Origin of the sequence: Microbulbifer elongatus, assembly GCF_021165935.1 — a bacterium.
Taxonomy (GTDB): Bacteria; Pseudomonadota; Gammaproteobacteria; order Pseudomonadales; family Cellvibrionaceae; genus Microbulbifer; species Microbulbifer elongatus.
The window spans coordinates 1,149,204-1,240,000 of record NZ_CP088953.1; the positions used below are offsets into that span (position 1 = coordinate 1,149,204).

Annotated in this window: 76 protein-coding genes (1 of these 76 only partly in view); 35 read left to right on the plus strand and 41 right to left on the minus strand. The window is 59.6% G+C overall.

The genetic code is table 11. The features are described from left to right. Positions 1 to 56 precede the first annotated feature (56 nt). Both LRR79_RS04770 and LRR79_RS04775 read left to right on the plus strand, forming a co-directional pair. On the plus strand, positions 57 to 1,643 hold the full coding sequence (locus LRR79_RS04770; protein ID WP_231759266.1) for an alpha/beta hydrolase: 1,587 nt from the start codon (positions 57 to 59) through the stop codon (positions 1,641 to 1,643). Between the two features lie 126 nt (positions 1,644 to 1,769). Further along, entirely contained in the window at positions 1,770 to 2,648 is an 879-nt protein-coding gene (locus LRR79_RS04775) for a hypothetical protein (RefSeq protein WP_231759267.1), read from the plus strand. Positions 2,649 to 2,741: 93 nt separating this feature from the next. On the opposite strand, the gene LRR79_RS04780 is transcribed toward LRR79_RS04775, so the two are convergent. Beyond that, positions 2,742 to 5,105, minus strand: a complete 2,364-nt coding sequence (locus LRR79_RS04780; protein ID WP_231759268.1) for a Tex family protein — start codon at positions 5,103 to 5,105, stop codon at positions 2,742 to 2,744. A 443-nt stretch (positions 5,106 to 5,548) separates the two neighbouring features. On the opposite strand from LRR79_RS04780, the gene LRR79_RS04785 reads away from it, so the two are divergent. From LRR79_RS04785 to LRR79_RS04810, 6 genes are all read left to right on the plus strand, one after another. After that, complete coding sequence (locus tag LRR79_RS04785) at positions 5,549 to 6,691, plus strand: efflux RND transporter periplasmic adaptor subunit (protein ID WP_231759269.1); 1,143 nt, start codon at positions 5,549 to 5,551, stop codon at positions 6,689 to 6,691. A gap of 2 nt (positions 6,692 to 6,693) precedes the next feature. Continuing rightward, on the plus strand, positions 6,694 to 9,828 hold the full coding sequence (locus tag LRR79_RS04790; protein WP_231759270.1) for an efflux RND transporter permease subunit: 3,135 nt from the start codon (positions 6,694 to 6,696) through the stop codon (positions 9,826 to 9,828). 403 nt (positions 9,829 to 10,231) lie between these two features. Further along, positions 10,232 to 10,972 carry a 16S rRNA (uracil(1498)-N(3))-methyltransferase gene (locus tag LRR79_RS04795; protein ID WP_231759271.1) on the plus strand — a complete coding sequence of 247 codons (741 nt, stop codon included), beginning with the start codon at positions 10,232 to 10,234 and terminating at the stop codon, positions 10,970 to 10,972. A gap of 107 nt (positions 10,973 to 11,079) precedes the next feature. Then, entirely contained in the window at positions 11,080 to 11,442 is a 363-nt protein-coding gene (locus LRR79_RS04800) for a hypothetical protein (RefSeq protein ID WP_231759272.1), read from the plus strand. 39 nt (positions 11,443 to 11,481) lie between these two features. Continuing rightward, the gene (locus tag LRR79_RS04805; RefSeq protein WP_231759273.1) at positions 11,482 to 12,141 is read left to right on the plus strand and encodes an HAD family hydrolase; all 660 of its coding nucleotides are present in this window, start codon (positions 11,482 to 11,484) and stop codon (positions 12,139 to 12,141) included. Positions 12,142 to 12,182: 41 nt separating this feature from the next. Beyond that, entirely contained in the window at positions 12,183 to 12,347 is a 165-nt protein-coding gene (locus tag LRR79_RS04810; protein WP_231759274.1) for a hypothetical protein, read from the plus strand. Positions 12,348 to 12,381: 34 nt separating this feature from the next. Here the strand turns inward: LRR79_RS04810 and LRR79_RS04815 are convergent, their stop codons facing one another. Continuing rightward, the gene (locus tag LRR79_RS04815; protein WP_231759275.1) at positions 12,382 to 13,134 is read right to left on the minus strand and encodes a hypothetical protein; all 753 of its coding nucleotides are present in this window, start codon (positions 13,132 to 13,134) and stop codon (positions 12,382 to 12,384) included. A gap of 241 nt (positions 13,135 to 13,375) precedes the next feature. Here LRR79_RS04815 and LRR79_RS04820 point away from each other — a divergent pair, with 241 nt between their 5' ends. Then, positions 13,376 to 14,008, plus strand: coding sequence for an OmpA family protein (locus LRR79_RS04820; protein ID WP_231759276.1), 633 nt, complete (start codon positions 13,376 to 13,378; stop codon positions 14,006 to 14,008). 49 nt (positions 14,009 to 14,057) lie between these two features. Here the strand turns inward: LRR79_RS04820 and metF are convergent, their stop codons facing one another. The 4 genes from metF to LRR79_RS04840 form a co-directional block, all read right to left on the minus strand. Beyond that, entirely contained in the window at positions 14,058 to 14,897 is an 840-nt protein-coding gene (gene metF / locus LRR79_RS04825) for a methylenetetrahydrofolate reductase [NAD(P)H] (RefSeq protein ID WP_231759277.1), read from the minus strand. Between the two features lie 103 nt (positions 14,898 to 15,000). Beyond that, positions 15,001 to 16,377, minus strand: coding sequence for an adenosylhomocysteinase (gene ahcY, locus LRR79_RS04830; RefSeq protein ID WP_231759278.1), 1,377 nt, complete (start codon positions 16,375 to 16,377; stop codon positions 15,001 to 15,003). Between the two features lie 110 nt (positions 16,378 to 16,487). Next, positions 16,488 to 17,708 carry a methionine adenosyltransferase gene (gene metK, locus LRR79_RS04835; RefSeq protein ID WP_043320170.1) on the minus strand — a complete coding sequence of 407 codons (1,221 nt, stop codon included), beginning with the start codon at positions 17,706 to 17,708 and terminating at the stop codon, positions 16,488 to 16,490. A gap of 459 nt (positions 17,709 to 18,167) precedes the next feature. Continuing rightward, positions 18,168 to 19,145, minus strand: coding sequence for a metalloregulator ArsR/SmtB family transcription factor (locus LRR79_RS04840; protein WP_231759279.1), 978 nt, complete (start codon positions 19,143 to 19,145; stop codon positions 18,168 to 18,170). A gap of 320 nt (positions 19,146 to 19,465) precedes the next feature. Between LRR79_RS04840 and tkt the strand changes: the two genes are divergently transcribed. From tkt to LRR79_RS17365, 4 genes are all read left to right on the plus strand, one after another. Further along, complete coding sequence (gene tkt, locus LRR79_RS04845; protein ID WP_231759280.1) at positions 19,466 to 21,466, plus strand: transketolase; 2,001 nt, start codon at positions 19,466 to 19,468, stop codon at positions 21,464 to 21,466. A 261-nt stretch (positions 21,467 to 21,727) separates the two neighbouring features. Further along, entirely contained in the window at positions 21,728 to 22,744 is a 1,017-nt protein-coding gene (gene gap, locus LRR79_RS04850) for a type I glyceraldehyde-3-phosphate dehydrogenase (protein ID WP_231759281.1), read from the plus strand. A gap of 149 nt (positions 22,745 to 22,893) precedes the next feature. Next, positions 22,894 to 24,738: an Ig-like domain-containing protein gene (locus LRR79_RS04855; RefSeq protein ID WP_231759282.1), complete on the plus strand. Its 1,845-nt coding sequence runs from the start codon at positions 22,894 to 22,896 to the stop codon at positions 24,736 to 24,738. A 101-nt stretch (positions 24,739 to 24,839) separates the two neighbouring features. After that, on the plus strand, positions 24,840 to 25,325 hold the full coding sequence (locus LRR79_RS17365) for a tRNA-uridine aminocarboxypropyltransferase (protein ID WP_407665227.1): 486 nt from the start codon (positions 24,840 to 24,842) through the stop codon (positions 25,323 to 25,325). 20 nt (positions 25,326 to 25,345) lie between these two features. On the opposite strand, the gene LRR79_RS04860 is transcribed toward LRR79_RS17365, so the two are convergent. Further along, positions 25,346 to 26,653: a zinc metalloprotease gene (locus LRR79_RS04860; RefSeq protein WP_231759283.1), complete on the minus strand. Its 1,308-nt coding sequence runs from the start codon at positions 26,651 to 26,653 to the stop codon at positions 25,346 to 25,348. Between the two features lie 218 nt (positions 26,654 to 26,871). Here LRR79_RS04860 and LRR79_RS04865 point away from each other — a divergent pair, with 218 nt between their 5' ends. Then, entirely contained in the window at positions 26,872 to 27,396 is a 525-nt protein-coding gene (locus LRR79_RS04865; protein WP_407665228.1) for a peroxiredoxin, read from the plus strand. Between the two features lie 55 nt (positions 27,397 to 27,451). On the opposite strand, the gene LRR79_RS04870 is transcribed toward LRR79_RS04865, so the two are convergent. The 3 genes from LRR79_RS04870 to LRR79_RS04880 all read right to left on the minus strand — a co-directional run bounded on the left by LRR79_RS04870 (position 27,452) and on the right by LRR79_RS04880 (position 29,823). Beyond that, complete coding sequence (locus LRR79_RS04870) at positions 27,452 to 28,273, minus strand: hypothetical protein (protein WP_231759285.1); 822 nt, start codon at positions 28,271 to 28,273, stop codon at positions 27,452 to 27,454. A gap of 3 nt (positions 28,274 to 28,276) precedes the next feature. Next, positions 28,277 to 29,416, minus strand: a complete 1,140-nt coding sequence (locus tag LRR79_RS04875) for a hypothetical protein (protein WP_231759286.1) — start codon at positions 29,414 to 29,416, stop codon at positions 28,277 to 28,279. Between the two features lie 146 nt (positions 29,417 to 29,562). Next, positions 29,563 to 29,823 carry a hypothetical protein gene (locus LRR79_RS04880; protein ID WP_231759287.1) on the minus strand — a complete coding sequence of 87 codons (261 nt, stop codon included), beginning with the start codon at positions 29,821 to 29,823 and terminating at the stop codon, positions 29,563 to 29,565. A 435-nt stretch (positions 29,824 to 30,258) separates the two neighbouring features. Between LRR79_RS04880 and LRR79_RS04885 the strand changes: the two genes are divergently transcribed. Then, positions 30,259 to 32,811, plus strand: coding sequence for a TonB-dependent receptor plug domain-containing protein (locus LRR79_RS04885; RefSeq protein ID WP_231759288.1), 2,553 nt, complete (start codon positions 30,259 to 30,261; stop codon positions 32,809 to 32,811). Positions 32,812 to 32,947: 136 nt separating this feature from the next. Here LRR79_RS04885 and LRR79_RS04890 read toward each other — a convergent pair whose 3' ends face one another. Beyond that, a complete protein-coding gene (locus LRR79_RS04890; RefSeq protein WP_231759289.1) occupies positions 32,948 to 34,102 on the minus strand; it encodes a pyridoxal phosphate-dependent aminotransferase in 1,155 nt (384 codons plus the stop codon). A gap of 76 nt (positions 34,103 to 34,178) precedes the next feature. Continuing rightward, positions 34,179 to 34,997 carry a sulfite exporter TauE/SafE family protein gene (locus LRR79_RS04895; protein ID WP_231759290.1) on the minus strand — a complete coding sequence of 273 codons (819 nt, stop codon included), beginning with the start codon at positions 34,995 to 34,997 and terminating at the stop codon, positions 34,179 to 34,181. 242 nt (positions 34,998 to 35,239) lie between these two features. Between LRR79_RS04895 and LRR79_RS04900 the strand changes: the two genes are divergently transcribed. Continuing rightward, positions 35,240 to 37,630 (plus strand): zinc-dependent metalloprotease, encoded by a 2,391-nt coding sequence (locus LRR79_RS04900; protein WP_231759291.1) that lies wholly within the window; start codon positions 35,240 to 35,242, stop codon positions 37,628 to 37,630. Positions 37,631 to 37,708: 78 nt separating this feature from the next. Here LRR79_RS04900 and LRR79_RS04905 read toward each other — a convergent pair whose 3' ends face one another. The 3 genes from LRR79_RS04905 to LRR79_RS04915 all read right to left on the minus strand — a co-directional run bounded on the left by LRR79_RS04905 (position 37,709) and on the right by LRR79_RS04915 (position 40,965). Then, positions 37,709 to 39,661, minus strand: coding sequence for a S8 family serine peptidase (locus tag LRR79_RS04905; protein WP_231759292.1), 1,953 nt, complete (start codon positions 39,659 to 39,661; stop codon positions 37,709 to 37,711). Positions 39,662 to 39,879: 218 nt separating this feature from the next. Then, positions 39,880 to 40,695 carry a transglutaminase-like domain-containing protein gene (locus LRR79_RS04910; RefSeq protein ID WP_231759293.1) on the minus strand — a complete coding sequence of 272 codons (816 nt, stop codon included), beginning with the start codon at positions 40,693 to 40,695 and terminating at the stop codon, positions 39,880 to 39,882. Between the two features lie 39 nt (positions 40,696 to 40,734). Beyond that, on the minus strand, positions 40,735 to 40,965 hold the full coding sequence (locus tag LRR79_RS04915; RefSeq protein WP_043320183.1) for a DUF350 domain-containing protein: 231 nt from the start codon (positions 40,963 to 40,965) through the stop codon (positions 40,735 to 40,737). 142 nt (positions 40,966 to 41,107) lie between these two features. On the opposite strand from LRR79_RS04915, the gene LRR79_RS04920 reads away from it, so the two are divergent. The 3 genes from LRR79_RS04920 (at position 41,108) to LRR79_RS04930 (ending at position 42,934) form a co-directional block, all read left to right on the plus strand. Continuing rightward, positions 41,108 to 42,019, plus strand: a complete 912-nt coding sequence (locus LRR79_RS04920) for an SPFH domain-containing protein (RefSeq protein ID WP_231759294.1) — start codon at positions 41,108 to 41,110, stop codon at positions 42,017 to 42,019. Between the two features lie 17 nt (positions 42,020 to 42,036). Next, positions 42,037 to 42,447, plus strand: coding sequence for a hypothetical protein (locus LRR79_RS04925; protein ID WP_231759295.1), 411 nt, complete (start codon positions 42,037 to 42,039; stop codon positions 42,445 to 42,447). A gap of 115 nt (positions 42,448 to 42,562) precedes the next feature. Further along, positions 42,563 to 42,934, plus strand: a complete 372-nt coding sequence (locus LRR79_RS04930) for a hypothetical protein (protein ID WP_231759296.1) — start codon at positions 42,563 to 42,565, stop codon at positions 42,932 to 42,934. A gap of 112 nt (positions 42,935 to 43,046) precedes the next feature. On the opposite strand, the gene LRR79_RS04935 is transcribed toward LRR79_RS04930, so the two are convergent. Both LRR79_RS04935 and LRR79_RS04940 read right to left on the minus strand, forming a co-directional pair. Beyond that, the gene (locus LRR79_RS04935; RefSeq protein WP_231759297.1) at positions 43,047 to 43,445 is read right to left on the minus strand and encodes a globin; all 399 of its coding nucleotides are present in this window, start codon (positions 43,443 to 43,445) and stop codon (positions 43,047 to 43,049) included. Positions 43,446 to 43,625: 180 nt separating this feature from the next. After that, complete coding sequence (locus LRR79_RS04940) at positions 43,626 to 43,835, minus strand: CPXCG motif-containing cysteine-rich protein (RefSeq protein ID WP_231759298.1); 210 nt, start codon at positions 43,833 to 43,835, stop codon at positions 43,626 to 43,628. Positions 43,836 to 44,183: 348 nt separating this feature from the next. On the opposite strand from LRR79_RS04940, the gene LRR79_RS04945 reads away from it, so the two are divergent. Continuing rightward, positions 44,184 to 45,347, plus strand: a complete 1,164-nt coding sequence (locus LRR79_RS04945) for a phosphoglycerate kinase (RefSeq protein ID WP_231759299.1) — start codon at positions 44,184 to 44,186, stop codon at positions 45,345 to 45,347. 249 nt (positions 45,348 to 45,596) lie between these two features. After that, positions 45,597 to 46,661 carry a class II fructose-bisphosphate aldolase gene (gene fba / locus LRR79_RS04950; protein ID WP_231759300.1) on the plus strand — a complete coding sequence of 355 codons (1,065 nt, stop codon included), beginning with the start codon at positions 45,597 to 45,599 and terminating at the stop codon, positions 46,659 to 46,661. A gap of 66 nt (positions 46,662 to 46,727) precedes the next feature. Here fba and LRR79_RS04955 read toward each other — a convergent pair whose 3' ends face one another. Next, on the minus strand, positions 46,728 to 49,283 hold the full coding sequence (locus LRR79_RS04955) for a S8 family peptidase (RefSeq protein ID WP_231759301.1): 2,556 nt from the start codon (positions 49,281 to 49,283) through the stop codon (positions 46,728 to 46,730). 115 nt (positions 49,284 to 49,398) lie between these two features. Here LRR79_RS04955 and LRR79_RS04960 point away from each other — a divergent pair, with 115 nt between their 5' ends. Beyond that, the gene (locus LRR79_RS04960; RefSeq protein ID WP_231759302.1) at positions 49,399 to 50,376 is read left to right on the plus strand and encodes an alpha/beta hydrolase; all 978 of its coding nucleotides are present in this window, start codon (positions 49,399 to 49,401) and stop codon (positions 50,374 to 50,376) included. 31 nt (positions 50,377 to 50,407) lie between these two features. On the opposite strand, the gene rarD is transcribed toward LRR79_RS04960, so the two are convergent. Together rarD and serA are read right to left on the minus strand one after the other, a co-directional pair. Beyond that, positions 50,408 to 51,337, minus strand: coding sequence for an EamA family transporter RarD (gene rarD / locus LRR79_RS04965; RefSeq protein ID WP_231759303.1), 930 nt, complete (start codon positions 51,335 to 51,337; stop codon positions 50,408 to 50,410). Positions 51,338 to 51,457: 120 nt separating this feature from the next. Beyond that, complete coding sequence (gene serA, locus LRR79_RS04970; RefSeq protein WP_231759304.1) at positions 51,458 to 52,690, minus strand: phosphoglycerate dehydrogenase; 1,233 nt, start codon at positions 52,688 to 52,690, stop codon at positions 51,458 to 51,460. A 166-nt stretch (positions 52,691 to 52,856) separates the two neighbouring features. Here serA and LRR79_RS04975 point away from each other — a divergent pair, with 166 nt between their 5' ends. Next, the gene (locus LRR79_RS04975) at positions 52,857 to 53,519 is read left to right on the plus strand and encodes a fumarylacetoacetate hydrolase family protein (protein ID WP_231759305.1); all 663 of its coding nucleotides are present in this window, start codon (positions 52,857 to 52,859) and stop codon (positions 53,517 to 53,519) included. 333 nt (positions 53,520 to 53,852) lie between these two features. Here the strand turns inward: LRR79_RS04975 and coq7 are convergent, their stop codons facing one another. The 11 genes from coq7 to LRR79_RS05030 all read right to left on the minus strand — a co-directional run bounded on the left by coq7 (position 53,853) and on the right by LRR79_RS05030 (position 66,834). Then, positions 53,853 to 54,500 carry a 2-polyprenyl-3-methyl-6-methoxy-1,4-benzoquinone monooxygenase gene (gene coq7 / locus LRR79_RS04980; protein WP_231759306.1) on the minus strand — a complete coding sequence of 216 codons (648 nt, stop codon included), beginning with the start codon at positions 54,498 to 54,500 and terminating at the stop codon, positions 53,853 to 53,855. 32 nt (positions 54,501 to 54,532) lie between these two features. Continuing rightward, the gene (gene purD / locus LRR79_RS04985; RefSeq protein ID WP_231759307.1) at positions 54,533 to 55,828 is read right to left on the minus strand and encodes a phosphoribosylamine--glycine ligase; all 1,296 of its coding nucleotides are present in this window, start codon (positions 55,826 to 55,828) and stop codon (positions 54,533 to 54,535) included. A 299-nt stretch (positions 55,829 to 56,127) separates the two neighbouring features. Next, positions 56,128 to 57,702, minus strand: a complete 1,575-nt coding sequence (gene purH, locus LRR79_RS04990; protein ID WP_269455101.1) for a bifunctional phosphoribosylaminoimidazolecarboxamide formyltransferase/IMP cyclohydrolase — start codon at positions 57,700 to 57,702, stop codon at positions 56,128 to 56,130. A 131-nt stretch (positions 57,703 to 57,833) separates the two neighbouring features. Further along, a complete protein-coding gene (gene fis / locus LRR79_RS04995; RefSeq protein ID WP_231759308.1) occupies positions 57,834 to 58,133 on the minus strand; it encodes a DNA-binding transcriptional regulator Fis in 300 nt (99 codons plus the stop codon). After that, positions 58,130 to 59,167 (minus strand): tRNA dihydrouridine synthase DusB, encoded by a 1,038-nt coding sequence (dusB, locus tag LRR79_RS05000; RefSeq protein WP_231759309.1) that lies wholly within the window; start codon positions 59,165 to 59,167, stop codon positions 58,130 to 58,132. Before dusB ends, fis begins: the two co-directional genes overlap by 4 nt. A 179-nt stretch (positions 59,168 to 59,346) precedes the next feature. Further along, a complete protein-coding gene (locus LRR79_RS05005; protein ID WP_231759310.1) occupies positions 59,347 to 60,618 on the minus strand; it encodes a DUF3426 domain-containing protein in 1,272 nt (423 codons plus the stop codon). Between the two features lie 330 nt (positions 60,619 to 60,948). Next, positions 60,949 to 61,839: a 50S ribosomal protein L11 methyltransferase gene (gene prmA / locus LRR79_RS05010; RefSeq protein ID WP_231759311.1), complete on the minus strand. Its 891-nt coding sequence runs from the start codon at positions 61,837 to 61,839 to the stop codon at positions 60,949 to 60,951. A 398-nt stretch (positions 61,840 to 62,237) separates the two neighbouring features. After that, positions 62,238 to 63,581, minus strand: a complete 1,344-nt coding sequence (gene accC / locus LRR79_RS05015) for an acetyl-CoA carboxylase biotin carboxylase subunit (protein ID WP_231759312.1) — start codon at positions 63,579 to 63,581, stop codon at positions 62,238 to 62,240. Positions 63,582 to 63,597: 16 nt separating this feature from the next. After that, on the minus strand, positions 63,598 to 64,080 hold the full coding sequence (accB, locus tag LRR79_RS05020) for an acetyl-CoA carboxylase biotin carboxyl carrier protein (protein ID WP_231759313.1): 483 nt from the start codon (positions 64,078 to 64,080) through the stop codon (positions 63,598 to 63,600). Positions 64,081 to 64,152: 72 nt separating this feature from the next. Further along, the gene (gene aroQ / locus LRR79_RS05025) at positions 64,153 to 64,605 is read right to left on the minus strand and encodes a type II 3-dehydroquinate dehydratase (RefSeq protein WP_231759314.1); all 453 of its coding nucleotides are present in this window, start codon (positions 64,603 to 64,605) and stop codon (positions 64,153 to 64,155) included. A 351-nt stretch (positions 64,606 to 64,956) separates the two neighbouring features. Continuing rightward, positions 64,957 to 66,834 (minus strand): protein-disulfide reductase DsbD family protein, encoded by a 1,878-nt coding sequence (locus LRR79_RS05030; protein WP_231759315.1) that lies wholly within the window; start codon positions 66,832 to 66,834, stop codon positions 64,957 to 64,959. Between the two features lie 271 nt (positions 66,835 to 67,105). Here LRR79_RS05030 and LRR79_RS05035 point away from each other — a divergent pair, with 271 nt between their 5' ends. The 4 genes from LRR79_RS05035 (at position 67,106) to LRR79_RS05050 (ending at position 70,983) form a co-directional block, all read left to right on the plus strand. Then, entirely contained in the window at positions 67,106 to 67,819 is a 714-nt protein-coding gene (locus LRR79_RS05035) for an N-acetylglucosaminyltransferase (RefSeq protein WP_231759316.1), read from the plus strand. 26 nt (positions 67,820 to 67,845) lie between these two features. After that, complete coding sequence (locus LRR79_RS05040) at positions 67,846 to 68,379, plus strand: copper chaperone PCu(A)C (protein WP_231759317.1); 534 nt, start codon at positions 67,846 to 67,848, stop codon at positions 68,377 to 68,379. A 167-nt stretch (positions 68,380 to 68,546) separates the two neighbouring features. Beyond that, positions 68,547 to 69,125, plus strand: coding sequence for a YajG family lipoprotein (locus tag LRR79_RS05045; protein ID WP_231759318.1), 579 nt, complete (start codon positions 68,547 to 68,549; stop codon positions 69,123 to 69,125). Positions 69,126 to 69,201: 76 nt separating this feature from the next. Further along, positions 69,202 to 70,983: an EAL domain-containing protein gene (locus LRR79_RS05050; RefSeq protein WP_231759319.1), complete on the plus strand. Its 1,782-nt coding sequence runs from the start codon at positions 69,202 to 69,204 to the stop codon at positions 70,981 to 70,983. A gap of 197 nt (positions 70,984 to 71,180) precedes the next feature. Here the strand turns inward: LRR79_RS05050 and LRR79_RS05055 are convergent, their stop codons facing one another. Next, positions 71,181 to 72,197 carry an adenosine kinase gene (locus LRR79_RS05055; protein WP_231759320.1) on the minus strand — a complete coding sequence of 339 codons (1,017 nt, stop codon included), beginning with the start codon at positions 72,195 to 72,197 and terminating at the stop codon, positions 71,181 to 71,183. Between the two features lie 191 nt (positions 72,198 to 72,388). Between LRR79_RS05055 and mrcB the strand changes: the two genes are divergently transcribed. From mrcB to LRR79_RS05070, 3 genes are all read left to right on the plus strand, one after another. After that, positions 72,389 to 75,076 carry a penicillin-binding protein 1B gene (gene mrcB, locus LRR79_RS05060; RefSeq protein WP_231759321.1) on the plus strand — a complete coding sequence of 896 codons (2,688 nt, stop codon included), beginning with the start codon at positions 72,389 to 72,391 and terminating at the stop codon, positions 75,074 to 75,076. A 112-nt stretch (positions 75,077 to 75,188) separates the two neighbouring features. Continuing rightward, a complete protein-coding gene (locus tag LRR79_RS05065; protein ID WP_231759322.1) occupies positions 75,189 to 76,160 on the plus strand; it encodes a winged helix-turn-helix domain-containing protein in 972 nt (323 codons plus the stop codon). Between the two features lie 283 nt (positions 76,161 to 76,443). Further along, the gene (locus LRR79_RS05070) at positions 76,444 to 76,785 is read left to right on the plus strand and encodes a response regulator transcription factor (RefSeq protein ID WP_231759323.1); all 342 of its coding nucleotides are present in this window, start codon (positions 76,444 to 76,446) and stop codon (positions 76,783 to 76,785) included. Positions 76,786 to 76,866: 81 nt separating this feature from the next. Here LRR79_RS05070 and hemB read toward each other — a convergent pair whose 3' ends face one another. The 7 genes from hemB to LRR79_RS05105 form a co-directional block, all read right to left on the minus strand. After that, on the minus strand, positions 76,867 to 77,877 hold the full coding sequence (hemB, locus tag LRR79_RS05075) for a porphobilinogen synthase (RefSeq protein ID WP_231759324.1): 1,011 nt from the start codon (positions 77,875 to 77,877) through the stop codon (positions 76,867 to 76,869). A gap of 98 nt (positions 77,878 to 77,975) precedes the next feature. Further along, positions 77,976 to 78,602: a GntR family transcriptional regulator gene (locus LRR79_RS05080; RefSeq protein WP_231759325.1), complete on the minus strand. Its 627-nt coding sequence runs from the start codon at positions 78,600 to 78,602 to the stop codon at positions 77,976 to 77,978. Continuing rightward, entirely contained in the window at positions 78,602 to 79,786 is a 1,185-nt protein-coding gene (locus LRR79_RS05085) for a benzoate/H(+) symporter BenE family transporter (protein ID WP_231759326.1), read from the minus strand. Before LRR79_RS05085 ends, LRR79_RS05080 begins: the two co-directional genes overlap by 1 nt. Positions 79,787 to 79,913: 127 nt before the next feature. Beyond that, positions 79,914 to 81,197: a glutamate-1-semialdehyde 2,1-aminomutase gene (gene hemL, locus LRR79_RS05090; protein WP_231759327.1), complete on the minus strand. Its 1,284-nt coding sequence runs from the start codon at positions 81,195 to 81,197 to the stop codon at positions 79,914 to 79,916. A gap of 136 nt (positions 81,198 to 81,333) precedes the next feature. After that, on the minus strand, positions 81,334 to 82,125 hold the full coding sequence (thiD, locus tag LRR79_RS05095; protein ID WP_231759328.1) for a bifunctional hydroxymethylpyrimidine kinase/phosphomethylpyrimidine kinase: 792 nt from the start codon (positions 82,123 to 82,125) through the stop codon (positions 81,334 to 81,336). A 106-nt stretch (positions 82,126 to 82,231) separates the two neighbouring features. Further along, the gene (gene hemJ / locus LRR79_RS05100) at positions 82,232 to 82,654 is read right to left on the minus strand and encodes a protoporphyrinogen oxidase HemJ (RefSeq protein WP_231759329.1); all 423 of its coding nucleotides are present in this window, start codon (positions 82,652 to 82,654) and stop codon (positions 82,232 to 82,234) included. 72 nt (positions 82,655 to 82,726) lie between these two features. Continuing rightward, on the minus strand, positions 82,727 to 84,547 hold the full coding sequence (locus tag LRR79_RS05105; protein WP_231759330.1) for a chloride channel protein: 1,821 nt from the start codon (positions 84,545 to 84,547) through the stop codon (positions 82,727 to 82,729). 123 nt (positions 84,548 to 84,670) lie between these two features. On the opposite strand from LRR79_RS05105, the gene argC reads away from it, so the two are divergent. The 4 genes from argC to erpA all read left to right on the plus strand — a co-directional run bounded on the left by argC (position 84,671) and on the right by erpA (position 87,523). Then, positions 84,671 to 85,726, plus strand: coding sequence for an N-acetyl-gamma-glutamyl-phosphate reductase (gene argC, locus LRR79_RS05110; RefSeq protein WP_231759331.1), 1,056 nt, complete (start codon positions 84,671 to 84,673; stop codon positions 85,724 to 85,726). A gap of 74 nt (positions 85,727 to 85,800) precedes the next feature. Beyond that, the gene (locus tag LRR79_RS05115) at positions 85,801 to 86,541 is read left to right on the plus strand and encodes a DUF6776 family protein (protein ID WP_231759332.1); all 741 of its coding nucleotides are present in this window, start codon (positions 85,801 to 85,803) and stop codon (positions 86,539 to 86,541) included. 86 nt (positions 86,542 to 86,627) lie between these two features. Next, positions 86,628 to 87,041: a bactofilin family protein gene (locus tag LRR79_RS05120; protein ID WP_231759333.1), complete on the plus strand. Its 414-nt coding sequence runs from the start codon at positions 86,628 to 86,630 to the stop codon at positions 87,039 to 87,041. A gap of 128 nt (positions 87,042 to 87,169) precedes the next feature. After that, positions 87,170 to 87,523 carry an iron-sulfur cluster insertion protein ErpA gene (gene erpA, locus LRR79_RS05125; RefSeq protein ID WP_010132281.1) on the plus strand — a complete coding sequence of 118 codons (354 nt, stop codon included), beginning with the start codon at positions 87,170 to 87,172 and terminating at the stop codon, positions 87,521 to 87,523. Between the two features lie 53 nt (positions 87,524 to 87,576). Here the strand turns inward: erpA and LRR79_RS05130 are convergent, their stop codons facing one another. Together LRR79_RS05130 and LRR79_RS05135 are read right to left on the minus strand one after the other, a co-directional pair. Then, positions 87,577 to 88,701 (minus strand): anhydro-N-acetylmuramic acid kinase, encoded by a 1,125-nt coding sequence (locus LRR79_RS05130; RefSeq protein WP_231759334.1) that lies wholly within the window; start codon positions 88,699 to 88,701, stop codon positions 87,577 to 87,579. Further along, positions 88,702 to 90,081: a peptidoglycan DD-metalloendopeptidase family protein gene (locus LRR79_RS05135; RefSeq protein WP_231759335.1), complete on the minus strand. Its 1,380-nt coding sequence runs from the start codon at positions 90,079 to 90,081 to the stop codon at positions 88,702 to 88,704. It lies immediately after the preceding gene. A gap of 373 nt (positions 90,082 to 90,454) precedes the next feature. Between LRR79_RS05135 and tyrS the strand changes: the two genes are divergently transcribed. Next, a protein-coding gene (gene tyrS, locus LRR79_RS05140) for a tyrosine--tRNA ligase (protein ID WP_231759978.1) crosses the window boundary here: on the plus strand, positions 90,455 to 90,797 show its beginning. 965 nt of this gene lie beyond the right edge of the window; the window shows 343 of its 1,308 coding nt (coding positions 1-343); the start codon lies at positions 90,455 to 90,457; the stop codon falls past the right edge of the window.

Sequence of the window (90,797 nt, forward strand, 5' to 3'; positions counted from 1 at the left end):
TGGCAGCAGCCGCAACACACAAAAGGTGCGCCGAGCGAATAGAAAGGAGTTAACCGGTGGCGGTTACGATCAATACCCTGGGTGGCCTCGCACCCTCTAGGGATGGTGTTGAAGTCAAACTACCCGCGTCCAAACGCACTCGCGCCCTGTTGGCCTATCTTGCGATAACCGCGCGCCCGCATCGCCGCGACAGTTTGTGCGAGGCGTTCTGGGAATCGCCCAATGACCCGAGGGGCTCATTGCGCTGGTCTCTCAGCAAGCTGCGACCAGTGGTGAACAGCCCGGGTGTTGAGCGGCTGCGCGCCGACCGTGAACGGGTCGCGCTGGACGCCAGTGACATCGACATCGATACCCACTTGCTAGCGAAAGAGCTGCGCCGACCCTCCCTGAGTGTGTCCCGGCTCGGTGAAATCGCCAGTTGTCTCAATGCGCCCTTTCTCGAAGGGCTGGAGCTACCCGAGCAGGATATTTACCAGCGCTGGCTGAACGGCGAGCGCCGCGAGCAGGAGCGGTGCTTGACACGCGCCTGCGCGCGACTGGCACAGCACCCGGATCACGCGCTGGATGAGCAACTGGTGTGGACCCGGCGCTGGCAGGAGCTGGCACCACTGTGCCCCGATGCGGCCACTGCGCTGGTGACTCTGCTGGACCGATTGGGGCTCACCGCCGAACTGGCCCGCACCAGCGAAGAGCTTGCCCACCGGTTCCGGCGCGCAGCCATTTCCTGGTCGGTTGCAGACCGGGTGCAAGCCGCAACGGGTCCCACGCCCGAGGCCGCCGGCCTCACTGGCCGCCAGCTGCTGGCGCGCCAGAAAATTCACTTCTGCCGCGCCAGCGACGGCGTCCGCATCGCCTACGCCTCGGTGGGTGAGGGGCCGACGATTATCAAGGCCGCCAACTGGCTCACCCACCTCGAGCACGATTGGGAGGCGCCGGTATGGAGTCCGCTGTTTCGCGATCTCGCAGCCGATCACCGTTTTATCCGCTACGACGAGCGTGGCAATGGGTTGTCCGACTGGAATGTCGACGAAATTTCCTTCGACTCGTTTGTCGCGGATCTGGAAACGGTGGTCGATGCCTGTGGGGAGCAGCGGTTTTCCCTGCTGGGTATTTCCCAGGGCGCGGCAGTCTCTATTGAGTACGCGGTGCGCTACCCGGAGCGGGTGCGGCACCTGATTCTGTTTGGCGGCTACGCCGCGGGCTGGCGGATTGGTGCCAGCGACGCTCTGACCCGTGAGCGCGAAGCAGTGATGACACTGACCGCTACGGGCTGGGGCCAGGATAACCCGGCCTACCGGCAGATTTTCTCCTCGACGTTCCTGCCCTCTGCCAATAGCCAGGAGCTTGCCTGGTTCAATGAGTTTCAGCGACGTACTACTTCGCCGGAAAATGCGGTGCGCTTCCTGTCGGTATTCAGTGATATCGACGTGCGTGCACGGCTGGCGCAAGTGCGGGTGCCCACTCTGGTTCTCCATTCGCTGGGTGATCAGCGAATCCCCGTGGAGGTGGGGCGAAATCTGGCCGCCTCGATACCCAATGCGGAGTTTGTCGGGCTGGATAGCAACGGCCACCTGCTGCTGGGGAGTGAAGCCGCTTCTCGCGACTTCCTGCGGGCAGTGCGCGAGTTTATCGCGCGGCACTGATATCAAGGGATCCTCAGCAACTTCTGTCCGATTACCACGCTTTTTCAAATGCTGACTACAACGTCACTCCTGTAGCCTTGTGGCCAATGAACCACTCGGGAATCGCTACAGGGAGTCACAGTCACAATGCTTACGGCAACGGAATTTACCCGTCAGTTAATGGGGTTGAGAGAGCAGTACCGGGCGGATAATGCCTGGGTGGGGAACTGGCGCACCGGTAGTTGGAACGACGAAAACACCATGGCGCACTACATCCACTGTGCGTACAACCTGTATCGCGCGACCGCCACCAACATGTTGAAGCTCACTCTGCTCGGCGGTACGCAAATTCGGCTTGATGATGCCTATATCCGCAATTTTGGCATCACCGGGGCCAATGGAATACAGGACAGGGTCACCAAGGAACATGTCTACGCAGAGGTCATGCGGCGCATCGGGCGTACGACCAACCCCAGTCCCACAGCCGACAGAAATCCGGCGGCGGTTGTGCGCAGTGGCAGTATTCTGAGCGAGAAAGGCTGGACCCCAATCCTGAATGACGCCCTGATTATTGGCGCCGCCTGCGGTCGGCAACAGTTTGCACTCGCACTCACGTCCACGGAGCAGTTGCGCTGGGAGCGAATCAATGGCGACAAGGTAACCCGGTTCGCGGTGAATGCCTCGCGCTTTGGCGAAACACCAGCGCTGAAAAACGCCTGGAAGTCCTTTTTCAATGCCAGCAAAAAAATGTTTTTCGATGGCGGCAACCCGCGGGTGTTCACCAGGGAGTTACTCGGCCTGTACTTTTTTGGCTATACACCGGAATACTCCTGGCACCAGCTGGTTTTCCGGCCACCACAGGGGGGTGTGGTACGCCCCACATTCAACCTGTATCTCGATCAGTTGCGCAATGTGAACTTCCACACCGGGGATAACACCCGAATTATGCAGGCCATTTCTGACTTCCTGTTCAACGAGCCCGAGGCACTGGGGCAACCCTGGACCCGTAGAGTGGTGGCAGTCTAGGCTGCAGCAGGAGCGCGGCTAGGGTAGAAAAAATGGATAAAAAAAGGGGCGGCCACTGGCCGCCCCTTTACTTTTCCCGGGAATAGAAAGTTTTTACTTTTTACCCTTCATCGCCGCCGCCAGCAGGTCGCCCATACTGCCGCGGCCACCGTTGCCGCCACCCTGTTGCTGGCGGCTGCGGTTGTTGTGGCCCTGTTTTTGATACCTCTGGGCCTGGCGGCTTTCGCGGTGATCGCCGCGCTTCACACCGCCGCTGCCCTGCTCACCGGGCTCGTCACTCATGCGCATGGACAGGCCGATACGCTTGCGTGCGACGTCTACTTCCATCACTTTCACTTTGACGATGTCGTTCGCCTTGACCACTTCGTGGGGATCCTTGACGAACTTCTCGCTCAGCGCAGAGATGTGCACCAGGCCGTCCTGGTGCACGCCGATATCCACAAAGGCACCAAAGTTGGTGACGTTGGTGACAGTGCCTTCCAGAACCATGCCCGGGCGCAGGTCCTTGATCTCCTCGACGCCGTCTTCGAACTTGGCGGTGCGGAATTCCGGGCGCGGGTCGCGGCCGGGTTTTTCCAGCTCGCTGATGATGTCTTTTACTGTGGGAATACCGAATTTTTCATCGGTGTAGTCGGCGGGATTCAACCTGCGCAGAAAACCGGAGTCACCGATCAGGCTGTTGATCTCGCGGCCGTTTTTCTCGGCGATACGTTTCACCACCACATAGGCTTCCGGATGCACACCGGATTTGTCCAAGGGGTCTTCCGCGTTGTTGATACGCAGGAAGCCGGCAGCCTGTTCGAATGCCTTGGGGCCAAGGCGCGGTACTTCTTTCAATTGTTTGCGGCTTTTGAAAGCACCGTTCTGATCGCGGTAGCTGACGATATTGGCAGCGATGGAGGCGGAGAGGCCGGAAACCCGGGTCAGCAGCGGTGCGGAGGCGGAGTTCAGCTCGGCGCCGACGCCGTTTACACAGTCTTCCACCACCGCGTCCAGGGAGCGTGCCAGTTGCGACTGGGATACGTCATGCTGGTACTGGCCCACACCGATGGATTTGGGTTCGATCTTCACCAGTTCCGCGAGCGGGTCCTGTAAACGGCGGGCAATGGAGATGGCGCCGCGGATGGTTACGTCCAGATCCGGGAACTCCTTGGCGGCAAACTCGGACGCGGAGTACACGGAAGCGCCGGCCTCGTTCACCATCACTTTCTGCGCGGTGAGTTTGAACTGTTTGATGGTCTCGCCCACGAACTTGTCGGTCTCGCGGCTGGCGGTGCCGTTGCCGATGGCGATCAGGCCCACGTCGTACTTTTTGCACAGGGTGGCGATCACCGCAGCGGATTCTGCCAGCTTGTTTTGTGGCGGATTCGGGTAGATGGCGGTGTGATCCAGCACCTTGCCGGTGGCGTCTACCACTGCCACTTTCACCCCGGTGCGCAGGCCCGGGTCCAGGCCGATGGTGGCTTTCTGGCCGGCAGGCGCAGCCAGCAGCAGGTCTTTCAAGTTGCGGGAAAATACTTTGATGGCTTCTTCTTCGGCCTTCTCGCGCAGCTGGCTCAGCAGATCGGTTTCCAGGCTGGTGAGCAATTTGATGCGCCAGGTCCAGCGCACCACTTCACCCAGCCATTTGTCTGCCGGGCGGCCCTGATCTTCGATTTCCACGTGGCGGGCAATCATCGCCTCACAGGGATGGGCCTGGGTTGGCGCGCGCTCTTCGTCGCCTTCCAGCCCCAGGTTGATCGCCAGAATACCTTCGTTACGGCCGCGGAAGATGGCCAGAGCGCGGTGGCTGGGCACCTTGGCCCAGTCTTCCGCGTATTCGAAGTAGTCGCGGAACTTGGCGCCTTCCTCTTCCTTGCCGTCCAGCAGCTTGGATTTCACCTGGCCGTCGCGGCTCAGGAAATCCCGCAGCTTGCCCAGCAGCTCGGCGTCCTCGGCGAAGCGCTCCATCAGGATGAACTTGGCACCGTCCAGCGCGCCCTTGATGTCTTTGACGTGCAGGGCGGCGTCTTCGTTGTCGCTGTTGAGGTACTTCTGCGCTTCCTCTTCCGGGTTCAGGGTGGGATCGGCGTAGAGGGCGTCGGCGAGAGGCTCGAGGCCCGCTTCGATGGCGATCTGGCCCTTGGTGCGGCGCTTGGGTTTGTAGGGGAGGTAGAGGTCTTCGAGGCGGTTTTTGGTGTCTGCGGCGTTGATCTGGCTCGCCAGTTCCGGGGTCAGCTTGCCCTGCTCGTCGATGCTCTTGAGGATCGCCGCGCGGCGCTCTTCCATCTCGCGCAGGTAGCGCAAGCGGTCTTCCAGGGTACGCAACTGGGTGTCATCCAGTTCACCGGTGACCTCCTTCCGGTAGCGGGCGATAAATGGCACCGTGGCGCCCTCGTCCAGCAGTCCTACGGCGGCGGCCACCTGTTGTGGGCGCACGTTCAGTTCTTCGGCGATACGGGCGTTGATATCCAACATCTTGTTATCTACTTCCTCGGAGAGTCATTAACAGAGAGTCACTTACACAGAGTCATTGGTGTTACACAAAGTCGACGGCAGTGCCGGCCGGGTAAAAGGGCGGCCATTATGGGCCATGCAGCGCCACTGACCAAGATTGAAAACCGTGCCGTTTTACTCTTGCCACCACCGGCGCAAAATTGCGCACAGTGGTCATTTGCGGTCAAGCGCATTCTGCTGCGACGACTGGTTTCTGTGAACAGTTCCAAAGTTGTGCAAGCCCTGTAGAATGGCCAGCTAGTTAAATTTTGATCAGCGGAATTGCCTGTGAATCCTTCGAACAAAAGCACCAGCAAAAATAAAATCTTGGGAATCGTTGTCGCGGTGGGGGCGGCCGCCGTGGCTGCCGTGATCCTGCTTGCCCCCAAACCTGAGGAAAAGTTGCTGAAGCGGCGTTGCCGCCGGTGGCCGACGTGGTGTATGCCAACCCCGGCCGTCAGACCCTACTGGTACCCAGTCAGGGCTCGGTGCGTGCCCGTCACGAGATTGAGGTGGTGGCGCGGGTGGGCGGTGTCATCGAGAGTGTGAACGACGCGTTTGTCCCCGGTGGCTTCTTTCAGCAGGGCGATTCCCTGATCCAGATTGAGGCCGCGGATTACCGCCATGCCCTGACCCGCGCCGAGTCCCAGGTGGCCAATGCCGCCGCGACCCTGGCGCAGGAGCAGGGGATGGCCAAACAGGCCAAGCGGGAGTGGCGCGATCTGGGCACCAAAACCGCAAATAACCTGTTTCTGCGCAAACCGCAGCTGGCCGCGGCGGAGGCCGGTCTGGCCGCGGCAAAAGCCGATCGCGACCAGGCCAAGCTCAATCTTGAGCGCACCGCAGTGAAGGCGCCGTTTGCCGGCCGTGTGGTAGAGACCCTGGTGGATATCGGCCAGTACATCACCCCGGGTACCAGACTGGCCCGTATTCACAGCACCGGGGTGGCGGAAGTGCGCCTGCCGCTCACCGACCATCAGTTGTCCCTGCTGGAGTTGCCCCTAGGGAGCGCCATTGAAAATGGCCCGGCGGTGCGGGTTACCGCAAGTCTCGCGGGTAAGGCGCGGGAATGGCGCGGCCAGATTGTGCGCACTGAGGCCGCCATCGATCCCAATAGCCGCTTCGTGTACGCGGTCGCCCAGATCCAGAACCCCTACGCCGGCGAAGCGCCGCTGATCAACGGTCTGTTCGTAGAAGCGCAGATTGCCGGTAAGACCTACGACGACATCAGTGTGCTGCCCCGTCAGGCCCTCCACGAAGGTGGTCATATACTGGTGCTCAACGAGGAGAACCAGCTGGGATTCCGCGATATGGACCTGCTGCAGGCGGTGGGTGAAGAGGTTTGGTTGCGCGGAGATCTGGCACCTGGAGAAAAGGTGGTGGTTTCCAGCCTCGGCTATTCCCGCGAAGGCATGGTGCTGACTCCGAATCCTCTGAACGAAAAGCCATCCGGGCTGCTGCTCGGTGAGCAGGGGGACGATGACGGGGCGGACGGCGCCAGCGAGCAGGACGATGAACCGGCGGCTGAAGCCGGCAGCACCACGGTTTCGGCGCAGGGGGCCTACTGATCATGCAAGGCATCATTGGATGGTTTGTCCGCAACAGCAAGGCCGCCAACCTGTTGATGATCATGATCATCATCGGCGGCCTGTTTGGTATTTCCCACGTGGGCCGCGAGGTATTCCCGGCGATCAACCCGGGCATCGTCAAGGTCGATATCAGTTATCCCGGCGCGGGCCCTGCCGAGGTTGAGCAGCAGGTCACCCTGCGGGTGGAGCAGGCAATTGCGGAAGTGAAAGGCATCAAGGAGATCAACTCCTGGTCTGCCCGCAGCCACAGCACCGTGCGCATCGAGGCCCAGGAGGGCTACGACGAGCTGCGCCTGCTGAACGACATCAAGGTGCAGGTGGACTCCATCAGCACCTTCCCCTCGGACATCGAGCGCCCGGTGATCGCGCTGGAGGAGTGGGAACAGCAGATGATGATGATCGCCATCGGCGGTCCGGTTTCCGACCGTCAGCTGAAGCAGACCGCGCTGGACCTGCGCGACAAGCTGATGTTGCTGCCCGGTGTGCGCCGGGTGGACGTGTGGGGGGACCGCGCGGATGAAGTCTCCATCGAGGTATCCGAGGTCAATCTGCGCCGTTACAACCTGACCTTTGACGACGTGGCCACTGCGGTGCGCCGCTCCTCTCTCGACCTGCCGGCGGGCCGTGTGCGCTCAGACCGCGGCGATATTCAGGTGCAGACCCGCGGTCAGGCCTATACCCAGTCTGATTTCGAGCGCATTCCGCTGTTGAGCCGTGCCGACGGTACCCAGCTGCTGCTGGGTGACGTGGCCACCGTCAACGACGGTTTTGAGGAAGAGGGCTCGATCATCCGCTTTAACGGCGAGTCGGCGATGAACCTGCGGGTAATGCAGGGTGAGCCACTGGACGTGGTGGCTACCGCTGAAGCGATCCGCGAGTTTATGAAAGAAGCCCGGGAAACCCTGCCGCCGGGGATGGAGTTTGAAACCTGGTTCGACTTCTCGGAAGCCTATGAAAGCCGCATGAGCATGCTGTTCTGGAATGCGGTGACCGGCCTCGCGCTGGTGTTTGTGCTGCTGATGCTGTTCCTGCGTCCGGCGCTGGCGGTGTGGGTGACCATTGGTATTTTCACCGCTTTTATGGGCGCCTTCTGGCTGCTGCCAGTGACCGGGGTGACCCTGAATATGCTCTCGCTGTTCGCCTTCCTGATGATTCTCGGGATTGTGGTGGACGACGCGATCATCGTGGGGGAGGCGGTACATGCTGCCCATGACCGCGGGGAAACGGGACTGAAAGCGGCCGAAGCCGGGGTGAAGACCGTGTCCGCGCCGGTGATCTTTGCGGTGGTTTCCACCATGGTGTTCTTTATCCCCATGCTGTTCCTGCCCGGGGTAACCTCGCAGATGATGCTGGCGCTGCCGGTGGTGGTACTGCTGTGCCTGGCCTTTTCCCTGGTGGAGTCCCTGCTGATCCTGCCAGCGCACCTGGTCAACCTGAAACCGGAAAAGAAGGCGACTTCCGGAATCGGTATGAAACTGCAGTCCGTGCGCGGCAAGTTCGCCGCCGCCATGCAGCAGGCCGGCGACAAATACTATATGCCGCTACTGGAAAAATCCCTCGGCAACAGCCGCGCCACGGTGATGATCTTTTTTGTGGCGCTGGCTCTGTCGTTTGCGGTATTCAAGGGCGGTTATATCGGCTCCGCCTTCTCCCCGGAAGTACCCTCGGACATGCTGGAACTGAGAACCACCATGGCCCAGGGTGAATCGTTCGAGGAAGCCAAGCGGGTGCTGCAGAAGTTCGAGCGCGCCGGTGCGCAACTGGCCAAAGACCCGGAAATGCTTGCACTGAACGGTGACAAGCCGTTTGTGGAAAACACCATGGTGTTCCTGTGGCGCGGCAATGTCACCGTACTGCTGCAGCTCACCGATGGCGAACAGCGGGATGTCACCTCCGAACAGCTGGCACTGAAATGGCGCGAGTATGTGGGCGAACTGCCAGCCAGCGTGGAAGAAATGAAAATCCACCACACCATCAACGATGGTGGCGCGGGTATGTCGCTCAACCTGAGCACGGCCTCCGGCGATATGGACGAACTGCGCCGCGCGGCGGATGCGGTCAAAGAGGCGCTGAACAACTTTGCCGGTGTCTACGACGTGCGCGACAACCTGGTTGCCGCCCGCCAGGATATCGAAATCCAGTTAAAGCCTCACGCCACCAATATGGGGATCGGCCTCGCCGATGTAGCCAAGCAGGTGCGTCAGGGGTTCTACGGTGAAGAAGTCCAGCGCATCCCCCGCGGCCGTGAAGACGTGCGGGTGATGGTGCGTTATCCACAGGAAGAGCGCGCCAGCGAGGACCAGATCGACCGCATTCGCGTGCGCACCGCGGAAGGCGAAGTGCCCTTCAGTGCGGTGGCCGATGCGGTGTATGTGCCGGGTTACACCACCATACGCCGCAATGATCGCGAGCGCACGGTGCAGGTAACGGCGGAATTGATTCCGGGTTCGGCCCCGGCGTTCGAGATTCTTAAACAGCTGCGGGAAGAGAACCTGAAACAGTGGGAGGCGCGTTTCCCGGGCTTCAGCCTGAAGACCGCCGGTGAGATGCAGGAAGAGGCGGAGTTCGGCACGGCCATTCTGGCGTTCTTCATTCTGTCGCTGTTTGCGATCTACGCGCTGCTGGCGATTGCGTTCCGCTCCTACTCCCAGCCGCTGCTGATTCTGACAGCGGTGCCGTTCGGCTTCTTCGGCGCGATTCTGGGGCACCTGTTGATGGGCTATGACATCAGCATTATGTCGATGCTGGGCTTCCTGGCGGCGGCGGGTGTTGTGGTGAACGATAACCTGGTGTTGATGGACCGGATCAATCAGCTGCGGGCCCAGGGGCTGGCGGTGATGGATGCGGTGGTGCAGGCGGGACGCGATCGTTTCCGTCCGATCATCCTGACTTCGATCACGACGTTTATCGGTCTGGTGCCGATTATGTTCGAGCGCTCGATTCAGGCGCAGTTCCTGATTCCGATGGTGGTGAGCCTGGCGTTTGGTGTGCTTTGTGCGACCTTTGTTACGCTGATTCTGGTGCCGAATCTGTATAAGGTGATTGAGGTGCTACGGGTTAAGTTTAAAGGCGAAAAGGCTTCCGACGAGTTACCTGTTAGTTTCGAGAAAGCCTGATTGATGGTGCGTTGCTGGGCCCTGTTGGGGCCGGTGACGCAGCCCATTTGGTCCGGTGGCGCCCCTGATCGGGACGGGGTAATCCGATACTCCACAACCTCATCGGCAATCGTTCCGTATCGAACCACCCCGTCCCGATCAGGGGCTTCGCGTTTTACTTCTTACGAGGCAGCTGACGTTGAATGAAGGTGGAGTGCCGGGTAGTAGTTTTCAAAAGCGTCAGCGACAGGGACGTCGCTGACGCAGCGTACAGGGATGTATTCACAGCGGTTTTGAAAACTACTACCCGGTGCTCCACCGCCACCAAATCGGGTCAGAGCTTTACCGAGCTGGCGCATACCTACAACTTAACCGCTTCCTGTATTACCCTTCACGCAATGTTTTCCTAGAGTTGGAACTCCCTTTGCGTATTCCCCGTATTTTTTCCTCCGAGCCGTTGTCCGGCCAATCTGAAGTCCAGCTAGACGAAGCCGCTTCGCGCCATCTGGTGAAGGTGTTGCGCCTGGGGCCCGGGCGTCCGTTAGTTCTGTTTGATGGCTCGGGTGGGGAGTATGCGGCGGAGTTGCTTGAGGCTGGGAAGAAGGCGCGGGTCAAGCTTGGTGCCTTTGTTGAGGATGATCGGGAGTCGCCGCTGGGGATTACTCTGGCGATTGGTATTTCTCGCGGGGATCGCTTTGACTGGGTGATCCAGAAGGCAACAGAACTGGGGGTGGCGCGGATTCAGCCGTTGTTTACGGAGCGCTGTGAGGTGAAGCTGTCCGGTGATCGCCTGCAGAAAAAGCTGGGGCAGTGGCAGCAGATAGCGATCAGTGCCTGTGAGCAGTGCGCGCGCAATCGGGTGCCGGCGATTTTGCCGCCGCTGAAGTATCCGCAGTTTCTGGAGCAGGCAAAACAGGACGATACTCTGAAGCTGGTGCTCCACCACCGCACCGAGGCGACGCTGTCGGAGCTGGAACAGCAGTCCGGGCGGCCGGATACCGCGCTATTATTGGTGGGGCCGGAAGGTGGGCTGTCCGCGGATGAGATTGCGCTGGCATTGCAGCAGGGCTTCCACCCACTGCGTCTGGGCCCGCGGGTACTGCGGACCGAGACGGCGCCGGTCGCAGCGCTGTCTGTTTTACAGTTCCAGTGGGGCGATATTTAGCGCCCCCCTCGTGATTCCCGCGCTGGAACATCATGCCGGGCCTGATCCGGTAAGGGAATTCCGAACTCTCCACAATCCGGAAAATGCCCAGAAGCAAAGGTGAAGATATGAAAGCTCTAGTCTGGTTGATTGGCGTGGCGATCACGGCCATGTCTGTTCTGGTGATCCTCAAGCCACAGATCGCGCGGGATATCGGCGAGCGTATGAACCCACAGATGTTTTATTTTGGTTGCTGGGCGCGGATTATTATCGGCATGGTGTTCCTGCTGATATCCGATACCCGCAGTTGGGGCACCCTGTTCAATGTGCTGGGTATCTTCCTGATTGTGGTCGGCGCCTATGCGTTGCAATCGGGTTACGAGCGCACCAAGGAATTCGTACTTGGCATTGTGCACGGCAATGAAAATATTGTGCGTGTGGCCGGCGCCGTGGGAGTGCTGATCGGTATTCTGCTGATTTCGGCGACCTGAAGCAGTTAGCTCGAACATGGCAGAAGAATAGGAAGTGTAATGGATAGATTTGCGTCGAATACCCAATTGGTCATTTTTGATTGCGACGGGGTACTGGTGGACAGTGAAACCATCGTCTGCCGGGTGCTGGCGGAAGAAATGACCAGGCTGGGGATGCCGGCGACGGCGGAGGAGCTGGATGAGCAGTTCAGTGGTCGCCCCTCCAAAGATTGTATTGTGGATATCGAAACCCGCTACGGTGGTCCGCTGCCGCAGTCCTATTTCAATGCCACCGAGCGCCGCATCCGCGAGGCTTTCCATACCGAGCTGGAAGCGGTGACGGGTATCCACGAGGTGCTGGAAAAGTTGCAGACCACCGACCTGCAGACCTGCGTCGCTTCCTCCGGCCCCCACGCCAAGATGCAGATCACACTGAACAAGACCGGACTGTGGGACTATTTCGATGGTCGTATCTACAGTGCTGACGACGTGGGCCGCGGCAAGCCCTGGCCGGATCTGTTTCTGCACAGTGCCGCGCAATTTGATATTGATCCGGCCCACTGCCTGGTGGTGGAGGATTCCATTGCCGGGGTAAAGGCCGCGGTGGCGGCGGGTATGCCAGTGATCGGATACAGCCACAATGGCAACCGCGCCCGTCAGCTGGAGGCGGAAGGGGCGCGGGTGATCAATGATATGCAGTTGTTACTGGACTATTTTTAACGGTCTTTTTTGACCCATCGATGACCCACCGAGAGGCGAACATGAGTACGATGAAACGGATTCTGATTGCGGTTGTCTGTCTGTTCGCAGCGATCGCCTGTTATGTCTTTGGTATTCCCACCGGCGGTGCGGTCTTCCTGGTGCTGGGCTTTTTGCTGGAAGGTCTCTTCTGGTTCCAGCTGACCCGACGCAAGCGGGCCAGCTGATACACCGGTCATTTTGCTTGCTCTGGCAAGTTCACTACTCGGTGAGTCGCACCTGCACCGAAGCGCTGCGGCGGGTGTCTTTGTCATCCACAAAGGTGCGGGTGTAGCGCACCTCATATATGCCCTGGGCGATCAGTGTGCTGACCAGTCCCTGAGGCAGTTCCACCGTCTCCCGCAGAGGCTTGCCCGCTTCCGCGGTCAGCGGTTCTGATACTTCATAAATCACCCGGTCGCCCACCATAAACTGCCCACTCACCGAAGACGCGCTGATCTCGCCGAGGTCACTGTCCAGGTTCCACGCCATCATCAACTTGCGGGATTTGCCACTTACGGTCTGTGATGGCGGCGAGGCCTGCACCTGGGCCAGGCGTCCACTGGCATCCAGGTCGAACAGAATATGGTTCGACAGGCTCCCGGCGGCGCCGGCAAATACCCGCCGGTAACCCACGCGGCGTACGCCCTTGGCGTGCCAGCTGCGTGCCTGCACCGGCGAGATCTGTACCACCTCGGTGACTTCGCCGCGGTCACCGCTGAACTCCAGAATCTGATCCACTACCGCCAGTTCCTGGTTGTTGTCCAGGTTCACAAATACTCCCCGCGGTGATGCCGCGCCCCCTTTGCTGGCAACCCGCCAGGTGACCTTCTCCTGGTATCCCTCGCTGGCGTTGAGCCAGGCATCACCAGGATCTACGGTCACAATCTGCTGCGCGGTGACGCGTGCGCCAAACACTAGCGAAAGTGTGATGGCGCCAATGCCGAGAATTGAAAGCAGGAGTTGTTTGTTCATTACCTTCTCCGTAAGGGCGGTCGGACGGCTAGGTCGGATGGCTAAAGAGTATTCGCGTATCTTGCCTAGCGTAAGGTGCGATGGGTCCGCCCGGAAGCCCGCGACCTTGGCACGGCGTTCCCGCAGCTTACTCCCGATCAGTCCCCCCGACTAGGGAAAGGGGGCCGTCGACCCTAAACTCCCGCTGTCTGCCTCGGCGGAAAAGATTGATTGCAGCAATGTAGAGGAGCCGGCTCCTGTTATGCCTACGCCATTTTTCGTTACTGACCAGTCGATACGGCGCCCTTGTGCGGTGCTCGGCGCTGTACTCTGTGCACTGCTCGTCAGTGGTTGTCCCGACCCCGCCAAAAAATACTCTCTCGACCCGCGGGACTTGGTGAGTAACGGTCTCGGTGAGAAAAGTGCCCGCGAGGCAGCGCCCTTCGGGGACGATATGGTGCGCTACTTGATGGGGCAGGCCCGCGAACACGGAGATAGTTTCGTCCTCGACGTCGACTTCGAGCCCGGTGGGTTTGCACCAAAAATGGATACCCTCGGGGATATCGAAGCACTGCTGGTGATAATGCGAGATTTTCCCGCACTTAAAATCATCGTGGAAGGTCATACCGACAATGCCGGCGATCCGGACAAAAACCGAAAACTGTCGCAGTGGCGGGCCAATTGGGTGAAGCAGTTTCTGCTGGAACGGGGGATACATTCAGAGCGGGTGGAGGCTGCGGGCCTGGGTGACTCGGACCCGATTGCCGATAACGAGACTCAGCGCGGGCGCGAGCAGAACCGGAGACTGGTGGTGCGAGTGATCGATTTCGATGGCAAACCGATACGCGTTCGGATGGGGAATCCGCAAAAACTGAACAAACCGCTGCAAAAGTAAAAGTTAGCAGTAAAGAAAACCCGGTGGTGATATTGCCACCGGGCCCAGTTTATTTCTGGCTGGTGATTTCCAGTGCGTTCAGGATGTCCGCAGTCGGCCCCACCTGATTCATGGTGTAAAAATGCAGTCCCGGCGCGCCACCTTCCAATAGCGTTTCACAGAGATCGGTCACGATCTCCAGTCCGAGCTTTTTCACGTCGTCCGGATCGCTGAAGCTCTCCATACGGTACTTCAACCAGCGGGGAATCTCCGCCCCACAGTTGCGCGAGAAGCGCGCCAGATTGGTGAAGTTGGTAATCGGCATGATGCCCGGATAGATGGGGGCATCGATACCGGCTTTTTCACACTGATCGAGAAAGTAGAAATAGGCATCCGGGTTATAGAAGTACTGGGTCAGAGCGCTGTTGGCGCCCGCCTCGAACTTGCCCTTGAGGAAGCGGATGTCGGCGTCGTAACTTTCCGCTTCCGGATGGATTTCCGGGTAGGCTGCCACTTCCAGGTGGAAGTGCTCGCCGGTGTGGCGGCGAATAAAGTCCACCAGCTCATTGGCATATACCAGTTGTGCCACCGAGCCCATACCGGAGGGCATGTCGCCGCGCAGGGCAACGATGCGATCCACACCGGCGTCCTTATACCGGTTCAACAGACCGAGCACGATTTCTTCGTTGTCGCCGCCGAAAGACAGGTGTGGTGCAATGGATACGCCTTTTTCGCGCAGACCACACACAATATTGGCGGTGGTGTCGCGGGTGGTGCCGCCGGCGCCATAGGTCACGGAGAAAAATGCCGGGTCGAATGCCTGCAGTTTTTCGCGCGTATTTTTCAGTTTTTCCCGGCCCTCTTCGGTCTTGGGTGGGAAAAATTCAAAGCTGATACGTAAATCACTCATTATTCTGTTCCATTCCCTCGGCTTTCTGGATCCCGGATCAAATCCGGGATGACGGAGCATCGTCATGCCGGCGCAGGCCGGCATCCAGTACCTGAGAGGTCAATTAATACTTGTAGCTTTCCGGCTTGTAGGGGCCATCCACGGAAACACCGATGTACTTGGCCTGGTCTTCGGTCATGCGGGTAATCACACCGCCAAAGCCTTCCACCATGTACTTGGCCACTTCCTCGTCCAGGTGCTTCGGCAGCACCTTCACGTAGAGCGCGGATACTTTCTGGTCCGCCGGCAGGTCGGCAAATTTTTCTTTGAACAGGTGGATCTGCGCCAGTACCTGGTTGGCGAAGGAGCCATCCATAATACGGCTGGGGTGGCCGGTGGCGTTACCCAGGTTGACCAGGCGGCCTTCGGACAACAGCAACAGGTGGTCGTTGGTGGCCGCATCGCGCACGATCTTGTGCACCTGGGGTTTTACCTCCTGCCACTCCCAGTTTTCACGCATAAATGCGGTGTCGATTTCGTTATCGAAGTGGCCGATATTGGAAACCACCGCACCGGACTTCAGTGCCTTCAGCATATTCGCGTCGCACACATTGACGTTGCCGGTGGTGGTGACGATCAGATCGGTGTTCGCCAGCAGTTCCTTGTTGATGCAGGACTCGGTACCGTCGTTGACGCCGTTGATATACGGGGAAACCAGCTCGAAGCCGTCCATGCAGGCCTGCATGGCGCAGATGGGGTCGACTTCGGTGACTTTTACGATCATGCCTTCCTGACGCAGGGAAGCGGCGGAACCTTTACCCACATCGCCGTAACCGATGACCAGCGCTTTCTTGCCGGACAGCAGGTGGTCGGTACCGCGCTTGATGGCGTCGTTCAGACTGTGGCGACAGCCGTATTTGTTGTCATTTTTACTTTTGGTTACTGAGTCGTTTACGTTGATCGCCGGTACCTTCAGGGTGCCTACTTTCAGCATGTCCTGCAGGCGGTGTACGCCGGTGGTGGTCTCTTCGCTGATACCGTGGCACTTATCCAGCAGCTCCGGGTATTTGCGATGCAGCAGTTCGGTGAGGTCGCCGCCGTCATCCAGAATCAGGTTCGGCTGCCAGCCGGGTACGTCTGCGCCGATGGTGCGCTCCAGACACCACTCGTACTCTTCTTCGGTTTCGCCTTTCCACGCAAATACCGGAATACCGGAGGCGGCGATGGCCGCGGCGGCGTGATCCTGGGTAGAAAAAATGTTGCAGGAGGACCAGCGCACTTCCGCGCCCAGGGCCACCAGGGTCTCGATCAGGACCGCGGTCTGGATGGTCATGTGGATGCAGCCCATGATGCGGGCGCCCGCCAGTGGCTGCTCGGCGCGGTATTTTTCCCGCAGGGTGATCAGCGCGGGCATTTCGCCTTCGGCGATTTCAATTTCCATGCGGCCCCAGTCGGCCAGAGAGATATCAGCGACTTTAAAGTCTTTGAATTCGGTGCTCATTTGGTTCACTACCTAAATCTTTGAAGTTTTTCCCCGTCATACCGGCGCACGCCGGTATCCAGTTTCGTGGCGCTGGATTCCGGCCGGCGCCGGAATGACGAAAATATGAATTAAATACCCGCCTGTGCGCGCAGGGTCTCGGCCTTGTCGGTCTTTTCCCACGGGAAAGCGGTAAAGGTTTCCACCTGCTCTTTGCCGTTGGTATCAATCCATTTGTAGCTGTGCTCAAACGGATCGCGACCAAAATGACCGTAGGCGGCGGTGAGCTGATACATGGGGTGCAACAGGTCCAGTGCCTTGGAGATTGCGTAGGGGCGCAGGTCGAAGTTCTCCCGCACCAGCTCGATCAGGCGCTCGTCGCTCACCTTGCCGGTGCCGAAGGTATTGATGGAAACCGAGGTCGGTTCGGCGACGCCGATGGCGTAAGACACCTGAATCTCACAACGGTTGGCGAGGCCGGCGGCGACGATATTTTTTGCCACGTAACGACCGGCGTAGGCCGCAGACCGGTCTACTTTGGACGGGTCCTTGCCAGAGAAGGCGCCGCCACCGTGACGGGCGGAACCGCCGTAGGTATCCACGATAATTTTGCGCCCGGTCAGGCCGCAGTCGCCCACGGGGCCGCCGATGACGAATTTGCCCGTTGGGTTGATGTGGTATTTGGTGTTTTCATGCAGCAGGTCGGCCGGCAGTACATGGTGCACGATCAGTTCCAGCACCGCTTCACGCAGGTCTTCCTGAGTGACTTCTTCGTTGTGCTGGGTGGACAGTACCACAGCGTCGATCGCGCAGGGCTTGCCGTTTTCGTCGTAGCGGAAGGTCACCTGGCTTTTCGCATCCGGGCGCAGCCACGGCAGCAGGCCGGACTTGCGCGCTTCCGCCTGACGCTCTACCAGACGGTGCGCGTAGTACACCGGGGAAGGCATAAAGGTCGGAGTTTCATCGGTGGCGTAGCCAAACATCAGGCCCTGGTCACCGGCACCCTGGTCTTCCGGTTTGACCCGGTCAACGCCCTGAGCGATATCCACCGACTGTTTGCCGATGACGTTGATCACTCCACAGGTTTCACCGTCATAACCCACCGCGGAAGAGGTGTAACCGATATCGGTAATCACCTTGCGCACCAGATCTTCCAGATCCACCCACGCAGAGGTGCTGATCTCACCGGCAATTACCGCGATACCGGTTTTTACCAGCGTCTCACAGGCAACTCGCGCATTCTTGTCACGGGCCAGCAGCGCGTCCAGAACCGCGTCGGAAATCTGGTCGGCAATTTTATCCGGATGGCCTTCGGATACCGACTCCGAAGTAAAAATGCTGTATTCACTCATTTTGAGCTTCTCCTTTTTCCGCTTCCGGCGGTTGGCGTCAATCTCGTTTGGTGCTTCGTAGCTTTTTGTTCGAAGCACTGTTTTTCGCTTGGTGGTGGGCAAGGTGCCGGTGAAAGGTTTTGGAACCGAGCTAGGCGCCCCCCTGTGAACCCATCCCTGGGCGCTGCGGCGCAAACATCCTGTTTGCGACGCTTCCGAAAAGGTGCACCCGGTGCTCTGGCTTCGCCGCAGTCACTGTACTTTGTAAGCAGCTTTCGATAACTGGGTCGAAGTAAATCAGTACGAATCGAAGGGCGAGGTGCCGGTGAAAGGTTTTGGAAGCGTCGGCGACAGGACGTCGCCGCCGCAGCGCCCAGGGATGGGTTCACAGGGGGGCGCCTAGCTCGGTTCCGAAAAGGTGCACCCGGTGATCTGGCGCCCGGAGCTAAAACAGAGCTCCCCACCACAAGGCTAAGAAGCTCAAACCTTCAAAAACTCCTGAATCTGAATCTGAAACCCGTTGCGAAGTGCGCTGTGTTCACTGCGTCCCTTCTGCAGGCCTGCATCAGCGGCCCACTCAACCAGCTGTTGCGGCGCAAACCCTAGCCACAAATCTCCACAGGCATCCCGCGCCCAGTCCTGCCCGTGATCGTGCAGCTCCGTAATCAACAGCTGCCCACCGGGCTTCAGGGATTTCTGTAAATCGTGAAAAATCTGCGCCGGCTCCGGGGTGTGGTGCAGCACCATGTTCACCACAATGCAGTCCGCACTTTCCGGACGGGATGCCGCCGCGCGGGTGTCGTCACACACGAACTCGATATTCTGCAGCCCCCGCTCATCGGCAAACGCCTGCGCCCGCCTAAGCATCGTCTCCGACAGGTCCAGCGCCGTCACCGTACCAAACCGGTTCGCCAGTTCCTCCAGAAACTCCCCTTCACCGGGGCCCACTTCCAGTGCGTGACGCCCCGGTTTCAGCAGCTGTGCTACCTGTGGACCGTAGACGCTATAACTGGCGATCAACTCCTGCTGCTCGCGGAAGCGGTTGCCGTAATCCGCGAAGAAACGGCGCGAGGCCTCGGCGCGCTCGGACGCGATCTGATCCACAGTGGCCGCGCGGGATGCACTCAGTGGCAACTGATCCAGGCCGCTGAACAGCTGCTGCAGCAGCACGCTGCCCGCGGTGCGGCGGTAGAACAGGTTATTGCCCTCGCGGCGTTTGCTCACCAGTCCCGCCTGTGTCAATACCTTGAGGTGGTGGGACAGGGCCGGCTGGCGCAGCTCGAAGATGCGGCACAGCTCCAGCACGCTGTAGGAATCCTGGCTCAGCAGGCGCAGTATCTCCAGCCGCAGCGGATCGCCGGCGGCCTTCAGGGTCGCCGCCAGTTGCGGGATCGGGTCGCTGACGTGTGATTCTTTGTTGGCATCACCCGTCGCAGGCGGTTGGCTGGAGTCAAGCATGGCGCGGAGTCTAGCAGCGCTTTCATGCTATATCAAAATATTTTGATAAAGGTGCATCGAAATTATTTGATGCAGATGTCACTGATGCCGGTCTTATGGCCCGATGGATAGCAGGATTGCGATTTGTTAGGAAAATGTTGCTGTCATCAGCAAAGAATTGAACCCGCGGCCTTTGCGCCCGGCGGGGGTTTACGGGAAAATACGCCCCCGTTTTGCCGGCCATCGACAACCTCCGGCCGACGGAATCGCGGCAAGCTGGCCATCAGAGCCGGGCCCGCAGCGCATCTGATGAACCGAAGATCCCAAACCGAGAGATCCCTATGTCTTCTACTCCGTCTCGCACAGAAAAGGCTAACGCCATCCGCGCCCTCGCCATGGACGCGGTCCAGAAAGCCAAAAGCGGCCACCCGGGCGCGCCCATGGGTATGGCAGATATCGCCGAAGTGCTGTGGAACGACTATCTGAAACACAATCCGGCCAACCCCGAGTGGGCGGACCGCGACCGCTTCGTGCTGTCCAACGGCCACGGTTCCATGCTGCTGTATTCCCTGCTGCACCTGTCCGGCTATGACCTGTCCATCCACGAGCTGCAGAACTTCCGCCAGCTGCACTCCAAGACCCCGGGCCACCCGGAGTACGGTTACGCGCCAGGTGTAGAAACCACCACCGGCCCACTGGGTCAGGGCATCACCAACGCCGTGGGTATGGCCCTGGCGGAGAAAGTGATGGCTGCGCAGTTCAATCGTGAAGGTTACGAGCTGGTTGATCACAATACCTACTGCTTCCTGGGCGACGGCTGCCTGATGGAAGGCATCTCCCACGAAGCCTGCTCCCTGGCCGGCACCCTGGGCCTGGGCAAACTGATCGCCTTCTACGACGACAACGGCATCTCCATCGACGGTGAAGTGGAAGGCTGGTTCACCGACGATACACCCAAGCGCTTCGAATCCTACGGTTGGCACGTTATCCCGAACGTGGACGGCCACGACCCCGCCGCGATCAAGGCGGCCATCGAAGAGGCCCGCGCGGAAACCCACAAGCCCACCATCATCTGCTGCAAAACCGTGATCGGCTTCGGTTCCCCCAACAAGCAGGGCCGCGAAGAGTGTCACGGCGCACCACTGGGCGACGAAGAGATTGCGCTGGTACGCGAAACTCTGGGCTGGAAACACGAGCCGTTCGTCATCCCTGAAGACCTGTACCACGCCTGGGACGGCCGCGCCAAAGGCGCCGAGCAGGAAGACGAGTGGAACGATATTTTCCAGGACTACAAAGAAGCCCACCCGGAACTGGCCGACGAATTCGTACGTCGCATGAACGGTGAGCTGCCGGCAGACTTTCTCGCCAAGGCCGATGAATACATCAAACAGTGCCAGGCCGATGCCGACAAAATCGCCTCCCGTAAAGCCAGCCAGAACACCCTGAATGCCTACGGCCCGCTGCTGCCGGAATTCCTCGGCGGCTCCGCCGACCTCGCAGGCTCCAACCTCACCATCTGGTCCGGCTCCAAAGGTGTTACTGCGGACGACGCCAGCGGCAACTACGTCTACTACGGCGTGCGCGAATTCGGTATGAGCGCCATCATGAACGGCATCGCCCTGCACGGTGGCTTCGTGCCCTACGGCGCAACCTTCCTAATGTTTATGGAATACGCCCGCAACGCCGTGCGCATGGCCGCGCTGATGAAACAGAAGGTCATCTTCGTCTACACCCACGACTCCATCGGTCTCGGGGAAGACGGCCCCACCCACCAGCCGGTAGAGCAGCTCACCGCCCTGCGCGCTACACCAAACCTGCAGACCTGGCGCCCCTGTGACGCCACCGAATCTGCAGTGAGCTGGAAAATGGCCATCTCCCGCAGCGACGGCCCCAGCGCCCTCATCTTCAGCCGCCAGGGCCTCGCCCCGCAGGCGCGCACCGAAGAGCAGCTGGCCAACGTCGAAAAGGGTGGCTACATCCTGCGTGATTGCGACGGCGAACCCGAAGCCATCATCATCGCCACCGGCTCCGAAGTAGAACTCGCCACCGCCGCCGCCGAACAACTGTCCGGCCGCAAAGTGCGCGTGGTTTCCATGCCCTGTGCCGAAGCCTTCAGCGCCCAGCCCGCCGACTACCGCGAATCCGTACTGCCTTCCAGCGTACGCGCCCGCGTAGCCGTAGAGGCCTGCCACAAGGACTACTGGTACAAGTTCGTCGGCTTCGACGGCGCCATCGTCGGCATGGACACCTTCGGTGAATCCGCACCGGCGGGTGACCTGATGAAGCACTTCGGCATCACTGCTGAGAAAGTTGTGGAAGCGGTTGAAGGACTGCTGAAGTAATTTTAATCAAACGCCATAAGTGCTCTGTGGCGTAAATTGAAGGGCAAGTGCTGGGTGGAGGTTTTTGGAAGCGTCGCAAACAGGATGTTTGCGCCGCAGCGCCCAGGGATGGGTTGAAGGGGGGCGCCTAGCCCGGTTCCGAAAACCTCCACCCAGTGCTTGACCGCCACTGCACCGGGACAAGGCCCTTTTCCGGGTCCCGGCCGCCACCGCACTGGAACAGAGCAAAACCGAGGGTGGTGGATCTAGCCCGAGGTATACATGCCCACACCGATAAGACTCGCCATAAACGGTTACGGCCGTATAGGTCGCTCCGTATTAAGAGCCCTGTACGAATCCAACCTGCGCGACCAGTTGCAGATCGTTGCCATCAACGAACTGGCCGACTGCGCCACCATTGCGCACCTCACCAAATACGACACCGTCCACGGCCGCTTCCACGGCAAAGTCGAAGTGCACAACGAAACCCTGCACATCAACAACGACCAGATCGCCGTCACCCATCACCGAGATCTCGAAGACCTCGACTGGCGCAACCCCCAGGTCGACATCGTCCTTGAATGCACCGGCAGCTTCACCGAACGGCAAAGGGCCGAACTGCACCTGAAAGCCGGGGCCAAAAAAGTCATCTTCTCTCAGCCCGCGCAAAGCGATGTAGATGCCACCATCGTCTACGGCGTCAACGACACCGTCCTGACCGGCAACGAAACCATCATCTCTGCCGCATCGTGTACCACCAACTGCAGCATCCCCGTCATCGCCGCCCTGGAAAGCGCCCTCGGCATCGAAGCTGGCGTCATCACCACCATCCACTCCGCGATGAATGACCAACCGGTAAACGACGCCTACCACCACACTGACCTGCGCAAAACCCGCTCCGCCATCTCGTCAATTATCCCCGTCGATACCGGCCTCGCCCGCGGCATCGAGCGCATACTCCCCGACATGGCCGGCAAATTCGAAGCCCAGGCCATGCGCGTCCCCACCATCAACGTCTCCGCCATCGACCTCTCGGTGCAGCTGAAAAAATCCGTCACCCAGGCCGAAGTCAATTCCGTACTCAAAACGGCGGCGGAAACCCGCTTCTGCGGTGTGCTCGGTTACAGCGAAGAGCCCCTCGCTTCCTGTGACTACAATCACGATCCCCGCTCCGGCATCGTCGACGCCAGTCAGACGCGTGTGGCCGGCCATAAGCTGGTCAAGGTATTGATCTGGTTCGATAACGAATGGGGGTTTGCCAATCGAATGCTGGATATTGCCCGGCAGCAGTCAAACTAAAGACCGCGGAGTTTCCTCCGTCGAAAGGGTTTATTGGTCTTACCAGCTGGTGGCATTTCGCTGATAATCTCTGTACTCATTAAAACCTACGTTATATAACAGAGCGCCTGTTATTTTGTTCATAACAATAATATTGCGTGGGGGATGATGTGAAAAAGGCGATCGTAAAATTGAAGATGCCGACAGCCTGGCTGCTTTCGGTGTTCCTGGTGGCTTGCGGTGGCGGTGGAGGCAGTTCCGGGGATACTGATAATCCAGCCGTTCAGGAAAAGAAGGTTCAGGATTCTCTAAGCTTTGAAAATTCGGAAATAGAATACTATCTACACAGTGATGTCGGCGAGAACCCGATTTCCGGCGGGTCCGGCACCGGTGATATTTCTTACTCCTCAAGTAACACCACTGTTGTTACCGTTGATGCCAGTTCTGGCGCGGTCCAGCTGGTTGCGATAGGGAATGCTACTGTCAGGGCTACCAAGGCGGGGGATGCCGAGTATCAGCCAGCGGAAGCTTCCTACTCCATTCGTGTTGTCGAAGGGCAGGCGCAAGAGCCATTAGTCTTCGAGTCAGAAGCGTTGTTGGTTGATCTAAGTGTTGCGGATACAGCAAGCAATCTATTGAGCGGGGGCTCCGGTGACGGCCAGCTCGTATATTCTTCCAGTGATGATTCGGTTGCCAGCGTCGATATGGAAACTGGCATTGCGACGCTAGTGGCAGAAGGTACGACAGTTATCGGTGTGACAAAGGCAGCATCCGGACAGTTCGCTGCCGCGCACGCGGAATATAGACTGACAGTCACCGGGCCACCTGACGAGTTGTCGGTTGAACTGGGAAAAACCGATTCGACGTTATCTCTGAACGGGGTGTTTGCTCCGACGAATATTTATCGATTTACCAACCAAGATTGTGATGTAGATAATTACGCGTCGTGCAGCCATGGCTCAATGAGCGTGGTCTCCAGCAGTGATGAATTCCCCGTTACCGATGACTATATTGCTGTCGGGCTCCGGGCCTACGTATCTTTCGAGCGGGCTGGATTGCACAGTGCTCCAGTGGCAGTCGACGTTAAGCGCCCGCCGTTTGTGCGTCGGATGGGGCATGCCATGATCAGCTTTAAAGGGAAGCTGTTTGTAATCGCCGGGCAGGATAATAGTGCCGGTGAATCCGGGAATGATACATATTGGTACAACGATATCTGGTCTTCCATTGATGGCGTTAACTGGCAACTGGAAACCGAAAGCGCAGCGTTTCCCGGGCGTGCCTTTCATGAAGTTGTGGAATACGAAAATGCGCTGTACCTGATCGGCGGTGAAGAGGGTATTGGTACAGGCGGTGCTTTATCGTTCAAGCGTGACGTGTGGAAGTCGAACGATGGTGTTAACTGGACACGCCTGGTTGATAGGGCCCCATTTATGGGCGAGGGCAAAGTTGCTGTATTTGATGGAAAAATTTGGGTTATTGGCGATAGCGCATTTTCAGGAGATTCGAAAATATATTCATCGACTGATGGCCTGAATTGGGATCTGGAGTTGACCGAATCTCCCTTCGGCTCCCGCGAAGATATGGCGGTATATATCTGGAACGAGAAGTTGTTCGTCTCTGGTGGCATGGGGCCCGATGGTTCGGATGACTTGATGAATGATGTGTGGTCCTCGCCAGATGGACGAACCTGGAAAAAAGAGTCTGATGATGGCGGTTATCCAGCACGCGTTCTTGGGAGTGTGGTGGGGCATAACGGCAGGCTCCTGATGGTGGGCGGACATTCCTTTTCTGCTGGGCACAATACGGTATACAAATCAGAGGACGGAATTACCTGGACGCTGCTGGCTGAGGATGTGATCACTCGAATGAATCAGACTCACTCCCTCACAGCTCACGCCAGCAAGCTTTGGCTGTACTCTGGTTTGGACCAGGATTATGTGTGGACATCGAACGATGGTGAAGCTTGGCGCGTGCCGGTGACACTCGCTGTCGAGTGGGAGTCGGCACCTGAGTAAGGGCAGGATGCGCCCGGTATGCCTAAATACGGCGAAAACAAAAGCACGGCCTAGCCGTGCTTTTGTTTTCAGCCCAGACGAATGAACCAAGTGCGTGAGTAATGGTGAGAATCGTACTGCTTACCCACGAGAGGGAGTTATCGCGACGAACGAATACCGGGCAGCTGGCTCTTCGGGCGCGGGATGACCTGTCTATAGAGCGCATTGTCTGGAAGCGATCGGAACCGTCCCCGGAACTACTTAGGCTCATAAATCGAGAGGAGGTGGCGCTTCTCTATCCTGTGAGCGAAACCCGGTCAGAAGTATCGGAAGTCGCGTCGGTTGTAGAGGTCCACAATTTTATTCTGCTCGATGGGACCTGGCAGGAAGCTCGTAAGATGTATAACCGCAGTCCGTACCTGCACCCACTTCCGCGAGTCGATCTGAACATTCGGCACGCTTCGCGATTCAACCTGCGACGCAATCAGAGGGATGGCTGCCTGTGTACTGCGGAAACCGTAATTGAGGTGTTGAGAGCAAAGGGGGAGGACCTCACTGCACAGGACGTGACGGCCAGGTTTACCCGATTTCTTGCGGAGAACGCATGACCCCCTGCTCATAGCCCCGCCTATTTGGTGCCGCAGGAGCCCACGCGAACCTTGTAGGGCTGATGCTCCTGAAGAAATGTCTGGTACTCACTTCTAAACACGCTGCAGGAGCTTGTGCTGTCATCCGAGGTGCCGCAGCAGCGAATCGCTTCGCGCAAGGCCTGCTCAGAAACCGCATCAAATTCCTCGGAGTGTCCCGCGCCGTACATAATGCTGTCTTCCCAGGTTTTCACCGGGCGCCAGGAATTATTACCGTGAGCGCCGCCGTAATAGCAGCCGGTGCCCTGCAGACAGTCCTGGCCAATATTCTCCGATCCCCAGACCGGAGTGCACTGGGATCCGAAATAGTCGTCTACGGTATCTTCTGACCAGCCGCAACAGCTGTAATTTCCGTTTTCATCGGTTTCGCAGGTGCCGTCCGCGGCACGGTTGTAGCTGGTACAGCTCGCTCTATCGGTGAGGGTGGGACAGGTAGCGTTGGCTGACTGGACGTATTCGGAGGCCGGTTTGAAGCTGTTGCACCACTTGCTGCAGCCAGGTGCGTCTAGGTTGGCCCATTCTCTGGATAACTCGCTGGGCCAGCCCGCTACGCTGGTGCCGTCGGCGTTGATGGGGCTGTCGTAAAGATCGGCCAGCCCGAAGTTATGACCGAGTTCGTGGATCACAATATTGCGCAGGTGGTGCAGGGTGGTCTCGACATTTTGCCAGTCCCTGTCACTGGCAACATAGATGATTTCACCACCGGACGCGCCGTAATCGCTTTCGCCGATAACCACCTTGAGCACACCGTGTACATCGTCACTGGCACACTGCTCCAGAATGGCCTGATGGATCTGCTCCTCCGCGCAGCTGAAACCGCCACTGTCTTTGTGCGCGCAACCCAGAGCGGCGAAACCCTGTAGGTCGATGTCATAGAAGGCGAACTGGCTCGTGTACTCGGAAAATGGCGCAAGTGCGCGAAACTGGTTGTTCACCGCATCCTGCACAATTTCTTCGAAGAAGGGGGCGGAATCCAGGTTCGCAAACAGCACCTTGAAGGGCGCCTCGCTACTGCCGGCAAAGGGCAGGCACGAGGTCAGCTGCGCGTAGTCACCCGGCTCGACCGCGTAGGCTGAGGGGCTTGTACCCGGTGTTGCGTCGCCACCCGAGCTGACACCGCCCGAGGAATCCGATTGGCTCTCGGGGGCGTAAGAAGGGGGTGGAGCCTGAAGCGTCGCATCTTCGCTGTCGCCACTTCCGCCTCCGCCACAGGCGGCAAGCGTCAGGACAACGGAAATGACTGCAGCAAGGCGCAGACTGGCATATCGGCGGAAAGTAAACTCGGGCATTTCAGGGACTTGTGATGATCGATTATTGTGTATTGTCCCTGCGCAGCAAGCCTGTGACTGCCCGGTGCCCTTGTCCCTGGTGCGGAGTGCGCAAAATTGCAGCATTTTATGGGGCGTTTTCCGTTGAAGCCAGAGGCAAAAAGCCTGAAACTGCAACTGAATATCAGGTCATTTTTTTGGGGCCATTGTGCCCTGAGGAATCAACATCGTTTGAGGAGATGAAGGTGAGAAAACTGTTTCTCTGGTTGGGTATGCTGGCAATCGCTGTTCCAGCTTTGGCGTTGGAAGTGGGAAGCCCTGCGCCGGAATTTTCCCTGCAAGCATCGGATGGAAAAACCTACGCGTTATCCGATTTCAAAGGCAAACAGGCGGTGGTGATTGCCTGGTACCCGAAAGCCTTTACCAAAGGTTGCACCATCGAGTGCAAATCGCTGGCTGAAAATGGCCATCTGATTCGCGAGTACGATGTCGCCTACTTTATGGCCAGTACCGATGAGGTAGCGGATAACGCCAAGTTTGCCGAGGAGCAGAAGGCAGATTTTCCGCTATTGAGCGACCCGACCGGGGAAGTGGCTGAGGCCTACGGGGTAAAGATGCCAGTGCTGAATATGGCCAAGCGGATCACCATCTATATCGACATGGATGGGAATGTGGCAAAGATCGACAAGGACATCAAGCCTGCCACCAGCGCTCAGGACATGGCACGCACTCTGGGTGAGCTGGGTATCGCCAAGAAGAGCTGAGTCCAGACAGGGCCGCGAAAGCGGCCCTGTCTGTATTTGGTTAGCCGATTTGGGGCTACCAGAGAGAGGGTTCGCCGTCTTCGGATTCGGGGGGCTGGCTACTCTCCCGGAGGCGCTGTCGCTCCAGCGCCTCTCCCTTAAGCTCGATGCCGGGAGCCCGGTCCGATTGCGTGCCGTCTTCAATAATGGACAGCTTGTCTAAAAAATCCCAGAAGCTGACAAAGATTTTTTCGAGATCTTCCTGCGGGGGGGCAGTTCCTGGGGCAAAGTAGCCATCGGGGTGGAAATCGAGCATTAATAGATGATCGGGTGTTAGAGCGGTGTAAAAGCAGTACTCTCGGTCTAGCTTATAGTTTCCGTGATTTACACATACCCAATCACGCCCGCCGAAACGGTAGTGAATCAGGTCTTCAATCCGTTCAGGGTAAATGAAACTGGTGCCTGATAAATCATCTATAGTGTGAATGTCGAAGCACACTCGCTCAAGCCAGCTTCGTTGTTTCAGATCAACTTTCGCAGAGTATCGATCGGGTGCCGGCCAAATTGCCTTGATGGTAACGCTGCAGGATCCTATAGCGGCCAATTGTTCGCCGTAGGGCACGAAATGTCGCCAGTAGACTTCGCTTATAGGGAGATAGCTGAAGGCCGGTCTATTGCCTTTATAGGGGCGGGCTGTATTGACAAAGACGAAGGGTTCATAGACCGAGTGGTCATAGATATCGCACTTGTGCGCGATATATTCAGGTCCGTAAGGTGCGGGCGTCGATATCTCACCGGAAAATATCAGCTGTATACCGGAAAGGTTAAAGCAACTGATAGAGCTATCTTCAAAAGCGCAGTAGTCCAGTACTTGATGCTGAGATATCAGGTTCGACATGCGTTACTCCCAGCCAAGGTTACCGCTTACTTTTTCGACCAGCGCAACAAAGTTTGCACGGCTGAATTCTGCTATGTCGCCTTGGTGGTTCGCGATACGCGCTTTCAAATTCTCGGCGTTCTTAAGTGTCGATGCCGCTGGTGCGATCTTTTCTGACAGGGATGTCCAGCTTTTATCGTTTGCCTGGAGCTCCTTGGTCACCGCGTCTGCGTCAACTGCCTGGTGATATCTTGCGCCGAGGCTTTTCATGGTGAGTGTTTTCTTATAAGTGGCGCCAAGTCGGTCAATATCGGACAGCAGGGACCCAATGTTTGAGCGGGGCTCGACAAAACTGAATTGATGGTGGGAAAGGCTTGCCTGCCCTCGGGCTTTTACTACCTCAAGAGCGCTTTTGAGCAGCTTCGCACCGTGTCCAAAAATATACCAGTGGTGCTGTTGATCCGTGTCAGCCCAGTATTGATTCTGAGTTTCGATTAAGACTTTGGCAAGATGGGTTGAGCCAGCTCCCTCTGGGCTCACCTTTTGTTCTGGACTTTTCCATATGCCAAGCTTGTCAATAATCGAGGTGGGGCAATAGTAAAGTGAAAATTCGTTATTGAGCTCGCGGCCGTTTATTGTTTGCGCGAAATAATCCCCGACTGAATCCCCGGTAAACTTGAGGTTGAAGGAGTGCTTTTTCGTATCGTAGTTTGCTGCAACAGCAGCGATATGGGTAGTGATTTGGTGAGCGTCTGCGGGATCATGTCTCCAAGCTCCATGAACAAAGCGTGATGAGTACAAGCCGGAAGGCTTGCCACACCCTTCGCCAAGTGACTGTTGAAGGCCACTGATATAAACTCCGTCCCCATGACTATTTGGCGCCCCTGACTGAAGAACCGAATAGGTCACCATCACAGAACCACAATCCAAGCGATGCTGATGCGCATTGCTCTGATTGGATTGGCTGGTAATCCCCGCAGCAGAGTTTTTAAGCCCGATCATTTTCCGCAAGGTCTGCTGCCCGTGCAGGTCGTCCTCCTGCACAAACTCGAGATAGGGCGCCAGAAGATTCGGGTCAATAAATACCCGACGACCGTCTTTCCCAATTGTCTCTTTGCTCAAAAATACATATTCACTAAACGGCCGAGCGACTTCTTGTTGCATACCCATTCCATTGCGGCATCAAATTTCGGGCTGGCTATTCTAGCGAGGGTGCTGCTTTTATTGAATGCCGGTACGGCTGTAATTTTGTGAAATATGAAAAATGTGTTGTACGATCGTACAGTTTCCCTTTTGGTACCTATTGCATTTCAGAAAGAAAAAGTGGCCGCGCGAAGCTCGGTTCCGGCGGCCAAACACTCGGTGGTATTTTTCTCTACCGCCCGTTCGGCGCGGGCCTCAATGCTGGCGCCGCCAGTAAACGCGGCCTTCATCGCGTCCCGGGTGATCCTGCCGGCAAAGCGAGTGGCTAGGTCTTCAATCCGGGGTTCCAGTTCAGTTTCCGATTTTGTGCTGAAATTCCCCTCCTGCCATGGACTCCGGAAAGCAGGCACCTCTTCCGGTTTCTCCATTTCCCGGGCAACGATGTCACGCAGGTACCTTGCCTCCTCCAGAGACCTTCGGATGTCCGCGCTTCGACGAGCCGCCGCTGTGCTCTGGGCAGGTTCGGCGCATTGCGGATGAAGGCAAAGTATCCCTGAGACGCACCAGGTCCACAGAGTGGATGCGGGCGCGGGAAAAAATCTGGCACGCATATTGCTCAAGATTGATTAACACAGGGAAATTCTCCCGGGGCAAAAAACTGCCCCTGGCCCACTGGCCAAAGCCAGTCTCAAAGTTTCTGCGGCTACTACCAGAGTGGCTGACGAGCACCAGTTAAGAGCCTTTCAAAAAAACCGGATTGTTATGAGGTTTCGTTGCCAGCACCCGATGTGTGCGTGGCCAGGGGCTCTTTTGTCCGAAAAATAATAATTGTTATGGCATTTTTTCAAACCAAGGGGTCGCTAATGAAGCAGTCACTTATGCAGAAGAAAGTACTGAGTTGTGCCGTGGTAGCAATCATCGCCAGTGGGGTTACGGCGCCGAGTGCTCCAGTTTTCGCGGAAGAGATCGAAGAGGTGGCCGTGACTGGCGTCCGGGGTAAGCCCAGGTCGGTTTCAGACTCGCCGGTGCCGGTGGACGTATTCGGTAGTGAGGCGCTGGAGTCCGTGTCCTATACCGATACCAACGATGTGATGAAAACCCTGGTTCCTTCTTATACCGTCAATCGCCAGCCGATCAGTGATGGTGGTACCTTTATTCGTCCTGCGCAGTTGCGGGGCATGCCTACGGATAAGACACTGGTACTGGTGAACTCCAAGCGACGTCACCGCGCCGCGCTGGTGCAGATTGGCGGCTCGGGCACTCAGGGCCCTGATATCGCGACTATCCCCAGCTCCGCACTGAAGTCCGTAGAGGTGTTGCGTGATGGTGCCGCCGCACAGTACGGCTCCGACGCGATTGCCGGCGTGATCAATTTTATTCTCAAGGACAATTCGGACGGTGGTTCACTGAGCGTACGCGCTGGTGAATATTCGGAAGGAGATGGGTTCCAGAGTACGGCCACTGCCAATGTAGGTCTGCCGATCGGCAGCGATGGGTTTTTCAGTTTGTCTGGCGAGGTTTCTCAATCGGATTTTACTTCCCGTTCCGAGCAGTATTGCGAAAGCTGGTTCTGTGTCACGGAGCAGACTCCGGAATTTATCGAGGCAGCCGAGAATGCCTCGCTAGAGGGCGATGTGGTGCAACCCTGGGGTCAGCCGAATTCGGAAGGTGCACGGGTCTTTTTCAACGCCGGCTACGATCTGGGCGGAGGTAAAGAAGTCTATGCCTTTGGTAACTACTCTGAGAGCTCTGCGGATGGCGGATTCTACTACCGTTATCCTGGCAATGGCACCATTGAGGATCTGCGGGAAGCCGACGGGTCCATTTACACTCCGCTGGAAAAATTTCCCGGTGGTTTTACTCCGCGCTTTGCTGGCGATGTGACTGACTACTCGTTGGTGAGTGGGCTGAAAGGTGAGATGCTGAACGGTGTTCTGTACGACTTTAGTGCGCGCTACGGCTACAGCGACATTGAATACACCCTGAGCAATACCATCAATCCATCGCTTGGGCCTGACAGCCCCACCGCGTTCAAGCCGGGTACCCTGGCCAATGAAGAAATTCAATTGCAGGCGGATTTTTCCAAGGAACTGGATTGGGGCATGAGTGCCCCAGTGGTGGCAGCGTTTGGTGTCAGCTATATGGATGAATCCTATGAGCTGAGCGGTGGCGATGAAGCCTCTTATGCTGCTGGTCCTTACGCGACCCAAGACCCCTGGGACTTCTGTGACGGTGGTATGCCCACCGCGGCGGGACAGTCCGTGATCGACGCTGGTTCGTCACTGAACTGCGCCGATGACAATGATCCGGTGTATACGGTCGTCGGCGTGGGCTCCAACGGTTTCCCCGGCTATTCGCCAGAATATTCCGGCAGTTATGCACGGGATTCCTATGCGGTATATGGGGATTTGAGTACGGATATTACGGACCGCCTGTTTGCGCAGGCCGCATTGCGCTTTGAAGACTATTCCGACTTTGATTCAGAGCTGGTGGGCAAGTTGGCGATGCAGTACGACCTCACTGAAAACATCGGCCTGCGCTCTTCCCTTGGTACCGGCTTCCGGGCACCGACCCCGGGGCAACAGGGCACCACCAATGTATCCACCCGCCTTCCGGAAGGCTTCCCGGTTGCCACCGGTCTGTTCCCTGCCAGCAGTTCGGTTGCACAGGCACTGGGCGCGGAGGCGCTGAAACCGGAAACTTCGACCAACTTCACCCTGGGTTTTACCGCGGATTTCGACAATTTGTCGATGACCGTGGACTTCTACCGTATCGATGTGGATGACCGTACCTATGCAATTTCTACCCTGCCGGTAGCGGCATCGCAAGATGATCCTGCAGCCTATGCCAACTATCTGGCGCTTGTGGATGCCGGCGTTGTGGGAGCAGAATCTATCGGCGGCGTTTTTTACTTTACCAATGCGTTTGATACACGCACGCAAGGGGTTGACGTGGTTGCCACCTACCCACTGGCGTGGTCCGATTCCAGTGTGACGAACCTGACCGCATCGTTTAACTACAACAAGTCGGAGTTTGCGTCGGACCCGAGCGCATATCTCAATGAAGAAGATGAGTTTGACTTTGAACACTTCCAGCCAGAGCTACGCGGTGCGCTCACCGCAATGCAGGATGTTGGTCCGGTGTCACTGATGGCCCGTGCCAACTGGTATGGCAGTTACGAAAACTTCAACGCCGGTGAGGTGCAGAAATACGACCCGGTCGTGCAGGTCGATGTGGAAGGGCGTTACCATATTACGGATGCCACCAATATGAGTGTTGGCGGGCGAAATATATTTGATACTTACCCGGAAAAGGACCTGTTGGGCGACGAATGCTGTGGGGCTATCTACATGGCGGGAACCGTGGTCGACTGGCAGGGTAGCTTCTACTACATGAGCCTGAATCACAACTTCTGATCTTATATTGTCTTCTACAAGATCGATTTGATCCCCGCTCTGCGGGGATTTTTTTGCATTCCGTTTATGTATGGAACGGGTATAAAAAAGGCCAGCTAAGCTGGCCAGTGGAGCGAATGTTGCGGGTGACGGTCAATTAGCTGATTCGGTGGAGCACCTTGGGTAGCGCAGAAGTGTATTTCTGAACATCTTCCAGGCGGCCCATGCTGACACGGGACCAGTTTGTGTAGTCGCGGTAAATGCCACGAATCAGAACGTTTTCCTTGGCCATTTCTGCGCGGAAGGATTCCGCGTTCAGCGCACCGAGATTGACGAACATAAAGTTTGTGACCGAAGGCAGAGCCGTGAGGCCGTTCTCTTTTACCGCGGCGGCGACCATTTCCCGTGCTTCCTTGATCTTTGCGCGGCAGTAATCCATAAACTGGTGGTCCTCGTAGCAGGCGATGGCAGCAGCCAACCCGGCCTGGTTGAGTCCATACCAGCCGAGGCCGTACTTTTCCATCTGCTCGATCTTCTCCGGCTGGGCGATCAGGTAGCCCACGCGCATCCCTGCCAGGCCATAGATCTTGGAGAATGTGCGGGCAACGATAATATCGTGACCGTCCTTGATCAGCGGAATAACCGTATTGGCGTCGCTGTCATCGGTCAGCTCGTTATACGCCTCGTCAGCGAGGACGGTGCACTTTTTCGAGGCTTTGATGCAGAAATTGCGCATGGCGAGCGGGTCGATCAGCATCCCGGTCGGATTATTCGGGTTCGTCACCTGAACCATGGAAATACTATCGTCAATCGCGCTGTACATTGCGTCGAGATCGATGGCGAGAGATTCCAGCTTTGGCAGGCGTTTAATCTCACCAATATTCTGAAGCTCCACTACCCGTGAAGTGGTGTCCCAAAACAGGTCGGGGCCGAGGATATTTCCGGTCTGTGCTGCGGTTACGGCGGCTGCCGCGAGGCCGGCACTGGAGCCGGATCCGAGCGTGACGTATTCCGGCGTCAGCCCATGGCGTTCTGCGATCATGGTCTTCAGGCGCATTACGCTGTCGTAGACATAGTAGGCACCCTTCTGGCTCGCTTCCATCATGGCCTTTAATGCGGCCGGACTTGGCCCGTAGGGGTTTTCATTGGCATTGAGTTTGGCAACGCCGGGGGGCGGCCCGTATAGCGGGGTTGGCCGGTTAATTTCTGGTTTGGTTCCTGCCAGGCTGCTGGTGCTTGCAGCGGCAAACGCAGCGGAAACCGTAGCGGTTGTCCCCTGTAGAAATAACCTCCTGCTGAGTGATTTTTGCATTATTGTTCCTCCCGGTCGGTCGGTGTTGTGAATAGAAATCGTTGCAAGAGACTTTGGCGGGTTGCCCGCACTTCGCTCACGCTTTGGTAAACATCGCCATGGATACGGCAATCAGGTAGATCCCAAACAGGCGTTTGAGGTGCAATTCATTCAGGCTATGGGCCCAGCGCGCACCGATAGGGGCCGAGATCACAGAGAAGATAGAAATGGCGATCAGCGCGGGAATATTGATGTAACCGATAGACCCCATGGGCAGGTTCTGCGCACCCAGCCCCATAATGAGAAACCCGATAGCCCCGGGTAGTCCGATCAGGAAGCCGATACCGGAAGCGGTAGCAACCGCCTGGTGGGCGGGACGATTACACAGCACCATGGTCATTACCGTGATGGTGCCGCCGCCGATTCCCAACAGTGATGAAAAACCACCGAGAAAACTGGCCAATCCCGCGCGGGCGATACCGCGCGGCATTTCCAGTTTGCCTTTGAGACCGTCGAACAGGTTGGGGAAAAGAAAGTAGATGGAGTACAGCAGTACACCGGCGGCAAAGACATATACCAGGCTTTTGCTATCGGTGAAGGAGGCGATATACAGCCCGCCACCGACTCCAAGCACAATCCAGATGGACCAGTCCCGCAGCACCTTGAAGTCGACGGCCCCCCGTTTGTGATGCGCCTGCACCGAGCGCGCCGAGGAGATGACGATGGAAGCGAGGGAGGTGCCCACCGCTACCCGCATCATTTCATCACTGGCACTGTGCAGAAACGGGAATACCGCAAGCAGCGCGGGCACCACTACGAAGCCTCCTCCGTTGCCAAACAGCCCCGCGGTAATACCCGCAATCAGACCTGCGGCACACAGCAGCAGAATAAATAAGGATACTTCTTCAATGCTCATCGGCTCCCCCGGTTTGTTCTTCGTTGAACAGGATCTAAAAAGCATTAACCGTGCCAAGGGCTGCGGGTGATCGGAGGCGCTTGGTGGAGGGCGACGAACTGAGTGGTTGGTGAGATCAGACGAATTGTCTGGTATCGGCGACGAAAACGGGACAGCCTGACGGTGGACTGCTTCGGCGCGAATGGTAGTCTTCGTGCCCAATGAACGAACATAAACATAATGAAACGCACTCAGGGGGACCCATGCTGCACCGGCTGCTTATCGTATTTTTATTCCTGTTCAATACCCTTGCGCAGGCGGAGACCATTTCTGCGGTTACCACAGGTATGGAGAAACAGCAGGGATTGCTGGATTATTACTGGGACGAACAGAACGGCCGCTTGCTGCTGGAGGTGGATACCTTTGACCGGGATCTGCTTCTGTTGTCCGGCCTGGCCCAGGGGCTGGGATCTAACCCGGTGGGTCTGGATCGCAATCAGGTGGGTGACAGTCGGGTAGTGCGGTTTGAGCGGGTGGGCAACAAAGTGCTGTTGCATCAGGTCAATCTCAAGTTCCGGGCCCAGTCTGAAAACCCCGCCGAACGCCGGGCCGTTACCGAGGCATTTGCCTCTTCGGTCATCTGGGGTTTCGAAGTCATCGCTGAGGAGGGCGAAAGTGTTCTGCTGGATTTCACGCCATTTATTCTCAGTGATCAGCACGGTATCGCCGCTCGACTCAAACAGACCGGGCAAGGCAACTACAGTCTGGATCAAAGCCGCTCGGCGATTTATCTGGCGCGCACCAAAAGTTTCCCGAAAAACAGTGAATTCGAAGCGCAGTTGACCTTTAAGGGCAGTGACCCCGGGAAGTATCTGCAAGAAGTCGTGCCGACACCGGAACTCGTCACCCTGCGTCAGCATCTATCCCTGGTTGCGCTGCCGGAAGAGGGGTACAAGCCTCGCCGCTTTCATGCCAACTCCGGGTACTTTCCGTTGATCTATCGCGATTACGCCACCGCCATCGACCAGCCCATGGATCAGCGACTGATCTTCCGGCACCGACTGGAAAAGCGTCCTGGCAGCAATACGCCAGTGCAGCCTATTGTGTATTACATTGACCCCGGTGTACCTGAGCCCATCCGCGGTGCCCTGATGGAGGGCGCCAGCTGGTGGAATGAAGCGTTCGAGGCCGCCGGTTTTGAAAATGCCTTTCAGGTAAAACTATTGCCCGAAGGAGCCGACCCTCTGGACGTCCGGTATAACGTGATCAACTGGGTGCACCGCTCTACCCGTGGCTGGTCCTACGGCTATTCCATATACGATCCGCGTACCGGTGAAATTCTCAAGGGGAATGTGACGTTGGGCTCCCTGCGGGTGCGACAGGACTTTCTGATTGCCCAGGGCCTGCTTCAGCCCTATGGTGCAGACGGTGCCGACACCGCGAAGCTGAAGGAAATGGCACTGGCGCGTATTCGTCAGCTCTCCGCCCATGAGGTGGGACATACGATTGGCCTTGCACACAATTTTATTGCCAGTGCTCAGGATCGCGCCTCGGTCATGGATTATCCGGCGCCCTTGGTCACCCTGAATGGCAAGCACCTGAATATGGCGCAAGCCTACGACCGGGGGATCGGCGCCTGGGATAAGCTGGCGATCCGCTACGGATACGGTATCGCCGAGGGCGATGAGTCGGAATATCTGGAGAGTGTGCTGGGTGAGGCGAAGAAGCAGAAGTTGCGCTTTATTACCGACCGCGACTCCCGCTCTATCAACGATGCCCACGGGGGTTCCCACCTCTGGGATAACGGCGAAGAGCCGTTGAAAGAGTTCGCCCGCATGACCCGGCTGCGTCAGCATGCGCTGGAAAATTTCGGTCCCGCGGCGAATGCGCCCAGCGCTGCCCGTTCGTCCCTGGATGAAACACTGGTACCGGTTTATTACGGTCACCGCTATCAGGCGGAAGCGGTCGGAAAGCTGATTGGTGGCCTCGACTACGATTACCTGTATAACGATACCGGTGCAGAAAGCTACCGCATGGTGGACGCTGACCGACAGCAACAGGCCATTGATGCGCTTGTGCAAACCTTGCAGCCGGAGTTCCTCACTCTGCCGGAGAAGGTACTGAAGCTACTGCCACCCAAAGCGTTCGGCTACAGCCGTAGCAATGAAAGTTTTCCCGCCTATACCGGCATCGCTTTTGACGCGATTGCCATGGCAGAAGCGGCCGCCGGGCATACCTACGCAATCCTGCTGCACCCGGAGCGTGCCGCGCGGCTGCAGCAACAGCGGGCGCGCCGTGGCGCTGGCCCTGGGCTGGACTCCCTGTTGGCGCAACTAACCGAGCAGTCACTGGCGAATGAACGGTACGAGGGACTTCAGGCGGCGATTCATCAGCGGGTCAATCACGTGTATATCCAGCATCTGATGTTACTGGCGGGCGACAAGACTGCGCCGGAGTCCGCTCGCGCGCGCGCCAGCTTTGAACTGGCCAAATTCCAGCACGCTATTGGTGAAATGAAGCTGTTTGGCGACGACCCCCACGGGTATAACGCCCATTATTTTTACGAGGCCAATCGCATCGACGCATTTATGCGTGGCGACCTCAAAGTCGACAAGGGAGACCTGAAGCCCATGCCGCCGGGATCACCGATCTAGGTACAGAATACGGATACCAAAGAGCCGCGAACAATTCGCGGCTCTTTGGTTTGTGGTGAGTGCTGTGCCGCGCACAGGTCAGAAGTAACAGCGTCCACCCCAGCGGAAGCGGCAGGTGGCATTCACCTCTTTGGTGACCGAGTGGCTCTCACCATCGTCGTCGGTCACTGTCAGAGTGACACTATAAGTACCGTCCGTGGTGTATTCGTGGCTGGGATTCTGTGCCGTGGAGCTGCTGCCATCGCCGAAGTCCCAGTGCCAGCTTTGGATGTTGCCGTCGCTGTCGCTACTGGCATCGGAGAAGCTTGCGGTCGAGCGCGCCACAGAGAATGTGAAATCCGCAACCGGCGGCTGATTGGGTTCGGGGTCATCGGGGCTGGTCACGGTAACGCTCTGGTTACTGCTTGCACGGGTGCCCTGGTCGTCGGTGACCGTGAGAGACACCGTATAAGTACCCGCCGTGGCGTACATATGGCTGGGGCTCTGGGCCGTACTGCTATTGCCGTCGCCAAAGACCCAGTCCCAGGCGGTGATATTGCCATCGGCATCGCTGCTTTGATCCAGGCAGTCGATAGCCAGTTCGTCGCTGGTACAAGTAAACGCGGCAATCGGGGCCTGGTTGCCATCGCTTACCGCATTCAGTGCCGCGCGGGCATCCACGATACCGGCACCACAGCCACCACTACAGCTGCCGGGTATTGCGCGGGCAGTGCTCTGTAGCGCATTGATCACTTGATCCGGAGTGATTGTCGGGTTGGCCTGATACAAGAGTGCCGCTACACCCGCCACATGCGGAGCGGCCATACTGGTGCCCTGGTAGAACTGGTAGCTCTCGCCGGCTGGCCCCTGAGTGCCGCTATTGAGGGTGGAAAGAACACCATTGCCGCTGACATTGGTTTCCCCGCCGGGAGCACTGATTTCCACCGTCGCACCGTAATTGGAATAAGAGGCGCGATTGCCCTCACGATCTGTTGCGGCCACCGTGACCACACCCGCACAGTTGGCGGGGGAGAAATCCGCCGCGTTACTGTTGCTGTTGCCGGCGGATATCACCACCGTGGCGCCATTGTCCCGAGCGGTATTGATTGCGCTCTGCATGGCTGCGCTACAGCTACCCTGCCCGCCCAGGCTCAGGTTTATCACCTGTGCCGGATTGGCGTTGACCGGGACACCGGCGACATTGCCGCCACTTGTCCACACAATCGCGTCGATGATATCCGAGGTGTAACCACCACATTTCCCCAGTACCCGCGCGACCAGCACCCTCGCGCCGTGGGCGACACCGGCAACGCCGCGATCGTTGTTGGTGACCGCAGCGATCGTTCCTGCAACGTGGGTACCATGCCAGCTGCTGTTACGCGGCTGCGAGGGATTGAAAAAGCCGCATTCCCACGCGCGCAGCCAGTCCCCCGGATCACTGGGGTCGGCGTCGCGGCCATCGCCATCGTTGGCCACGGTGGTGTCGTCAATAAAGTCGTAGCCGGGGATGATATTGTCGTTGAGATCTGAATGATCGGTAATTCCGGTATCAATGACGGCGACTACCACCCCGCTGCCATCGTGGGTGTCCCACGCCGCTTCCAGGTTGATGCCAGCGGTGGCTTCAAAATAATGCCATTGCTCGCTGCAGCGGCTGTCACCGGGCACGGCGGTATGTTGCATCAGCTGATCCACTTCTACCGTGGCCACTCCCGGCTGGCGGCGCAGTACCGATAGCAGGTTCTGCAAGGTGGCTGCCGGTATCGCGTGGCGCAGGGTAACCAGCTGAAACTCGCCCGCGGCAAGTTCCCGGGTCAGGCGCAGTTCGGTGCCGCTGATGTGCGACAGGGCTTTCAGCCTGTGTTGTCGCTCCAGCCGGGTGGACGCATCGCTGAAGCGCAGGATGAGCCGTTGGGGCAGTACCGGTGTGTCAGCGTCGGGGTTGCTGCCCGGGGGCGGGCTGGTGGGCTGTGCCGCGGCGAAACCGCACAACAGGCAGAGACAAAACAGGGACAGGCTGCGCGATACCGCGCGGTAACGGGGAATGTTCACTTCAGCTTCCTGCTGTGACCGGCTGAATCCGCAGCCGAGGTGATTGTGCAACAGCGGTGCGGTCCCGGGCCGGTTACAGCCGGGCGTCGAAGCTTCCACTGCGTATCGATAAAAGCCTAGCAGGGGACCGAAAGCGGCGGCCATGGGTGAAAAGTATGAAACCGGAGCAGTGGGGCCGCGTATTCGGGAGCCGCGGGGAGCAGGTTTCGGGCAGGCGCTTAGCCGCGAATGAACTGGGATTTACGGATCCAGTGGCTGCCCCGATACCGACGTGTGGGAGCGGAAGTGGTCTTGGCCCAGAAGTAATCCCGGTTGAACTGAAATTCCACCTCGTAACCCTCCACCAGTGCGGCCAGAGGCATCGCCTGCCAGCTGGACTGGCGGCGTTTGCTGGTGGCTTCCAGCAGGTATTCGGTGTCATTCACGATCGCCACCACCCATGCGTGGCCCTGACCTTCGTGGGTACCCAGGGCGACGCGTGCGTCGACACCGAGATTGATCAGCCAGTCGGCGAGCAGAATGGCGTGGTCCTCGCAGTCGCCGCGCTTCTGGTAATAGGCCTGGCGGGACGTCTGCCAGATGTCGGCTAGCCCGGCGTACTGTAAATGGTCGTACTGGTATTCCTTGCGGATTGCCAGCGTGTACAGGGGCACCCACAGGGATTTGGTTTCAAAAGGTTGGAAGCCCACCAGATAGCTGTTGGCAAAGTGATGCAGCTTGTCGAGGCCGCGGGCGGACGCGGTGACCGACTCCAGGCCCTGCCAGTTCCACACGGAAATATAACTGCTTTCCTGCTCCGACCGTTTGGCGACTGCCTGCTGTACCATGGCCTCAGTGAGTGGTGCGCCGCTGCCGTGAATCAGCACGGTGCCGCGCTGGTTGTCCTGGATGCGCGCGCTGTCCACTTCGCGATGCAGAGCCGCGAGTCGGTGCTCACTCAGCGCCTGATTGGCCGGTGGTGAATGCCATCGTTGCTGTAGTTCCGGCAGCATCAATACGATGCCGAGCAGAGCAAAAGCCAGTAGTTGTCGCATGGCGGACTTATCCAGGTCTTTTCCTGAGTATCGGCCGGGTTAGCCTTTCAGGCCGAAGGATATGATCAATGCGACAAAAATCAGAATTGTCGATGCGAAAATGGCCACGGCGATATTGCCGTTTTTCAGCTCGCCTTCGATATCTACGTGCTTGAGCAGTTTCTTGTCGATAATCAGCAGGGCCACCATACCGATTAACAGGGCAAGTAGCGTATAGAGCAGGTTCAATCCCAGGTTGAACAGCGTGGCGGTGAGAAATTCGGATTGCACTTGATAAATCCATCGGTTGCGTGAAGACCGCCAATTAGAGCACAGTTGTGCCGCTTTTTCCTCTGCTTGCCCCGGGCCCGATAGCTCTTTATGGTATTCCGTCAAACATTAGCTCTTCGGGAATGAGAGGAAATAAAACGGAATGCCAAAGCTGCCCAAACTGACACGGTCACTCATGCTGTTGCCCCTGGTGGGTCTGGTTCTCGGGCTTTCTGCCTGTGCTGATCGCGTGGAAGTGCCACCGGCCCACGTAGGGAAAATTCTTACCAAAAACGGTTACAAGCCGGAAACCGTACCGCCGTCTAAGTTCCGCCTGGATATGTGCCTCTACTACTGTGACAAACTGGTCACCCTGGCTATTGCCGATTTTGGCCACCTGGAAAAGTTCAAGCTGTTCATGCCCAGAGATCAACTCAATATGAGTTTTGATATCCGTATGACTGGCGCAGTGAACGAAAAATACATCGACAATATTTTTGACCGGATGCCGCCCCACAACGGCAATATTTCGGTCAATCAGGTCTACAACACCTATGCGCAACCGGTGATCCGTGATGTGGTGCGTCGGGTAATCGCCAAATACTCCATCAATGAAATCGCTTCCAGCCGGGAGATGCTGAGTCAGGAATTGTTTACTGCGGTGGCCACTTCCCTGGATGGGACACCGATCAAGATCAAGCGTCTGGGTATTGCCGATGTGCAGTTTCCCAAGGTGATTACCGAGGCCAAGGAGCGCGCGGCGGAACGGCGCGAGTTGATCGAGCAGGAGAAGGCCCAGTTCGAGATCCAGAAAATCCAGATGGAGAGGGACCTGGAGCGGGAGAAAATGAACCGCGCCATCGCCCGTGAGAAGGCCATGGGTCAGAAAGAAGTCAACGATCTGCTGGCCAAATCGGTGACCGATAAATACCTTTCTTACCGCACTCTGGAAGTGCTGGAAACCATGGCGGAGTCCAACAACAAGGTGTTCGTACCGGTAGAGGCTCTGGGTACCATCGGCCTGCAGCAGGCCGTGTTCTCCGAGCAGATGAAGCAGGTTGCGCGCAAGCGCTGAGCCGGGGGGGTTCTTCCATGGAATTTAATTCACAGATCGCCAACTGGCTGATGAGTGCCCTCGGCGGTCTCGCCAGCTGGATCGTGATCGCGGCCTGTACCCTGCTCGCACTGAATATTTTTCTGCGCGCCCGTTTTTTGCGCCAGCGGGGGGAGGGGTTGCACTGGCTGCTCGATCGCTCGGTGGTGATTCGGCTGCTGTGTCTGCTGTTCTTTATCTGGGTTCTGATCGGTTTCAACAGCAATGGACCAAAGCTGGTATTGGCACCGGACTATAGCGACGAACAGGAAGCCGTGAAAAGAGCATTGCAGCCGAAGCGGCAGAGTGTAGAAAATCTTGCTCCAGAAGTGGCGGATTCAGAGGAAACCAGTGAGCGGCTGGCGGAGCTGAGAGCCGAACAGAAAGAGGACTCACAGGATCAGAATTAATTTTTGACTTCTCTGGTTTTTCGAGTCATTTCAATTATTTTATTTTTTTAATTTCATTGGGATGCGCAAAAGCCGTGAGTAGACTACCGGGCACATTGGAGATGAGGAGATCATCATGCGTTACCTGTTACCTGTAGTTCTGTTTTGTTCAATCGCTGGTTTTGCCCAGGCCGACAGCACAATGACTCAGCTGCCGTCCGGTGCACAGGAAGTGCAGATCATGGGGAATACCTATTATAAAAGCGGTGACACCTTCTATCGTTTTAACGAGCAAGGTGGCTACTTTTATGAAACCAATCCGCCCCATGCAATGGATCGTCAGACCACTACGCACCAGTCTGTAGTAACCCAGCCTGGCCCGGGTGTGACTGCGGACCAGATCGAAGGTTGTCGTAACGTTGCGGCGGATAAATCCAACGCAGTGCCCAATCGTGGCAGTTCGGTATACATCAACGAGTACAATCGCTGCATCAATGATCTGCAGTAATCTGTACACTCGGGCTGGTTGTTCAGTGCGTTGTATCTGATCAGACAGACCGCAAATCAAAAAGGCTTGCCGTTTTCGCGGCAGGCCTTTTTGCTTTCTGATTACTTTCTGTTTAGTAGGCGCTGCGGATGATCTCAATTCCGGGAGCGATGGCCCGGCGCCAGGCTCCCGCGGTGTCTTCGGTGAAATGGGGGTCGTACTGCCACAGTGTGGCAATCAGTGCATCCAGCCACAGCAGGTACCACTCCGGTCGAATATTGAATCCGGTGCGTGAGTGGCTGCACCCCAGGGCGCGCAATTTGGTATCCGGCATTCCTCGGGCGTGGAGCACCAGCTGCATGATACCGTTGCGCAGCAGGTGGCGCTGGGCGGCCATATCGGTGTCGACAAAGAGCGCACGGATCTCAGCAGAGCTGCCCATAAAGCGGTCGTAAAAATCGACAAAAAACTGTTCATTATTGCAGCAGCGCCCGTAACTCTGAAATACGATGTCGCTATCGGTGTTTTCCATACATCCCCCGGCCCCCTGGTTGTTCGGCGCCTCAGTCCTCGATGGTGTTTGCGCAAGCGCGGCAGATCGCGCGGGCCGGGATGTTATGCGTGGGGGCGGGTTGCGAAATTGATCTGGATCAAGCCTGCTGCAGGTCCGCCAGCGGGCTGTGCCGGACCCGGCCAGAGGTTCCCTAGACATCTACACATCGTTTTCGTGCTTCAGCTGTACCTGCCATTCACCGGTCAGATCGATACTGACCAGTACCTGGATGGGACGGCAACACACGGAGCAGTCCTCGATATAGTGTCGGCTGCCCGCTGAAGTATCGATCAGCATCAGTATGCCCTCACCACAATAGGGGCACTGGCCGTGAAACTCTTCCACTTGCGCCTGCATCTGTCTCTCCATGCTCTGACCGGGGTATAGCGGCTATGGGGTATTTCAACTATAGCCGGGAAGCTGCAGTGCTCTGAATGTGATCAGACCCGGCTACCCGGATGGCGCGCGGCACTTTTTTGCGTTCTTGTAAAAATGACAGCGGTGTCACCGCGTTATCCACAGTGTGCGGTAATTCATTTACAAAACGGATTGATATACTCGCGCCAGACCGAGCCGGGCCGGGATAGCTGCAGCAGAGCGACCCGGGGCGGTGACCGCCGGCGGCGCAAAAGCGTATAATCCGCGCCCGCTTTCCCCGCTAGAACAATGGGTGAAGCGGTGAGTAAGTATTCAGCAACCAGCAAAAGAGGATTGGCTATGGCGGTTAAATTGATGAAGGACCAGGATCTGGCGGGCAAGCGCGTTCTGATCCGCGAAGACCTGAATGTGCCGGTGAAGGACGGCGTAGTGACCTCCGACGCACGCATTCGCGCGGCACTGCCCACCATCAAGGCCGCTGTAGATGCCGGGGCCAAGGTCCTGCTGATGTCCCACCTGGGTCGTCCTACCGAAGGCGAGTATGCCGACGAGTTCTCGCTCGCGCCGGTGGCCACACACCTGGGGAAACTGCTGGGTAAAGAGGTGCCGGTCGTGAAAGACTGGCAGGGTGGCATTGAGCTGGCGGATGGCGAGGTCGCTTTGCTGGAGAATGTGCGCTTCAACCAGGGCGAGAAAAAAGACGACGAGGCGCTGGCCAAGCAATACGCGGCCTTGTGCGACATCTTCGTCATGGATGCCTTCGGTACCGCGCACCGTGCGCAGGCCTCCACCCACGGAGTGGCCAAGTTTGCTCCAGTGGCCTGTGCCGGTCGGCTGTTGGCCGCGGAGCTGGATGCATTGGAAAAAGCCCTCGCCAACCCGGCGCGTCCGATGGTGGCCATTGTCGGTGGTTCCAAGGTATCCACCAAGCTTACCGTGCTCGAGAGCCTGTCGGACAAGGTGGACCAGCTCATCGTCGGTGGCGGTATCGCCAATACCTTCCTCGCTGCCAGTGGCAAGCCCGTTGGCAAGTCGCTGTGCGAACACGACCTGATTGATACCGCCAAGAGTCTGATGCAGAAGTGCGATATTCCGGTGCCTACCGATGTGGTGACCGGCAAGGAGTTCAGTGAGACCGCGGCGGCGGAAACCAAACCGGCCGAGGCGGTGAGCGCAGACGATATGATTTTTGATATCGGCCCGGACTCGTCCGCGGCACTGGCGGGTATTCTCAAAAACGCCAAGACCATTATCTGGAACGGCCCGGTGGGCGTATTTGAGTTTGATCAGTTTGGCGGTGGTACCGAGCGTCTGGCCAAGGCCATTGCCGAGAGCGACGCTTTCTCCATTGCCGGTGGTGGTGACACCCTGGCGGCGGTCGACAAATACGGCATCGCCGAGCAGGTTTCCTATATTTCTACAGGGGGTGGTGCTTTCCTCGAATACGTGGAAGGCAAGGTACTGCCGGCGGTGGCCATGTTGGAGAGCCGGTCTGCGGAATAAGGAGCCGTTCAGCGGAGTGAACAGCCACGCCGTGGCCTATCGCACCACGGCACCAGAGTAATGTGGGCGGCCAGTCACGGCCGCCCGGTTCAGTTTTAAGGTTGCGGCCGTTGCGGGGCGTAGCCGTATTCAGAATTAAAAAGAGATGCGACCGAAGCTTCGCTTCAGGAATCGCACGACAAAGTGGGCTTCGTAAGAGGAACCCGCACACCCAATACCAGCTAAATTTCGACGAGAAAGGGTTTTTTCATGGCTTTAATCAGCTTGCGTCAAATGTTGGACCACGCTGCCGAATTTGGATACGGCATCCCTGCGTTCAACGTCAACAACCTGGAGCAGATGCGCGCAATCATGGAGGCGGCCGACGAGACCGATTCTCCGGTGATCGTGCAGGCCTCCGCCGGCGCGCGTAAATACGCAGGCGCTCCCTTCCTGCGCCATCTGATTCTGGCCGCGGTGGAAGAGTTTCCACATATTCCGGTAGTCATGCATCAGGACCACGGCACCAGCCCAGCGGTATGCCAGCGCTCCATTCAACTGGGCTTTAGCTCGGTGATGATGGATGGCTCGCTCATGGAGGACGGCAAGACGCCGGCGTCTTACGAGTACAACGTAGAAGTCACCAAACGGGCGGTGGAAATGGCCCACGCCTGTGGCGTGTCCGTAGAAGGTGAGCTGGGTTGTCTGGGTTCTCTGGAAACCGGCATGGCCGGTGAAGAAGACGGCGTTGGTGCCGAGGGTAAACTGTCCCACGACCAGCTGCTGACCGATCCGGAAGAAGCCGCAGACTTCGTCAAGAAAACCCAGGTGGATGCGCTGGCCATTGCCTGCGGTACCAGCCACGGTGCCTACAAGTTCACCCGCCCACCCACCGGCGATATCCTGGCGATCGATCGCATCAAGGAAATTCATGCACGTATTCCCGACACCCACCTGGTCATGCACGGTTCTTCCTCTGTGCCGCAGGAGTGGCTGAAGGTGATCAACGAGTTTGGCGGTGAGATTCCGGAAACCTACGGCGTGCCGGTAGAGCAGATCTGCGAAGGCATCAAGCACGGTGTGCGCAAGGTGAATATCGACACCGATCTGCGCCTCGCCAGTACCGGCGCCGTGCGTCGCTTCCTGGCGCAGAACCCGTCCGAATTCGATCCGCGCAAGTTCCTCAAGGTCACCACCCAGGCCATGAAGGAAATCTGCATCGCCCGCTATGAAGCATTCAACGCAGCGGGCAATGGCAGCAAGATCAAGCCGGTCAGCCTGGAAACCATGTTCCAGCGTTACGAAAGCGGTGAGCTGGTTCCGAAGATCAATTGAGATCGAATTCCAGCGATAAAAAAGCGGGCATTGTGCCCGCTTTTTTTATGGGTGCTTTCATTCATTCTAGCGGGCGATGGGCTGCGGCTCCGCTGCAGGGTTCAGGTAGTCCGAGAAAAAGTTCAGATCACTGCGATCCTCGCCCAGTGAGATGGTGGTCTCCGCATCCGGGTAATAGCCACAGGACTCGCCGGCTTCACACAGAATGCCATTGCCGTTGTGATCGGAGCCACTGATAAGTCGGTATTGTCCCGCGGGTACTTCCGTAAAGCGGAAGAGGTAGGCACCGGTATCGCCCTCCAGGGGGACCTGCTCCAGCAGTGAGAAAGTGCCGGACCCATCCGCACGATACAGTTGCAGGTACTGGCGGCCGGCACTTACCGAATCCGCCGCGGCGGCAACATGCTCGAGCCCTACCGGCAGGGAAAACTGGCGGGATTCGCCGAGTGGGAATACCACCGCCCCGGTATGTCTGCCATGGGGCAGTGCGCTGCGATCTACCCACACCGAGTATTGGCCGAAACCCTGTGCATCGACGTTTTCCGGGGTGACCTGGACGATCCAGGGCTGGTCCGCGGAGGGTGTATCCACAATGACATTATCGCCTCCGCTGGTATCCGATATCTCCACCGTGAGCCTGCGGTAGCTGCCCGCAAAATCCAGGTGGCCGGGCTCCGCGTATACGCGCTGTTCCGGAGTCTGATTGGCGGAGAGCACCGCGGACTCCGCATCAATCAGGCCATGACCAAATTGCACGTCTCTGCCGGATTCGCCGATATCCCGGGTGAGCCTGCCTTCTGCCAGCAGTGCGTCCACATCATCCGGGGCAAGGGCCGGGTTGAGGGATTTCATCAGTGCGAGGGCGCCGGCTACATGGGGCGCCGCCATGGAGGTGCCCTGCAAATGGCGGTAGCTGGCGGTGTTGGTCACGGCTTCATCGACATAGGTGCTGAGGATCCCGTCCTCGGCATTGATGCGGAGGTCCCCGCCGGGGGCCGCGATATCCACCCAGTCACCAAAATTACTGTAATAGGCAAGCTCGTCCGTGGCGTCGGTGGCGCTGACCGCAAGCACCCCGCGCAGCGCCGCCGGATAGGAAGGCGCCTCGGTCCCGTCATTCCCCGCCGCCGCCACGGCGATGAGACCAACGCTGCGCGCGGCGTCAATGGCATCCTGCAGAATCTGTGAATAACCGCTGCCGCCAAAACTCATGTTGATGATATCGGCACTGCGGGTGGGCAGGGCTCCAGATCCGTTGGCGAGCCCCGCGGCATACAGCACCGCCTGGGCGGCGTCGTAGCTGGTACCACCACCGACGCCGAGCACCCGCAACGGCATGATCGAGGTGTTCCAGCCACTGCCGCTCACGCCCTCCGCATTGTCGGTGTCAGCCGCGGCGGTGCCGGCGACATGGGTGCCGTGCCAGGAACTTGCCGGGTTTTGGGCGAGGTCTCCCGGGTCCTCCGGATCGGGGTCCGGCCCGTCTCCGTCCCGTGCCCGCTGCGGGTCGCTGATCAGGTCGTAACCCTCCCGTATCTTGTCGGCGAGATCCGGGTGAGCGCTGAAAATACCGGTATCAAGCACCGCGATCACGATATCGCTATTGCTTTCGCTCAGGCTCCAGGCGGCGGGCAGCTCAATACTGCGGTAGTGCCACTGGCGCAGGTACAGGGGGTCGTTGGGAGTGGCGCTGCGTTGATACAGGAAATTGGGCTCGACGCGCAGTGTATCGCTTTGTGCGAGCAGGGATTTGCGCGCGTACAGCAGTTGCAGACGCTGCAGAATCGTACCGTTGAGTCCGGTGTGAAGTGCGCCCGCTACGGCCAGTGCATCGTCCAGTATCTCTGCGGGCAGTGTCTCACGCTGCCAGCCTTGTGGGGTGTCTCCGCCCCGCTGAACCAGCAGTTCACCGGCCACCATCGGGTTGGCCACGGAGGGGCTACTGTGGCTGTGAGACAGCCCCTGCCGGTCCAGGCGCAGGGTGTACTGGCTGTATCCGCGCGCGGCATTTACCCGCAACAGGAAATCCCCGCTGTGTGGCACGGTGAGGGATTCGAATTCGTCGATATCAGTACTGGAGGCAATAGGCTCGGCGGGGTCTTCCTGGCTATACAGGAACAGATCCAGGTCGTTCTGCAGCGGCAGCAACTTCTGGTGTCGATGGATTTGCAGTAGCACCTGTGTACCAGCTTGTGCGGAGATGGCAAACCAGTCATCGGGGTCTGCCTGGTCGCGAAAACGGCCGGTAGACGCACCGGTAGCCGAGCTGGCGACAAACCCGCCCAACAGCGCCGGTACCGCCAGTGGTTGTGCTTCGGCTGCGCGGTTGTTCGCCTGTGCGTGGGCAAATTCATCGTTGCTGTCCCCGTCGCTGCCGGAAAAAGGCCGCGCCTGAATACGACCGGCGAGGACGAAGGGGCCGGCGTCGCCACCGCTGGAAGAGCTTGCCGATGAACTGCCAGAGGAGCTGCCGGAAGAGCTGCCGGAAGAGCTGCTGGAGGAACTGCTGGAGGAACTGCCGGTTGTGCCCCCGGGGGCGCCGCCGCTGTCGGAACCACCGCCACCGCAGGCAGCGAGAAAGAGGGTCAGTGCAAATGTGGATGTCAGGCGTGTCTTTGTCATGGCAGCAGGCTGTCGGCTCGTGTTACCGGATGCTCCCAAATTCTGTTCGCCGCCTCAAGGGAGTCTGTCGCAGACTGGGGATGGCGCAGGGGGGGAAATGCAGTACCATTGAGTCATGGATCTGCTCAAAGATTTCAATGCCGTAGATACCAGCCCGGTCATACACCGGCCGGACTATTCGGCGCTGCGCAGCCAGCTGCCGGCACTGGATTTCTGCTGCGCTCAGCCCCTGCCGGAGTCGGTAATCTCCTACCGCAACTTCTATCGCCTGAATTTTGCCGAAGCCACCGGGACCGGAATCGGCACCTTCAACTCTGCCGGTTTTGAACTGGTTGCCCAGTACTGGCGGGTAGCCAACCCCAAGGGCACGCTGTTTATCTGTCACGGGTATTTTGATCACACCGGCATTTACGGTTCTGCCATCCGCTTTGGTCTGGAGCGCGGCTACAACGTAGTGGCGGTGGATTTTCCTGGACACGGCCTGTCCAGTGGCGAGCCCGTAGCCATTGATACCTTCATGCAGTATCGGGAAGTTCTGGAAGCGTTGCTGAGCCGGGCCAGAGAAAAAATGCCGGAGCCCTGGCATGCCATGGGGCAGAGCACTGGCGGGGCCACTCTGCTGGCGTATCTTCAGTTCAGCCATTGGCAACCGTTTGACAGGGTCATGCTGCTCGCGCCCCTGGTGCGGCCGGCCAACTGGCATCTGCGCAAGTGGATGTTTTACCTTGGGCGCTTCCTGTTGCCGCACCCCAGCCGCGGCTTCAACATCAACACGCACGATGCAGAGTTTGCTCGCCGCCAGGCCCACCGCGATCCACTGCAGTCGCCGGTGATGTCGATTCGCTGGTTGGGGGCTATGGTGGACTGGTTGAAGTTGTTTCCGAAATCCAGCCGCAATCCAAAATCCATACTGGTGGTTCAGGGCACCGACGATAAGACGGTGGACTGGCGCTACAATATGGGGGTGATTGGCGATCGTTTCCCCAACAGCAAACGGGTGATTGTGCGCGGCGCGCGCCACCAGATGATCAATGAAACCCAGCCCTACCGTCAGCGTATTCTCGCTGCCCTCGACGAGTGGCTATCCCAGTAGCTTTGCTGTCTGTCCTGCCCTGCCAAACGTCTTACAACGCGGCCCTGCGCATTTTCTGCCGCTTCTGCCGCTGTACCAGCGCGTCCGCGGAGTAAAACGCAAGGGCGGTCCACACGAACAGGAAGGTCACCAGTTTGGCCTGATCGAACGGCTCGTGGTACAGCAGCACCGCGAAAAAGAACATTAATGTCGGTCCGAGATACTGCAGGAAGCCCAATGTGGAAAGATTGAGACGGCGCGCCGCAATATTGAACAGCAGCAACGGTGTCAGGGTAACCGGACCGGCCAGCAGTAACAGCCCGTTCAGTTGCCACGAATTATTCATCAGGTTGCTGGTGGGGCTGGTGGTCCAGAACAGGAAGCCCACCGCCAGGGGCAGCATCAACAGGGTTTCCACCGTGAGGCCCGTCAGGCTGTCCACCGGCGTCTGCTTGCGCACCAGACCGTAGAACCCGAAGGTGATCGCAACCCCCAGAGCCACCAGGGGCAGCCGCCCGAACTGCCACAGCTCATAGCCGATGCCCACCGCCGCCAGCAATACCGCCAGCCACTGCAGTGGCCGTAGCTTTTCGCCCAGCACCAGTACACCCAGCAGCACGCTGATCAGTGGATTGATGTAGTAGCCAAGGCTCGCATCCAGCAGGTGATTATTGGTCACCGACCAGATAAATATCAGCCAGTTGGTGCTGATCAGTGCGGTGGAAAGTAATAGTGCCAGCAGCGTCCTGCGCGAGCAGAACACCGCGCGCACACTGCGCAGCTTTCCCAGCACCGCCAACAGTGCAATGGCCAGCAGCCATGACCAGATGCTGCGGTGGGCGAGAATCTCGGGGGCATCGAGATGCTCCAGCAGCTTGAAATACAGCGGTGCAAATCCCCACAGGAGGTAGGCGCCGAGGCCAGCCAGTAATCCTGCGGCAGCGGAGTCGGAACGTTGGGTTTCTACAGCCTGGTGTTGCACTGGGGGATTCACTTTGTCGGAGACACTGGAAAAAAGAAACCCGGACAGCGCGCAACGCTGGTCCGGGTTTCAGAAAGTGTAACAGACCTCGGCGAGGCCTGTCAGAAGTGGTGGCGGCGATCAGAAAAGGACGCGGCAGCGCAGAGTGCCGGGAATATTCTTCAGTTTTTCCAGGGCCAGGTCCGAGTATTCCGCGTCCACATCAATCACCACGTAACCGACGGACTCATTGGTCTGCAGGAACTGCGCGGAGATGTTGATGCCGTTATCGGAGAATACCTGGTTAATGGCGCCGAGCACGCCGGGCACGTTCTTGTGGATGTGCAGCAGGCGATGGGCACCCACGTGACCGGGCAGCGCTACTTCCGGGAAGTTCACCGAGCTGGTGGTGGTGCCGTTATCGGAGTAGAGCGCCAGCTTGTCAGATACTTCCACGCCGATGTTTTCCTGGGCCTCTACCGTAGAGCCGCCTACGTGTGGGGTCAGCAGGGCGTTGTCGAGACCGCGCAGGGGCGACTGGAACTCGTCGTCGTTACCACGGGGCTCTACCGGGAACACGTCGATGGCGGTGCCGGCCAGGTGACCGCTCTTCAGCGCTTCCGCCAGGGGCTCGATTTCCACCACGGTGCCGCGGGAAGCATTGAGCAGGATTGCGCCTTTCTTCATCTTGGCGATCTGATCGGCCCCGATCATCCACTTGGTGGAGGGCAGTTCGGGTACGTGCAGGGAAACCACATCGGACTGTGCCAGCAGTTCATCCAGGCTGTTCACCTGACTGGCGTTACCCAGCGGCAGTTTGGTGACCACGTCAAAGAAGATCACGCGCATGCCGATGCCTTCCGCCAGCACCGAGGTCTGGGAGCCGATGGCACCGTAACCGATAATACCCAGAGTCTTGCCGCGGGCCTCAAAGGAGCCCACCGCAGACTTCTGCCAGCCGCCCCGGTGGCAGACCATATTCTTTTCGGGAATACCGCGCAGCAGCATGATGGCCTCGGCGATCACCAGTTCAGCTACGCTTCGGGTATTGGAATAGGGGGCGTTGAATACAGCGATGCCCAGGTCGGTGGCGGCTTCCAGGTCAACCTGGTTGGTGCCGATACAGAAACAGCCCACGGCGATCAGTTTGTTGGCGCTTTCCAGCACCTTGCGCGTCAGTTGGGTACGCGAGCGAATACCGATAAAGTGCGCATCGGCGATCTTCTCAATCAGCTGGTCTTCCGGCAGGGCGGTCTTGATGTACTCGACGTTGGTGTAGCCGCGGGAACTCAGCAGGTCCACGGCGGACTGGTGCACGCCTTCCAGTAGCAGGATTCGGATTTTGTCTTTTTGAAGAGAAATCTGAGGAGCCATATCGAGTCTCTTGGCCGAGCGCGGTGATGATTTCATCGCGGCATGATTGCAAACAAAGGGCGAAAGCCAGTGGGGTATCGCCGGGGTCCCGACGAGGGCGGCATCATACCATAAGGGCTTTGCAAAGCTTTATACGCAATTTTTATCCTAGTTATCGAATCTGGTTATGTATAAGCACACTTTCACCTGTAACTCTCCAGTCGACCTTCCCCCGGGAAAGATCCTTTGTGTCGGTCGCAACTATGCGGCTCATGCGGAGGAGCTGAACAACCCGGTTCCGGAGGAGCCGCTGTTGTTTATCAAGCCGTCTACGGCGGCGGTACCCATGGCGGAGCCGATCCATTTGCCGCGGGGCCGGGGCAGTTGCCATTTCGAGGGGGAGCTGGCGCTGTTGATTGGCGCGCGGCTGACCGACGCCAATCCCGCCGATGTGCCACCGGCGATTGCTGGTCTTGGCCTGGCCCTGGACCTGACCTTGCGTGAGCTGCAGTCGGACCTGAAGAAGCAGGGGCAACCGTGGGAGAAGGCCAAAGCCTTCGACGGCGCCTGCCCGCTTTCGCCATTTGTGAAGCTGGATTGGTTGCCGGACTGGGACAATCTCACCTACACCCTGTGGCTGAACGATGAGATCCGCCAGCGGGGTAAATCCAATCATATGCTGACGCCGATTCTGGATTTAGTGGCTTATATCAGTAGTTATTTCACGCTGTTGCCGGGGGATGTGGTTTTGACTGGCACGCCTGCTGGAGTGGGAGAGTTGCAGGTTGGGGATAGGGTTGTGATGGGGTTGGAGGAGGATTGGCTGCGGTGTGAGACTGCAGTGGTTTGATTGCCAGTTTCGGGGTATTGGTTTTGTGGCGCCCGAGCACTGGGTATTCGTTTTCGGAACCGCTGTGAATACGTCCCTGTACGCTGCGTCGCAAACATCCCTGTTTGCGACGCTTCCGAAAACGAATACCCAGCACTCGGGCTTAGCATTTGAGAGCTAAGCCCAGAACAAGCTAATGGAAATTGTTCGGGAGATTTGGTCCGACGCGAAGGTTCCGATGCCGGGTATTCCCTTGCGAGACCTTCCGCGAGAGGGACCTCGCGGAAGAGTCCCCAGGGATGGGTTTACGGCGTGTCTCGCAAGGGAATACCCGGCAGCGGGGCCGCCACTCACTTAAACCCGGTAACTCGCCGAGGTCATCGCTTTTGATACCAAACTCATAAGCCCTTTAACCGGGTCTGGAAAACGAGCCCCCCCAGCATCCAGTGCAGCGTGCTGATGCTTGGCCTCATCCACCAGCATCTGCTCAACCACCGCGCGACTTTTCTCGTCCTGCGCGGGCAGTTCCTGCAGGTGGCTTTCCAGATGTTTGCACACCTGCTCTTCAGTAGCGGCAACAAAGCCCAGGCTGACCTTGTCGCTGACCTTGCCCGCGGCAGCGCCAATCCCAAAGGAAAGTCCGTACCAGAGCGGGTTGAGTACACTGGGGCGGCTGCCGAGTTCGTCCAGGCGCTGTTCGCACCAGGCCAGGTGGTCGATCTCTTCGTTCGCCGCGTGTTCCATCTCCGCGCGCACCTGCGGTAGCTTCGCGGTGAGCGCCTGGCCCTGATACAGCGCCTGGGCGCAGACTTCGCCACTGTGGTTTACCCGCATCAACCCCGCTGCGTGGCGGCGCTCGCTGTCGGAGAGCTCTGCTTCATCCACAGACTTCGACGGCGACGGGCGCTCGTGACAGGGCGAGCCGGGGCTTAGGGTGCGCAGGGCGCGGTCCGCCTGCAGCAGCAGGCGGTCGAGTCCGGTCAGTTGGCGATGGCTGCTCACGGATGTGTTCCTCGAAATGCTCGAAACAATAGTTACGCTTTCTCGGCTTCTTCCCGCTCTACCGCGCGATAACCGATGTCCTTGCGGTAGAAGGAACCTTCCCAGTAGATCTTGCGCGCGCACTCATAGGCGTTGGCCTGGGCTTCCGCCACGGTGTCACCCAGGGCGGTTGCACACAGAACGCGGCCACCGCTGGTCACGACACGCTCGCCGTCCAGTGCAGTGCCGGCCTGGAAGACCTTGGCGTTTTCGCTGTCTGCCTTGTCCAGGCCAGAGATGGCGTCGCCCTTGCGGTAGCTGCCGGGGTAGCCGTGGGCGGCGAGTACCACGCCGAGCGCCGGGCGGGAATCCCATTCGACGGTGACCTGGTCCAGGCGTTTTTCCACTGCGGCCATGCACAGCTCAACCAGGTCGGACTTGAGGCGCATCATGATGGGCTGGGTTTCCGGGTCGCCGAAGCGGCAGTTGTATTCGATGACCTTGGGCGCGCCTTCTTCGTTGATCATCAGGCCGGCGTACAGGAAACCGGTGTAGGGCATGCCCTCGCTGGCCAGTCCTTTGACGGTGGGCTCGATGACTTCTTTCATTACGCGCTCGTACACGTCCTGGGTCACTACCGGAGCCGGGGAGTAGGCGCCCATGCCGCCGGTGTTGGGGCCGGTGTCGCCGTCGCCGACGCGCTTGTGGTCCTGGCTGGTGGCCATGGGCAGGATGTTCTCGCCGTCGACCATGACGATGAAGCTGGCTTCTTCGCCGGTGAGGAATTCTTCGATGACAACGCGGCAGCCGGCGTCGCCGAAGGCGTTGCCGCTCAGCATGTCGCGTACGGCCAGTTCCGCCTGTTCGGTGCTTTCGGCGACGATGACGCCTTTACCGGCGGCGAGGCCGTCGGCTTTGACGACGATGGGTGCGCCTTTTTCGCGGATGTATTCAATCGCCGGTTCGACTTCGGTGAAGTTCTGGTAGTCGGCGGTGGGGATGGCGTGGCGCTCGAGAAAGTCTTTGGTGAAGGCTTTGGAGCCTTCGAGCTGGGCGGCGGCTTTTTCGGGGCCGAAGATGTTGTGACCGCGGCTGTTGAAAAAGTCGACGATGCCGTCCACCAGTGGGGCTTCGGGGCCGACGATGGTGAGGTCGATGCCTTTTTCTTCGACGAGGTCGGACAGGGCGGAGAAGTTGTCGACGCCGATGTTGACGTTCTGGAGTTTGGGTTCGCGGGCGGTGCCGGCGTTGCCCGGTGCGACGAAGACGGTGTCTACGGCGGGGTTTTGGGCGGCCTTCCAGGCCAGTGCGTGTTCGCGGCCACCAGAGCCGATTACCAGGATGTTCATTCTTGAGTTTCCCCGTGCCTGTGATTTAGGTGGGCTAGTTTAGCATTGTGCGCTGGGTTGCCGGGTAGGGACTGGGAGTCGGGAGGTATTTATGCGTGCTTCGTTGCCAGTCCTGTGGCGGCTCTGGAGCTGGCGCCCCTTTCCGAGACACGCCGTAAACCCATCCCTGGGGGCTCGGCTGCGGCCGTCCTGGCCGCAGACGGTCTCGGAAAGGGGCTCCAGCCCCAGAACCTTCCCGTATAGCGCGGGAATATTACGTATCTGTTTCGGTAGACCTAGATAGTCGTCAGAAATCGCGCTTAGTGACGGAAGTGACGCATACCGGTAAACACCATCGCCATGCCGTGCTCGTCCGCCGCGGCGATGACTTCTTCATCGCGCATGGAGCCACCGGGCTGGATCACGGCGCTGATGCCCGCCTTGGCGGCGTTGTCGATGCCGTCGCGGAAGGGGAAGAAGGCGTCGGAGGCCATGACGGCGCCCTTCACTTCGAGGCCGGCATGTTCGGCCTTGATGGCGGCGATGCGGGCGGAGTTGACGCGGCTCATCTGGCCGGCGCCGACGCCGATGGTGCGGCCGTCTTTGGCGTAGATGATGGCGTTGGATTTGACCATTTTGGCGACTTTCCAGGCGAACAGCAGTTCGTCCAGTTGTTCGTCAGAGGGCTGTACCTTGGTGACCACTTTGAGGTCTTCCCTGGCGACCATGCCGTTGTCTTTTTCCTGTACTAACAAACCGCCGGTGACGCGCTTGTAGTCGAAGGCGGTGGGGCGGGTGCTGTCCCATTCGCCGCATTCCAGCAGGCGTACGTTCTTTTTCGCGGACACGGCCTGGGCGGCTTCGGCGCTGACTTTGGGGGCGATGATGACTTCGGAGAACTGCTTGTCGACGATCAGCTGGGCGGTTTCGGCGTCCAGTTCGCGGTTGAAGGCGATGATGCCGCCGAAGGCGGATTCCGGGTCGGTGGCGAAGGCCAGTTCGTAGGCGGTCTTGATGTCGGCGGCTACGGCCACACCGCAGGGGTTGGCGTGTTTGACGATGACGCAGGCGGGTTCGTCGAACAGCTTGACGGTTTCCAGGGCGGCGTCGGTGTCGGCGACGTTGTTGAAGGAGAGTTCCTTGCCCTGCAGCTGGCTGGCGGTGGAGACGGAGGCTTCTTCAGCGTCGGCTTCCACGTAGAAGGCCGCTTTCTGGTGCGGGTTTTCGCCGTAGCGCATGTCCTGGGCTTTTTCGTACTGGACGTTGTAGGTGTTGGGGAACTCGCGGGCCTCATTGGCGGTGTTACGCGCGCCGAAGTGGTTGGCGATCATGCCGTCGTACTGCGCGGTATGCTCGAACGCCTGCACCATCAGGTCGTAGCGGGTTTCGTAGCCCAGTTGGCCGTCGCCCGCTTTCATTTCCTCGATCACGGTGTCGTAGCTGTGGGCGTTGACCACGATGGCGACGTCTTTGTGATTCTTGGCGGCGGAGCGGACCATGGTGGGGCCGCCGATATCGATGTTTTCGATGGCGGTGGGCAGGTCGCAATTGGGATCGGCGACGGTGGCCTTGAACGGGTAGAGGTTGACCACGACCATGTCGATGGGCTTGATGCCGTGCTCGTTCATTACCGCATCGTCTTTACCGCGACGGCCAAGAATGCCGCCATGCACTTTCGGGTGCAGGGTTTTGACGCGGCCGTCCATCATTTCCGGGAAGCCGGTGTAGTCGGAAACTTCTACTACCGGGATACCGGCTTCGCCCAGCTGGCGGTAGGTGCCGCCGGTGGAGAGGATCTCGACGCCCATGGAAGAGAGCTCGCGGGCAAATTCCACAATGCCGGTTTTGTCAGAAACGCTGATCAGCGCGCGGCGAACGGCCACCTTGTCAGTCATATCGCATCGTCCGTTTGATTTAGAAAAGAACTGGTAATTCAGAAAATAGCGAGGGGGGATGGGTAAAACCCATCCCCCCTCGTCGAATTTTTACCGCTCCGGCTTATGGTTGCCGGTAGCGGCGGGTCGCCTTACAGCAGACCGTAGCGCTTGAGCTTTTTGCGCAGGGTACCCCGGTTAAGGCCCAGCAACTGCGCGGCACGGGTCTGGTTGTGGCGGGTGTGCTTCATCACCACTTCCAGCATCGGCGCTTCAATCTCAGACAGCACCATATCGTACACATCGGTCACCATCTGACCGTCCAGGTGACGGAAGTAGTTTTCCATCGCCTGTTCAACCGCATCGCGCAAGGCCTGCGGTTGTTGTAGTTGATTCTGGCCCCCAGTGGATACCACATCGCTGGTATCCGGAATCAGTGCTTCGTTAGTCATGCCGCTTTTGCCCCTCTAGTTATTCGGCGTTCAAACCACTCACGAACGCTGGCATGTTGTGCTTCTGCGCAATCTAAATGGTTAAAGGTCTTGCGAAAGTCCTCGCTGTCCGCGAGTGTTTTCAGATACCAGCTCACATGCTTGCGAGCGATACGTACCCCCATAACCTCACCGTAAAAACGGTGCAGTTCACTCAGGTGAGTGATTAATATGTCCCTGACTTCTTCCAGTGAGGGTTCCGGTAGCTGCTCCCCTGTTGCCAGGTAATGGGCAATCTCCCGAAAAATCCATGGACGTCCCTGAGCCGCGCGGCCAATCATGACCGCTGTGGCGCCGGTGTAGTCCAACACCTTGCGGGCCTTCTCCGCGCCGGTAATGTCGCCGTTGGCAAAGACGGGTATCTTTACCGCAGACGCAATCTCGGCAATGGTATCGAATTCGGCCTGGCCATGGTAGCCACAGGCGCGGGTGCGTCCGTGAACTGCCAGGGCTGAAATTCCGAGATCCTCGGCCATTCTCGCCACCGTCACACCGTTGCGGGTCTCCGGGCACCAGCCAGTGCGAATTTTAAGCGTCACTGGAACCGGGACGGATTCAACCACCGCAGCCAGAATGTCGGCGACCAGTTTTTCGTCGCGCAGCAGGGCAGAACCCGCTGCTTTTTTGCACACCTTCTTTGCCGGGCAACCCATGTTGATGTCGATAATCTGGGCGCCGCGCTCGACATTTGCCCGCGCAGCTTCCGCCATCATCTCCGGGTCGCCACCGGCAATCTGTACCGAAATGGGGCCGGCCTCACCGGCGTGGTCCAGGCGCATTCGCGATTTGCGGCTGTTCCACAGGCTGGTGTCTGAGGTGACCATCTCGGAAACCACGAGACCGGCGCCGAGTTCTCGGCACAGTTTGCGGAAAGGGCGATCGGTAACGCCGGCCATTGGCGCCAGAATGACGGGCGCCGTTATTGTGTATGGGCCTATGGCGAAGTTGCTTGGCAATTCCGTGGGCAACTTGCCCTCCCGCAGGTCTGGTCTCATTCGGTGTCAAAGAGCGGCCTATGATAGCGGCTGCCTGCCGACTGGAAAAGCGAAAAAGCGCGCAAATTGTTCGATGGCTGGCCGTTTAGGGCGATCTTTGTGCAAATTTTTGTGGTAATAGGCGCCAGCATGCCCCATTTGAGGTGGGGCATGTCAGCAGCGGCCGGTGAGGGAGACGATTACTGTGGGGAAATACGCAGCTCGTAGTTCACGGCTTCCGAACCGGGATCGACGATGTCGAGGGCGATATGCACCGGGTTGCCGGCAGGCATGAGCTTGCGTCCGGACAGCTCTCCCCGCAGGTAGTCCCGGGGGGTAAAGCGGCGGCTGGCTACCGGGGCGTTCTTCAGATCGGTAAAGCGCAGTTGCAGTGTCGGGAAGGGCTGGTCGAAGGGGGCCCGGTTCAGCAGGACCGCTTCCACCGCCAGTGCACCGGCGATTTGGGGGTGGCTGCGCACTACCAGATTGGCGGTATGAATGGCGTTGATGTCCACCTGGGGTGGCAGGCGGCAGCCCACAAGCGGACAGACCTGGGCGTAAAGGTTGCGCCAGGGGTCGCGTTTGCTGAGGGTGTCGAACTGGAAATAGGCGAACTGCGCCACCAGTCCCACCAGCAGTATGAGGGCGCCGACGGTCCACAGCCACACAGGTACCCGATTGTGGCGCTTGGGCTGCCAGGTCACTTCGATGGGGGCGGGGCCGATGGCGGAGATCAGCTGATCCTTGGGCAGCAGGGGGGCGGCTTCCAGTTGTCCGGTGTCCAGGTGCCGCTCGTGCATCTCGGCGGGATTGAGCTGGTCGTCCGGGAGGGCGCTGAGGGGCGCTTCCTTGGCAGGGGGGAAGTCGCGGGTATCGCTTTCCTCGTTGGCGAAGAAGTCGTGCTCTTCAGCGGGGGTGATGCTGTCGCTGTCGTGCTGGTCGGCGAAGAGGTCCTCTTCCGGCTTCAGGGCTGGCGGGGTGGTTTCGATCCGGCTGGACTCTTCGCGGGCGATTTCTTCCGCCCAGGGGTCTTCGGAAATGACGCCGAGCTGGTCGATCTCGGCTTCGATGTCCAGCTGCGCACTCTCGGTATCGTCGCTTTCGTCGCCAAGCTCCTGCCACTGCTGTTCACCGAAGGCGTCGTCGATCAGGGGGCTCTGGCTAGGCTTCTGCTTTTCGGGTGGCGTCTCCCGGGGGGGCTGGGCGGTCTTTTGGGGGGGCGACGGGTCTTCGTCGTCGCCGTCGAGGTCGATATCGTCGTGAATGAGGAAGTCGTCGTCTTCGAGCAGTTCCTCGATGGCCTTTTTGGATGCGGGCTGCGGGTCATCTTCGTTAAAGACGATATTTTCGTCGGCACGGAATACCTGCAGGCAGGAGCCGCAACGGACGGCGCCACGGGCGGCACGCAGCTGTTCTTCGCTGACGTGAAACGAGGTGCTGCAGTGGGGGCAGCGGGTGACCAGTTGCGACATGGAATTCGACGATTATTGCTTTGGCGGGGAAGTTTATCAGTCGGAGGGCTTGGCGCGTAGTGCTGTGGCTTGGAGCTTCGTAGCCGGTGCGGGTGCTTCGTAGTTACTTTTGTGGCGGAACTGCTAGCGATACTCCCTCGCCGGACACGCTACAAGCACCCGCAAGCGGGCCCGGCCGCCAATCAAGATTGGCGTCGTTCGGCTGCGCGCGAAGCAGTGCTTCGCAAACGCTTGCCCCACCCATCTGCGCTCGGACACGGCCATCCATGGCCGCGTACGGTCCGGCGAGGGAGTATCGCTATCAGTCCCTGCGCTTCTCGCTGCAGATGGTTATCGAACCCGTGTTCCGCTCAATCTGACCCATTCTTCTTTTTCGCCATTCTGATCAAAGTCGATCCACTGGCTATAGGCCGCCTTCACCTTCTCTGCCTGACTGCTGAGAATGCCGGACAAACAGATGCGCCCACCGACCTTGGTACGCTCGACCAGCTGCGGAGCCAGCTCTACCAGCGGTCCGGCGAGGATATTGGCGAGCATGATGTCGGCACTGGACTCCTCCGGTTTGGGGGCCTTTTCCGGCAGGTAAACCGGGAAGCGCTCGGGGTCCAGGCCGTTGCGCACGGCGTTGTCGCGGCTGGCGAGTAGGGCCTGGGGATCGATGTCGGTGCCCATGGCGGAGTCGGCGCCCAGCAACAGAGCGGCGATGCCGAGGATGCCGGAGCCGCAGCCGAAGTCGATGGCGATTTTGCCCTGCACCGGTTCGCCGGCCAGCCATTGCAGGCACAGGAAGGTGGTGGGGTGGGTGCCAGTGCCGAAGGCGAGGCCGGGGTCGAGCATGATGTTGACGGCTTGCGGCGCCGGCGGTTCGCACCAGCTGGGACATATCCACAGGTTGTCGGCGCACTGGATGGGTTTGTAGTGGCTCATCCACTCCCGCTCCCAATCTTTGTCTTCCAGTTGCTCCCAGCGGGCGTTGGGGAGGAGTTCGCAAAGATAGGAGGCTGCTTTGGCTTCGGTGACGCTGGTGTCGACTTCGGCGTCGAACAGGCCGGTGACGAGGGTTTCGTCCCACAGGGGCGTTTCGCCGAGTCCGGGTTCGAGGATGGGTTGGTCGGCGTTGTCTTGCAGGGTGACGGAGACTGCGCCGGCGAACAGCAGGGCATTTTCGATCGTCTCGGCCTGTTCGCGGTTGGTGTTCACTCTTAATTGGAGCCAGGGCATTGGGTTCGTCCGGGTTTTGTGGTCTTGGGGTGCTCGGATAGTTCGTGGCGTCACCCCTGCCGGTAAGACTTTGCGGGACACGCCGTAAACCCATCCCTGGGGGCTCGGCTGCGGCCATCCGGGCCGCAGACGGTCCCGCAAAGTCTTACCGGCAGGGGCGACTCCCATTCGAAATTCGGTGCATTCTACAAGTGAAGCGGGAAGCTTACAGGGTAGGAAGGGGGCGACTGAAGGCAAAGTGCCGGGTGGGTGTTTTTGAAAGCGTCGCAAACAGGGACGTTTGCGACGCAGCGTACAGGGATGTATTCACAGCGGTTTCAAAAACACCCACCCGGTGCTTTGCCGCCCGGTGCTAGCAAAAGAAGCACTACCACCGGGCTAATAGAAGGCAGAGAGGCTTATTCGAGCCCCAGTTTCTTCTCGAGGTAGTGGATATTCACCCCACCTTTGGCGAATTCCGCATCGCGGACCAGTTCTTCCTGTAGGGGAATGTTGGTCTTGATGCCGGTGATGATCGTTTCACTCAGCGCCACACGCATCCGCGCCAGGGCGGTTTCGCGGTCTTCGGCGTGGGTGATGATCTTGGCGATCATGGAATCGTAGTTGGGGGGGACCGAATAGCCGGAGTAGAGGTGTGAGTCCACGCGTACGCCCAGGCCGCCCGGCGCGTGGAAGTTTTCCACTTTGCCCGGGCTCGGGAAGAAGGTCTTCGGGTCTTCCGCATTGATACGGCACTCGAAAGAGTGGCCGGTGATCTTGATGTCTTCCTGTTTGAAAGACAGCTTCTCACCCGCACAAACGCGAATCTGCTCCTTGATCAGGTCCACGCCGGTCACCATCTCGGATACCGGGTGCTCCACCTGAATACGGGTGTTCATCTCGATGAAGTAGAAACGCTCGTCTTCGTACAGGAACTCAAAAGTGCCCGCACCGCGGTAGCCGATATCGATACACGCCTGCACACAGGCGTCCTGCACGTCTTTGCGCACCTTGTCCGGGATGCCCGGCGCCGGTGCTTCTTCCAGCACCTTCTGGTGGCGGCGCTGCAGGGAGCAGTCGCGGTCGCCAAAATTGACCGCGTTGCCCTGGCCGTCGGACATCACCTGGATTTCCACGTGACGCGGGTTCTGCAGGAATTTTTCCATATACACGGTGCTGTCGCCGAAGGCCGCGCCGGCTTCGGACTTGGTCACCGAGATCGCGTTGATCAGAGCGCCTTCGCTGTGTACTACCCGCATACCGCGACCACCGCCGCCGGCAGCGGCCTTGATGATCACCGGGAAGCCGATCTTGCGCGCGATTTCCAGGCACTTGTCTCCATCGTCCGGTAGCGGACCATCGGAGCCCGGTACGGTTGGTACGCCGGCTGCTTTCATGGCTGCAATGGCGGATACCTTGTCGCCCATCAGGCGGATGGTATCGGCGTCCGGGCCAATAAAGGTAAAGCCGCTTTTCTGCACCTGCTCGGCGAAGTCGGCATTTTCAGCGAGGAAGCCATAGCCCGGGTGCACCGCGACCGAATCGGTGATTTCCATCGCCGAGATGATCGCAGGAATATTCAGGTAGCTTTGCGGCGACGGGTTGGGGCCGATGCATACGGCCTCATCCGCCAGTCGCACGTGCTTCAGGTCGCGGTCGATCTGGGAGTGCACCGCCACGGTGGCAATGCCCATTTCTTTACAGGCGCGCAGCACCCGCAGGGCAATCTCGCCGCGGTTGGCAATCAGAATTTTTTCAAACATGCGTAAACGCCCCCGCTCAGGAAATGACGACGAGCGGCTGATCAAACTCTACCGGCTGGCCGTCGTCCACCAGAATGGCTTCGATGGTACCGGCCTTGTCGGCTTCGATCTGATTCATCATCTTCATGGCTTCGACAATGCAGATCACGTCGCCGACTTTCACCTGCTGGCCCACTTTCACAAAGGGATCAGCGCCGGGGCTGGAGGCGGCGTAGAAGGTGCCCACCATGGGAGATTTGACCGGGTGGCCGGTCAGTGCCGGTACGGACTCGGCTTCGGATTCTGCCGGTGCGGCGGCGGGCGCTGGCGCCGGTGCTGCCGGTGCCTGGGGAGCAGCCGGTGCTGCAGCCATAGGCATGGCCATCTGTGGTACCTGCATGGTGGCGCCACTGGTGCCGCGGCTGATGCGCACGGACTCTTCGCCCTCTTTGATTTCCAGTTCGCCGATATCGGACTCTTCGAGCAGTTCGATCAGCTTTTTGATTTTGCGGATATCCATAACGTTCACTCTCGATTTCTTGATTGCTGGTTCCCCGGCGCGCAGCCGGGGAATGAAAAATCTGTCTGGTGGCTATCTGGCCGGTGTGCCGTTGAGGCGCATGAGCGCCGCTTCAAGGGCCAGAGTGTAGCTATCTGCACCGAACCCGCAGATAACACCCTGTGCCAGATCCGATAGATACGAATGATGGCGAAAGGTTTCGCGGGCGTGAGGGTTGGACAGGTGCACTTCAATAAACGGAATTGACACGCCCGCCAGGGCATCGCGCAGGGCAACGCTGGTGTGAGTAAAGGCGGCGGGATTGATGACGATAAGGTCGACCTTGTCGGCCAGTGCCTGATGGATGCGCTCCACCAGTTCACCTTCGTGGTTGCTCTGCAGGCTGTCGAATTCGCAGCCGGCGGCGGCGCACTGGGCGCGGGCGGCTTCGTCAATCTGGGCGAGGGTGGTGGAGCCATAAATGCCTGGTTCACGGGTGCCCAGCAGATTCAGATTGGGGCCATGTAGCAACAGCAGTTTCGCCATTTCGTGCCTCATTCCATCTCTCGCCCGACCCGATAAGGGTGCGCGCGAAATTGTGACTAAAATCCGGAAAAAGTCATACAACTGCCCGGAAAACACCGTCAAACGGCAGATTTGCCGAAATTGCGCCGGAGTTTGCCGCAAAAGTGACCCTCTGTCCATGCCTCAAATGCACAAATAGAGAAGTTGCCCGCAGTTCGCCGAAAATCGCGCCCTGATTCGTGCAAAGTTCTATGGCAGCTGGCTGCATCACCTGATTGATTGGCTGGAATGGCGGTATCGGAGGGTGCGCGCTGAAGGGGGGGGGAGCGGAACTGCCCGCTGCCGGCGATTTGGCCGGCAGCGGGGGGCGGGTCAGGCGCCGTTGGGGTTTTCCGCGACCGCCTCGTTGCTGATGGCGCTGCGCATGGCGGTCAGCAGGCCGTCGCGGGTGAGAATCTGCGGCAAAATCTGCGGCTCACCGCCGCCCGCGGGGAACAGCAGATAGAGAGGGACACTGGAGCGGCCGTAGCGGGCCAGCAGCTCGGTGATCTGGGGATCCTGGTTGGTCCAGTCTCCTTTGAGGGCGGTGATGCCCATATCGCCAATGGCGGCCTTGATGGCGTCACTGGAGAGCACCACTTTTTCGTTCGCCAGGCAGGTAATGCACCAGGCCGCGGTCATATTGATCAGTACCGGGCGCCCGGCGTTGCGCGCTTCTTGCAGGGCTTCCGGAGTGTAGGTCTGCCAGTAGTCACTCTTGCTCTGGGTGACCTGCCCGGTGGCGGTAACGAGGTTGGGCAGTACCCATGCGGCGCCGGCAATCGCGGCGGCGGCCACACCGCTGCGCAGCCAGCGTTTGCGGTCGTCGCTGGCCGCAGGCCACAGCCACAGGGCGAAGGCAATGGCCACCGCGCCGGCGAGTACCAGCGCCACACCATCGCTGCCGGTCTGGCGCCCGAGTACCCACAGCAGCCACACTGCGGTCAGATACATGGGAAAGGCCAGCAGTTGTTTCAGGGTGTCCATCCAGGGGCCGGGGCGGGGCAGGCGCCGGGCCAGCGCGGGAAGGTAGGTCAGCAGCAGAAACGGCGCCGCCATGCCGAAGCCCAGCGCGGCGAATACCGCCAGTGCGATGGGCGCCGGTTGGGTCACCGCAAAGCCGAGCGCGGAGCCCATCAGGGGAGCCGTGCAGGGGCTGGCAACCACGGTAGCCAGGGCGCCGGTGGTGAAAGAGCCGCTGAGCCCCTTGTGTTCACTGCCAGCGCCGAGCCCCATCAGGCGGCCGCCAAACTCGGTCAACCCGGACAGGCTGAGGCCCATGGCGAAAAACAGGTATACCAGCACGGCTACAACCACCGGTGACTGCAACTGGAAGCCCCAGCCCACCGCTTCACCCGCGGTGCGCAGGGCCAGCATCAGTGCCGCAATCAGCAGAAAGGTGGCGACCACCCCTGCGGTATAGGACCAGCCGTGGAGGTGCTGGCGCTCGCCGTTGTGCGTAATCGCCAGAGCCTTGATGGATAGCACCGGGAACACGCAGGGCATCAGATTGAGCAGCAACCCGCCTCCGAATGCGAGAGCAATGGCCAGCAACAGGCTGCCGCTGCCGGCGCCGCCGGACTGCAGGAGCGGTGTGCTGGTCGCCGCTGTCGCGGCACTGCCGCCGCTACCCGACCCACCGCCACCCTCAATGGCGGTGGCGGTCTTCCGGGTCAGGTCGAGTGCGAAATCACGGGTCTGTGGTGGGTAGCAGAGACCGGCGTCGGCGCAGCCCTGATAGTGCACCTGTATCTGTGCGCTGCGGGTTCCGGCCGCCAGGGCCAGCGGAACCTCCAGCTGCCAGCGGTACACCTCGGTTTCCTTTTCGAAATAGTCATCCCAGATGACTTCCCCGGCTACCAGGTTAAGCGGCAGCGCACTCCTGGTATCCCCGTTCACCAGGTACACCGCGAGCTTGTCTTTGTAGAGGTAGTATTCCGGGGCAATCTGGAACAATGCGGTAGCGCTGTCGTCGGAGAGAAGGAAGTCCAGCTGGTAGGCCTGGTCCACCGGCAGGAATTCATCCTGTCCGCTGCTGAGCGCTGCGAAGGGATTGTCCGCCTGGGCTCGCGCGGGTTGGGGGGGCAGTAGTCCCAGCAGCAGCGCGGCGAGCGCGATGGCGGCTGCCGCAAGCAGGCGGCTGTGCAGACCCTGTCGGCCCGGCGTGTGAAGAGGGGCTAATTCGCCCTCTTGGTATGTCTTCGCAGTCATTGGCAATAAAATTCTTTATAGTCGGGCAAAGTTGGACTGTTGTGGCGAGCTGGTGTTCCCCGGGAGGCGGTGGCGACCCGGCTGTGTGGCTGGCGTCGTCTGCAACTCATCGGTTCAGTGCGCTGGCAGTATACCGGCGGTCTTGGTACAAAAAAACAACAGTGGCTAACGGGGCCAGTATGGTTTGGAGGTGGTTATCAGAAAGTTGATATCGGTCGCATTTCGGCCACCCGCAGCGTGGGTGCGCGCGGGTCGCTCCGCTGGCGCAGGGGTGGTGCCTTCCCTGCCGCCGGTGTTTCTGACGCTTGCACTGCTGGCGGGCTGCGCCGCGCCGCCCCCGGAACCTCCGCCGCCGGTGGTCGCCCCGCCGCCGCCTGTGGGGCCAAGCCCGGAGGAGATCCGTCAACGCACCGTTCGCCATTTTCTCGGCCGCGCCGAAGAGGCCCAGCGGGAGGGGTTTATCACCATGCCGGCGGGAGCCAGTGCCTATGACTTCTACTTGCAGGTGCAGCAGCTCGATCCGGGCAATGCCCAGGCTGCGGCCGGCATCCAGACCCTGGTCATGCATCTGGTGGATCAGGCGCGGGATGCGCTGCGCCGGCGCGCCTTCGGGCGGGTGAGCAGCCTGTTGAATACCGCCGACGAGATTGCCCCGGGTAACCCGCTGTCGGCGGAGGTTCGAAAACAGGCGCGCCGCGAACAGCAGCGTGCCCGTGAGGACGTCGCCCTGGAGGGCCCGGGTGCACAAACCGTATCGCTGCCCCCAGCGGCGTTGTCGGCGCGCTCGGAAGCCATGGTGCAGATGCTCGGGGAGATCGCCCAGCGCATTCGCCAGCACCAGTTGCGGGTGATTATTGTGGCGCGAGATGACAGCGAGGGCCGCTGGATCTATGGGCAGTTGCGCCAGGCGGTACCCGGGTACCGGGTTCGGGGTGATATAAAGCTCGGCAATCCACCCCGATTACTGTTACAAAAGAGCCAGTAAACGGTGCAAATACGGAAACCAGAATAATGATCAGGATTCATCCCTTATTTGTCTTGTGCATCACGGCGTTTGTCTCCGCTGTGGCGCTCGCCGAGAAACCGCTGCCGGCCTCTGCTGGTGTCACTGCGGAAGTCGCCGCCCTCGGTTATGCGCGGGAAATGCCTCCCGGTGCCCCCCTGGGAGCGGCCTACCTGCAGTTGCGCAATTCTGGCGCCCATGTCCGGGTGCTGCAGCAGGTAGAGCTGCCGGCCTACCCCGAGGCGAGGGTGGAGTTGCACACTACTCAGCTGGTGGATGGCGTGAGCCGGATGCGCCCGGTGAAAAAATTGTCGGTACCCGCCCATGGCGTACTTGAAATGGGCCCGGGCGCGACCCACCTGATGGTGCATGGTGTGCGGCTGATGGCGGGTGACAGGCTCGAACTACAACTGGTCTTTGCGGATGGCGACGTTCAGCAGCTGGTATTGCCGGTGTTGGGATTAAGTGAGCCCCCGCCGACGGGCATGCGCGCAGAAAAGCCTGAGGGGCATCACCACCACCATCATCACGGCCATGGATAAATTGGCCATTTCGCCAAGAAAGGTGACCTGGTAACGGAAATTTTTGCCCCGTTCTGTTGTTATCTGACTGTCATTATCTGAGGCTGGCGGTTCGACCATGTAACGCTCTGCCGGGAGTGGACTGGAAGCCGATATAACCGCCGCCCCGTGCAAAATTGGAGAATGCTATGAAAACACTGGCCGCAATACTGGTAACAGGATTTGCTGTCATGCTTGGTGCCTGTGCCCACAGCCCGGTGCAGGTCGAGATCAGGCCGCAGGTGGCGGTTGCGCCGGACACCATTGGTAGTGGCTACACACTGTCCGCCCGCGGTGCCAACCAGCTGGGGGATGAAGGGCTCGGTTCCCTTGGCGGTGTCTACGCGGATTCCTCCAATGTGACTCTGGCCAACAATATCGAGCAGGCGATGTCCGCGGCGCTTTATCAGGGCTTTGAGTCTTGGTCTTTCCGCAGCGTGGAAGGGGCTGGCGATGTACAGGTAGTAGCCAACTTGACTGAGCTGACCTACAGCAGCCCGAACAAACTCTATACCACTAAAGTAAATTCCGGTGCGGCAATTCAGCTGCAGGTGACCGTGAAGGGCGCTACCTTTTTCGGCAACTACAGCACCAGCGGGAAGGACCGCAACCTGATCAAGCCCAGCCAGGAAGAGGTGGAGAGCACCATTAACCAGTTGCTCAGTGCCACGTTGCAGCGCGCCTTTGAAGATGAAAAACTGAAAGCATTCCTGCGCCAACACCTGTGATAAGCTGACCGAGCCGACTGAACGTACTGTTTCAGCGGAGCGCTTGACTGTGAAGGCCCATTAAACTGGATGTCCCTTGACTGAATTCGATCCCCAACATGCTCGCTACCATGGCCAGCTGGACAACGCGGAGCCGGACCCTCTGCCCGAAGGGCAGTTGAGTGCGGCGGCTGCCGAGTTGGCGCTGGGTGAGGTGGCCGATGGGGTGGTGATCACCGATCGCCACGGCCGTATCCGCTACAGCAATCCCCTGGCGGGCGAGCTGTGTGGAAGCCTGATGGGGTTACTGCCGGGGCAGTTGCTGAAGGAAAGTCTGCCGCTTCTCGATGAGACCGGAGTCCCGCTGGATCTGTCGCTGGAATGTGGCGATGGGGAAGAGGTGCCCAGCCGCCGTGAATTTCAGGCATATATCTCCCGGGAAGGCGAAGCCGGGGTCGATGGCGCGCCGGTGGAAATCAGCATCCAGGTAAACAGCCTGAAAGAGGGCGTCAACCTGGAAGGATTTGTGCTGGTTTTGCGCCACACGTCTGAAGCCCGCCGTATATCCTCCCGCCTTAGCTGGCACAGTAGCCACGACGCACTCACCCGCTTACCCAATCGACAGACGTTTGAGCACGCGCTGCAACAGTTGCTCAGTAGCAATACCGGCCCCCGCCAGCATCATATTCTGCTGTATCTCGATGTGTACCAGTTCAAAGTGGTCAACGACACGCTGGGTTACAGCGCCGGCGATGCGCTGCTGATTGCGCTCGCGGGTATTCTCACCCGCTGCCTGGGCAAGGGCGATCTTCTGGGGCGCGTGGGCAGTGACGAGTTCGCATTGCTGCTGCGCGACTGCACGCTGGAAGAGGCCAAGCGCATAGTCACCCGCCTGCGGGAGGCGGTGAACGAGTTTGTTTTCGAATGGGAAAGTAGTGAGACCCGCCCGGCCCTTTCCATTGGCGCGGTCAGTGTCGATGCCCATGCGCCTCCTGCCAGCCAGTTACTGGCATCCGCCAACGATGCGTGCAGCGCGGCGCGGGACCAGGGACGTAACCGGGTGAAATTTTTCGGTGATTCCCGCAAGGCACTGGAGAAGCGCCGCGAGAGTACCTGGCTTGCGGAAATCCACGCGGCCATCCGCGAGGACCGACTGATGCTTTACCGCCAGCCGGTGGTGGCGTTGCAGGAGAAAAACCGGGTGCACCACTACGAGGTGCTGGTGCGCATGCGTGGGCGCGATGGGGATGTGATTTCACCGGGTCTGTTTTTACCGGCGGCGGAACGCTACGGGATCATTGATGATGTTGACCGCTGGGTGATCCGTAAGATTTTCCATTATATGGCGCTGGAACAGAGCAGTGGTTCTGGCGGCTTTCACTATGCGATCAATATCTCGGGAATCAGTCTCGGGGATGAATATTTTGCGGATTTCGTACTGCGGGAACTGACCGAGGCAGGGGTGGCACCGTCCCGTGTGCAGTTTGAGATTACCGAGACGAGTGCGATCAATAATCTGGATCGGGCGCTGATGTTCATTCACAAGCTGCGCGCGGCGGGTTGCAGTTTTGCGCTGGATGATTTCGGGCGCGGTGCCTCTTCGCTGGCGTATCTGCGTCAGTTGCCGGTGGATTATCTGAAGATCGATGGGTCCTTTGTGCGCAATATGCTGGAGGATGAAATCGACAGTGCGATGGTGAGTACGGTGGACCATCTGGCGAAGCGGATGGGGATCAGCACCATTGCGGAGTTCGCGGAGACGCCGGAGCTGTTGGAGAAGCTGCGGATGATGGGGGTGGATTATGCGCAGGGGTTCGGGATTGCTGCTGCTGCCTGTCTGCCTGAGATTAGTGGGCCGCGGCCTTCTTCTGTGAACTGACCCCTTTGGGTTTTGAATTTCCTCTGGTGGCGGTCGAGCACCGGGAAAGGGGGTTCAGGACCGCTGCAAGTACATCCCTGTAAGCTGCGTCGGCGACGTCCCTGTCGCCGACGCTCCTGAAAACCCTTTCCCGGCACTCGACCTTCGCATCAGCTGTACCACTTCGTTGTTTTGCTAGCTCTGTGGCTTTATCACTTTTACGCGTTTGCTGCCTGCTCCAGCAGCTCCTTATGCTGCTCCGGGCGCAGTCTCGGTCCATACTGACTCACCACCTGTGCCGCCGCGCGGCAGGCCAGCTCACCGGCTTCGGCAAAACTTTTTCCACGATTGATTCCGAACAGGAAGGCGCCGGCGAACATGTCGCCGGCGCCGTTGGTGTCGATGGCCTTTACCCTGGGGCTGGCGACGCGGGTTTCCTGTTCGCCGTCCCATAGCAGTGCGCCGTCGGCGCCGAGGGTGATGGCGAAGGCGTTGCAGTGGTTGCGCAGCTCCTGGGCGGCTTCTTCGAGGGAGTCGGTGTTGCAGTATTTGAGCGCTTCTTCGCGGTTGCAGAACAGCAGGTTGACGCCGCCGCCGATCATTTCTTTGAGGCCGTCGTGGAACAGTTGCACCATCATGGGGTCGGATAGGCTCAGAGCGGTTTTCACGCCGCCCGCTTCGGCCTGTTCGCGCAGGGCAATGGCGGCGGCGCGACCGGTGGGTGAGGATACGAGGTAGCCTTCGATATAGGCCCATCTGGATTGTGCGAGGGCGTCGCGGTCGAGCTCGTTGACCGAGAGGTCGGCACTGATACCGAGGTAGGTGTTCATACTGCGCTCGGCATCAGGGGTGATCAGCACGAGGCATTTGCCCGTGTTGCCGCTGTCGGCGTTCTGCAATACCTGTGGGTAGGCGACACCGGCAGCGGTGAGGTTGTCGCGGTAGAAGGTGCCGTTGTCGTCGTTGGCGACCTTGCAGGAGTAAAAGGTGCGCAGGCCAAAATAGCTGGCGCCGATAACGGTGTTGGCGCCGGACCCGCCGCAGGCGCGGCTGGCGGTGACCATGTGGTTTTTGAGATCGTCGACCAGCTGCTGCTGACGGCTGTCGTCCACCAGGGTCATGACGCCTTTATCTACCCCCAGGGCCTGCAGGTCGCTGTCGCTCACCTCGATTTCCGTGTCGAGCAGGGCGGCGCCGATGCCATAGAGTTCATATTTGTGTGTAGGGTTATGCATGGGGTAGAGGGTCCGTAAGCGTGCCTGAATCTGCGTGAATGGGCGCATTATGGCCCCCAGCCGGCCCAGTGCAAGTTTGACTTGTGCGCGGCCGACCTTATAAGTGCGCGCTATAACAGCTTGAGGCGCGCCCACAGTCGGGCGCCCTGAATGGCTATCCCGTTACTTTTCTGATCGTTATCCGGATTTCTATGCCAGCGAAAAAACGTCGTTCGACGAGCAAACGTACCAACCGCAGTGAGGGGCGCCTGGGCCGCTGGATCAAGCGGCTCAGTCTACTCGCTCTACTCGGTGTTCTGGTGCTCGCAGGCTATATGGTGTGGCTGGATATGCAGCTGCGCGAGCGCCTCGATAGCCGCCAGTATCAATTGCCGGCGCGGGTGTTTGCCCGTCCGCTGGTGTTGCAAGAGGGCATGGTGATGCGCCCGGACGAGCTGGAGGCGGAGTTCGCAGCGCTGAATTACAAGAAGGTAGCGTCAGTCGATGAGCCCGGCCAGTGGCAACGCGACGGCATGGAGTATCTGGTATGGCGCAGGGATTTCATCCATGCGGACAAACGGGAGAGTGCCGCCAAGGTGCACTTTCGTCTGCGCAATGACGAGCTGAGTGGACTGCGTGACGAAAACGGCGCGGCGATCAAGGCGTTCCGCCTGGATGCCGCTCCCATCGGTACCCTGCTCGGTGGTGGCGATGACCGCACGCCGGTGCGGATCGAGGAGATTCCGCCGCTGTTGGGTGCGACGTTGATTGCGGTGGAGGACCAGGATTTTGCGCACCACTTTGGCGTATCCCCCCGGGGTATTGCTCGCGCCATGGTGGCCAACTTCAAGGCGGGTGGCGTGGTGCAGGGCGGTTCTACCATTACCCAGCAGCTGGTGAAGAATATTTTCTTTGACCACAAGCCGAGCCTGTGGCGCAAATTCAATGAAGCCCTGATGGCGATCCTGATGGAGATCCATTATGACAAGGCCTACATCCTGCAGGAGTACATTAACGAGGTCTGGCTGGGACAGCAGGGCAGTCGCGCTATCTACGGGTTTGGCCTCGCCGCGGAATTCTATTTCCACAAACCCCTGAGCCAGTTGGAACCCCATCAGATTGCGCTGCTGGTGGGGCTCGCCAAGGGGGCCTCCTATTACAACCCCTGGCGGCACCCGGAGCGCGCGCTGGAGCGCCGCAATACGGTGCTGGATGTGATGCAGGAGCAGGGTCTGATCAGTGCGGAGGACCTGGCGCGGCTGAAGAAAAAACCCCTGGAAGTCGCCACCGTCGGCGCGGCGGCCCAGAACCCCTACCCGGCGTTTACCGAACGCCTGCTCGAAGAGCTACGCCCCTATTACTCGGTGGAAGAGTTGCGCACCGCCGGGTTGCGGGTGTACACCACCCTGGCGCCTTCGGTCCAGCAGCTGGCGGAAGATGCCATCAGTGACGGCGCCGCCAAGCTGGAGAAGGACCGGGGTATCAAGGCCGACTCCCTGCAGGGGGCCACGGTGATCCTGGAAAACCACAGTGGCAATGTGCTGGCCATGGTGGGCGACCGCCGCCCCCATTACCCGGGCTTTAACCGCGCCCTGGAAGCGCGCCGTCAGATCGGCTCTCTGATCAAGCCGGCGGTGTACCTTACCGCGCTGGAGCGCGCCCACGAATACAACCTGGGCACCCTGATCGACGACGCGCCAATTCGCGAGGTCAGCGAAGATGGTCAGGTGTGGATGCCTGCCAACTTCAACAACCGCAGTCACGGTCAGGTACCCCTGTATGTGGCCCTGTCCCGCTCCTACAACCAGGCCACCGCGCGTCTGGGGCTGGATCTCGGGATCGAGAACGTGCGCCAGACCATTCGTCGCCTCGGGGTGCAGGCGAGCCTGCCGCGCGTGCCGTCGCTGTTTCTGGGCGCCGTCGAACTGACCCCCTACGAAGTGGCGGGAATGTACCAGACCATGGCCAATGGTGGGGAGCACGTGGAGCCGCGCACCCTGCTGGCGGTATCCGACGCCGAAGGCGCCCAGGTGCAGCGCTTCCGCCCGAAAACCAATCGTGGCGTGGACGAAGTACCCATTTATCTGCTGCGCTACGGCCTCGAACAGGTCATGCGCGAGGGTACGGGAAAGAGTGCGTACCGCCGCCTGCCCAACAGCGTGCCGTTTGCCGGCAAGACTGGTACCACGAACAACTACCGGGACAGCTGGTTTGCCGGCTTTAGCCCGGGGGTGACAGCGGTGGTATGGCTGGGCCGGGATGACAACGAGCGCACCAGCCTCACCGGCGCCACCGGTGCCCTGAGTATCTGGACCGAAATCATGCGCCAGTTGCCCCACCGCCACGGCCGCATTCAGGCGCCGCGCGGTGTGGAGTGGAAACCGATCAATGAGAAAGGGGAATACATGGACCCGCGCTATTGCCAGGGCGGGCGCGAGGTACCGATTTCCAACGAGAGCCGTCTGCAGACCGATCCCCGTTGTGAGCGCCGGGGCTGGTTCCGCAACTGGTTCGATCGAGACGATGAAAACGTGGCGCCGCGGGAGGATATGACCCCCGGCTGGGGCATCGACCCGGAACAGCAGCGCCGCGAGCGCCAACAGCAGGAGCGGGAGCGTCAGTTGCGTGAACAGCTGAATCGGGAGGAGCAATCGGTGCCCCAGGAGCCGCAGCAATTTCCTCCGCAACAGCGAATTCCGCAGACCGAAGCGGAGCGTTTGCAGCGCCTGGAAGAGTCCGGTCGCCTGCAGGAGCAGCGCTACCTGGAAGAGGAGCGCCGCGCTCAGGAAGAGCGACGCCAGCTGGAGCAGCAAATGCAGGAGCAGGAGCGTCGTCGCGGCGCACCGGTAGAGGACGCCCAGCCTTGGCCCCCCCAGGGGGAGGACGACCAGTGGCCCTGACCTGAGCGGCAGTGCTGCTGTAGTGTGGCGTCACGCAGGAGGTTGTGCTGGCTTTTTGTGCAGACGATCGTTCATAATCGCCCGTCGATAGAGACTCCTGACCCGTCCAACGATGCAGTATCGATTCGACCGTTTTGTTCTGGATTTGACGCACCTGCGCCTGACGGCCAATGGCCAGGCTGTGGATGCCGATGCCCGCCAGCTGCAGCTGCTGGGGCTGCTGATCGCCGCTTACCCGGAATGCCTTTCCCGGCAGTCTCTTCTGGACCAGCTTTGGCCCGAAACCGTGGTGTCGCAGTGGTCACTGGGGCGGCTGGTTTCCGATACCCGCAAACTGTTTCGTGAACTGGCGTTCTGTGGTGAGCTGATTGAGACCCAGCACGGGCGCGGTTATCGGCTGGCGCCGGAGGTGGCGAAGCAACTGCATCGGGTCGCGGCGCCGGCAGAGACCGGTGCCGAGGGTGACACGTCTCCGGTAGCGCAGGTGCGGTCTGCCGAAGCGGCGGCCGCGCCCGCCCCCGACGTTGGGGTGCCCTCCTCTCAAATAGCCGCGGCCGGCGTGCGCGAAGGCAATTTCTGGCGACTGTTTTCCGCGGTTGCGGTGGTGGTGGTGGCGACCGCGCTGGTGGTCTATCAGATCACCGCGCGGCGTATTCCCGACGACGGGGCGCCACTGGTCATTGGCGAGGCCCCGGGAGTGCGCGGGCGCATTCTGTGGGTGGATGACAACCCGGACAACAATCTCTCCGAGCGCCGCCACTTCGAATCCAGGGATATTGCCATCTATCTGGCCACCAACACTGAAGATGCCATGACCCTGCTGTCTATGTACCGCTACGACGCCGTCATCTCGGATATGGGCCGTGGTGAAGAGCCCCTGGCTGGGTTCAAGCTGATGGAACGCATACGCGGTAAACGCGATGATACCCCTTACTTCCTCTACACCATCATGCCCTCGAAAGCTCAGCGCCAGCTGGTGGAGCAGCGCGGCGGCAACGGCGTGGCGGTGACCCCCGAAGAGCTCTACGGGATGGTGCTGCCCCTGTTCGACGAAAGGTCGGCGGCGGCCGCCAGCAAACCCTGAATAGCGCGCTGCGCACCCGTCGGCGGTGTTTTCCAGCGTGATTTCCGTTGTTTTCCCGATTGCCGTGAATGGTCTGCAGGCCGCGTGATTGCGGGCTTTCACAACTATTCACAAGCTTTCAAAGACCTGCCGGCGCCCCCCCGGCTACATTAGCCCCGTTGATCCCCGGGAGCCACCCCTGAGGGGTGGGAGAGCGTGGCAGAGACCTGTCGCCGGGGATGTGTTGTTTTCTGGGAAGGCGGTTTGCGGAACCTGAACTTCAGGACGGTAAACGGGGGGTAGCATGTTGGGAGCAGGATTGGGCGCGGCGTTGTTGAAGGTGGGGGATGTTGCCCCTGAAAAGCCGGAGTTGGCGGAACGGCGGGTAACCGCGACCACCCAGGCGCCGGTCGCAACACCGGCGAACCCGGAACCGGTAGCCTCCGCTGGTGGCGCGCCTTTCAGTCGTCGCGAACGCCAGGTACTGGAGCAGGTTGCCGCTGGTGCCACCAGTGCGGAAATCGCCGAGCGCCTGCATATCTCCATTCACACGGTCAAAAATCACCGCAAGAGTATTTTGCGCAAGGCCGGGTGCCGTAACTCCGGGCAGCTGGTGTCACGCTGCGCGGCCCTCGGATTGCTCTGACTGCGGGCGGGGTCGTTTACGCTCCGCGCGCACAGCCTGGGGCCACCGGCAGGGGCCCCTTCCCGCATTTCTTCTCGCGGCTCAGCGCTGCAGCAGTCGGGCGGCTTCTTCGGCAAAGTACGTCAGCACGCCGTCCGCGCCGGCGCGCCTGAAGGCCAGCAGGGACTCCAGAATAACCGCTTCGCGATTGAGCCAGCCATTGGCAAAGGCCGCGCAGTGCATGGCGTACTCACCGCTCACCTGATAGGCGAATGTGGGCACTTTCAATTCCTCTTTCACCCGTCTGACCACGTCCAGATAAGGCATCCCCGGCTTCACCATAATCATGTCCGCGCCTTCCGCCAGGTCCAGTGCGCATTCGTGCAATGCCTCGTCGCCATTGGCCGGGTCCATCTGGTAGCTGAACTTGTTGGCGCCCTTCAGGTTACCTGCGGAGCCGACCGCATCGCGAAATGGGCCGTAGTAGCTGGAGGCATATTTGGCGGCGTAGGACATAATCTGGGCGTTCACATGGCCCTCGCGCTCCAGTGCGCTGCGCACGGCGCCGATACGGCCGTCCATCATGTCCGAGGGGGCCACCACATCGGCGCCGGCCTCGGCGTGTGACAGCGCCTGCTGTACCAGTACTTCCACGGTGTCATCGTTGACGATATAGCCGGCGTCGTTCATCAGGCCGTCCTGGCCGTGGCTGGTAAACGGGTCGAGAGCCACGTCGGTGATCACGCCCAATTCCGGCGCGGCATCTTTCAATGCGCGCACCGCGCGCTGTGCGAGGCCGTCCCGGTCGTGGGCGGCGCGGGCATCGTCGGATTTTGCCGACGGGTCCACTACCGGAAACAGCGCTACCGCAGGAATTCCCAGATCCACCAGGGCTTTTGCCTTGGCGGTCAGCAGGTCGACGGAAAGTCGTTCCACCCCGGGCATTGACGCCACCTGCTGGGTTTCCCCGCGGCCTTCGATCACAAACAGCGGCAGAATCAGATCGTCCACACTCAAGCGGTTTTCCCGCACCAGGCGGCGGGAAAATTCGCTGGCGCGCAGGCGGCGTGGACGGGAATGGGGGAATGGGCCGCGATGGGAACTGAAACTCATGGTGGAAGCACTCCGGTAATGGGGTAGGCAGGGCGCGATACGGTATCTGGCCGCCGGCTCGACAGGCGCGCATGATAGCAAACACCGGAGCCGTGGTTTCACCCGCTCCGGTTGCTGAGGTGGTCTACCAGGATGCGCCCTGCGGTGGTGATGTGCCGCTCCAGAAGTTTGCAGGCAGCAGCAGTATCCCCCTGATACAGGAGATCCAGCAGGCGGTGATGCTCCTGTTGGCTGACGGCCTGGTAGTCGAGGTTGCGATTCTGATAGCCAATGTAGCGTTCGCATTGTCGCTGCAGCTGTTCCACGGTGTGAAACAGGGCTGGGCGGGCTGCGGCACGGTACAGCGTGGTGTGGAATTGCCAGTTGCGCTGGCCAAGCATTGCGGCATCGAGCGCAGGCTCCCTATCCATGGTGTCGAGAATGTCCCGCGCCCGCCCGAGCAGCTCGCCGTTGAGGTTTGCGGCCGCCCGTGCCAACAGCAGAGGTTCCAGGTGCATGCGCATCAGATACAGGTCTTCGGCTTCCTGCGGATCGAGTTTGGGCACGGCGACGCCGCGCTTGCCGTGGTCACACAACCAGCCTTCCGCCCTCAATCGCGCCAGCACATCCCGCACCGGGATGCGACTGACGCCGTACCGCGCGGCGATCTCGGCCTGTTTCAGCGGGGTTCCCGGAGCAATCAGGCCCTGTTGCAAGTCCAGCTTGAGTTGTTGATAGAGATCCATCAGTGCCCCCGTCGCATAAGCCAGTGGCAAGCGAGGCCGCCCGCGAGCCCCCAGAACGCGGAGCCGATACCGAAAAAGCTGACGCCGGAAGCCGTGATCAGCAGAGTGATCAGCGCCGCCTCGCGCGTGTCGGCTTGCGCAGAAGCACTGGCAAGGCTTGTCGCAATCACACCGATCAGCGCCAGGCCGGCGACACCGGCAATCATTGCCTGGGGAAGCGCTGCAAACACCATTACCACGCTGGCGGCAAACAGCCCGGTCAGAAGATAAAACACACCCGCGGCGATGCCGGCCACGTAACGTTTAGCAGGGTCCGGGTGTGCTTCGGGGCCGGTACAGATGGCGGCGGAAATGGCGGCGAAATTAAACCCAAAGCCGCCAAAAGGTGCCAGCACAAGCGCGCTCAGCCCGGTACCTGCGACTACGGGTGACACTGGGACCTGCGAGTAGCCGCTGGCGCGCAAAATTGCGACCCCCGGTAGGTTCTGCGAGGTCATGGTGACGATAAATAGCGGCAGGCCTACACCGAGCAGGACCGCCGGGTTAAATGCCGGGGCCACCCACTGCAGCCCGCCAAAGGACCAGGTCAGCTGATCTGCACGAATTTCCCCGAGTAGCCCGCTGATGGTAAAGCCGGTCATCAGGACCAGCGGTATGCAGTAGCGCGGCAGCCAGCGCCGCCCGAGTAAATACGCGAGGAACATCGCCCCCACCAGTGTGGGGCTGGTCTGCAGGGAGGTGAAGATCGACAGCCCGAACTGCAGCAGAATACCTGCGAGCATGGCACTGGCCAGCGGTATTGGCACCCGCGCCGCGACCCGCTCGAAGGCCCCGGAGACGCCCAGGATCAATGTGAGCAGACCACTGAACAGGAAGGCCCCGATTGCCTCAGATAGAGCAACTCCGTGCAGGCTGGTGACCAGCAGCGCGGCCCCGGGTGTAGACCAGGCGGTGACCACCGGCGCACGGTAGTACCAGGAAAAGCCGATGCATGTCAGGCCCATACCGAGGCCAAGGGCCCCGACCCACGAAACCATTTGTGCTTCGCTGGCGCCGGCTGCGGCGGCCGCCTGCAGCACGATCGCGACAGAGCTGGCAAACCCCACCAGTACTGCGGCAAAGCCCGCACTGATGGCAGACAGGGTGGTATCGCCACTGAGGGTGCGCTGCGCGACCTGCTCCATAAAATGTATACCTGATTAAAATTGTATACATTTTTAATCAGATAAGGATCGAGCGCAATCGTGATTCGGTTGGAGGGTGGCCGCTCCACCGCCACCGCTTGAGTCCGGTGGCGGTGTTGAAGTCCGCTCAGTCGAGGTGGGCGAACACGCGTCGCGCGGCGGCAATGGTGGTGTCGATATCTTCATCGCTGTGGGCGGCGGACATAAACCCGGCTTCGTAGGAGGCCGGCGCCAGGTACACGCCTTCTTCCAGCATGCCGTGGAAGAAACGGTTGAAGCGCTCGGTGTCACAGGCCATTACCTGTTGGTAATTGCTGACCTGCTCCGCGTCGGTGAAGAAGAACCCGAACATGCTGCCGACCTTGTTGGCGGTGAGCGGGATGCCCGTATCTTTGGCCGCGGCCAGTACGCCCTCCACCAGGCGGTCGGTTTTCGCGGTCAGAGCGTCGTAGAGCCCTTCTTCCTGGATCAGCTGCAGGGTCTCGAGGCCCGCCACCATCGCCATAGGGTTCCCGGACAGGGTGCCCGCCTGATACACCGGACCCAGCGGGGCGATCTTTTCCATGATTTCCCGTTTGCCACCGAAGGCGCCCACCGGCATACCGCCACCGATCACCTTGCCCAGGGTGGTGATGTCGGCTTCGATACCGTAATGGCCCTGGGCACCGGTCAGGCTGACGCGGAAGCCGGTCATTACTTCATCCAGAATCAGAACCGCGCCGGACTGGTCACATACCTCTCGCAGGGTTTCCAGAAAACCCGGCACCGGCGGAATGCAGTTCATATTGCCCGCTACTGGCTCGACGATAATGCAGGCAATCTGGTCGCCAATTTCGGCGAAACACTTTTTCACGCCCTCGATATCGTTGTAGGTGAGGGTGATGGTGTGGTCGGCCAGCGCCGCTGGCACGCCCGGGGAGGACGGCACGCCCATGGTGAGGGCGCCGGAGCCGGCTTTCACCAGCAGCGAATCGGAATGGCCGTGGTAGCAGCCCTCAAACTTGACGATCTTGTCGCGCCCGGTATGACCGCGGGCAAGGCGAATGGCGCTCATGGTGGCTTCGGTGCCGGAATTGACGAAGCGCACCAGGTCCATTTTCGGCCATACGCGGCACAGCTCTTCGGCCAGTTCGGTTTCCAGTTCGGTAGGCGCGCCGAAACTCAAGCCGGACTGGGCCTGTTCCACGACGGCGTCGATTACGTCGGGGTGGGCGTGCCCCAGTACCATGGGCCCCCAGGATTGCACGTAATCGATGTAACGTTTTTCGTCGGCGTCGTAGAGGTAGGCGCCCTCGGCGCGCTCGATAAACACCGGCGTGCCACCGACGGCACGGAAGGCGCGCACCGGTGAGTTGACGCCACCGGGGATGACTTTCTGGGCTTCGGCAAAGAGGGATTCGGATTTGCTCATAGAAATACGGACACCGATTGTGAAGAGGTGAAGGGAGTTCGGGATTGGAAATCGCGCGTATTATCGGTGTCGCCGCCATCGGCCGCAAACCGGATGGCGAATTATCCGCGCAAAGTCGTGAGGGCGCGCCCCTCGGTCAGTCCTTGCAGGTCCAGAACAGGCGATTGGGAACCGGGCGGCCCATACCCAGGCGGCGGCTGTCGGCGATGGCACTCCAGGTGAACTGCTGACTGCGATTGACCGCTTCGAGCATGGTGAGACCGTGGGCAATATGGCAGGCAATGGCGGTGGTCAGGGTGCCGCAGGCGCCATAGGCGGCGGGGGGCAGCCGCTGCCAGCGGAATTCGCGCACCAGTCCGCGCGCGTCGTAAAGACGGTTTTCCAACTGCTGCTCACAAGCCGGTACACCGGTCAGCAACAGGTAGCGGCAACCGGTTTCCAGTAGCTCCTGGGCCTGGGCGTCATGCACATCGGCTTCACCGGCCATGGCACGCGCTTCCCTGCGATTGGGTGCCACCAGGGTGGCCAGCGGCAGCAGCAGGTCGGTCATGGCCTCCCAGAGCGGGGGAGCCAGCACACTTTCTTTGTCCGCAAGGGTGGCGTCCGGGTCGATGATCAGGGGAACATCCGGGTAGTCCCGCAGCACACTGTGCAGGGCGTGGACATTTTCCACTGAACCCAGATAACCGATTTTTATCGCGGCAATCGGCATGTCCTCGAGCACCGCCCGGGCCTGTTCCACCAGCAGACTGTCGTCCACCGGCGCTACTCCGGCCAGCGCACTGGTGTCGCCGACGGTGATGGCCGACACCACGGAGGCGCAGTGGCACCCCAGGCTGGCGGCGGTTTCGGTATCGGCGGCAATACCCGCACTCCCGCTGGGGTCGTGGTGGGTTACGGTGAGAACAATCGGTTGGCGTGTATCCATGGGCGTTGGGGAACTCCTCGCAGATTTCCTAATTCTAGCCGGAGGCGCTGTGGCCGGGTGGCCTGGCGCGCCCCTGTCACGGTGGATCGAGGTTGGCGGCCCCGGTTCAGAAGGGGCGCACCACGGCGAGAATCACGATCGCCAGCAATGCCAGCACTGGCAGCTCATTGAAGATGCGGAAATAGCGCCCGCTTTTGGTCACCGTGCCCGCGGCAAACTTCTTCACGTAGCTGCCGCAGATGTGGTGGTAGCCGATCAGCAGTACGACGAGGGTAAGCTTGGCGTGCAGCCAGCCCGCAGACTTGTAGTACTCGGGATTGAAGGTGATCAGCCAGATACCGAATGCCAGGGTGGCCAGCATCGAGGGTGTGGCGATGCCCCGGTACAGGCGTCGCTCCATGATCTGGAAGCGGTCCCTGCTCACCGCGTCGGTGGCGTCGATGTGGTACACAAACAGCCGGGGAAGGTAAAACAGTGCGGCAAACCAGCAGACCATAGAGATGATGTGAAAGGCCTTAACCCAAAGCATGGAAGCTCCTTAGCCGGAGGAATACCGGTTTAGTCGGTGTTGGAATTTGCTGCCTGTGATCCTCTAAGAGGGTTACTGGCGGTAATAATGTTCTATGTGTTGTGGCAGGATGATACCCGCCACATCGCTGTTCAGTACACCCGGGTTGCCCTGGTCGTAATCGCGCCCGATATACAGTGCGTCGGCGCCGCGCTGCTCCAGCTCCTGATGCGCCTCCAGCAGTGTCGCACGCCAGCTCAGTGGGGCTAGCTGCAGGCGCTCCCCGGGCAGGCGCAGCAGGTCAATTTTTTCACTGTCATCCCGCTCCTCCGGTTCCCCGTCGACGTGTTTTTTGGGGCGCTGGAGAAAGTTGGCCAGATCCGCGGTGCGCAGGGCCTGGGCCCCGTTCTCTCCCTCTACCAGCAACCAGGCGGGCTGTTGCTCGATCAGGCGCTGCGCCTGTGCGGGATCCAGAAGCTGCGGGGCGACGGTAACGGCCCGCTCCATGGCGCCAGCGACGCCCACCCGACTGAGCATTTGCGCGCGCCAGGAAGGGGTGCCGGCTTTGCCCAGGGCACGCAGGGATTCCTGGTAAATCCCCTGGGTGGAAAACAGCTGGCGGCTCACCAGGCAGGCCACCACGATGGTCATCATCCCCGGGAACAGTACGTTGGGGTTGTAGGTGAGTTCGAGAATGGCCAGTAAAGCGGCCAGTGGTGCGTTCAGCAGCGCCGCCATCATTGCCGCCATACCCACCATCGCGTAGAGCCCGGGGCTGGCAGTGGCGGCGCCGAGCCACAGGTTGGCGAGGTGGCCGGCGGCGCCGCCGATGCAGGCACCGAGAATCAGGCTGGGGCCGATCACTCCGCCGGGAATGCCGAGCCCGGTGGCCAAGGCGGTCGCCACCAGCTTCGCCAGCACAATCGTCGAGAGGGTGGCGATACCCAGCTGCCCCAGCATGGCCATTTCCAGAGTGTCATAGCCGGTGCCCAGTATCTCGGGGACCCATACTGCCAAAGTGCCGGTAGCGGCTCCGGCGAGCGCGAAACGCAGCAGCGGGTGGAAACGCAATTGCAGGGGCAGCAAGTGGCGCTGACTGAGAATAAACAGGGCGGCAAGTGCCCCCACCACCAGCGCACAGACAAACAGAATGGGCAGCTCCGCCAGGGATTGCAGCTGTGAAGCGGGCACGCTGAATGCCGCCTGGTGGCCAAATGCGAGGCGGGTGGCGGCACTGCCGCTGACCGCAGCGATCATCACCGGCAGGAAACCGGCCACCGTGTACTCCAGCATCACCACTTCCATGGCGAAGATCACCCCTGCCAGCGGGGTGTTGAAGGAGGCGGCAATAGCCGCGGCGACGCCACAGGCCAGCAGTGTGCGTAGCGCGTTATTGGGCAGGCGCAAGCGGTGCGCAACCCAGGAGCCACTGGCGGCCCCCAGATGTACCGATGGCCCCTCGCGGCCGATGGACTGCCCGCTCAGCAGCGCCAGCGAGCCGGCGAAGAACTGCAGTACGGCATTTTTCAACGGCATTCTGCCCTGGTGGCTGTGCAGGCGGTCGAGCACGTGCAGCACTCCGACCGAGCGCACCGAGGGCGTTACCCAGTGAAAGATCAGCCCCAGCAGCAGGGCACCGCCGAACGGCAGCAGAAACCGCCAGAGAGGCGGCAGCGATTCGAAATCTTCCAGCTGTGGCAAGTACAGGATCGCCGGGCCTTCGCTCAGCTGGCGGAAGCCGATTACAACGAGCCCGGCGCAGATGCCGATCACCAGCGCCAACAGTACCAGCAGGGACAGAGCTTTCTGTGCAGACAGGTCGAGTTGCAGTCGATCCAGAAGTCGCGGACGGCGGGTGAGAAGCGGTGGGGCTGGTGGGGTGGCAGGGGCATTCGACTGCGTTCGGCGCCGCACGGTTAATCCTTCAATCTGGGTGGCTTATGGTAGAGTGCACGGTTCAGTATACAGGTGGCGCCTGCCGACAACAGGCGCCACCGCAAGGATTGAAAACCGCAGGCAGGTAAAAGGAGCAGAGTTGTGAGTGTCATCAAAGCGGCAATCGTAGGCGGAACAGGTTATACCGGCGTGGAGCTTTTGCGCCTGCTTTCCGGCCACAACGGGGTGGAGGTGCGCGCGATCACTTCCCGCGCCGAGTCGGGCACTCCCGTGGCGGAACTCTTTCCCAGCCTGCGCGGTCACTATGACCTGAAATTTACCGCTCCGGATGTGGAGGAGCTGGCAGCCTGCGACGTGGTATTTTTCGCTACCCCCCACGGCGTCGCTCAGGCTCAGGTGCCGGAGCTGATTGCCCGCGGCGTGCGGGTGATTGACCTGTCCGCCGATTTCCGCCTGCAGGATATTCCCACCTGGGAAGCATGGTATGGGCAGCAGCACGGTTGCCCCGAGCTGGCGGCAGAGGCGGTGTACGGGCTGCCGGAGGTCAATCGCCAACAGATTGCCGGGGCGCAGCTGATTGCCTGTCCCGGGTGCTACCCCACCGCCATTCAGCTCGGTTTTCTACCGCTGCTGGAAGCCGGTCTGATCGAGACCAGCGGGCTGATCGCCAATGCGGCCAGTGGTGCCAGTGGCGCAGGCCGTCAGGGCAAAACGGACCTGCTGTTTGCCGAGAATAATGACAGCTTCCGCGCCTACGCCGCAGGTGGTCATCGTCACCTGCCGGAAATCGAGCAGGGGCTGGGGCGCGCCGCCGGTACACCGGTAGCGCTGACTTTCGTGCCGCACCTGTTGCCCATGGTGCGCGGTATTCACGCCACTCTTTACGCAAAGCTCAAGGATCCAGCGGCGGCTGGCGCTACCCAGGCTGCCCTGCAGTCTCAGTTTGAACAGCGCTACGCTTCCGAGCCGTTTGTGGATGTGATGCCGGCTGGCAGTCACCCGCAGACCCGCAGTGTGAAGGGCACCAATGTGTGTCGTTTGTCGGTGATGCGCCCGCAGGATCGCGACACGGTGGTGGTCCTGTCAGTCATCGACAATCTGGCCAAGGGGGCCTCGGCGCAGGCGATTCAGAACATGAATATCATGTTTGGCTTAAATGAGAACCAGGGGCTAGAGAGCCCGGCACTGCTGCCTTAGAATCCAGGGCACAGCAAAACAAATAAACACACGACATTCACTGATAGCACACAGCGATAACACGATTCAGACACATGGCGCGCAAAGTTAAAGGCAGCAAGCAGTACCGCATGAAGGTGGTGCCTCACAGGCCCATCCACGGCGTTTTTTCCGCGCTGGGGGTGAGCCTGCTGGTGCTGTCCACCAGCGCCGGTGCCTTTTTTGCCGGGCAGTATCAACTGAGCAAGAGCCTGGACGAGAAAACCCGTGCCCATGCCCGGGTACTGGACGAAGTGGATCGCCTGCGCGCGGAAAACGAGGCACTGCGTGTGCGCGCGACCACGGCGGAGCAGTCGGTCGCCATCGGTGAGCAGGCGAGTGAGTCGGTGCGCGCCGAGTTGGTGGCCAAGGACAACCAGATCGCGGAGCTGCGTCAGGAAATTTCCTTCTACCGCGGCATCATGGCGCCCAGTGAGGGCAGTGATGGTGTGTCGATCGGCCGCTTCAGTATCTCCGAGTCCGGCGATCGCCGCTATCAGTTCAAGCTGCTGGTGCAGCAGTCTGCTGCCCGGCATCAGCTGGTGACCGGTGCCGTGCGCTTTACCATTGTTGGTCAGTCAGGAGGCGAGGCCCGGCGCTACGCGCTGGCAGACCTTTCACCGCAGGTGGAAAGTGAATCCATCCCGCTGCGCTTCAAATATTTCCAGAATATCGAGGGAGAGCTACAGTTGCCGGAGGGCTTTGTGCCGGAAGGAGTGGAGCTGTCGCTTAAATCCAGTAAGCGCAAAGGTTTCAGTATCGATCAGCGCTATGGCTGGCTGGTGCAGCAAAGCTGATTTGCTGGTGGCGCTGGTGGAGGTACCAGCCTCCGTCCAATTCATGAGGTTTCGGTTGAATTATGTTGAAAAAGAAAGAGAAAACTATGGCTAGCACTGGTGGCAACAGCACGACTCTGATCGCCCGTCACACCGAGGTGACCGGTGACCTGCATTTTCGCGGCAACCTGGTGGTTGAAGGCAAGGTGAAGGGAAACATCAGTGCGCACAGCGATACTGATGCCCGCCTGCAGATCGTTGATGGCGGCACTATCGAGGGCGAAATTCGTGTTCCCAATGTGGTGGCTAACGGCAACGTGAAGGGCGACGTGCATGCTAGTGGCCACCTGGAGCTTGCCTCCAAGGCGATGGTCGAGGGCAATGTTCACTACAAGCTGATCGAAATGGTAAAGGGTGCCCAGGTAAACGGCTCCCTGGTATCCAACGTCGAGGTGGATACTGCTGGCGAGACCCGCATGCTGGGCTACAACTCTGACGAAGTGATTACCGACGCAGAGTGACCGGGGCGGCGCTGCTGGTGAATCCCGGTCATTGAGGCAATACTTGACCCATTTGCTGGGTTTTATCCATAATGCGCCCGGTTAGCCTCGCAATAGGGTTGGGGCTGCAAACTGTGTCGAGAAAGTCTATGTCTGAAGCTGTTTCCTTTTCGCCCGAGCCTATCCAGGTGACCGAACAGGCCGTTGCCAAGGTAAAGGGGCTGCTGGAAGAGGAAGGCAATCCGGAGCTGAAGCTGCGGGTATTCGTGACCGGCGGCGGCTGCTCCGGTTTCCAGTACGGTTTTACCTTTGATGAGCTGGTAGCGGAAGACGACGCGGTCGTCGAAAAAGATGGCATCCAGGTGCTGGTTGATGCCATGAGCTACCCGTATCTGGTGGGCGCCAGTGTGGACTACGAAGAGGGGCTGTCCGGTTCCCGCTTTGTGGTGCAGAACCCGAATGCGTCCTCCACCTGTGGCTGCGGCTCCTCTTTCTCCATCTGATTGGCTTCTCTCAGTCCGGTAGATCTCTACCTGCGCCACCCTTATCCCGCGTTTCAGGCCGGGTATATCCCGCCGAGAATGGACTCCTTCGCTGCCCCGGTTACTGCGGGGCAGTTGCCCGATAGGCCCTGCATGGTCTGGTGCGCCAGCCAGGCAAAACCTGCACCCTCTACCCAGTCCGCATCAATGCCGTAGTGGTCCGTTGGCGTGACTGTCCAGGTGGGCAGGCGCCGCCGCATGCGCTCCATCAGGTCGCCATTGCGTGCGCCGCCCCCGCATACCAGCAGCTCGCCGCCGCGGGCGAACTCGTGCACCCCGTTGGCGATGGTGGCCGCGGTCACTTCCGCGAGTGTGGCCTGAACATCGGCCGGGGTCACTTCGAGCCCGGCACTGGCGCGCTCCAGCCAGCTGGGGTTGAATGCCTCACGGCCGGTGCTCTTGGGGGCTGGAGCCGCAAAAAAAGGGTCGTTGAGCAGGCGGTTGAGCAGCTCGGGATGTGGGTTGCCGCTGGCCGCCCAGGCGCCGTCGGCGTCGTAGGCTTTGCCTTTGTGCAGTTTTACCCAGTAATCCAGTAGCGCATTCCCCGGCCCGGTATCGTACCCGCGCACGCCGCCGTCAGCGGCCAGTTCGGTGATATTCGCCATGCCACCGATATTGACCACTGCGCGGTCGCGGTCGGTGCGGAATACAGCGTTGTGGAACGCAGGCATCAGCGGTGCACCCTGTCCGCCGAGGGCCATATCCCGGCGGCGGAAGTCGGCAACCGTGGTGATACCGGTAACGGCGGCAATGGTATTCGGGTCGCCGAGCTGGAGGGAGAAGGGGGTGGAAACGGAGCCCGGCGGTCGGTGGCGGACGGTCTGGCCGTGGCTGCCGATCGCCCGCACCGCCTGTGGTTTGATGTCGGCCTCGCGCAGGACTTCCAGCGTGGCCGCGGCGAACTCCTCCCCCAGCTGGCGGTCGAGCTGTCCGGCCCGGTCCAGCTCCGAGGGGCCCGGCGCGCACAAGGCCAGAATGGCTTCACGCATCTCAGCGGAAATCGGATGCCCGATGGCGGCGCGGGTCTGGCACTGCAGGCGGTTGCCGGCCTCAGGGCCCGACTCGGAGAACTCCACCAGCACCGCATCGATGCAATCGACACTGGTGCCCGACATTAGGCCAACATACAGGTCCGTCATTCAGTTTACGGAGTCCTTTTCGTCGTCGGTCTGTGCCAGTGCTGGCTGCTCAAAGCGCTCGAGCTGCGCAATCAGCGGCTGGGTTTGCGCCAGGAATCGATCCATTTCAGAGCTGGCTACCGCTTTGGCTTTTGGCAGCTTGCGCACAATCGTGGCCGGGTTGCGATGGCGGCCGTCGACCAGGAATTCGTAGTGCAGGTGCGGGCCGGTGGCATAGCCGGTTGAGCCCACGGTGCCGATGACCTGGCGCTGTTTGACCCGCTGTCCCCGTTTGACCGCGCGCTTGTGCAGGTGCAGGTAGCGCGTTATGTAGCGTTCGCCGTGTTGGATAAATACATAGTTGCCGTTGGCTTTACTGTAACCGGCTTTGATGACCCGGCCGTCACCGGCGGAATAGACCGGGGTGCCGCGGGGAGCTGCATAGTCGGTGCCGTTGTGTGGGCGCCGGGTCTTGAAAATGGGATGCAGGCGGCGCGGATTGAAGTGCGAGCTGATGCGACCGATATCCACTGGGGTGCGGATAAACGCCTTGCGCATGCTCTTACCGTCGGGAGTGTAGTAATTAATATCGCCGTTGGTGTCGATATAGCGCACCGCACTGAAGGTTTTGCCCTGGTTGGTAAAGCTCACCGCCTGAATGGCGCCGTTGCCGATCTTTTCGCCGTCGAGAAACTCTTCGTCAAAGATCACGCTGAATTTGTCGCCCTTGCGAATATCCAGTGCAAAGTCGATGTCTGAGCCGAAAATATCGGCCATTTCCATGATCAGATTGTTGCTCAGGCCCGCCTTGCTACCGTCAACAAACAATGAACTATGGATTTCCGCCTGGCGAAACGCGGTGTAGCGCTCCGGGTCGCGCTGGTGCAGGGCATATTTGTACTCGTCGGAGCTGTCGCGGCTGAATTCGACCTTGCTGAGGCGGTCCCGGTGCAGTTCGAGAGTCTGCAGGCTACCGTCGCCGTCGATCTGGAAGGTGAGCTCCTCCCCGGGCACCAGCTTGGCCAGTTGTTTGGCCTCTTTGCCGCTCGCCAGCAGCTGGTACATCTCGGCGCTGCTGATGCCGGCGCGCTGGAACAGGTCGGAAAGGGTGTCGCCATTGCGCACCGTCTCCTGCACTACACGCAGCCCTTCCATTACGCTGGTGTTTGTCTCAGGCGCAGCGGTGGTCTCGACCGGTGCTGCGGGGGCTGGCTGTTCGGCAGCTTCAGGCAGGCTCAGAGTGACCGGGAGAGCCGTGCGTTTGGCTTCCACTTCCGGCGGGGAGACAAACAGCGCCAAAGCCAGTGCAAAGCTTGCCACACCGGCAGCCAAGGCGTGGGTACGCGGGAAATGCTTGCCCATGGCGCCCAGTAGGCGCGGGTTCTTGCGTCGATTTTGCATGGTTCTATATAGAAGTGGCGCTGACTGTGATTGTTGTGTAGTACTGGTTCCGGGATCGACGGCGCGCAAGTCGTCGCCTAAAAAACGAACACAGGGGCGACTTTATAACAAAATTACCGCTGTGGTTCACGGGGTAATTGACCTGTCTTTCCATCGATCGGTTCCTCGCTCCCGGGAGAAAGTCGGTGCCTTCACTGCTGTTGTAGCGAAGGTGGCGAGCTCAGTGACCGTGCCCTACGCAATCCGGCGAGCGCCCTGTCTCCGCTTGTATTTGCTGCAGGATTCGGTACATTTGCAGCCCGATTTTTCGCCGCCGGAACCCACGTCTGCGGCAATCCAAATGCTTAATCTGAATTTACCGCAAGGGGATACCATGGCCGGAGTGGATGCGACACTGCTGGACGATCTCACCCGCCGCGGGTTGGTCAATCAGGCCACCGGCGACGGCGAACTGGAACAGCACCTGGCAGAAGCAAGTCGCACTCTCTATTGCGGCTTCGATCCCACGGCAGATTCCCTGCATATAGGCAGTCTAGTCCCGCTACTGACACTCAAGAGGTTTCAGGCGGCAGGACATCGACCGATTGCGCTGGTTGGCGGCGCAACCGGCCTGATTGGCGACCCATCCTTCAAAGCGCAGGAGCGCTCTCTGAATACCCCAGACGTGGTTTCCGGCTGGGTGGAGAAGATCAAGGCGCAGGTCAGTGCATTTGTTG

What these genes read in the sequence shown, in the direction of transcription:
- LRR79_RS04775 (WP_231759267.1), top strand. Translation starts at nt 1,770, where the DNA reads ATGCTTACGGCAACGGAATTTACCCGTCAGTTAATGGGGTTGAGAGAG.
- LRR79_RS04780 (WP_231759268.1), bottom strand. Translation starts at nt 5,105, where the DNA reads ATGTTGGATATCAACGCCCGTATCGCCGAAGAACTGAACGTGCGCCCA.
- LRR79_RS04790 (WP_231759270.1), top strand. Translation starts at nt 6,694, where the DNA reads ATGCAAGGCATCATTGGATGGTTTGTCCGCAACAGCAAGGCCGCCAAC.
- LRR79_RS04800 (WP_231759272.1), top strand. Translation starts at nt 11,080, where the DNA reads ATGAAAGCTCTAGTCTGGTTGATTGGCGTGGCGATCACGGCCATGTCT.
- LRR79_RS04805 (WP_231759273.1), top strand. Translation starts at nt 11,482, where the DNA reads ATGGATAGATTTGCGTCGAATACCCAATTGGTCATTTTTGATTGCGAC.
- LRR79_RS04810 (WP_231759274.1), top strand. Translation starts at nt 12,183, where the DNA reads ATGAGTACGATGAAACGGATTCTGATTGCGGTTGTCTGTCTGTTCGCA.
- LRR79_RS04815 (WP_231759275.1), bottom strand. Translation starts at nt 13,134, where the DNA reads ATGAACAAACAACTCCTGCTTTCAATTCTCGGCATTGGCGCCATCACA.
- LRR79_RS04820 (WP_231759276.1), top strand. Translation starts at nt 13,376, where the DNA reads ATGCCTACGCCATTTTTCGTTACTGACCAGTCGATACGGCGCCCTTGT.
- metF (WP_231759277.1), bottom strand. Translation starts at nt 14,897, where the DNA reads ATGAGTGATTTACGTATCAGCTTTGAATTTTTCCCACCCAAGACCGAA.
- ahcY (WP_231759278.1), bottom strand. Translation starts at nt 16,377, where the DNA reads ATGAGCACCGAATTCAAAGACTTTAAAGTCGCTGATATCTCTCTGGCC.
- metK (WP_043320170.1), bottom strand. Translation starts at nt 17,708, where the DNA reads ATGAGTGAATACAGCATTTTTACTTCGGAGTCGGTATCCGAAGGCCAT.
- LRR79_RS04840 (WP_231759279.1), bottom strand. Translation starts at nt 19,145, where the DNA reads ATGCTTGACTCCAGCCAACCGCCTGCGACGGGTGATGCCAACAAAGAA.
- tkt (WP_231759280.1), top strand. Translation starts at nt 19,466, where the DNA reads ATGTCTTCTACTCCGTCTCGCACAGAAAAGGCTAACGCCATCCGCGCC.
- gap (WP_231759281.1), top strand. Translation starts at nt 21,728, where the DNA reads ATGCCCACACCGATAAGACTCGCCATAAACGGTTACGGCCGTATAGGT.
- LRR79_RS17365 (WP_407665227.1), top strand. Translation starts at nt 24,840, where the DNA reads ATGGTGAGAATCGTACTGCTTACCCACGAGAGGGAGTTATCGCGACGA.
- LRR79_RS04860 (WP_231759283.1), bottom strand. Translation starts at nt 26,653, where the DNA reads ATGCCCGAGTTTACTTTCCGCCGATATGCCAGTCTGCGCCTTGCTGCA.
- LRR79_RS04865 (WP_407665228.1), top strand. Translation starts at nt 26,872, where the DNA reads ATGAAGGTGAGAAAACTGTTTCTCTGGTTGGGTATGCTGGCAATCGCT.
- LRR79_RS04870 (WP_231759285.1), bottom strand. Translation starts at nt 28,273, where the DNA reads ATGTCGAACCTGATATCTCAGCATCAAGTACTGGACTACTGCGCTTTT.
- LRR79_RS04875 (WP_231759286.1), bottom strand. Translation starts at nt 29,416, where the DNA reads ATGCAACAAGAAGTCGCTCGGCCGTTTAGTGAATATGTATTTTTGAGC.
- LRR79_RS04880 (WP_231759287.1), bottom strand. Translation starts at nt 29,823, where the DNA reads ATGGAGAAACCGGAAGAGGTGCCTGCTTTCCGGAGTCCATGGCAGGAG.
- LRR79_RS04885 (WP_231759288.1), top strand. Translation starts at nt 30,259, where the DNA reads ATGAAGCAGTCACTTATGCAGAAGAAAGTACTGAGTTGTGCCGTGGTA.
- LRR79_RS04890 (WP_231759289.1), bottom strand. Translation starts at nt 34,102, where the DNA reads ATGCAAAAATCACTCAGCAGGAGGTTATTTCTACAGGGGACAACCGCT.
- LRR79_RS04895 (WP_231759290.1), bottom strand. Translation starts at nt 34,997, where the DNA reads ATGAGCATTGAAGAAGTATCCTTATTTATTCTGCTGCTGTGTGCCGCA.
- LRR79_RS04900 (WP_231759291.1), top strand. Translation starts at nt 35,240, where the DNA reads ATGCTGCACCGGCTGCTTATCGTATTTTTATTCCTGTTCAATACCCTT.
- LRR79_RS04910 (WP_231759293.1), bottom strand. Translation starts at nt 40,695, where the DNA reads ATGCGACAACTACTGGCTTTTGCTCTGCTCGGCATCGTATTGATGCTG.
- LRR79_RS04920 (WP_231759294.1), top strand. Translation starts at nt 41,108, where the DNA reads ATGCCAAAGCTGCCCAAACTGACACGGTCACTCATGCTGTTGCCCCTG.
- LRR79_RS04925 (WP_231759295.1), top strand. Translation starts at nt 42,037, where the DNA reads ATGGAATTTAATTCACAGATCGCCAACTGGCTGATGAGTGCCCTCGGC.
- LRR79_RS04930 (WP_231759296.1), top strand. Translation starts at nt 42,563, where the DNA reads ATGCGTTACCTGTTACCTGTAGTTCTGTTTTGTTCAATCGCTGGTTTT.
- LRR79_RS04935 (WP_231759297.1), bottom strand. Translation starts at nt 43,445, where the DNA reads ATGGAAAACACCGATAGCGACATCGTATTTCAGAGTTACGGGCGCTGC.
- LRR79_RS04940 (WP_231759298.1), bottom strand. Translation starts at nt 43,835, where the DNA reads ATGGAGAGACAGATGCAGGCGCAAGTGGAAGAGTTTCACGGCCAGTGC.
- LRR79_RS04945 (WP_231759299.1), top strand. Translation starts at nt 44,184, where the DNA reads ATGGCGGTTAAATTGATGAAGGACCAGGATCTGGCGGGCAAGCGCGTT.
- fba (WP_231759300.1), top strand. Translation starts at nt 45,597, where the DNA reads ATGGCTTTAATCAGCTTGCGTCAAATGTTGGACCACGCTGCCGAATTT.
- LRR79_RS04955 (WP_231759301.1), bottom strand. Translation starts at nt 49,283, where the DNA reads ATGACAAAGACACGCCTGACATCCACATTTGCACTGACCCTCTTTCTC.
- LRR79_RS04960 (WP_231759302.1), top strand. Translation starts at nt 49,399, where the DNA reads ATGGATCTGCTCAAAGATTTCAATGCCGTAGATACCAGCCCGGTCATA.
- serA (WP_231759304.1), bottom strand. Translation starts at nt 52,690, where the DNA reads ATGGCTCCTCAGATTTCTCTTCAAAAAGACAAAATCCGAATCCTGCTA.
- LRR79_RS04975 (WP_231759305.1), top strand. Translation starts at nt 52,857, where the DNA reads ATGTATAAGCACACTTTCACCTGTAACTCTCCAGTCGACCTTCCCCCG.
- purD (WP_231759307.1), bottom strand. Translation starts at nt 55,828, where the DNA reads ATGAACATCCTGGTAATCGGCTCTGGTGGCCGCGAACACGCACTGGCC.
- purH (WP_269455101.1), bottom strand. Translation starts at nt 57,702, where the DNA reads ATGACTGACAAGGTGGCCGTTCGCCGCGCGCTGATCAGCGTTTCTGAC.
- fis (WP_231759308.1), bottom strand. Translation starts at nt 58,133, where the DNA reads ATGACTAACGAAGCACTGATTCCGGATACCAGCGATGTGGTATCCACT.
- dusB (WP_231759309.1), bottom strand. Translation starts at nt 59,167, where the DNA reads ATGAGACCAGACCTGCGGGAGGGCAAGTTGCCCACGGAATTGCCAAGC.
- LRR79_RS05005 (WP_231759310.1), bottom strand. Translation starts at nt 60,618, where the DNA reads ATGTCGCAACTGGTCACCCGCTGCCCCCACTGCAGCACCTCGTTTCAC.
- prmA (WP_231759311.1), bottom strand. Translation starts at nt 61,839, where the DNA reads ATGCCCTGGCTCCAATTAAGAGTGAACACCAACCGCGAACAGGCCGAG.
- accC (WP_231759312.1), bottom strand. Translation starts at nt 63,581, where the DNA reads ATGTTTGAAAAAATTCTGATTGCCAACCGCGGCGAGATTGCCCTGCGG.
- accB (WP_231759313.1), bottom strand. Translation starts at nt 64,080, where the DNA reads ATGGATATCCGCAAAATCAAAAAGCTGATCGAACTGCTCGAAGAGTCC.
- aroQ (WP_231759314.1), bottom strand. Translation starts at nt 64,605, where the DNA reads ATGGCGAAACTGCTGTTGCTACATGGCCCCAATCTGAATCTGCTGGGC.
- LRR79_RS05030 (WP_231759315.1), bottom strand. Translation starts at nt 66,834, where the DNA reads ATGACTGCGAAGACATACCAAGAGGGCGAATTAGCCCCTCTTCACACG.
- LRR79_RS05040 (WP_231759317.1), top strand. Translation starts at nt 67,846, where the DNA reads ATGATCAGGATTCATCCCTTATTTGTCTTGTGCATCACGGCGTTTGTC.
- LRR79_RS05045 (WP_231759318.1), top strand. Translation starts at nt 68,547, where the DNA reads ATGAAAACACTGGCCGCAATACTGGTAACAGGATTTGCTGTCATGCTT.
- LRR79_RS05055 (WP_231759320.1), bottom strand. Translation starts at nt 72,197, where the DNA reads ATGCATAACCCTACACACAAATATGAACTCTATGGCATCGGCGCCGCC.
- mrcB (WP_231759321.1), top strand. Translation starts at nt 72,389, where the DNA reads ATGCCAGCGAAAAAACGTCGTTCGACGAGCAAACGTACCAACCGCAGT.
- LRR79_RS05065 (WP_231759322.1), top strand. Translation starts at nt 75,189, where the DNA reads ATGCAGTATCGATTCGACCGTTTTGTTCTGGATTTGACGCACCTGCGC.
- LRR79_RS05070 (WP_231759323.1), top strand. Translation starts at nt 76,444, where the DNA reads ATGTTGGGAGCAGGATTGGGCGCGGCGTTGTTGAAGGTGGGGGATGTT.
- hemB (WP_231759324.1), bottom strand. Translation starts at nt 77,877, where the DNA reads ATGAGTTTCAGTTCCCATCGCGGCCCATTCCCCCATTCCCGTCCACGC.
- LRR79_RS05080 (WP_231759325.1), bottom strand. Translation starts at nt 78,602, where the DNA reads ATGGATCTCTATCAACAACTCAAGCTGGACTTGCAACAGGGCCTGATT.
- LRR79_RS05085 (WP_231759326.1), bottom strand. Translation starts at nt 79,786, where the DNA reads ATGGAGCAGGTCGCGCAGCGCACCCTCAGTGGCGATACCACCCTGTCT.
- hemL (WP_231759327.1), bottom strand. Translation starts at nt 81,197, where the DNA reads ATGAGCAAATCCGAATCCCTCTTTGCCGAAGCCCAGAAAGTCATCCCC.
- thiD (WP_231759328.1), bottom strand. Translation starts at nt 82,125, where the DNA reads ATGGATACACGCCAACCGATTGTTCTCACCGTAACCCACCACGACCCC.
- hemJ (WP_231759329.1), bottom strand. Translation starts at nt 82,654, where the DNA reads ATGCTTTGGGTTAAGGCCTTTCACATCATCTCTATGGTCTGCTGGTTT.
- LRR79_RS05115 (WP_231759332.1), top strand. Translation starts at nt 85,801, where the DNA reads ATGGCGCGCAAAGTTAAAGGCAGCAAGCAGTACCGCATGAAGGTGGTG.
- LRR79_RS05120 (WP_231759333.1), top strand. Translation starts at nt 86,628, where the DNA reads ATGGCTAGCACTGGTGGCAACAGCACGACTCTGATCGCCCGTCACACC.
- erpA (WP_010132281.1), top strand. Translation starts at nt 87,170, where the DNA reads ATGTCTGAAGCTGTTTCCTTTTCGCCCGAGCCTATCCAGGTGACCGAA.
- LRR79_RS05130 (WP_231759334.1), bottom strand. Translation starts at nt 88,701, where the DNA reads ATGACGGACCTGTATGTTGGCCTAATGTCGGGCACCAGTGTCGATTGC.
- LRR79_RS05135 (WP_231759335.1), bottom strand. Translation starts at nt 90,081, where the DNA reads ATGCAAAATCGACGCAAGAACCCGCGCCTACTGGGCGCCATGGGCAAG.